This window comes from Gordonia metallireducens, from assembly GCF_021245825.1.
GTDB lineage: Bacteria > Actinomycetota > Actinomycetes > Mycobacteriales > Mycobacteriaceae > Gordonia > Gordonia namibiensis.
In genome coordinates this window covers 1-115343 of sequence record NZ_JAJQJP010000015.1, presented here as the reverse complement: position 1 = coordinate 115343, position 115343 = coordinate 1, and the positions used below count along the sequence as shown (strand labels likewise).

Annotated in this window: 106 protein-coding genes, 4 tRNA genes, 2 pseudogenes and 1 riboswitch (1 of these 113 running past the window's edge); of the genes and pseudogenes, 46 read left to right on the top strand and 66 right to left on the bottom strand. The window is 67.1% G+C overall.

Annotated elements, in window-relative coordinates; genetic code table 11:
• Together rsgA and LQD00_RS04430 are read left to right on the top strand one after the other, a co-directional pair.
• Positions 1-69, top strand: partial view of a ribosome small subunit-dependent GTPase A gene (rsgA, locus tag LQD00_RS04435; RefSeq protein WP_232715846.1) — the 3' portion only. The gene continues 969 nt to the left of window position 1, outside the view; 69 of the gene's 1038 nt are visible here — the last part of the coding sequence; its start codon lies beyond the left edge, outside the window; its stop codon occupies positions 67-69.
• Between the two features lie 212 nt (positions 70-281).
• Positions 282-1520 (top strand): HNH endonuclease, encoded by a 1239-nt coding sequence (locus LQD00_RS04430; RefSeq protein WP_232715845.1) that lies wholly within the window; start codon positions 282-284, stop codon positions 1518-1520.
• A gap of 377 nt (positions 1521-1897) precedes the next feature.
• Here the strand turns inward: LQD00_RS04430 and LQD00_RS04425 are convergent.
• Positions 1898-2557: pseudogene (locus LQD00_RS04425) on the bottom strand (alpha/beta fold hydrolase); the annotation flags it as partial.
• A gap of 117 nt (positions 2558-2674) precedes the next feature.
• On the opposite strand from LQD00_RS04425, the gene LQD00_RS04420 reads away from it, so the two are divergent.
• Positions 2675-3592: an alpha/beta fold hydrolase gene (locus LQD00_RS04420; RefSeq protein ID WP_232715843.1), complete on the top strand. Its 918-nt coding sequence runs from the start codon at positions 2675-2677 to the stop codon at positions 3590-3592.
• Between the two features lie 62 nt (positions 3593-3654).
• Here LQD00_RS04420 and LQD00_RS04415 read toward each other — a convergent pair whose 3' ends face one another.
• The 4 genes from LQD00_RS04415 to LQD00_RS04400 form a co-directional block, all read right to left on the bottom strand.
• A complete protein-coding gene (locus LQD00_RS04415) occupies positions 3655-4542 on the bottom strand; it encodes a copper resistance D family protein (protein WP_232715842.1) in 888 nt (295 codons plus the stop codon).
• A gap of 3 nt (positions 4543-4545) precedes the next feature.
• Positions 4546-5073 carry a copper resistance CopC family protein gene (locus tag LQD00_RS04410; protein WP_232715841.1) on the bottom strand — a complete coding sequence of 176 codons (528 nt, stop codon included), beginning with the start codon at positions 5071-5073 and terminating at the stop codon, positions 4546-4548.
• Complete coding sequence (locus LQD00_RS04405) at positions 5066-5788, bottom strand: YcnI family copper-binding membrane protein (RefSeq protein ID WP_232715840.1); 723 nt, start codon at positions 5786-5788, stop codon at positions 5066-5068. Before LQD00_RS04405 ends, LQD00_RS04410 begins: the two co-directional genes overlap by 8 nt.
• Before the next feature lie 91 nt (positions 5789-5879).
• Positions 5880-6401, bottom strand: coding sequence for a YtxH domain-containing protein (locus tag LQD00_RS04400; protein WP_232715839.1), 522 nt, complete (start codon positions 6399-6401; stop codon positions 5880-5882).
• A gap of 86 nt (positions 6402-6487) precedes the next feature.
• Between LQD00_RS04400 and LQD00_RS04395 the strand changes: the two genes are divergently transcribed.
• Both LQD00_RS04395 and LQD00_RS04390 read left to right on the top strand, forming a co-directional pair.
• On the top strand, positions 6488-7333 hold the full coding sequence (locus tag LQD00_RS04395) for a GNAT family N-acetyltransferase (protein ID WP_232715838.1): 846 nt from the start codon (positions 6488-6490) through the stop codon (positions 7331-7333).
• Positions 7330-8520, top strand: a complete 1191-nt coding sequence (locus tag LQD00_RS04390; protein ID WP_232715837.1) for an alkaline phosphatase family protein — start codon at positions 7330-7332, stop codon at positions 8518-8520. Before LQD00_RS04395 ends, LQD00_RS04390 begins: the two co-directional genes overlap by 4 nt.
• Positions 8521-8645: 125 nt before the next feature.
• Here LQD00_RS04390 and LQD00_RS04385 read toward each other — a convergent pair whose 3' ends face one another.
• Positions 8646-9779: a DNA polymerase IV gene (locus LQD00_RS04385; protein ID WP_232715836.1), complete on the bottom strand. Its 1134-nt coding sequence runs from the start codon at positions 9777-9779 to the stop codon at positions 8646-8648.
• 40 nt (positions 9780-9819) lie between these two features.
• Entirely contained in the window at positions 9820-10557 is a 738-nt protein-coding gene (locus tag LQD00_RS04380) for a hypothetical protein (RefSeq protein WP_232715835.1), read from the bottom strand.
• Positions 10558-10817: 260 nt separating this feature from the next.
• Here LQD00_RS04380 and LQD00_RS04375 point away from each other — a divergent pair, with 260 nt between their 5' ends.
• Entirely contained in the window at positions 10818-11378 is a 561-nt protein-coding gene (locus tag LQD00_RS04375) for an Rv1733c family protein (RefSeq protein ID WP_232715834.1), read from the top strand.
• Between the two features lie 19 nt (positions 11379-11397).
• Here the strand turns inward: LQD00_RS04375 and LQD00_RS04370 are convergent, their stop codons facing one another.
• A complete protein-coding gene (locus LQD00_RS04370) occupies positions 11398-11781 on the bottom strand; it encodes a helix-turn-helix transcriptional regulator (RefSeq protein WP_232715833.1) in 384 nt (127 codons plus the stop codon).
• Positions 11782-11937: 156 nt separating this feature from the next.
• Complete coding sequence (gene ppsA, locus LQD00_RS04365; protein ID WP_232715832.1) at positions 11938-14229, bottom strand: phosphoenolpyruvate synthase; 2292 nt, start codon at positions 14227-14229, stop codon at positions 11938-11940.
• 149 nt (positions 14230-14378) lie between these two features.
• On the opposite strand from ppsA, the gene LQD00_RS04360 reads away from it, so the two are divergent.
• The gene (locus LQD00_RS04360; protein WP_232715831.1) at positions 14379-14924 is read left to right on the top strand and encodes a hypothetical protein; all 546 of its coding nucleotides are present in this window, start codon (positions 14379-14381) and stop codon (positions 14922-14924) included.
• 12 nt (positions 14925-14936) lie between these two features.
• On the opposite strand, the gene LQD00_RS04355 is transcribed toward LQD00_RS04360, so the two are convergent.
• The 5 genes from LQD00_RS04355 to LQD00_RS04335 all read right to left on the bottom strand — a co-directional run bounded on the left by LQD00_RS04355 (position 14937) and on the right by LQD00_RS04335 (position 21551).
• On the bottom strand, positions 14937-15479 hold the full coding sequence (locus tag LQD00_RS04355; RefSeq protein ID WP_232715830.1) for a flavodoxin domain-containing protein: 543 nt from the start codon (positions 15477-15479) through the stop codon (positions 14937-14939).
• A gap of 10 nt (positions 15480-15489) precedes the next feature.
• On the bottom strand, positions 15490-16365 hold the full coding sequence (locus LQD00_RS04350) for a universal stress protein (protein WP_232715829.1): 876 nt from the start codon (positions 16363-16365) through the stop codon (positions 15490-15492).
• A gap of 137 nt (positions 16366-16502) precedes the next feature.
• Positions 16503-18287, bottom strand: coding sequence for an Hsp70 family protein (locus tag LQD00_RS04345; protein WP_232715828.1), 1785 nt, complete (start codon positions 18285-18287; stop codon positions 16503-16505).
• A 55-nt stretch (positions 18288-18342) separates the two neighbouring features.
• Positions 18343-20106 (bottom strand): dynamin family protein, encoded by a 1764-nt coding sequence (locus LQD00_RS04340; RefSeq protein WP_232715851.1) that lies wholly within the window; start codon positions 20104-20106, stop codon positions 18343-18345.
• Positions 20107-20156: 50 nt separating this feature from the next.
• A complete protein-coding gene (locus LQD00_RS04335) occupies positions 20157-21551 on the bottom strand; it encodes a GTPase (protein WP_232715827.1) in 1395 nt (464 codons plus the stop codon).
• A gap of 198 nt (positions 21552-21749) precedes the next feature.
• Here LQD00_RS04335 and LQD00_RS04330 point away from each other — a divergent pair, with 198 nt between their 5' ends.
• The 4 genes from LQD00_RS04330 to LQD00_RS04315 all read left to right on the top strand — a co-directional run bounded on the left by LQD00_RS04330 (position 21750) and on the right by LQD00_RS04315 (position 24231).
• Positions 21750-22112: a hypothetical protein gene (locus tag LQD00_RS04330; RefSeq protein WP_232715826.1), complete on the top strand. Its 363-nt coding sequence runs from the start codon at positions 21750-21752 to the stop codon at positions 22110-22112.
• Positions 22113-22114: 2 nt separating this feature from the next.
• A complete protein-coding gene (locus LQD00_RS04325; protein WP_232715825.1) occupies positions 22115-22669 on the top strand; it encodes an RNA polymerase sigma factor in 555 nt (184 codons plus the stop codon).
• A 231-nt stretch (positions 22670-22900) separates the two neighbouring features.
• Complete coding sequence (locus LQD00_RS04320; RefSeq protein ID WP_232715824.1) at positions 22901-23224, top strand: hypothetical protein; 324 nt, start codon at positions 22901-22903, stop codon at positions 23222-23224.
• 68 nt (positions 23225-23292) lie between these two features.
• A complete protein-coding gene (locus LQD00_RS04315) occupies positions 23293-24231 on the top strand; it encodes an AlbA family DNA-binding domain-containing protein (protein WP_232715823.1) in 939 nt (312 codons plus the stop codon).
• 88 nt (positions 24232-24319) lie between these two features.
• On the opposite strand, the gene LQD00_RS22860 is transcribed toward LQD00_RS04315, so the two are convergent.
• Positions 24320-25198 (bottom strand): endonuclease domain-containing protein, encoded by an 879-nt coding sequence (locus LQD00_RS22860; RefSeq protein ID WP_406566952.1) that lies wholly within the window; start codon positions 25196-25198, stop codon positions 24320-24322.
• Positions 25199-25265: 67 nt separating this feature from the next.
• On the opposite strand from LQD00_RS22860, the gene LQD00_RS04305 reads away from it, so the two are divergent.
• Genes LQD00_RS04305 through LQD00_RS04295 form a run of 3 tightly spaced genes read left to right on the top strand, consistent with a single transcriptional unit; the run spans position 25266 to position 27946 of the window.
• Positions 25266-25688: a glyoxalase superfamily protein gene (locus LQD00_RS04305; protein ID WP_269784626.1), complete on the top strand. Its 423-nt coding sequence runs from the start codon at positions 25266-25268 to the stop codon at positions 25686-25688.
• 36 nt (positions 25689-25724) lie between these two features.
• Positions 25725-26948 carry a glutaminase A gene (gene glsA / locus LQD00_RS04300; RefSeq protein WP_232715820.1) on the top strand — a complete coding sequence of 408 codons (1224 nt, stop codon included), beginning with the start codon at positions 25725-25727 and terminating at the stop codon, positions 26946-26948.
• Positions 26945-27946 (top strand): alpha/beta hydrolase family protein, encoded by a 1002-nt coding sequence (locus LQD00_RS04295; protein ID WP_232715819.1) that lies wholly within the window; start codon positions 26945-26947, stop codon positions 27944-27946. Before glsA ends, LQD00_RS04295 begins: the two co-directional genes overlap by 4 nt.
• Positions 27947-28012: 66 nt before the next feature.
• Here the strand turns inward: LQD00_RS04295 and LQD00_RS04290 are convergent, their stop codons facing one another.
• The 16 genes and pseudogenes from LQD00_RS04290 to rplJ all read right to left on the bottom strand — a co-directional run bounded on the left by LQD00_RS04290 (position 28013) and on the right by rplJ (position 49754).
• Entirely contained in the window at positions 28013-31969 is a 3957-nt protein-coding gene (locus LQD00_RS04290; RefSeq protein WP_232715818.1) for a DNA-directed RNA polymerase subunit beta', read from the bottom strand.
• A gap of 38 nt (positions 31970-32007) precedes the next feature.
• On the bottom strand, positions 32008-35514 hold the full coding sequence (gene rpoB / locus LQD00_RS04285; RefSeq protein ID WP_232715817.1) for a DNA-directed RNA polymerase subunit beta: 3507 nt from the start codon (positions 35512-35514) through the stop codon (positions 32008-32010).
• Between the two features lie 316 nt (positions 35515-35830).
• Positions 35831-36700: an ARC6/PARC6 family protein gene (locus LQD00_RS04280; protein WP_232715816.1), complete on the bottom strand. Its 870-nt coding sequence runs from the start codon at positions 36698-36700 to the stop codon at positions 35831-35833.
• The gene (locus LQD00_RS04275; RefSeq protein ID WP_232715815.1) at positions 36700-37362 is read right to left on the bottom strand and encodes a hypothetical protein; all 663 of its coding nucleotides are present in this window, start codon (positions 37360-37362) and stop codon (positions 36700-36702) included. Before LQD00_RS04275 ends, LQD00_RS04280 begins: the two co-directional genes overlap by 1 nt.
• A gap of 94 nt (positions 37363-37456) precedes the next feature.
• Positions 37457-38698 carry an MCE family protein gene (locus LQD00_RS04270; RefSeq protein ID WP_232715814.1) on the bottom strand — a complete coding sequence of 414 codons (1242 nt, stop codon included), beginning with the start codon at positions 38696-38698 and terminating at the stop codon, positions 37457-37459.
• Complete coding sequence (locus LQD00_RS04265) at positions 38695-40023, bottom strand: MCE family protein (protein ID WP_232715813.1); 1329 nt, start codon at positions 40021-40023, stop codon at positions 38695-38697. Before LQD00_RS04265 ends, LQD00_RS04270 begins: the two co-directional genes overlap by 4 nt.
• Positions 40023-41390 carry an MCE family protein gene (locus LQD00_RS04260; RefSeq protein WP_232715812.1) on the bottom strand — a complete coding sequence of 456 codons (1368 nt, stop codon included), beginning with the start codon at positions 41388-41390 and terminating at the stop codon, positions 40023-40025. The genes LQD00_RS04265 and LQD00_RS04260 overlap by 1 nt, the downstream gene beginning before the upstream one ends.
• Positions 41390-42475: an MCE family protein gene (locus tag LQD00_RS04255; RefSeq protein ID WP_232715811.1), complete on the bottom strand. Its 1086-nt coding sequence runs from the start codon at positions 42473-42475 to the stop codon at positions 41390-41392. Before LQD00_RS04255 ends, LQD00_RS04260 begins: the two co-directional genes overlap by 1 nt.
• A gap of 5 nt (positions 42476-42480) precedes the next feature.
• On the bottom strand, positions 42481-43563 hold the full coding sequence (locus LQD00_RS04250; protein WP_232715810.1) for an MCE family protein: 1083 nt from the start codon (positions 43561-43563) through the stop codon (positions 42481-42483).
• Positions 43560-44891: an MCE family protein gene (locus tag LQD00_RS04245; RefSeq protein ID WP_006865196.1), complete on the bottom strand. Its 1332-nt coding sequence runs from the start codon at positions 44889-44891 to the stop codon at positions 43560-43562. Before LQD00_RS04245 ends, LQD00_RS04250 begins: the two co-directional genes overlap by 4 nt.
• A 2-nt stretch (positions 44892-44893) precedes the next feature.
• Positions 44894-45775 (bottom strand): MlaE family ABC transporter permease, encoded by an 882-nt coding sequence (locus tag LQD00_RS04240; protein ID WP_006865197.1) that lies wholly within the window; start codon positions 45773-45775, stop codon positions 44894-44896.
• A 2-nt stretch (positions 45776-45777) separates the two neighbouring features.
• Positions 45778-46584 carry an MlaE family ABC transporter permease gene (locus LQD00_RS04235; protein ID WP_006358237.1) on the bottom strand — a complete coding sequence of 269 codons (807 nt, stop codon included), beginning with the start codon at positions 46582-46584 and terminating at the stop codon, positions 45778-45780.
• 2 nt (positions 46585-46586) lie between these two features.
• Positions 46587-47825, bottom strand: a complete 1239-nt coding sequence (locus tag LQD00_RS04230; protein WP_006865198.1) for an ABC transporter ATP-binding protein — start codon at positions 47823-47825, stop codon at positions 46587-46589.
• Positions 47826-48209: 384 nt separating this feature from the next.
• A pseudogene (locus LQD00_RS04225) lies at positions 48210-48603 on the bottom strand (hypothetical protein); the annotation flags it as partial.
• A gap of 155 nt (positions 48604-48758) precedes the next feature.
• Positions 48759-49148, bottom strand: a complete 390-nt coding sequence (rplL, locus tag LQD00_RS04220; RefSeq protein WP_006865200.1) for a 50S ribosomal protein L7/L12 — start codon at positions 49146-49148, stop codon at positions 48759-48761.
• Between the two features lie 81 nt (positions 49149-49229).
• Positions 49230-49754, bottom strand: coding sequence for a 50S ribosomal protein L10 (rplJ, locus tag LQD00_RS04215; protein WP_006865201.1), 525 nt, complete (start codon positions 49752-49754; stop codon positions 49230-49232).
• 273 nt (positions 49755-50027) lie between these two features.
• Between rplJ and LQD00_RS04210 the strand changes: the two genes are divergently transcribed.
• The 3 genes from LQD00_RS04210 (at position 50028) to LQD00_RS04200 (ending at position 54894) form a co-directional block, all read left to right on the top strand.
• Positions 50028-51215 (top strand): glycoside hydrolase family 76 protein, encoded by a 1188-nt coding sequence (locus LQD00_RS04210; protein WP_232715809.1) that lies wholly within the window; start codon positions 50028-50030, stop codon positions 51213-51215.
• A 224-nt stretch (positions 51216-51439) separates the two neighbouring features.
• Positions 51440-53491, top strand: coding sequence for a CocE/NonD family hydrolase (locus tag LQD00_RS04205; RefSeq protein ID WP_232715808.1), 2052 nt, complete (start codon positions 51440-51442; stop codon positions 53489-53491).
• A gap of 128 nt (positions 53492-53619) precedes the next feature.
• Positions 53620-54894, top strand: coding sequence for an oxygenase MpaB family protein (locus LQD00_RS04200; protein WP_232715807.1), 1275 nt, complete (start codon positions 53620-53622; stop codon positions 54892-54894).
• A 22-nt stretch (positions 54895-54916) separates the two neighbouring features.
• On the opposite strand, the gene LQD00_RS04195 is transcribed toward LQD00_RS04200, so the two are convergent.
• Positions 54917-55435: a TIGR04338 family metallohydrolase gene (locus tag LQD00_RS04195; RefSeq protein ID WP_232715806.1), complete on the bottom strand. Its 519-nt coding sequence runs from the start codon at positions 55433-55435 to the stop codon at positions 54917-54919.
• Between the two features lie 48 nt (positions 55436-55483).
• Here LQD00_RS04195 and LQD00_RS04190 point away from each other — a divergent pair, with 48 nt between their 5' ends.
• Entirely contained in the window at positions 55484-56386 is a 903-nt protein-coding gene (locus tag LQD00_RS04190) for a hypothetical protein (protein WP_232715805.1), read from the top strand.
• A gap of 20 nt (positions 56387-56406) precedes the next feature.
• Here LQD00_RS04190 and LQD00_RS04185 read toward each other — a convergent pair whose 3' ends face one another.
• The 4 genes from LQD00_RS04185 to LQD00_RS04170 form a co-directional block, all read right to left on the bottom strand.
• Positions 56407-57237 carry a DUF2786 domain-containing protein gene (locus tag LQD00_RS04185; RefSeq protein ID WP_232715804.1) on the bottom strand — a complete coding sequence of 277 codons (831 nt, stop codon included), beginning with the start codon at positions 57235-57237 and terminating at the stop codon, positions 56407-56409.
• Between the two features lie 76 nt (positions 57238-57313).
• Entirely contained in the window at positions 57314-57772 is a 459-nt protein-coding gene (locus tag LQD00_RS04180) for a VOC family protein (protein WP_232715803.1), read from the bottom strand.
• Positions 57773-58003: 231 nt separating this feature from the next.
• Positions 58004-58276 (bottom strand): excalibur calcium-binding domain-containing protein, encoded by a 273-nt coding sequence (locus LQD00_RS04175; protein WP_232715802.1) that lies wholly within the window; start codon positions 58274-58276, stop codon positions 58004-58006.
• 179 nt (positions 58277-58455) lie between these two features.
• Entirely contained in the window at positions 58456-59409 is a 954-nt protein-coding gene (locus tag LQD00_RS04170; protein WP_232715801.1) for an L-lactate dehydrogenase, read from the bottom strand.
• Between the two features lie 133 nt (positions 59410-59542).
• Positions 59543-59724, top strand: a riboswitch (cobalamin riboswitch).
• Between the two features lie 72 nt (positions 59725-59796).
• On the opposite strand from LQD00_RS04170, the gene LQD00_RS04165 reads away from it, so the two are divergent.
• The 3 genes from LQD00_RS04165 to LQD00_RS04155 are packed head-to-tail and all read left to right on the top strand — an operon-like array spanning position 59797 to position 62734.
• Positions 59797-60849: a FecCD family ABC transporter permease gene (locus LQD00_RS04165; RefSeq protein WP_232715850.1), complete on the top strand. Its 1053-nt coding sequence runs from the start codon at positions 59797-59799 to the stop codon at positions 60847-60849.
• Positions 60849-61673, top strand: coding sequence for an ABC transporter ATP-binding protein (locus LQD00_RS04160; protein ID WP_232715800.1), 825 nt, complete (start codon positions 60849-60851; stop codon positions 61671-61673). The genes LQD00_RS04165 and LQD00_RS04160 overlap by 1 nt, the downstream gene beginning before the upstream one ends.
• Complete coding sequence (locus tag LQD00_RS04155) at positions 61673-62734, top strand: ABC transporter substrate-binding protein (RefSeq protein ID WP_232715799.1); 1062 nt, start codon at positions 61673-61675, stop codon at positions 62732-62734. Before LQD00_RS04160 ends, LQD00_RS04155 begins: the two co-directional genes overlap by 1 nt.
• An 18-nt stretch (positions 62735-62752) precedes the next feature.
• On the opposite strand, the gene LQD00_RS04150 is transcribed toward LQD00_RS04155, so the two are convergent.
• A complete protein-coding gene (locus tag LQD00_RS04150) occupies positions 62753-63154 on the bottom strand; it encodes a VOC family protein (RefSeq protein ID WP_232715798.1) in 402 nt (133 codons plus the stop codon).
• A gap of 75 nt (positions 63155-63229) precedes the next feature.
• On the opposite strand from LQD00_RS04150, the gene LQD00_RS04145 reads away from it, so the two are divergent.
• Positions 63230-63805, top strand: coding sequence for a TetR/AcrR family transcriptional regulator (locus LQD00_RS04145; RefSeq protein WP_232715797.1), 576 nt, complete (start codon positions 63230-63232; stop codon positions 63803-63805).
• Between the two features lie 138 nt (positions 63806-63943).
• On the opposite strand, the gene LQD00_RS04140 is transcribed toward LQD00_RS04145, so the two are convergent.
• From LQD00_RS04140 to LQD00_RS04115, 6 genes are all read right to left on the bottom strand, one after another.
• Entirely contained in the window at positions 63944-65320 is a 1377-nt protein-coding gene (locus tag LQD00_RS04140; RefSeq protein WP_232715796.1) for an acetyl-CoA carboxylase biotin carboxylase subunit, read from the bottom strand.
• Positions 65320-65559: an acetyl-CoA carboxylase gene (locus tag LQD00_RS04135; RefSeq protein ID WP_232715795.1), complete on the bottom strand. Its 240-nt coding sequence runs from the start codon at positions 65557-65559 to the stop codon at positions 65320-65322. The genes LQD00_RS04140 and LQD00_RS04135 overlap by 1 nt, the downstream gene beginning before the upstream one ends.
• 28 nt (positions 65560-65587) lie before the next feature.
• Positions 65588-66556 (bottom strand): 5-oxoprolinase subunit C family protein, encoded by a 969-nt coding sequence (locus LQD00_RS04130; RefSeq protein WP_232715794.1) that lies wholly within the window; start codon positions 66554-66556, stop codon positions 65588-65590.
• Positions 66553-67479 (bottom strand): 5-oxoprolinase subunit B family protein, encoded by a 927-nt coding sequence (locus tag LQD00_RS04125; protein WP_232715793.1) that lies wholly within the window; start codon positions 67477-67479, stop codon positions 66553-66555. Before LQD00_RS04125 ends, LQD00_RS04130 begins: the two co-directional genes overlap by 4 nt.
• Positions 67476-68246 carry a 5-oxoprolinase subunit PxpA gene (locus LQD00_RS04120; protein WP_232715792.1) on the bottom strand — a complete coding sequence of 257 codons (771 nt, stop codon included), beginning with the start codon at positions 68244-68246 and terminating at the stop codon, positions 67476-67478. The genes LQD00_RS04125 and LQD00_RS04120 overlap by 4 nt, the downstream gene beginning before the upstream one ends.
• Positions 68247-68420: 174 nt before the next feature.
• Positions 68421-69143 (bottom strand): substrate-binding domain-containing protein, encoded by a 723-nt coding sequence (locus LQD00_RS04115; protein WP_232715791.1) that lies wholly within the window; start codon positions 69141-69143, stop codon positions 68421-68423.
• Between LQD00_RS04115 and LQD00_RS04110 the strand changes: the two genes are divergently transcribed.
• From LQD00_RS04110 to LQD00_RS04095, 5 genes are all read left to right on the top strand, one after another.
• Positions 69142-70353 carry an ATP-binding cassette domain-containing protein gene (locus tag LQD00_RS04110; RefSeq protein ID WP_232715790.1) on the top strand — a complete coding sequence of 404 codons (1212 nt, stop codon included), beginning with the start codon at positions 69142-69144 and terminating at the stop codon, positions 70351-70353. The two genes, LQD00_RS04115 and LQD00_RS04110, sit on opposite strands and share 2 nt — an antisense overlap.
• On the top strand, positions 70350-71432 hold the full coding sequence (locus LQD00_RS04105; RefSeq protein ID WP_232715789.1) for an ABC transporter permease: 1083 nt from the start codon (positions 70350-70352) through the stop codon (positions 71430-71432). The genes LQD00_RS04110 and LQD00_RS04105 overlap by 4 nt, the downstream gene beginning before the upstream one ends.
• On the top strand, positions 71432-72073 hold the full coding sequence (locus LQD00_RS22720) for an ABC transporter permease subunit (RefSeq protein WP_269784624.1): 642 nt from the start codon (positions 71432-71434) through the stop codon (positions 72071-72073). Before LQD00_RS04105 ends, LQD00_RS22720 begins: the two co-directional genes overlap by 1 nt.
• Positions 72004-72453 (top strand): ABC transporter permease subunit, encoded by a 450-nt coding sequence (locus LQD00_RS22715; RefSeq protein ID WP_308195919.1) that lies wholly within the window; start codon positions 72004-72006, stop codon positions 72451-72453. Before LQD00_RS22720 ends, LQD00_RS22715 begins: the two co-directional genes overlap by 70 nt.
• Positions 72454-72673: 220 nt before the next feature.
• Complete coding sequence (locus LQD00_RS04095) at positions 72674-73369, top strand: GntR family transcriptional regulator (protein ID WP_232715788.1); 696 nt, start codon at positions 72674-72676, stop codon at positions 73367-73369.
• Positions 73370-73442: 73 nt separating this feature from the next.
• On the opposite strand, the gene LQD00_RS04090 is transcribed toward LQD00_RS04095, so the two are convergent.
• From LQD00_RS04090 to LQD00_RS04070, 5 genes are all read right to left on the bottom strand, one after another.
• Positions 73443-74765 (bottom strand): aspartate aminotransferase family protein, encoded by a 1323-nt coding sequence (locus tag LQD00_RS04090; RefSeq protein ID WP_232715787.1) that lies wholly within the window; start codon positions 74763-74765, stop codon positions 73443-73445.
• Complete coding sequence (locus LQD00_RS04085; RefSeq protein ID WP_232715786.1) at positions 74762-75421, bottom strand: phosphotransferase; 660 nt, start codon at positions 75419-75421, stop codon at positions 74762-74764. Before LQD00_RS04085 ends, LQD00_RS04090 begins: the two co-directional genes overlap by 4 nt.
• Positions 75418-75873 (bottom strand): hypothetical protein, encoded by a 456-nt coding sequence (locus LQD00_RS04080; protein WP_232715785.1) that lies wholly within the window; start codon positions 75871-75873, stop codon positions 75418-75420. The genes LQD00_RS04085 and LQD00_RS04080 overlap by 4 nt, the downstream gene beginning before the upstream one ends.
• Positions 75870-77357 (bottom strand): NAD-dependent succinate-semialdehyde dehydrogenase, encoded by a 1488-nt coding sequence (locus tag LQD00_RS04075; RefSeq protein WP_232715784.1) that lies wholly within the window; start codon positions 77355-77357, stop codon positions 75870-75872. The genes LQD00_RS04080 and LQD00_RS04075 overlap by 4 nt, the downstream gene beginning before the upstream one ends.
• Before the next feature lie 223 nt (positions 77358-77580).
• Positions 77581-78057, bottom strand: a complete 477-nt coding sequence (locus LQD00_RS04070; protein ID WP_006896186.1) for a PaaI family thioesterase — start codon at positions 78055-78057, stop codon at positions 77581-77583.
• Between the two features lie 114 nt (positions 78058-78171).
• On the opposite strand from LQD00_RS04070, the gene LQD00_RS04065 reads away from it, so the two are divergent.
• Together LQD00_RS04065 and LQD00_RS04060 are read left to right on the top strand one after the other, a co-directional pair.
• A complete protein-coding gene (locus tag LQD00_RS04065; RefSeq protein WP_006896187.1) occupies positions 78172-78798 on the top strand; it encodes a TetR/AcrR family transcriptional regulator in 627 nt (208 codons plus the stop codon).
• Positions 78799-78884: 86 nt separating this feature from the next.
• A complete protein-coding gene (locus tag LQD00_RS04060; RefSeq protein ID WP_006896188.1) occupies positions 78885-81926 on the top strand; it encodes an MMPL/RND family transporter in 3042 nt (1013 codons plus the stop codon).
• A gap of 38 nt (positions 81927-81964) precedes the next feature.
• Here LQD00_RS04060 and LQD00_RS04055 read toward each other — a convergent pair whose 3' ends face one another.
• From LQD00_RS04055 to LQD00_RS04010, 10 genes are all read right to left on the bottom strand, one after another.
• Entirely contained in the window at positions 81965-83188 is a 1224-nt protein-coding gene (locus tag LQD00_RS04055) for an IS110 family RNA-guided transposase (RefSeq protein WP_006896189.1), read from the bottom strand.
• Positions 83189-83434: 246 nt separating this feature from the next.
• Entirely contained in the window at positions 83435-84766 is a 1332-nt protein-coding gene (locus LQD00_RS04050; RefSeq protein ID WP_232715783.1) for a bifunctional adenosylcobinamide kinase/adenosylcobinamide-phosphate guanylyltransferase, read from the bottom strand.
• Positions 84763-85554 (bottom strand): ABC transporter ATP-binding protein, encoded by a 792-nt coding sequence (locus tag LQD00_RS04045; protein WP_232715782.1) that lies wholly within the window; start codon positions 85552-85554, stop codon positions 84763-84765. The genes LQD00_RS04050 and LQD00_RS04045 overlap by 4 nt, the downstream gene beginning before the upstream one ends.
• Positions 85551-86573, bottom strand: coding sequence for a FecCD family ABC transporter permease (locus LQD00_RS04040; RefSeq protein ID WP_232715781.1), 1023 nt, complete (start codon positions 86571-86573; stop codon positions 85551-85553). The genes LQD00_RS04045 and LQD00_RS04040 overlap by 4 nt, the downstream gene beginning before the upstream one ends.
• A gap of 1 nt (position 86574) precedes the next feature.
• Entirely contained in the window at positions 86575-87465 is an 891-nt protein-coding gene (locus tag LQD00_RS04035; RefSeq protein ID WP_232715780.1) for an ABC transporter substrate-binding protein, read from the bottom strand.
• A 106-nt stretch (positions 87466-87571) separates the two neighbouring features.
• Entirely contained in the window at positions 87572-88288 is a 717-nt protein-coding gene (gene rplA, locus LQD00_RS04030) for a 50S ribosomal protein L1 (protein ID WP_232715779.1), read from the bottom strand.
• Between the two features lie 100 nt (positions 88289-88388).
• Positions 88389-88823, bottom strand: coding sequence for a 50S ribosomal protein L11 (rplK, locus tag LQD00_RS04025; RefSeq protein ID WP_005199637.1), 435 nt, complete (start codon positions 88821-88823; stop codon positions 88389-88391).
• Between the two features lie 154 nt (positions 88824-88977).
• The gene (nusG, locus tag LQD00_RS04020; RefSeq protein WP_232715778.1) at positions 88978-89823 is read right to left on the bottom strand and encodes a transcription termination/antitermination protein NusG; all 846 of its coding nucleotides are present in this window, start codon (positions 89821-89823) and stop codon (positions 88978-88980) included.
• 67 nt (positions 89824-89890) lie between these two features.
• Positions 89891-90370: a preprotein translocase subunit SecE gene (secE, locus tag LQD00_RS04015; protein ID WP_232715777.1), complete on the bottom strand. Its 480-nt coding sequence runs from the start codon at positions 90368-90370 to the stop codon at positions 89891-89893.
• 39 nt (positions 90371-90409) lie between these two features.
• Positions 90410-90482, bottom strand: a tRNA-Trp gene (locus tag LQD00_RS04010).
• 391 nt (positions 90483-90873) lie between these two features.
• On the opposite strand from LQD00_RS04010, the gene LQD00_RS04005 reads away from it, so the two are divergent.
• Positions 90874-91527: a response regulator gene (locus LQD00_RS04005; RefSeq protein WP_232715776.1), complete on the top strand. Its 654-nt coding sequence runs from the start codon at positions 90874-90876 to the stop codon at positions 91525-91527.
• A gap of 8 nt (positions 91528-91535) precedes the next feature.
• Here the strand turns inward: LQD00_RS04005 and LQD00_RS04000 are convergent, their stop codons facing one another.
• Positions 91536-91916 carry a response regulator transcription factor gene (locus tag LQD00_RS04000; RefSeq protein ID WP_232715775.1) on the bottom strand — a complete coding sequence of 127 codons (381 nt, stop codon included), beginning with the start codon at positions 91914-91916 and terminating at the stop codon, positions 91536-91538.
• 229 nt (positions 91917-92145) lie between these two features.
• On the opposite strand from LQD00_RS04000, the gene LQD00_RS03995 reads away from it, so the two are divergent.
• The 3 genes from LQD00_RS03995 to LQD00_RS03985 all read left to right on the top strand — a co-directional run bounded on the left by LQD00_RS03995 (position 92146) and on the right by LQD00_RS03985 (position 95993).
• Entirely contained in the window at positions 92146-93801 is a 1656-nt protein-coding gene (locus tag LQD00_RS03995) for a sensor histidine kinase (RefSeq protein WP_406566953.1), read from the top strand.
• 119 nt (positions 93802-93920) lie between these two features.
• Positions 93921-94742 carry an alpha/beta fold hydrolase gene (locus LQD00_RS03990; RefSeq protein WP_232715774.1) on the top strand — a complete coding sequence of 274 codons (822 nt, stop codon included), beginning with the start codon at positions 93921-93923 and terminating at the stop codon, positions 94740-94742.
• 30 nt (positions 94743-94772) lie between these two features.
• Positions 94773-95993, top strand: a complete 1221-nt coding sequence (locus tag LQD00_RS03985) for a cupin domain-containing protein (RefSeq protein ID WP_232715773.1) — start codon at positions 94773-94775, stop codon at positions 95991-95993.
• A 66-nt stretch (positions 95994-96059) separates the two neighbouring features.
• Here LQD00_RS03985 and LQD00_RS03980 read toward each other — a convergent pair whose 3' ends face one another.
• The 5 genes from LQD00_RS03980 to LQD00_RS03960 form a co-directional block, all read right to left on the bottom strand.
• Positions 96060-97157 (bottom strand): fused (3R)-hydroxyacyl-ACP dehydratase subunits HadA/HadB, encoded by a 1098-nt coding sequence (locus tag LQD00_RS03980; RefSeq protein WP_232715772.1) that lies wholly within the window; start codon positions 97155-97157, stop codon positions 96060-96062.
• Positions 97158-97394: 237 nt separating this feature from the next.
• Positions 97395-97562: a 50S ribosomal protein L33 gene (gene rpmG / locus LQD00_RS03975; protein ID WP_003929651.1), complete on the bottom strand. Its 168-nt coding sequence runs from the start codon at positions 97560-97562 to the stop codon at positions 97395-97397.
• 93 nt (positions 97563-97655) lie between these two features.
• Positions 97656-97729: transfer RNA gene (locus LQD00_RS03970), tRNA-Met, on the bottom strand.
• Positions 97730-97750: 21 nt separating this feature from the next.
• Positions 97751-97823 (bottom strand) — tRNA-Thr (locus LQD00_RS03965).
• A 119-nt stretch (positions 97824-97942) separates the two neighbouring features.
• Positions 97943-98023, bottom strand: a tRNA-Tyr gene (locus LQD00_RS03960).
• A gap of 288 nt (positions 98024-98311) precedes the next feature.
• On the opposite strand from LQD00_RS03960, the gene LQD00_RS03955 reads away from it, so the two are divergent.
• Together LQD00_RS03955 and htpX are read left to right on the top strand one after the other, a co-directional pair.
• Positions 98312-98803, top strand: coding sequence for a YajQ family cyclic di-GMP-binding protein (locus tag LQD00_RS03955; RefSeq protein ID WP_005199629.1), 492 nt, complete (start codon positions 98312-98314; stop codon positions 98801-98803).
• 203 nt (positions 98804-99006) lie between these two features.
• Complete coding sequence (htpX, locus tag LQD00_RS03950; protein WP_232715771.1) at positions 99007-99864, top strand: zinc metalloprotease HtpX; 858 nt, start codon at positions 99007-99009, stop codon at positions 99862-99864.
• A gap of 211 nt (positions 99865-100075) precedes the next feature.
• On the opposite strand, the gene LQD00_RS03945 is transcribed toward htpX, so the two are convergent.
• The gene (locus LQD00_RS03945; RefSeq protein WP_232715770.1) at positions 100076-101092 is read right to left on the bottom strand and encodes a polyprenyl synthetase family protein; all 1017 of its coding nucleotides are present in this window, start codon (positions 101090-101092) and stop codon (positions 100076-100078) included.
• Positions 101093-101211: 119 nt separating this feature from the next.
• Here LQD00_RS03945 and LQD00_RS03940 point away from each other — a divergent pair, with 119 nt between their 5' ends.
• Positions 101212-102495, top strand: a complete 1284-nt coding sequence (locus tag LQD00_RS03940; protein WP_232715769.1) for a geranylgeranyl reductase family protein — start codon at positions 101212-101214, stop codon at positions 102493-102495.
• 109 nt (positions 102496-102604) lie between these two features.
• Here LQD00_RS03940 and LQD00_RS03935 read toward each other — a convergent pair whose 3' ends face one another.
• Entirely contained in the window at positions 102605-103393 is a 789-nt protein-coding gene (locus LQD00_RS03935) for a GntR family transcriptional regulator (RefSeq protein ID WP_232715768.1), read from the bottom strand.
• 145 nt (positions 103394-103538) lie between these two features.
• Here LQD00_RS03935 and LQD00_RS03930 point away from each other — a divergent pair, with 145 nt between their 5' ends.
• The 10 genes from LQD00_RS03930 to LQD00_RS03885 all read left to right on the top strand — a co-directional run bounded on the left by LQD00_RS03930 (position 103539) and on the right by LQD00_RS03885 (position 114887).
• Positions 103539-105149 carry an N-acyl-D-amino-acid deacylase family protein gene (locus tag LQD00_RS03930; protein ID WP_232715767.1) on the top strand — a complete coding sequence of 537 codons (1611 nt, stop codon included), beginning with the start codon at positions 103539-103541 and terminating at the stop codon, positions 105147-105149.
• An 81-nt stretch (positions 105150-105230) separates the two neighbouring features.
• Positions 105231-106418, top strand: a complete 1188-nt coding sequence (locus tag LQD00_RS03925) for a YgeY family selenium metabolism-linked hydrolase (RefSeq protein WP_232715766.1) — start codon at positions 105231-105233, stop codon at positions 106416-106418.
• On the top strand, positions 106415-107551 hold the full coding sequence (locus LQD00_RS03920; RefSeq protein ID WP_232715765.1) for a diaminopropionate ammonia-lyase: 1137 nt from the start codon (positions 106415-106417) through the stop codon (positions 107549-107551). Before LQD00_RS03925 ends, LQD00_RS03920 begins: the two co-directional genes overlap by 4 nt.
• Positions 107548-108957 (top strand): dihydropyrimidinase, encoded by a 1410-nt coding sequence (gene hydA, locus LQD00_RS03915; protein ID WP_232715764.1) that lies wholly within the window; start codon positions 107548-107550, stop codon positions 108955-108957. Before LQD00_RS03920 ends, hydA begins: the two co-directional genes overlap by 4 nt.
• A gap of 35 nt (positions 108958-108992) precedes the next feature.
• On the top strand, positions 108993-109550 hold the full coding sequence (locus tag LQD00_RS03910; protein WP_232715763.1) for a nuclear transport factor 2 family protein: 558 nt from the start codon (positions 108993-108995) through the stop codon (positions 109548-109550).
• The gene (locus LQD00_RS03905; protein WP_232715762.1) at positions 109547-110524 is read left to right on the top strand and encodes an isopenicillin N synthase family dioxygenase; all 978 of its coding nucleotides are present in this window, start codon (positions 109547-109549) and stop codon (positions 110522-110524) included. The genes LQD00_RS03910 and LQD00_RS03905 overlap by 4 nt, the downstream gene beginning before the upstream one ends.
• A gap of 13 nt (positions 110525-110537) precedes the next feature.
• Entirely contained in the window at positions 110538-111185 is a 648-nt protein-coding gene (locus LQD00_RS03900) for an aspartate/glutamate racemase family protein (RefSeq protein ID WP_232715761.1), read from the top strand.
• Positions 111186-111252: 67 nt separating this feature from the next.
• Positions 111253-112776, top strand: a complete 1524-nt coding sequence (locus tag LQD00_RS03895; protein ID WP_232715760.1) for a cytosine permease — start codon at positions 111253-111255, stop codon at positions 112774-112776.
• Entirely contained in the window at positions 112773-113594 is an 822-nt protein-coding gene (locus tag LQD00_RS03890; protein WP_232715759.1) for an aspartate/glutamate racemase family protein, read from the top strand. Before LQD00_RS03895 ends, LQD00_RS03890 begins: the two co-directional genes overlap by 4 nt.
• A 285-nt stretch (positions 113595-113879) precedes the next feature.
• Positions 113880-114887, top strand: a complete 1008-nt coding sequence (locus LQD00_RS03885; protein WP_232715758.1) for an oxygenase MpaB family protein — start codon at positions 113880-113882, stop codon at positions 114885-114887.
• Positions 114888-115343: the final 456 nt, after the last annotated feature.

Here is a 115343-nt window from a genome sequence, read left to right as displayed (position 1 = left end):
CGGCGCGAGAAGACCCGGGAGGTCAAGGTCATCAGCCGTGCGCTCCGCGCGTACTACCGGGATCGGTGAGTGCGGCTCCTGCCCCGGCTTCTCAAGTTCTACAAATTCTCTACTGCGCACAGACCACTTTTGCGGCGATTCTGTTACTTGTGCGATTTCTGTTCACTGGTGTTTCAGTATTTCTTTCACGCCCGTGAAATACATTGTGAGCAGCGGACACTCGCGGAAAGAAGCTGTGGAGTTTCCGTGCATTCGAACATCTGTTCGGGTACAAAGGAGTCATGACACCGCTCGAGACCCTCCTCGACCAGCTCGCGGGAATCACTCCGCCCACGGACGATCCCACTGGTCGCACGACATTTTCCCAGCTGGAGTTCTGGCGAATGGTCCGCAACCTGGCCGATCACCAACTCTCCACGCATGCAGCACATCTCGACGATGTGCGCGTTGCGGAGAAAGCTGGTTCGACAACCAAGAAGCTGCTGATCGAGATGGGATTCGCACCTGCGGTATCGACACGCACCACCCGTGTTGCCGACTCCCTCGGCACCTTGAGCAAGGTCGAGGCCTGCGCGGCCGACGGACGCCTCTCCGGAGAGATTGTCGACGCCATCGTCCGGGGAATGGCCACCATCAAGAAGCGGTCGGCTACAACGCTTTCCGACGACGACCGCACGATCTACGAAACCGAACTCCTCACCCAAGCCCTCTCCGGTGCCACACCTACCGAGATCCAGAAGCACGCCCAGACGATCGGGAGCACCATCGCCGACGAGGAGGGCGGCATCCCCGCGTGTGACGACCGAACCCTGGACACGCTGTCGCACCACACAACCGACGACAGTCGCGTCGAGATCCACGCCAACCTGACACAGACCGTGGGCGAGAAGTTCATCTCCATGATCGACGAACGCTCTATGCCGCGCCCCGAACCCGACGGCTCACCCGACCGACGATCAGCAGCCCAGATCCGTGCCGACGCATTCGAGGTCCTGCTCGACCAAGCCGCCGTCGGTGCGGCGATGGACACCATCGGTACACCGAGAACCCAGACGCTACTGACCATCCCCGCCGACGCCGGCAACCCCGCCTTCCTGCCCTGGACCGGGTCGGCCACGCAGTCCACCGCGAAACGGCTGTCGTGTGACGGAACCCTGACCGAGATCATCATCGACGGCGAAACCGTCCCACTACAGATGGGCCGCGAACGACGACTCTTCCCAGCACACCTGCGCAAAGCGATCATCATCAGGGATGAGACGTGTATCAAATGCGGTGCGCCACCGTCACATACGCAGGTCCATCACATATTGCACTGGTCCGACGACGGTGACACCGACCTCGACAACGGCTGTCTGCTCTGCCAACGCTGTCACACCCAGGTCCACCACAACGGGTGGGACATCATGATGGGCTTCGACCGTCACCCGTGGCTGATCCCGCCGGCTGACATCGACCCGCGCCGTCGTCCGCTGCCTGCCTACAACCGCCGCACCATGCGACTCGACGACGCCGCCTGACACACGAACTTTGCGCAGCACCTTCCGCACCCGGCGATCCGCCGGGACCGCATCCGTTCTTTGACAAGTCCATAGTGTGAAGCCGTCGGCTGGCTTCGATACGGCTCGTGCAAGCTCCTCGTTTACTCAACCAACAGAGGGGGCTGCCCCGAGGCGCCAGCCGACGAGCGTCTCCCTTCGCCGGCCGAGTAGGCCTGAGGCGCTGGCCGAGGGGCGTATCGAGGTCACCCCGCCGGCGGAACCTTCACCGCTGCATGCGAACTCACCGTGTTGAGAGCTTCGGTGAACGGTGGGATGAAGTGCCGGGCGCCGAGGACGCAGCAGGCGTGGCCACCGTCGACCTCGAAGCGCTGCGAACCGGGAATGCCATCGAGTAACAGTTGCTGGCGTTCGGGTTCGACGACGCGGTCGCGGGTGGACACAACAACGGCGGTCGGGACGTCGATCTCGTGGAGCCAGCTGCGGGAGTCGAACTGCCCCAGGCCGCTGCCGAACTCACCGAGGTGCGAGAGCGGCGTCGAGAAGAACTGACGCAGTGCCCAGATGGACGTGTGCGATGTCGTCTTGTTGAGGCTCTTCTCGGAGACGCGCGGGAGAAGTCGGTAGAGCGGTGTCAGGATGCGGCCGGTCCGTTCCGACGACTTCCGATGCTTGGGGTCGTTGGTGCTGAAGAACGGGCCGGTCGAGCAGAGCACCAGTCCCGACACCCGCTCGGGGTGTCGACGCCACACCAGCTGGGCGATGCCGCCGCCCATCGAGAATCCGGCGGCGACGAACCTGTCGATGCCGAGGACGTCGGCGACCGCAATCACGTCGTCGGCGCAGTCACGTAGATCGAAGGTGTCGGACTCGATGCCGCGGCCATGCCAGCGAGCGTCGAGGGTGATCACCCGGTAGCGGTCGTTGATCGCCGGGATCGTCGGATACCAGCACAGCAGGCCGGTGGTCAGCACCGAATGCAGCAGGAACACCGCCGGGGCGTCGCGGGGTCCCGAATCGGTGACGAAGGCGCGTCCGCGACCGGGCAGGTCGAGCATCTGGCCTTCGGGAATGTCTGTGGCCGGGTGGGGCGAGAAGACGTGGCGGACCGCTCTGGCGGCGCCGTTGAGAAACTCGGGGATCACCCAGATAACGCTACGTGAGATGCTGGTCACATGATCGACATCGCCCGTCCGAAAATCGAGGGGTCGATCGCCGTGGCCGACGGTGATCGTCGAATCGGGTTCGCCGAATACGGATCGGCCACCGGACGGGCCATCATCTGGCTCCACGGGACGCCCGGAGCCCGCCGACAGATCCCCGTCGAAGCCCGGGGATATGCCGCTGAGCGGGAAGTTCGGCTGATCGGCCTGGACCGGCCGGGCGTGGGGTCGTCGACGCCGCACCGGTACGAGAACATCGCCGCCTTCGCCCCCGACCTCGAGGACGTCCTCAAAGCGCTCGGCATCGACGAGTTCGCCATCGTCGGCCTCTCCGGCGGCGGCCCGTACGCGCTCGGGGTGGCGCACGCGATGCCCGACCGGGTGGTCGCCGCGGGCATCCTCGGCGGCGTCGCCCCGACCGTCGGACCCGACCGCATCCCCGGCGGCGCGATGAAGCTCGGCTCGTTCGTGGCGCCGGCGGTCAACGTCGCGGGGTCGCAGATCGGGCAGGTCCTGAGCACCGCACTCCGCTTTGCGCGGCCGATCGCCGAGCCCGCCATCTCCGTCTACGGTCACTTCTCCCCGCAGGCCGACCGAGAACTGCTGGCGCGCCCCGAGTTCCGGGCCATGTTCCTCGACGACCTGCTCCACGGCGGGCGTCGCGCGATGGAGGCGCCGTTCGCCGACGTCGTCGTCTTCGCCAAGGACTGGGGCTTCCGCGTGTCCGACGTCCAGGTGCCCGTGCGCTGGTGGCACGGCGACCACGACCACATCATTCCGTACGCCCACGGCGAGCACATGGTGTCGCTGCTGCCCGACGCCAAGCTCTTCGAGCTACCCGGCGAGAGCCACCTCAGCACGCTGCACATGGCCACCGACATCATCGACGAACTGCTCGCGATCTGGGATCAGTCGCGGGCGCTGAAGTAGGGATCTCGACCTAGCCTTCGTGGCTCGCCGCTTGTGCTCCGCACACCTCAGGCAGCAATAGGTCAGGGCGCGGTCGCCGACAACCCGGCGGCCAGACCCAACACGACGGCCATCAAGATCAGCTCGGCGACGGCATTGCGGATCGACGCGGCCTCGGATGAACGGTGGCGTTCGGCGGCAGGCACCCAGCGGCGTCGATGCCACAGGGCGACACCGACCAGGGCTGCCAGCATCACGAACTTCGCCACCAGAATCCGTCCGTAACCGGTGGTGACCAGCGCTGACAGGCCGTCGATCTCGGTCAGCGCGGCGACCACGCCGGTCACCGCGATCACCCCGACGGCCCACGGCGCACGCTGCGAGAACACCGGCAGACTCCGCGACCAGCCGGACCGGCCACGTACCGCGATCACCATCGCGGCGAACAGCCCGCACCACCAGGCGGCAGCCAGCGCATGCGCGCCGACGAGGAACGGACCGAACGCGTCGTTGCCGGCGTGACCGGCGATCGCGGTGGCCAACACCCCGATCGCCGCGAGGGCACCGACCACCAGGACCGGGATCTCGATGCCGGTCAGTAGGTCGAGCACCGCCCACACGACGATGAGCAGCCCCACGACCAGCGCCACCATCTCCGAGGCGCCGGAACCGACGACCTCACCGAAGTCGCCGGCACTCACGTCGAGCACGTCCTTACCGGACCGGTCGGCGGTGCGCACCCACGCGCTGATCAGCGTCGCCACCACCCAGACGCCGGCGAGCGCACCGATCCACCTCGACGACGGCTCGGCGTCGACCGTCGGCAACAGGCCGAGTCCGAGCACCACCACCGAGACGCCGAGCGCGAGGGTCGCGGGCAGTGCCACCGTGTCCGGTCCGTCGGGGCGGGCGAGCAACCAGCTCACCAGCAGTCCGGCGAACAGGACCGGGACACCGGCCACGACCCTCACGCGTCAGCTCCGCGTCTTGGGGCGGGTCAGCCAGAACACGATTCCGAGACCCACGACCAGGACCGCGACGGCACCGACGATGAAGTACCACACCGGGATTCCGTCGTCGGACTGATCAGCGGAGGCCTCGACGGGCGGACCCGGCTCACCGTTGCCGGCGACCGTGAGCTCGAAGCTGCGCTGCCCGCTGACGACGTGTCCGTCGGCAGAGGTGACCCGGTAGTTGATCGTGTACGTGCCGGTCGGACCCAGTTCCCGCACGCCGACGCTCACCTTGCTGCCGTCGACCTTCGGGTCACCGGACTGCCAGAAGTGGTCGTCGGGTCCTACGACGTTGAGCACCGCGTACGCGGACTGGATGGCCTCGTTGAACGTCAGCGTGACGGTCCGGGGACCTGCCGGCAGGCTCGCGCCGTCGTCGGGATCGGACGACACCAGTCGCGAATGCGCCGACGCCGCGGGCGCCGACCAGGTACCGACCAGCCCCAGGCACGCCAGCGCGGCCAGGATCAGGAGGAGGTGCCTACGCATTGCCACGTCCGTTGCGTCGGACCACCATCAGTGCCGCGACACCGAAGACGGTGCCCAGGGCGCCGACGACCAGTCCGATGCCACCCAGCCAGCGGGCTGCGGAGTCGGCCTGGGCGGTTTCCGTCGCCTGGGACTGCGGTGCCTCGGTGCTGGTCGCAGGGGCCGCGGCATGGTGTGCGCCGTGTCCGTCGCCGCCCGCGGCGAGGGTGATGGTCGGCGCGGGCTTCTCGGGTTCGGTGCCGTCGGCGGGGGTCGGCTGGTTCCAGTCCGCCTTCTCACCGTCGGCGTAGGTCTGCAGCGCCGGCAGCTCGACGGTCTCCTGCTCGGGGAACGGGCCACCGGAGAAGCTGAACTGACCGAACTGGCCGACGGGGATGCCGGGCGAACCGGGATCGGCGGTCCAGGTGATCTCGGTGACCAGATCGTCCTTCTTGGTGACCACCGACTTCCAGCCGCTCATCACCTCCGGGCGCGCCGACTTCAGGCCGGGCAGGGTCACGCGCAGCGACGTCGTCGGAGCCGCGTCGGACTCGTTGGGGACGACCAGCGTGACGACGCCGTATCCGCCCTGGGTGACGGTCGGCGCGTTGGCGGTGACGTGCGCCGACGCCGCGCCCGCCCCGGTCAGGGAGGAGACGCCGACGACGGCGGCAGCAGCGGCGGGCAGGACGAGGCGGCGGGCGACCGTGGCCCGCGACGAGACAAGCTTCTTCATCTGGATTCATTTCTCGAGAGTTCGGACGTGAGAGGCGTGGCGCGCACACGACGGCACCGAACCGTCGTGGGTTCGGTGTGGTGGCGCGGCGTCAGAGTCCGAGCGGAGGTCCGCGAACGCCGGTGCCGCCGACGGCAGGACCAGCGACAACAGCGGGCCGAGTCCAGAAGACCGGGGACGCGCCGGGCACGCGCAGAGCGACGGGTGGTGTCAGCGACGCGATGACCGACCCGATGACGGCGAGCAGCTGCGCACCGACGACGATCAGCACTGCGCTCAGCGGGATCGCGACGAGGTGCGTCAGCAACATCGGCAGCGCCGGGGCGTCGTGGGTGACGTGCGCGGCGTCGGCGGCGAGCGACCAGTGGCTCGCGACCTGCGCCGCGGTCAGGACACCGGCGGCCGACGCGGCAGCCGGGACCAGGCGTCGGCCCCGGGTCACCGGCTGCAGGAGCAACGCCGCGACCACACCGATCGCGACGGTGAGCACCACGCCGCCCGAGCTGAGCGCCTGCCCGCCGGCGGCACCGTGCGCGGCGACCGCGACTGTGGGCACCACACCGGCCGCGGCGACGCGGGTGAACGCGTCGGGCGTGCGGACGGTGCGGGACATGGCCCCCATCCTAAGGAGTGGGTCCGGGTCGAGCGGACTCGCCCAACCCGGCCAACTCCCGCGGACGCGGTGAAACAATCGAGGACATGTCGCATTCACCGGCTCCTGTCGAGGTACGCACGGTCGAGGTACGCGAGCTGTCCTCCCCCGACGAACTCGAAGAACTGATGCGGATCTTCGACGACGTCTGGCGGCCCGACCCGACGAGACGCCCGGTGGGCATCGACATGCTGCGGGCGCTGTCGCATTCGGGCAACTATGTCTCCGGCGCGTTCATCGGTGATCACCTGGCGGGTGGGAGCGTGGCGTTCCTGTCGGCGCCGGCCGGTGAGGCCCTGCACAGCCACATCACCGGGGTGTCCCGACGCGGCCGCGGCCACCATGTCGGCTACCTGCTGAAGATGCACCAGCGGAAGTGGGCGCTGGCACGTGGACTGGCGACGATCACGTGGACCTTCGATCCGCTGGTCGCACGCAACGCGTATTTCAACATCACCAAGCTGGGAGCCGAGCCGGTCCACTACTACGAGGACTTCTACGGCGAACTCGGCGACGAGCTGGGCGGCGGCTCGGACTCCGATCGGATGCTGATGTCGTGGGCGCTGCACGACGAGCTACCCGACAGCATGGACGGCGTCGGGAGCGTGGAGGCGCTGATCGCCGACGGTGCGGTACCGGTGATCGACGATTCCGACCGGTCGCGTCCGGTCGCCCATCACGAGCGGGTCGAGCCCGACGCGACCGTGGTGGTGGCGTTGCCGCGGGACGTCGAAGCGATGCGGGTGAGCCATCCGCTCGATGCCGCGCGGTGGCGGATCGTGCTGCGGGACGCGATGTCGCCGTTGCTCCTCGAGGGTGACACCCGACGGTCCGTGCGATTCCTGCGGTCGGGTCACTACGTGTTCGGTCCGGCGGGCTCGGGGGTGCGGTGAGCGTCGAATTGACTCCCGCCGAACTGACTCCCGAGGATTGGGGCCGGTACCCGCACACTCTCGCCGACGTTCTGCCTGCCGCATCAGTTGCCCTGGGCGTTTCTCCTGACTCTGGCCTCGTTGTGCCGCCGAGTGATTCGGTGGTGGTGCTGCTGATCGACGGGCTCGGTGCGACGTTGTTGGAGGAGTACGCCGAGTTCGCGCCCACCCTGCGTGAGCTGACCGCGACCACCCTGCGTGCAGGATTCCCGGCGACGACGGCGACAAGCATCCTGAGTCTGACGGTCGGCGCGCCCTGCGGCGTGCACGGGATCATCGGCTACAGCTTCCGTCCCGACGACGACTGCCGAACACGCGGTTCGCGCCGGGTGTTGAACTCGCTGCGCTGGAGTCTCGACGACGCGCAGGGCCCGTCGGCTCTGGTCACCTATCCCCCGGCGTTGGTGCGCACCCATCCCGGGAGTCTGGAAGCGCTTGCGGACGAAGGCGTTCGGGTGACATACGTGATGCCCGGCGAGTTCCGCGGAACCGGCCTGACCCTCGCGGCGTTCCGCGCGCCCGGCCAGTACGTCCCGGCGGTGACGCCCGACGGGGTGCGCGACGGCGTACTGATGGCGGTGCGTGGACACAGTCGCCATCGCCGGTTCGTCTACGCCTACTACAGCGAGCTGGACACGGCGGGCCACATCCACGGACCGGGGTCGGCGGCGTGGCTGGAGAAGCTCCGGCTCGTCGACCGACTGGTGGCCGAGCTCGCCGCGGAGTTGCCCTCTGGGACAACGCTGCTCGTCACCGGCGACCACGGCATGATCACCGCCGACCGCGCCATCGACATCGACACCGCGCCCGGACTTCTCGACGGTGTCGAGGCGGTCGCCGGCGAGGCGAGGGCACGGCACGTGTACGCGTCACCGGGTGCTGCCGAGGACGTGTTGAAGGCATGGTCGGGGTATCTGGGCGACGCCGCGCACGTCGTCTCACGGGAGCAGACCCTCGACGAGGGATGGTTCGGCCCCGAGGTGACCGATGCGGTGGCGAAGCGGATCGGGGACGTGGTCGCGGTGGCACGGGACTCGGTCACGCTGACGCGGTCGAAGAACGAGACGATGGAATCGATGATGATCGGCCACCACGGCGCCTGGACGGCCGCGGAACAGCTTGTGCCGCTGCTGGTTGCGCAGGGGTAGAGGTTTCGATACGGCTCGTCGCAAGCTCCTCGCCTACTCAACCAGCGAAGGGTTACGGCTCGTCGCAAGCTCCTCGCCTACTCAACCGGCGGGGGGTTACGGCTCGTCGCAAGCTCCTCGCCTACTCAACCGGCGGGGGCCTCCTCATCGGTCACCAGATCAAGGCGGACACCGAGGAGGCGGACCGGACGGTCGATGTCGAACTTGGTGAGCAGGTCGGCGACCACCGCTTCGAGCTGATCGAAGTCGAGACTCGGCGCGGGGAGTTTTCGAGATTTGGTGCGCGTGTAGAAGGTCGTGGTCCGGACGGTCACCGCGACGCGGAACGGTAGGCGTTCCTCGGCGACGACCTGATCGAGCAGCTCACGCAGCAGTTCGGCGGCCGCGGTGCGCATCTCGGACGGTTCCGAGATGTCGGTGGCGAAGGTCCGCGACTTGGAGTGCGACCGGGCGAGCCACGGTTCGGCGGTGATCGTCGAATCACCACCGCCGCGGCACAGGACGTACAGCCAATTCCCCTGGTGCGGACCGAAGGTGGCGATCAGGTCGTCGCGGGGTGTCGCGATGAGGTCGTTGACGGTCTCGACACCGTTGGCGGCGAGTTTGGCCGAGGTCTTCGGCCCGACACTCCACAGGTCGCGAGTCGGCCTCTGACCCATCAGGTCCAGCCAGTTGCGGTCGTCGAGCAGGAACACGCGTGGCGCGCCGACGCCGTCGTCGGGTGCGGCTCCGGGCGGCCGCTTGGCGAAACCGGTGGCCATCTTCGCGCGCTGCTTGTTGTCGCTGATACCAACGCAGCTGGTCAGGCCGCACCGTTCGAGGATCTTCTGCCGTACCCGTTCGGCGAAGTCGACGATGGCGGCGTCGTCGAACGGGTCGACCTCGGCGCCCCGCACGCTGACGCCGAGGTACGCCTCGTCCCAGCCCCACACCTCGACGGGGTGACCGGTTCCGCGCAGCACGTCCATGACGTTGGCCGAGGCGGCGTCGTACGCCCCCATGTCCAGGGGGAGGTACACGGCGTCGGGCAGCTTCTTGTAGGCGGCACGCAGCGGCATCCCGGCCCGCACGCCGACGTCCCGCGCCTCATAGGACGCGCAGGTCACCACCTTGCGGGCCTCGGTGGGGTCGCCGTTGCCGCCGACGATGACCGGGACACCGACGAGCTCCGGACTGCGCAGTCGCTCGACCGAGACCTGGAACTGGTCGAGGTCGACGTGCAACAGCCACCGGTACCGTTGCGAAACCGAGGTGGTCACCCCGCCAGGGTAACCACGGACCGACGCTCAGACGGTGCAGTCAGCCGGCGATACGGACGTCGATCTCGCCGAGTCCCACGCTTCGGCACGACGAACGCAGCGAATGCGGGTTGTACCGCAGCACCGACAACCCGCGCTGGGTCTCCGTCGACCAGCCGGCGAACGACGCACTGGCCTCACAGATGTACCCGGTCAGCTCCGCGGTCGACGCCTCATCGAAAGCGGCCACCGCGTGGACGAGCACCTTCTCGAGCAGCGCACGGTCGCGGTGCAGCGGCGGCGGAACGAGATTGAGTGACGGAGAAGCGGTTCCGCAGTTCGTCGGATCGGTCAGCGCATGCACCGCGACGAGCAGGAAGGCCAGCGAGACGATCGCCCGCGAGGCGGGATCCCCGAGGCGACCCGGATGCGACTGGATGATGTGGCACACCTGCACCGGGCGCGGCGGGGTGACGCCGACAGCCTCGGCCCGGCTGGGCTCGAGGAGCCCCAGCGCGGCCAGGGCTTCTTTATGTGCAGACGAGATGGATTCGGCGGCAAGCGCATCCGCATGCATCCGCCGCAACTGGGAGACGATCGCCTGGTGGCGTCGCGCCGCGTCGTCGATCTCCCCGACCAGATGTTCGGTCAGTCCGAAAGTGGACGAGTAATGGGTCAGCGCCTGATATCCGGCCAACACGATGTGCTGCTCGATGGCGATGGCTTCGGCGATTGCCGACGGTTCGAGAAATTTTCTGGTGCTGCGCTTAGACGCGCGCGCCGAGAGAGTACTGGTCAACTGAGCCCTCCACACACGTAGACCACAAATGCTCCGGTGTGGAATCTGCCCACCCCGGTGTTGACCCCCTACGCTTCGAGCACCCCCTTCGATGCCGTTAACGAAGCGCACGATCACCATAGCTTGAATTACGGAAAAGTGTGAGTCGATCGACTGAAGGCCGAAAAAGGTGTCGCGGACAATCCGCGACGGAAGACCCTTCCCTTCGCGCGGCGGACGGGTTTCACTCGATGCAGAGGGCTTCGACGGAGGGACTCTTCATGCTGCGCTTCCTCTCCCGCGAGTTGCACAGCTGGCGGCTCATGCACGCCTCGTCGAACCGGCTCGTCCGACCGATGGACCGGGTGGAATCACTCGTGCTCGTGGCGTTGCTCGTGTCCGCGCTGGCGGGCGTTCTCGTCGCCCTGACCATCGGCGGCAACACGTACGCCGCGCACAAAGCCGTCGCGGAGGTTCAGGGACCGCGCCAGTCGGTGAGTGCGACCGTCATCGCGACACCGCGGCAGGACGGCGATCCGACGGTCGTCGCGTGGCGGCGGCCCGACGGCGCCCGCCTCACCGCCGAGGTGGACGCCGAGCGTCACGACCGCGTGGGCCGGGTCCGCATCATCTGGCTCGACGACGAGCAGCACGTCACAGACCCGCCGGTCACCCACACCGATGCCGTCGTCGAAGGTGTCATGGCCGGGCTCGGCGTCGTGATGCTGACCGCGATGGGCTGGTGGGGGCTGGTCCTGCTCGTCCGGGCGGCGGCCGACCGGCATCGGATGCGGCGGTGGGAGGCCGAGTGGCGCGAGTTCGACATCGACAGCCACCGGTGAGAGGCCTCGAACCTGCTGCTCAGCCGTCCTCGGCGTCCTCGAGGTCACGCGTCGACAACCAGGCCTGCGAGTCGTCGATGCCGACGTGCGGCGGCAGCGGAGGTAGACGGGTCCCGAACACCTCGTGCGTGAGTTTGCTCAGGGCGCGACATTCCTGCGCCCAGCACATCCGGCCGGCCGGGGTGGTCTCGTAGGTCCGACGCCCCGGATACCCCGCCGGCGCCTCACAGATCCCGACGAGCCCGCGCCCGACGAGTTCGTCGAGCACCGACCGGAGCTCACCGGGCTGGAGGCGATAACCGCGGCGCTGGAGTTCGTCGAGTATCCGATGGTCTGACGCGTCTTCGTTCAGGCCGATACCCAGGATGTGGACACGAATGGCGGCGCGCTCAACAGCTCTCATCTGCCATCCTCCCTTCACTCAGGAGACCGCCGCGCGGGGCAGACGAGGATCGGGCACGTCGGCCTGCTCACGCGCCGGTGAGGTCCACGATCCTCCTCGAGACCCGCGGACAACAGGGTCGCAATGCCCAGAACTGCGGGAACGACCCGCCGAGGCCTACCGTCCGGGTCGGTCGAGGACGGCCTCGACGAGCAGTCGCTGTTCGGCGCGGGCGACGTGCATCCGGGTGGTCGCGATGGCGTCGGGATTGACCGACACCGAGGTGATCCCCATCCGCACGAGGCGTTCGGCGAAGTCCGGGTTGGTCGACGGTGCCTGCCCGCATAGCGACGAGGTGATGCCGCAGCGGCGGGCGGTGGAGATGATCGTCGCGATCGCATCGAGGACGGCCGGGTCGCTGCCGTCGAACAGTTCGGCGCAGGATTCGGAGTCGCGGTCGACGCCGAGGATCAGCTGGGTGAGGTCGTTGCTGCCGATCGACACCCCGTCGATGCCGGCCTTGACGTATTCGGGGAGCCAGTACATCACCGACGGCACCTCGGCCATCACCCATCGATGCAGGCCGCGCTGGCGGCCGAGCGGACTCTCGTCGATGAGTTCCAGGCAGCGTTCGAGTTCCCAGCGGGTCCGGACGAAGGGCAGCATCACGTGCAGGTTGGGGTGCGTCTCCCGGGCCCGCGCGAGGGCCGCGAGTTCGAGCCGGAAGACCTCGGGTTCCGAGACATACCGGTAGCAACCGCGGAAACCGATCATCGGGTTGCGTTCCTCTGGTTCGAACTCCGCTCCGCCCTCGAGTCCGCGGAACTCGTTAGAGCGCAGGTCGGTTGTCCGGTACACCACCGGTCGGGTGCCGAACGGTCCCGCGATGCGTCCCAGGGCGTCCGCCATGGCCGAGACGGCCGCCTCGGTCTTGCCGGCGGCGATGACCGCACGCGGGTGCCGCCCCGACAACGCCTCGGTGAGCATGAACTCGGCACGCAGCAGACCCACGCCGTCGACGTCGGTCGCGCCGACCTCGGCGGCGTGCTCGGGCGACCCGAGGTTGACGTAGACCTTGGTCGCCGTCACCACGGCCGGCTGCCCCTGCGTCGGGGACGATGCCGGGGCCTCGGACACCGTGGCCCGCTGCGGGGCGACACGACCGGACCTGACCTCGCCGGAGCCACCGTCGACCGTCACCACCGATCCGGCCGTGAGAACCTTGGTGCCCGTTCGGGTTCCGACGATGCACGGGACCCCGACCTCGCGGGCGACGATCGCCGCGTGACAGGTGATGCCGCCACGGTCGGTGACCACGGCCGAGGCGCGCCGGATGGTCGGCAGCCAGTCGGGGTCGGTCATCGGCGCGACGAGCACCTCGCCGTCGACGAGTTCGTGTCCGTCGCGCGGGGAATGCAGGATGCGGACCTCGCCGCTCGCGATGCCCGGGGCGGCCGCGAGACCGCGCACCAGGACCGGCTTCGGCGACTCGTCCGGGGTGTCCACGCCGGTGGTGATCGGCCGGGACTGGACGATCCAGATCCGGTGCTGGGAATCGATCGCCCACTCCATGTCCTGCGGGCGCGCATAGTGCCGTTCGGCTCGCAGGGCCATCCGCGCGATCGTCTGCACGGTCGTGGTGTCGATGACCGGCGTCGTCCTCCCCGGCGCCACCGGCTCGCGGCGGTCGTGACCGTCGTTGCCCCGCACGATCCGGAACTCCTGGTTGCCCATGCTGGTCTCGAGCACCGAACAGTCCGACCTCGCCACCAGGAAGGTGTCGGGGGTGACCGCACCGGACACCACCGCTTCACCGAGTCCCTCGACGGCCTCGACGACGAGATGGTCGGGATCGCCGGTGACGGGGTCGGCGGTGAAGACGATCCCAGCGACCTCCGACGCCACCATCTTCTGCACCACCACCGCCATGAGCGGATCCGAGGACAGCCCCTTCTCGGCTCGATAGGAGACGACCCGCGGGGAGAACAGCGACGCCCAGCACCGCACGATCGCGCCCAGGAGTTCCTCGGCGGAACCGACATTGGTGAACGACGCGTTCATGCCCGCGAACGATGCGTCCTTGCCGTCCTCCCCGACCGCCGACGACCGCACCGCCACGTTGGCGCCGGACCCGTCGGACTCGGTGTCGAGGTTCCGATATGCGGCGAGCACCTCGTCGACGACCCGCGGGGTGATGCCGACCTTGGTCACCATCTCGGCCATCCGGTGGCTCAGGTCGGCGAGCCGGGCATCGTCACCGACCGCCGACAGGGCCTCGCGGTGGGTGGCGGCCAGGTCGTCGTACACCCCGCCGTCGCGCATCGACTCCGCGAACGCGTCGGCGGTCAGCGCGAAGCCGTCGGGTACCGGCAGCCCGGCCTTGATGAGTTCGCCCAGGTTCGCGGCTTTGCCGCCGACCACCATCATCTGCTCGAGTCCCAGCTCGGCGAAGGTCAGTACGTGCCTCATACGCTCACGATTCTCTTCTCGCGACGCGAGCCCTAGTGACCAACGGCGACGACCGCGATGACCAAGGTCTCTTCGTCGAGGTGCGTTCGTGGCGTCGAATGACTGTGTCGGGTCCCCGCGGAGACGTCGACGAGAAAACGGTGCAGAAGATGTCCACCCCACAACCGCTCCCGTGGCCGCAGGCGCTCGCCGCCTTCGGACGGTGTCTGGTGGACGTCGCGCGATCGCTATGGCATCGGCGACTGCATCAGCCGTCGACGAACCTCGGTCGGGTCATCGCCTTCGCCGACGGAACACGGGCCACCGCCTACCGGGAGACCGTCCGCAGCAACGGCCCGGTCACCGAACCGGTCACGCTCGTCGTCGCGTTCCGGTTGCGCTGGGTGGGTGGCAACCGGTTCGTGCATCGATTGTTCCGGCTCGAAAGTGTCTGCAACACCGTCTTGTTCGCCGGTTTCGACGGATTCGTGTCGAAGCTGTGGATGACGGCCGACGCCGATCACGTGTACCGGGGCGTCTACGAGTGGGACGGTTACGACAGCGCGGTCGACTACGTGCGGGCTCTCTGGTGGCCGCTCATGGTCGTGAGTCGACGGGACTCCATCCGGTTCCACGTCGTCGGCGACAGCACGCGGGAATCGCTGTTGGACGGAGCGCACGGCGGACCAGACGGGTCGTGGTGGCGACCCGTCTGATCCGACCCTGCCTCACCGGTCGTCGTCGACGACCTGTCGGGTCCACCGATCGATGTCGTCCCAGTCGCGCGCATCACCGTAGCGACCGCCCATGAGGCGGAACAGGATTCGTCCGAATCCCCGCCAGTACCCCTTGCCGATGGCACCGGCGAAGGCCCGATGGGAACGCAGGAGTCCCTTCTCCTCGATCTCCGCGACGGCGCGCGGCAGCGGCGTATGCGATCGGAGGAAGCCGGCCACCCGGGGCGACAGGAAGGTGGAGGTCGCTCCGACGGAGGAGACCGAGAACGCCCACACGGGGCCGTCGCGTTCGTTCGCCACCATCTCGGCGAACCGCTCGGCGGCGGGCAGCCACTGCGCGTTGTGGATCGCGCTGCCGATGACGAGATGGTCGGCGCCGAGGGCGGTGTGGTCCTGCGGACCGTCGGCGGTGAGGTCGCACAATTGAACCGTCACGCCACCGGCACGCAGGCCGTCGGCGATCCGGTCCGCGATCTCCTCCGTCGATCCGTGCGCACTCGCGTAGGCGACCACGGTGCGCTTCGCCGTCACCACGGTCTCCGCGTCAGGGGGCGGTGTGGGTGACCATCACCGGGCACTGCGCGACCTGCAGGACCGCCCGGCTGGTCGATCCCAGCAGGAGACCGCGGATTCCGCCGCGGCCACGCGTGCCCACGACGACCAGCTGGGCGGTCTCCGCGGCGTCGACGAGAGCATCTGCGGGCGAACCGATCTCGACACGTCGTTCGATCTTGACGTCCGGGTAATCCTCCGGATAGCCGGCGAGTTGTTCGCCCAGCAACTCCTCCCCCTCATCCCGGAGCTGGCGGATGATCTGGTGCTGGTCGCCGTAGAACGCGGTGCCGGAGAATCCGCCGAACGTGTGCACCGCGAGCAGAGATGTCTGCAGCAGGTCGGCCTGCCGGAAGGCGTGGCCGATGGCGGCGGTGGAGGTCGGCGAACCGTCGACGCCGACGACCACCGGCCCGGCGGTGGGTGGTGGGCCGCCCACGACGACGACCGGGCATTCGGCATGGATTGCCGCGTCGTTGCTCACGGAACCGAGCAGCAGCCCACGGACGCCACCGACGCCGCGACGGCCCACGACCAAGAGGTGCGCCTGGCCGGATGCGTGTCGGAGCGCGAGCAACGGTGAACCGCCGACCACCTTGCCGTCGACCGGCACGTCGGGGGCAGTCTCCTTCGCCACCGCCGTCCCGGACTCCACCGCGCGCCGGGCGTCGGACTGCATCGCCTCGATGACGACATCCGACGTCATCATCGCGGTCGGCGCGTACGCCCCCGGGATGATGCCGACCGCGGACAGCACACGCAGCGGACGCTTCTCGCGGGAGGCGGCCGCCGCAGCCCAGCGGACGGCCATCAGTGCACAGTCGGAGCCGTCGACTCCGACGACGATCGGTGCGGTCGAATCGGTCATGGTGAACTCCTTCGTACGGCGACGACGCCAACACCTCCGGCACCTCCCATCGTCGTCGCGGAGCCCGCGTCGAACGTGAGTCGAAGGTCATCGCGGCCGATCCGAAGGTCCCGCCGCCGTGAGGGTCCGGGGCGCCGTCAGCCGGAGGCGAAGCTCCAGATGAGAAGTGCGATCCACGCGATGGTGCCGAGGATGTTCACGCCGAGTGCCGTCATCAGCAGGGGACCGCGGGGCCCCTCCGCCCGGTTGAGACCGATCACGGTGACTGCCATGCCGACGATCGTGCCGAGGCAGATCGGGAATCCGAGGATGCCGAGGATCAGTCCGGCCAGGCCGTAGGTGTTGATACCCGACGACGACGCCGGAACCGGTTGCGCCCCGGCGGGACTCACCGGCTGATAACCGGGCGGATACGCCGGCTGGGGTTGGGCGTACATCGCCTGCGGTGGCGCGTACGCCGATTGGGACGGTGCCACCGGTTGAGCCGCGGTGATGCCGGCCGGGGCACGGTGGAGCTGCGACCACTGTTCGGGCCGGAGGTCGGCCGGACCGACGGCGCCGAAGACGACGCCCGGCTGTGCGACGACGCCGGGACGCAGGTCGAGTCCGTGCAGGGTGCCCGCCACCGGGGCATCGAGCGTCAACCGGCCCGACGGCGAGTCGAGCGTGGCAAGCGGCTCCCCCGCGCGCACGACCTGACCGCTTCGGGCCAGGACACTGGAGATGACGGCGCCCGACGGGACGGTCGGGAACGCGATCCGGCGGGCGGAGGCATCGACTGTCGCCGGCGTCGGCGGATCGGCGGGACGGGCCGCGTACTGCTGGGCACCCGCGGCGTCGTGGACGTCGACGTTGGTCGATCGCAGCAGGCCGCCCTGGGCGACGACGACCTTGGGGTCACCGATCCGGGCGACACGCCCCACCGACGACAGGGCCGACTGCAGCATCGGGATGCTGCTGGTCCCGCCGGTCACGTAGACGATGACGGGCCCCTTCGGTCCGGTACCGGCGGCGTCGGCGCGGGCGATGGCGTCGCGGGTCAGTTCGACGGCGCGGTCCACGAACGGCGCGATCATCGACTCGAACTCGCGGCGGGTCAACAGCAGCGTGTGCCGGGTGCCGGGCAGTTCGGTGACGGCCTGCGCGGTGTCGGAGAGGGCTTCTTTGGCGGATCGGACATGGTCGGCGAGGGTGATGACGGCGGCCGGGGCGCGGAGGCGGGCCGGGAGTTCGGGGTCGATCTCGGCGGCTTCCTCGAGCACCCACCGCGTCATGCGGGCATCGAGGTCGCGGCCGCCGAGGTTGTTGTCGCCGCCGGAACCGGTGACGGTGAAGCCGTCGGCCCCGGCGCGGATGAGGACGGCGACGTCGCAGGTGCCGGCACCGAAGTCGAAGACGCACATCCGCTCGTTTCCCGTGACGTCATGGCCGCGGTAGACGTAATACCAAGCGGCGGCCAGGGATTCCGAGGCGATGCGCAGCCGGTCGGCGGAGATGCCCGCGCGCTCGGCGGCGCGTCGGAGCACACCTTTGCGGCGTTCGCTCCATTTGTCGGGGTGGGTCAGGATGATCGAGTCGAATTCGGGAAGACCGCTGTGGCGCAGGGCGGTCCGGTGCACGTGCCGCAGGACCGCGCCGATGAGGTCCTCGATCGGCCAGAACCGGTCGCCGAGTTCGATCTCTCCCTCGTCGATCCGCGACTTCGGGGAGTCCTCGTAGGCGTCGGGTGCCTGCACGCGGCGATGGACGGCGTCGTGCCCGACGACGATCCCGCCGTCGTCGGCGAACACCGCGGACGGCATTGCGGGACCGCCGGCCCCCAGGGGCACGATGACCGGTTCGGCCAGTCCGACGCGGTATGCGGCCGCCGTGTTGCTGGTACCGAAGTCGATGCAGAGTCGACGGCGGCTCTCCTGTGTCACCTGACCACCTCCCACCATCTGCCCTGGGGCACATGGATACACAATCGACCGGTGTTCATCCGGTGGGCGCCCGAAGGACTCGGGCGATCGCTTTGCGGACGTTGTCGACCGCCACGATCTGGGTGCGCAGATCGGCGGCGGTCTTCTCCCGGTCGGCAGCCGACTTCTTGGCCTCGACCGCGGCGTCGTTGATGATCTTCGTCGACTCGGCGAGGAGTCGTTCGAGCAGTTCGTCGTAGGCGATCTGCAGGTCGGCGCTCGCATCGGACTTGATCGACTGCAGCTGCGACCGCACGTCGGCCTTCATGTCGTTGACCGCCTTGGTCAGCCACTTTCGGTGGTTCTCCTTGCCGACCTTCGACGCCCGGAAACCGACCACCACACCCGCCCACACCGGCACGGCCACCACGTTGACCACCGGGATGATGGCCAGCGGTCCACCGGCGGCGACGATCGACAGCAGCACCGGGTCGACCATGTTCTTCCACGGCGAGATCTTCTCCTGCTCACGCAGTTTGAGGTCGTTCACGTTGCCGGAGATCCGGTCGACGAGCTCGCCGGAGAGAGTGGCGTCGGCGAAGAGATTGTCGGCGATCCGCTCGATCCCGGCGACGAAGAATGCGCTGACCTCGCGGGCTGCGGCCTCGAGGTCGACGGTCATCTGTCCGATCAGTTCCTGTCCGGCGCGGTGGGGTTCGTAGAAGCGGAGCTTGTCGATGCGCGTCGACCATTGGCCGAGGAGTTTGTCGAAGCGGTCGCGGATCAGGTCCTCGGTCTGCAACGACGCGGCGGTGATGTCCTGGTTGAGCCGGGCGCGCCACTCGCGTCGTCGATCCTTGAGGCGCTGCAGGCGATCTCGTTCGGCCTCGATGTCGGCGCGTACGGCGGGGGTCGCGGTGGCGGCCTTCATCTCCAGGACGAGGCGTTTGCGGACATCGTCGAGGCCGGCGAAGGCCAGTTGCAGCGCATTGCGTTCCGGCGACGCCGCGCCGTCGGCGACGAGCGGGGTGAGTGCGCCGACGAGTTCGGGGATGCCCGACGCGGCGAGGGCGCGGTCGCGGCGCTCGGGGTCGGTGATGGCGGCGGCCTGTTCGGCGATGCGGTTGGAGACGCCGATGATCGGGATATGTGCGAAGCGAGGGGCGTTGGCGCCGATCAGTTTCCGGTTCTCGGCGACGATGGTGCGCCACTGCCGCATCACCAGATCGGTCTTGGTGACCACCAGGACCACCGAGGCGACCTCCTCGCTGACGCTGCTCAGGAACGCGAGTTCGGGGGCCGACAGCGGGGCCGTCGCATCACACACCATGACGAGCACCGACGCGCCGCGGGCCGCGCTGACCGCGGCTTCGACGTGTTCGGGGACCAGCGATCCGACGCCCGGAGTGTCGACGATGGTGACGCCCGGGAGCAGTGGCGAATCGACGGCGACGCGCGCCGAGACCGGGGGCACGAGAACGGAATCGACCGCAGTTCCGGGTGCGAGGCGTTCGGCGGGGACACCCGCGGCATGGTGCCCACCGACGGTGATCCAGTCGGCGAGGTCGGCGACCGGGATGCGGTGGGTGGCACCGGGGAACTCGATGAGTGCCGAGCCGACGGGCAGATCCTCGGTCGCGAGGGTGAACCGGACGTAGACCGAGGTGGCGATCTCGGTGTCGACCGGTGCCAGTCCGCTCACGCCGACGAGGGTGTTGACCAGGGAGCTCTTGCCGCGGCTGACCTCGCCGATCACCACAACGGTGCCCTGCGGTGCGGGCCGATCCCGCACGCGGAGAGCGCGGTCGGCGATGGCGTCCTCGCCGTGTTTGCGCAGCATGTCCACGGCGGCCCGCAGCGTGGCGTCGGGGGTGGGGGCAACCGATTTGTTCACGCGGTCCACCGCCCTCGGCGCACCAGCTGATAGGTCTGTTCGAGCACCAGCAACGCCTCCTTCTCGGCCGATGTCGCGGCGAAGGCGCGTCGCGTGTGGCAGTCGGTGGCGCGTTTCTTGGCAGCGTCGGCGATCTGCGGTGGCGCGGCGCCGGGCGGCAGCGACAACAGCAGGCGCACATCGCGACTCGCGACGACGAGGTTCAGCTCGCCGATGAGGTCGCTGTCGGGTTGCCAGCGGGCGAGCGCCTCCAGGGCGGCGACCTCGCGCAGCCGGTGCAACTCCGGAGCGGTCTCGGCCTCCTCGATCGCCTCCAGGAAAACGTCGCGTCGTGCACTGCGATAGGCGGCTTCACGGAGTTCGGCCAGGACCGTGCGGGCCTTGAGGATGTCACCGACCGCGAGGAAGCGACGGCCGATCGCGAGGCGCAGTTCGTCGATCCCCGAGACCCGGTGCAGCCATTCGCAATACGCACGCGCACCCTGGCGAGCGGCGTCGGCCCCGGCGTCCATCGCGTAGGTACCGACCAACTCTTCGAGTCGGCCAAGCAGGTCGACGTCGAGTCCCGGAGGTGGCGGCGCGGCGCCGTCGAGGATGGACAGCAGCTCCCAGGATTCGAGGAGTCCGCGTCGGGAGATCTGCGCAGTCTCGCGTTCGGTGACCCCGCAGACCCCGGCCTCGGCCATCAGTCCCGACACCGCGACCACGGCACCCGCGATCGCCGGGAACCGCCGCCAGACGCGTCGGGCGATCTCCTGCGCCCTGAGCATCGGGTTGTCGGCGGCGATGAGGTCGGCATGGGAGATGACCAGGATCGTGTTCTGCGCCGACGCCCCGGCGTCGGAGAGGAATTGCACCTCGTCGGCCTTGGGGCCCGCGGCGTCGTCGAGGAGGAACAGGATGACGTCGGGTCGCGGGAGGCGGCCCTCGCCGGAGAAGACACGGCGGGTGGCGATCTCGGCGGTGTCGGTGAAGCCCGACAGCCCGGGGGTGTCGATGACGCGGAACCGCTCGCGGAGCAGGCGGGACGGGGTGTACACGACGGCGTGGTCGATGTCCTCCGGTGTGCGCCCCAGGTCGCCGCGCATGGTTCCGGGGATCTCGGTGACGGTGCCGTCGAGGCCGACGACCTCGACGCGCTGCGGGTTGCCCTCGGTGTAGAGGGCGGCGACCTTGGTGCACTCGGCACGGTCGGTGGGTGCGACACGGTCGCCGACGAGTGCGTTCAACAGCGTCGACTTGCCGGCGCTGACACGTCCGACGAGCGCGACGGTGAGCGGATTCGCCAGTTGCGCACGCAGGGAACCGATCAGCGTGGGATCGGGCGCGAGCGGGGTTACCTCGTCGAGCAACTGCTCCACGCGACCCCGCACGGTCCTGTGTTGCTCCACTGATCGGTCCTCCAGTTCACGGACATCGCCTCGTGACGTTGCGTCGTATCGTCGGCGCCGGGAACATTTCCGCGTCGTCGACACTCCTAGTCACGTGACGAGAATTGTCCACGACCGTCGACGCCCTGACAGTCGGCCGGATGACGGTATCCGGGCCGGCGCCGCACCCGTCACAGATTCGAGCAGGAGCCGAACACGATGACCGACAACGACACCAGCTGGGACGACCCCCTCGACGGGGACGACTTCGAGTCCTGGCTGCGCGAGAGCGACCCGCCGAGCGAGCTGGCCGTACCGGCTGCGACCTGGGATTCCGCGGTCGAGACCGCCTTCGACCCGTCCCATGAACTGACCGAGGACCTGACCGTCGCACCCGGCCCGGATCCTCTCGATGAGGAATCTGCCGACGGGTTCGGACTCGTCGGGTTCGATGACGATCTCGGCCGGGGTCTGGACGACACCTTCGACACCCCAGATGTTTTCGGCAGCGACGACGACGTCAGCGACGAGTCATTCGGTGACATGACTTTCGACGACTCGAACCTCGGCGACGACTTCTGAGGATGGACACTTCGGAGGTGTATTCGTTGACCGACGAATCCGAATCGGGCGCAGTCCTTCTCGAACGTGCGCGCTCCGGCGACCAGCAGGCCTTCGCCATGCTCGTCGAACAGCATCGGGATCGGCTGTGGGCCATCTGTTTACGCATCACCGGCAACCAGCACGACGCCGAGGACGCTCTTCAGGACGCATTGGTCGCCGCGTGGCGCGCGATCGGCACCTTCCGGGGCGACGCGCAACTGTCGACCTGGCTGTACCGGATCGGGTCGAATGCGGCGCTCGCGCGCATCCGCAAACGATCCGACGCCGACGACATCGACGACCACGACCCGATCAGTTCCCTCGACGTCGCACAGCAGGTCGTCATCTCCGACCGCATCCAGGAGGCGTTGTCGCAGGTCCCGGACGCGTATCGAGCAACTTTCGTGTTGCGGGTCTACGGCGAGCTGAGCTACTCCGAGATCGCCGAAGCACAGGGCATCGGCCTGCAGACCGTTCGCAGCCGAATCTCGCGCGCACGGTCCATCCTCTCGGAGTTGCTCGCCGATCTGCGTTAGCAGTCGTTGCTTTCTGTTAACGAATTCTGTTCTGCCGATTCATGTTTCAGCCGGTTGAATTATGGGAGGCCACTCGGTCCGCGGTTACGCTCATCCTCGTGCTCATCGGCGGCCCAGATCATCTCATCGGATGACCGAATCCGCCCCAGGGAACAAAACACCGCCCGGTTCCTCTCCAAGTAACCAGAGCACGACAAGCACCACCCACAGGATTCCCTGGAAGGAAACACCATGAGCAAGATCCCCGCAGACGCAGTACTCGTCGACACCGACGGTGACGGCACCATCGACGCCGCCCTGACCGACGTGGACGGCGATGGCGTCACCGATGCCGTCCTCGACACCGACGGCGACGGCCAGGCCGATTCCATCGCCTACGACACGAACTCCGACGGCGAGATCGATGTCATCGAGGCCGACACCGATGGGGACGGTTACACCGACCTCGCGGTCGCCGACACCGATGGCGACGGCACCTTCGACACCGCCGTCGACGACGAGGGCAATGTCGAGGTTGGCGACTTCGGCAGCATCGACGGCGGCGACGCCGTCTGACAGTCCACTCCCCGAGAAATCCCGGTCGCGCATCGCGGCCGGGGTTTCGTCGTTTCTAGACTGTCCGAGTGCGAACCGACCTGAGCAAACTGGCCGACCCCGACCGCGGAAACATCGGATCCCTGGAGTTCGCCATACCGGTGTGGGCCACCGCGACGGCGCTGGTGCTCGTCCTGATCGTGGCCTGGCTCTTCGGTTCCGTCGCGAAGTGGCTACTGCGCCGGCGGGCACGACTGAACACGACCACCTGCATGGTGCTCTCGATCATCGGCACCGCCGTCGGCCTGTACATCGCCGGCGCCGTCGACCACCGCATGGACATCTGGAGCCCGGTGACCATCCTGCTCGGTCTGGTGAGTTCGATCGTCGCGGTCGGCGCCTACGCGGTGATCGCAGCTCGGTTGCAGAGCCCGACCGACATCTCGGTCGCCGAACTCCTGGAGTCCGGGGAATCCGAACGGGTCGAATTCAAGTCGACCGCCCGCATGAACCTGCGCACCAAGCAGCGCGACCCCGCACTCGAGGCGGTGATCGTGAAGACGGTGGCAGCCTTCCTCAACTCCGACGGCGGGAACCTGCTGATCGGTGTCGACGACGACGGCACTCCCCTGGGTCTCGACGCCGATTTCACGCTGCTCCGCCAGCCCGACGCCGACCGGTTCGAACTGTGGCTGCGGGACCTCCTCACCACGATGCTCGGACAGAGCACCGCCGCCGAGGTGGGCATCTCCTTCGAGAAGGTTCCGCGCCCCGCCGAGGACGCCGACTCCGAGGGCCCGGCCGAGGTTCTGGTGTGCCGGGTGGAGTGCACCCCGTCGCCGCGCCCGGTGTACCTCCGCGGCACGAAGAACAACGCCGTACCCGAGTTCTGGGTCCGCGCAGGCAACTCCAGTCGGCAGCTGAGCGTCGACCAGGCCGCCGAATACGTCATGTACCGCTGGCCGCTCGGCGTCGGACGCGCGGTCGCCGCTCAGGTACAAGCGGCCGTGCGGTTCTCGGCGGTCTGACCACCCGCCCACGGGCAACGCACCACTCGCCGGCCGAAAATCCGTCCCCCTGAGCCCTACTCGAGGGCATATTGCCCTCCGACCCCGCTCAGGGGGACGAGATCTCACGACGCCTCGGGTCGTCCTGGCGTCTGATGCGATGGCGGTCGGGTCGAGTGACGGCTCTGATGTCCTCGAGAACGCTTTCCCAGTCATAGAGAACGTCGTCATAGGTGACACGCATCGTCATCCAGCGGTCGATCAGAGTCATCCGGTCTCGTCGACGATCGTTCCGAAACGCTTCTGCGCTCGAGTGGTACTGCTGGCCATCGCACTCGATCAGCAGCGAGCCCACGCGCAGATCCGCCCGTTCGTGTCCTCCGATGGAGGGCTGAACCTCCACTTTGAAGCCGGTGGCGACCAGTCGAACGCGCGCGATCGATTCCGTGCCGGACTGAGATCGCGCATCGCAGCGCCCGAACAGTTCCGCCACCGCCTTCGTCACCCTGCCCATGTCTGCCTGTATGTCGGGGATGGTCAGCGGGGTCGTGCTCAGGATGGAGTCGACGGTCGCGACCCAGTCCTCCGGTTTCAGACAACGCGCCGCGCAACCCAGCGCGATCGGGATCGGATCGACAGCGGACACCACCGGAAGAGGTCGACCATAGCCCTGGCACCACCGAAAAGGGCCGGTCGGTCGGGCGGCGGACTTACGGTGTTTGGGCCGGCGAACGTGGGTCTCCTGGTATCCCGGAGGCACCCAGATCCCTTCGGAGCCGTGGGCTTTGTGAAACCGGAGCGCGGAAACGCACGACAACGCCCCACCGGCCGCCACTGCCGAGACCACTCGTTCGTCGGCGCCCTCTGCGCTCACCCAGCCGTGCGCTACCGGGTTCAGCCGACCCGCCCGGCGGGCTTCGGTCACGTCCACCGGGGACCAGCCCTTTGCCAGTAGTTCGCTGAGGGGGTAGACACCGCAATCTGACATATGTCTTGGACGCACCGATTCCTATTTCGGTTGCGCGTTTCCAGAAAGAGGACCGAAATCGTCCGCAATGCCTGGGATCGTGGTTCCAGAACACAAGACCACGACATCAGGAGGAACCGTGAACTGGACACTCGAACTCGTCATCCTGCCGGTCAGCGACGTCGACCGCGCCCGCGACTTCTACGCGAAGATCGGCTTCAACGTCGACCACGACCACACGGTCTCCGAGGACGTTCGCTTCGTCCAGATGACGCCGCCCGGTTCCGCCTGCTCGATCGCGATCGGCAAGGGCCTCACCGACGCCGAGCCCGGTTCGGTGAAGGGGATGCAGGTGGTCGTCACCGACATCAACGCCGCGCGCGACCAATTGCTCGCCGCCGGTGTCGATCCCGGCGAGGTCGACGTGCAACCGTGGGGGCATTTCGTGTACTTCGCCGACCCTGACGGCAACCAGTGGGCCGTGCAATACATGCCGTATCGCGACAACTGACTGCCGCGCCGCGGGCGGTCGCGGATACGGTGGGATATGCGATCCCCCATCGACGACTATCTCCATCAGGTTCTCCAGGACTGCCGCGACGACGACGCCGGGGACGTCATGTCCGGCAATCGTGAACTCGAACGGGCGGATCCGTCGTCCTTCGGCATCGCGCTGGCCACCGTCGACGGCACCGTCTACACCGCCGGGGACGCCGACCACGAGTTCTCCATGCAGTCCATCGCGAAGCTGCCCGCCTACGCACTCGCGCTCCGGGACCGGGGACTCGACGGCGTCCTCGACCGCGTGGACACCGAACCGTCCGGCGACGCCTTCAACGAGATCTCCCTCGAAGCCGAGACCGGCCGCCCCCGCAACGCACTCATCAATGCCGGCGCCATCGCCGTCCACGGCATGGTCGACGGCGACAGCGCCACCGAACGGGTCGACCGCATCGTCGACCTGGTGAGCACCCTCGCCGGTCGAGAACTGTCCGTCGACACCGACGTTCACTCCGCCGAACTGGCCTCCGACGACCACAACACCGCACTCGCCTACCTGCTGCGGTCCGCGGGCAAGCTCGAATACGAACCCGACGAGGTCGTCGACGGGTACGCCGCACAGTGCGCGATCAAGGTCAGCTGCCGCGACCTCGCGGTCCTGGGCTCGGTCCTCGCCAACGGCGGACTCTCCACGACGAAGGACGACGAACGCCTCCTCGAAGGATGGATCGCCCGACATCTGCTGTCGGTGATGGCCACCTGCGGCATGTACGACGGCAGCGGCAGCTGGATGGCCAAGGTCGGGATACCCGCGAAAAGCGGTGTGAGCGGTGCGATCCTGGGGGTTCTCCCCGGTCAGGTCGGGGTCGCGGTGTGGTCGCCGCAGCTCGACGAGCAGGGCAACAGCGTGCGCGGCGTCGCCGTCTTCGAAAGGCTCTCGCGCGACATGGAACTGCACATGATGCACGTCGCGCCGTCGGGCATGCCGGCGTTGCGGTCGGTCCACGAGGACGACGGCGCCACCATCGTCGAACTCCAGGGCGACGTCCGGTTCGCGGGTGCGGAGATCATCGCCAGCCGTGCGTGCGAGGGTTTCTCCACCGACAAGGTCGTCATCGACCTCACCCACGTCCGCGTCATGGACGACGCCGCGCGAGGGCTGCTACGCGAGATCGCGAAACGACTCGAGGACGACTACGACACCACCATCGAGGACCCGAACGACCTGATGGACGAAGGCCCCGACGACGAGGGCACCGACGAAGAATGAGCAGCCCGAGGCGGTTCCGAGTGTCGTGGGTCGCGGCGCTCGCCGCCGTCATCGTGCTCCTCGGAGTGGCCCCGGCAGCCGTACGGGCCGCCCCGGCCACCCAGCAGTCCGTGGAGGTGTCGTCGTCCCCCGTTGCCACCGAATGCGCGGGCAAACCCGTCCGGGTCGACGCCCGCTGGTACTTCCCCGCCGGTCGGCCCACCGCTCTCGTCTGGCTCCAGCACGGCTTCTCCCGTAGCGCGGCCAACCTCGATGCGCTGGCCCACTCATATGCGAGCACGGGTTTCCTCGTCGTCAGTCCGACGCTGGACTCGGTCAACCTCACCGGCTGTGCGGTCGCGTACAACATCGCCGACAACTCGGCCTTCGCCCGCACCATCGGCGGGGTGTTCGGTTCCGGCCGGGACGAGGGCAGCCCACTCGCGACGAGTCTCGTCCGGGCACAGAAAGCGGCACACCGGCCCGACGTGACGATGCCGTACCGAATGGTCTTCGCCGGGCATTCGGCCGGCGGCGAGTTCGTCGTGGTGGCGGCCGACGCGCTCCGTCGCTCCGACCCGGCCGCCTACCGGCGTCTGGCCGGCCTCATGTTGTTCGATCCCGTCAACTCGTTCTTCGGCGCGCACTTCGCCTCCGCCGCAGCATCTCTCGGGGCCGACCGGCTTCCAATCCGGGTGATCGCGTCGCAGCCGTCGGTGTCCAACACGTTCGAATCCGGCGTGTCCATCCTCCAGCGGACGACGAGGCAGGATTTTCTCGGCTCGCGACTGGTCACCGGTGTCCACATCGACGCCGAAGGCGAGTCCACCGACCTCATCGGCGAACTGTCCGAGCTCGCCGTGCCGCGTCCACGAAACGGTCGGGTCATCCACACCCTGGCCACCGGATGGTCGTCGGACATGGTGGCCGGCACCGTGACCCGCACCTACTACCCCGGCGGACGCTACTACGATCTCCTCCTCTCGACGGCCACCGTGACCACCCTCCCCGTGCGCTGAGATATTCCGGACAGCGAAAAGCCCTCGCACTCAACGAGTGCGAGGGCTTTTCAGCTGTCTTACGGCTTACCGGTATTCGTTGGAGAAACCGTAGTCGTCCAGCGGCACCGCAGCGCCGGCCGGAGCACCGAAGGTGCCGTCCGGGCTGTAGTAGGTGTCGTCGTACGACGGCACCGCGTAGGCCGCGGCACGTGCCTCTTCGGTCGGCTGAACCTGGATGTTGCGGTAACGGTTGATACCGGTACCGGCCGGGATCAGCTTACCGATGATCACGTTCTCCTTCAGACCGATCAGCTTGTCGCTGCGGCTGTTGATCGCCGCGTCGGTCAGGACACGCGTGGTCTCCTGGAACGACGCCGCCGACAGCCACGACTCGGTCGCGAGCGAGGCCTTGGTGATACCCATGAGCACCGGACGTCCGGCTGCGGGCTCGCCACCCTCGGTGACCACCTGACGGTTGGCCGCCTCGAACTCGGCACGCTCGACGAGCGAACCGGGCAGGAACTCGGTTGCACCGTGATCGATGATCGTCACGCGACGCAGCATCTGACGAACGATCGTCTCGATGTGCTTGTCGTGGATCGACACACCCTGGCTGCGGTAGACCTCCTGGACCTCGTTGACCAGGTGGATCTGCACCTGACGGGGACCCATGACGCGCAGGACCTCGTGCGGGTTGGCCGAGCCCTCCATGAGCTGCTGGCCGACCTCGACGTGGTCACCGTCGGCCAGGAGACGCTCGGAGCCGTCCTCGTGCTTGAACACGCGCAGACGCTGACGCTTCGAGATCTTGTCGATGACGACCTCTTCGGAACCATCGTCCGGGATGATCGTGATCTTGTAGAAGCGGTCGTCGTCCTCGAGGCGAATCCGGCCGGAGACCTCTGCGATCGGCGCGACGCCCTTGGGGACGCGGGCCTCGAAGAGCTCCTGGACACGCGGCAGACCACCGGTGATGTCGTCACCGACGCCACCCTGGTGGAACGTACGCATCGTCAGCTGGGTACCGGGCTCACCGATCGACTGGGCCGCGATGATACCCACGGCCTCACCGATGTCGACGAGCTTGCCGGTGGCCATCGAACGGCCGTAGCAGTGCGCACACACACCGGTGCCGGTGGCACAGGTGAGGACCGAACGAACCTTGACCTGTGCGATGCCGGCAGCGAGGAGAGCCTCGATGGCCGGGTCGCCGAGGTCGTGGCCGCGCTCGACGACGACGTTGCCGTCGGCGTCGACCGCGTCGGCGGCCAGGGTGCGTGCGTACGCCGAGGTCTCGACATGCGCGTCGCGGATGATCGAGCCGTCGGGCTGCTTCTCACCCAGCTGCACGTTGATGCCGCGCTCGGTGCCACAGTCGGTCTCGCGAACGATGACGTCCTGCGACACGTCGACCAGACGACGGGTCAGGTAACCCGAGTCGGCGGTACGGAGAGCCGTGTCCGCCAGACCCTTACGGGCACCGTGCGTGTTGATGAAGTACTCGGCGACGGTCAGGCCCTCGCGGAACGAGGACTTGATCGGGCGCGGGATGAACTCACCCTTCGGGTTGGTCACCAGACCCTTCATGCCCGACAGGTTACGAACCTGCGTCAGGTTACCGGTGGCACCCGACCTCGGGATCATGATGATCGGGTTGTCCTCGGGGTAGTACTCCTCCATGGCCTTACCGACTTCTTCGGTGGCCTGCTTCCAGATCTCCACCAGTGCGTCGCGACGCTCGTCCGGCGTGAGGGCACCGCGCTGGAACTTGCGCTCCAGGCCGTCGGCACGCTCCTCGTAACGGTCGAGGATCTCCGCCTTCTGCGGCGGCACGAGCACGTCGGCCATCGACACGGTGACGCCCGAACGGGTGGCCCAGTAGAAGCCGACGTCCTTGAGCTTGTCGACGGTCTGGGCGACCACGATCATCGGGTAGCGCTCGGCGAGATCGTTGATGATCGCGGCCTGACGCTTCTTCGGCATCTGCTCGTCGACGAACGGGTACTCGATCGGCAGCAGCTCGTTGAAGAGCACGCGGCCCAGCGTGGTGACGGTGGTCCACGGCTGTCCGAAACGCCATCCCTCGGGGAACAGCTCGGCCTCGACCTCGGCCGGCGGACGCTGCCCGGTCAGACGCACCTTGATGCGCGACTGCACGGTGAGCTGACCGCGGTCGACGGCCATGATGGCCTCCGACGGGCTCGAGTAGACGCCGCGCTCGATGTCTTCGGCGGTCGCCGGGGTGTACTCGCCTGCCGCACCCTCCTTGAGGGTGGTCAGGAAGTACAGACCGGTCACCATGTCCAGACGCGGCATGGCGAGCGGGCGGCCCGATGCCGGCGACAGGATGTTGTTCGACGACAGCATCAGGATGCGCGCCTCGGCCTGCGCCTCCGCGGACAGCGGCAGGTGCACGGCCATCTGGTCACCGTCGAAGTCGGCGTTGAACGCCTCACACACCAGCGGGTGCAGCTGGATGGCCTTTCCCTCCACCAGCTGCGGCTCGAAGGCCTGGATACCGAGGCGGTGCAGCGTGGGCGCACGGTTCAGCAGAACCGGGTGCTCGGAGATGACCTCTTCGAGGACGTCCCACACCGCGGGGCGCTGACGCTCGACCATGCGCTTGGCCGACTTGATGTTCTGGGCCTGGTTCAGGTCGACCAGACGCTTCATCACGAACGGCTTGAACAGCTCGAGAGCCATCAGCTTGGGCAGACCACACTGGTGCAGCTTCAGCTGCGGGCCGACGACGATGACCGAACGGCCCGAGTAGTCGACGCGCTTACCGAGCAGGTTCTGACGGAAACGACCCTGCTTGCCCTTGAGCAGATCGCTCAGGGACTTCAGCGGGCGGTTGCCCGGTCCGGTGACCGGACGACCACGACGGCCGTTGTCGAACAGGGCGTCGACCGACTCCTGCAGCATCCGCTTCTCGTTGTTCACGATGATCTCGGGAGCACCGAGGTCGATCAGACGCTTGAGGCGGTTGTTGCGGTTGATGACGCGGCGGTACAGGTCGTTCAGGTCGGAGGTCGCGAAGCGGCCACCGTCGAGCTGAACCATCGGACGCAGCTCCGGCGGGATCACCGGCACGGCGTCGAGGACCATGCCCAGCGGCGAGTTGCCCGACTGCTGGAACGCGGCGACGACCTTCAGGCGCTTGAGAGCACGCAGCTTCTTCTGGCCCTTGCCGCTGCGGATGGTCTCGCGGAGCGACTCGGCCTCGGCATCGATGTCGAAGTTCTCGAGGAGCTTCTTGATCGCCTCGGCACCCATCGAACCCTGGAAGTACTCGCCGTAGCGCTCTTCGAGCTGGCGGTACAGCTTCTCGTCGATGATGAGGTCGCCCGGGGAGAGCTTGACGAACTTGTCCCAGATCTCCTCGAGACCGTCGAGCTCACGCTGAGCGGAGTCGCGCATACGACGCATCTCGCGCTCGGCACCGTCGCGCACCTTGCGGCGCACGTCGGCCTTGGCGCCCTCGGCCTCGAGCTCGGCGAGATCCTGCTCGAGCTTCTGCTGACGCTCGTTCAGGTCGGCGTCGCGCTGATCGGCGACGGCCTTCTTCTCGACCTCCATCTCGGCCTCGAGGGTCGAGAGCTCGTTGTGACGCAGTTCGTCGTCGACGGCGGTGATCACGTAGGCGGCGAAGTAGATGATCTTCTCGAGATCCTTCGGCGCCAGGTCGAGCAGGTAGCCCAGCCGGCTCGGCACACCCTTGAAGTACCAGATGTGCGTGACCGGTGCGGCCAGCTCGATGTGGCCCATGCGCTCACGGCGCACCTTGGCCTTGGTCACCTCGACGCCGCAGCGCTCACAGATGATGCCCTTGAAGCGGACGCGCTTGTACTTACCGCAGTAGCACTCCCAGTCGCGGGTCGGTCCGAAGATCTTCTCGCAGAACAGGCCGTCCTTCTCGGGCTTGAGCGTGCGGTAGTTGATCGTCTCCGGCTTCTTGACCTCACCGTATGACCAGTTGTGGATGTCGTCGGCCGTGGCCAGGCCGATCTTCAGTTCGTCGAAAAAGTTGACGTCGAGCACTTGTTACCTTTCCAGAGCTCTGTTGTCAGTGGTGAGGATCAGTTGGCGAGGTCGTCGACGGTCGCCGACTCGTTGCGCGACAGGTTGATTCCGAGGTTGGCAGCAGCGCGCTCCAGGTCCTCGTCGTCGGTGTCGTGCATCTCGATGGCGGCACCGTCGGAGCTGAGCACCTCGACGTTCAGGCAGAGCGACTGAAGTTCCTTCAGAAGCACCTTGAACGACTCGGGGATGCCCGGTTCCGGGATGTTCTCGCCCTTGACGATCGCCTCGTAGACCTTCACGCGGCCCACCACGTCGTCCGACTTGATGGTGAGCAGCTCCTGCAGGGTGTATGCGGCGCCGTACGCCTGCATCGCCCAGCACTCCATCTCACCGAAGCGCTGACCACCGAACTGCGCCTTACCACCGAGCGGCTGCTGGGTGATCATCGAGTACGGACCGGTCGAGCGAGCGTGGATCTTGTCGTCGACCAGGTGGTGCAGCTTGATGATGTACATGTAGCCGACCGCCACCGGGTACGGGAACGGCTCGCCGGAACGACCGTCGAACAGCGTCGCCTTGCCGTCGCCGTTGACCATGACCTCACCGTCGCGGTTGGGCAGCGTCGAGGACAGCAGTCCGGTCAGCTCCTCCTCGCGCGCACCGTCGAACACCGGGGTGGCGGTGTTGGTGTCGGGCTCCGCCGAGTACATGTCCTCGGGCAGGTTCGAGGCCCACTCCGGGACGCCCTCGGCCACGTTGATGTTCCAGCCGGCCTTGGCGATCCACCCGAGGTGGGTCTCCAGGATCTGGCCGATGTTCATACGACGCGGGACACCGTGGGTGTTCAGGATGATGTCGACCGGGGTGCCGTCGGGCAGGAACGGCATGTCCTCCTGCGGGAGGATCTTGCCGATGACGCCCTTGTTGCCGTGGCGACCGGCGAGCTTGTCGCCGTCCTGGATCTTGCGCTTCTGGGCGACGTAGACGCGGACCAGCTCGTTCACGCCGGGCGCGAGATCGTCGTCGTCGTCGCGGCTGAACACGCGCACGCCGATGACCTTGCCGGTCTCGCCGTGGGGCACCTTCAGCGAGGTGTCGCGGACCTCACGGGCCTTCTCACCGAAGATGGCACGCAGCAGACGCTCTTCCGGGGTCAGCTCGGTCTCGCCCTTCGGGGTGACCTTGCCGACCAGGATGTCGCCGTCGCGGACCTCGGCACCGATGCGCACGATGCCGCGCTCGTCGAGGTCGGCGAGGACCTCGTCGGAGACGTTCGGGATGTCCCGGGTGATCTCCTCGGCACCGAGCTTGGTGTCGCGGGCGTCGATCTCGTGCTCCTCGATGTGGATCGAGGTCAGGACGTCCTCTTCCACGAGGCGCTGCGACAGGATGATCGCGTCCTCGTAGTTGTGGCCCTCCCACGGCATGATCGCCACGAGCAGGTTCTTGCCGAGCGCCATCTCACCGTTCTCGGTGCAGGGGCCGTCGGCGAGGACCTGGCCGGCCTCCACACGCTGACCCTCGTCCACGATCGGACGCTGGTTGGCGCAGGTGCCGTGGTTCGAACGCGCGAACTTGCGCATCCGGTAGGTGTCACGGGTGCCGTCGTCGGACATGACGGTGATGTAGTCGGCCGAGACCTCTTCCACCACACCGGTCTTGGACGACACGATGACGTCACCGGCGTCGACGGCGGCACGGAGCTCCATGCCGGTACCGACCAGCGGCGACTCGTTGCGCACCAGCGGCACGGCCTGACGCTGCATGTTCGCACCCATCAGGGCGCGGTTCGCGTCGTCGTGCTCGAGGAACGGGATCATCGCGGTCGCGACCGACACCATCTGGCGCGGCGAGACGTCGAGGTACTCGACATCGGTGGCGCCCACGAACTCCACCTCGGAGCCCTTCTTGCGCACCAGCACACGCTCGTCGGTGATACGGCCGCTGCCGTCGAAGTTGGTGTTGGCCTGACCGATGAGGAAGCGATCCTCCTCGTCGGCGGTCATGTACTGGATCTCGTCGGTGACGACACCGTCGACGACCTTGCGGTACGGGGTCTCGATGAAGCCGAACGGGTTGACCCGTGCGTACACCGAGAGCGAACCGATCAGACCGATGTTCGGACCCTCAGGGGTCTCGATCGGGCACATACGGCCGTAGTGCGACGGGTGGACGTCGCGCACCTCGAGGCCGGCACGCTCACGGCTCAGACCGCCCGGGCCCAGCGCCGACAGACGACGCTTGTGGGTCAGACCCGACAGCGGGTTGTTCTGGTCCATGAACTGCGACAGCTGGCTGGTTCCGAAGAACTCCTTGATCGCCGCCACGACGGGACGGATGTTGATCAGGGTCTGCGGGGTGATCGCCTCGACGTCCTGGGTGGTCATGCGCTCACGCACGACACGCTCCATACGCGAGAGGCCCACGCGGATCTGGTTCTGGATCAGCTCGCCGACGGTACGCAGACGACGGTTGCCGAAGTGGTCGATGTCGTCGACCTCGACGGGAACCTCCACACCACCGGGCACGGTCATGTAGGTGGTCGTGTGCGGGTCGGCCTCGTGCAGACGCACCAGGTACTCGACGGTCGCGATGATGTCCTCGCGGGTCAGGGTCGACTCGCCGAACATCGGGTTGTCCGTCAGGCCCAGCTTCTTGTTGACCTTGTAGCGGCCCACGCGGGCGAGGTCGTAGCGCTTGTCCTTGAAGAACAGGTTCTCCAGGAGGTTCTCCGCGGACTCCTTGGTCGGCGGCTCACCCGGACGCAGCTTGCGGTAGACCTCGAGCAGCGCCTCGTCCTGGTTGGCGGTGTTGTCCTTCTCCAGGGTCGACATCATGATCTCGGAGAAGCCGAAGCGCTCGGTGATCTCCTCGGTGGTGAAACCGAGGGCCTTGAGCAGCACGGTGACCGGCTGACGGCGCTTGCGGTCGATACGCACACCCACGGTGTCGCGCTTGTCGACGTCGAACTCCAGCCACGCACCGCGACCCGGGATCACCTTGACGGTGTGCAGGGTCTTCTCGGTGGCCTTGTCGATCGACGCGTCGAAGTACACGCCGGGGCTGCGGACCAGCTGGCTCACCACGACACGCTCGGTGCCGTTGATGATGAAGCTGCCCTTGTCGGTCATGATCGGGAAGTCGCCCATGAAGACGGTCTGCGACTTGATCTCACCGGTGTTGTTGTTGATGAACTCAGCGGTGACGAACAGCGGCGCCGCGTAGGTCATGTCCTTGTCCTTGCACTCCTCGACGGAGGCCTTGACCTCGTCGAAGTGCGGCTCGGAGAACGACAGGGACATCGACCCGGAGAAGTCCTCGATCGGGGACAGCTCGTGGAGGATGTCCTCCAGCCCGCCCGTCGGGTTCTCTTCTCCGCGGGCGATCGCCTTGGCGCGCCACTCCGGGGACCCGACGAGCCATTCGAAGGAATCGAGTTGGAGGTCGAGGAGGCCGGGAACCTCCAGCGGCTCGCTGATCTTTGCAAACGACGCGCGATGCGGCGCGCCGGGGATTGTTGAGGTGGACTGGCGGTTGACTGCCAAGATGCGTCCTTCCAACACGACGTTATTCACAACCTAGATGTGCGGTGGCTTGATGGGCCGTTCGCTGGTGACACCCTGAGATCGGCGATCACCGCAGCACACACAACTAAGAGTGGCCGTAGAAGGATCGATTGATGGACAGGAGGCAGCCAGCGCAACGTCCAACTGTAGCAGAAAATAGACGTACTTTGTCAAGCCCGTCAAGAAACGATTTCGCACGGGTGGCTGCCTGCACTCAATCGCTGGTCACAGACTGGCCCGACAACGCCCAAACGTCAAGCGGTACGCGCCAATTTCGCGAACTTGTCCCCGGACTCACCCGGCGACCTGGCGATCAGAACGGCTCGACGCCCTGGATCCGCCAGGTGTCGCCCTCCCTGACCATGGCGAACTGCGCACGCGGGGCCCCGCTGTTGGTGGCCATGCTGTTCTGCGTCTCGCTGATGATCAGGTTGGCGATCACGGTCGCACGGTCGCCGGTCAGGTCCTTGACGCCCAGGGCGTCGACCCGGCACTCGGCACCGGTCTTGGTCTGCGTGATCAGGTCCTTCTGCGCCTTGAAGGTCTTGTCGAACTCCTCGCGCGCCTGCCCCGTCAGGGCATCCTGTGCGCGCTTCTGCCAGTCGTCGAGCTCGGTGTGCTCGTAACCGAACACCGCGCAGATCCGTTGCTGCGCTTGCCCGGTCAGCTCCGAGGTGGCCTCGCGCTCGATGAAGGCCTTGTTCGGGCCGATGCTCGCGCCGGGGTGGAAGGCGAGGACCAGGGCGACGATGCCGAGCACCACCGCGACCGCGGCGAGGATCGCCGCGAGCGGGGTCGACCGCACCTTCTCGCCCACGCCGCTCCCCCGCCGGCCACGAGGGCCGTCCGCGGAGGTGTCCGACGCCGCGTCCGCCGCGGTCGGGTCGGTCGCGCTGGGACGCAGGGTCGAGACCCGGGAGACCGGCCTCTTCGGCTTGGTCAGGTCGGGCTTGCTGGAATCAGACTTGGTGAGGTCGGGCGTGGCGGGCGCCTCGTCGGTGGTGACCTCGTCGGACTTCGACATGGAGACACCTGCGTCGGTGGTCGGCTCGTCGGACGTCGACGGGGAGACACCAGTGTCGGTGGTGACCTCGTCGGACTCCGGCCGGCCGGGACGGGTGTGTCCGGCGACCTTCGGCGTCGGACGACGCTTTCCTGCGGGCTTCTTCGGGTTCTGGGCCATCAGTTTCCGCCTCCCGGTGCCGGCGCGGGCGCCTGGCCGTTTCCGGCCTGACCCGCGTCTGCGTAGGCGATGCCTTCCAGGCCGAGGAGGTTCTCGGCCTTCCAGAGGTCGCCGTCCTTGACCATGCTCACGTCGAATCCGCGCGTCTCGTCGACGCCGGGCTGGCCGGGCCGCTCGAGGGTCGTGCTGACGTAGACGAGGACCTTGGCCTTCTTTTCGTCGGGGTTGACCTCGGTCGGTGCGCTGCGCACCAGGCGCGCGCTGAGCTTCGCGGCCTCGGGTCCCGCCTGCGACAGCATGTCGAGGACACTGCCGTCCTTGCCGCCGAGCACCTCGTCCTTGGCCTTACCGGTCAGGGAGGCCTCGGCACGCTTCTTGAAGCCGTCGAGATCGGTGGGGTCGATCGTGGTGACGTTCAGTACGGCCTGCTCGGCCGCCTGGGTGGCGTCGTCACGCGTCTGCTGCGCGGGGTACTGGTTCGCGTAGACGTCATAGGCGCGCACTCCGAACACGACCACGCAGACCGTCGCCGCGATCACCGCGATGATCGCCAGGGCGAGCGGCGCGACACCGGCGATCCGCGTCACCGCGGGGCGGGTGCTCGTCTCGGTCGGATCAGTGTCCGAGTGTGCTGGGTCTGAGGGTTCGGGGGTGCCAGTCATAGCAGAAGACACTGTATAGATCGCTCCTGAGCGCGGGCCAAGGCCGAGAGTCCACCGGGAAGCGGAGTCCGGGCCCTGGACGGCCTGCGTTCGTCTACTTGGGCCGCACGCCGAGCAGCGCTGCGAGCTGCTGGGCCAGCGGGTTGAGGTTCAGCTTGTCGGGGTCCTTCTTCGGCGTGGAGTCCCACGGCTGCGGGTACGCGGGATTCGCGTACTGCGCACGATCCGCACCGCGCACACCCGTCGGATTGCCGAGCGGCACGGTGCACTTGGCCTCGGTGTTGAACGGGAATTCGTCGTAGTGCTTGTCGAAGTTCGGGTTCTTGCGTCGCATCTCGGCCATGAGCGCGTCGGTGCTCTCGTAGCCCCGGGTACATGCGGCGGGGTTGTTGGTCTCGAGGACGACGCCGAAGTGGATCTGGCCGTCACCGGGCGCCGGCGAGTGGCTACCGGCCGACAGCGCGGACAGCATCGCGACGGTCGTCGAGATGTTGTAGGTCGCCGGCTCGATGGTGCGGGAGACCTCGGCGAGGTCCTTCACCACCTTGGAGATGTCGTTGCCGTTCTTCTGGATGAGCTCGGAGATCTCCGTCGCCGACAGCGTGCCGGTGGTGAGCAGACGACGCAGGTCGGGATCGGAGGTCGCGAGAGTCGCGGTGACCAGGTTGAGGTTCCGCGACCACGTGAGGATCGCATCCGACTGGTCGGCCTGCGTCTCGAGGACGACGTTCGAGTCCTGGATCAGCGACACGACCTGGGGCAGGTTGTCGACGCCTGCACGCGACAGCTTCCCCAGCGAGTCGACGAGGCGGGTCAGGTTCTCGCTCTGACCGTTGAACGCCTTCCCGAGCTCGGTGATCACGATGTTCAGGTCGTCCACCGGGATCGACGAGGTGAAGTCGATCGCCGACTTCACGACGTCCTCCAGCGGCTCGGGCAGCTTGGACTTCGTGATGACGTCGCCGTCCTTCAGGTACGGCCCCTCCGCGGAGGTCGGCTGGAGGTCGACGTACTGCTCACCGATCGCCGAACGAGACGCGACGACCGCGGTCGCCGACGCCGGGATGTCCGGGCCGCCGGAGTCGATGTCGAGCTTCACGTCGACGCCGGTCTTGGTCAGCGTCATCCCGCCGACGCGTCCGACCGGCACGCCCTGATACGAGACCTCGGCGTTGGTGAAGATGCCGCCGGAATCGGGCAGCTCCGCGGTGACCGTGTACATGCCGACACCGGCGAGCTTGTCGAGCCGCGCATATTTGGCACCGACATACACCAGCGCGATCAGGCCGACGACGACGAACACGATCAGCTGGATCTTGACGAGTCTGCTGGTCATCGTCCTGCTCCTGTAGGTGCCTGCGACTTGGGTGCGATACCCAACGCCGCGAGCGGGCCGTCGAGAATGCCCTGTCCCGGCTTCGCAGGCGCGGGCATCGGGCCGGCGCCCTCGGCCGATCGTGAGAACGATGCCGCCGGGTAACGCCCGCCGGACGGCGGCGTGTTCGGTCCCGGCCGCCAGTTCGGGCCGGGCGGCAACAGCGTGATGGTCGGCCAGCCGTAGCGAGGTCCGTTACCGCCGTAGTACGGGTTCCGCTTGTCGACGGGCACCTTCACGCGGGCCGGCGGCGAGTACTTCGGTGTCCCCTGCCCCACGCCGAGTGCCTCGATCTGGTTGAGGATGCGCAGGTCCAGGGTCATGAACAGGTTGGTCGCATCGCCCTTGACGCCGGGCAGCAGCCAGTCCGGGAACGGGTGGGTGAGGATCAGCGGTGCTGCGGTGATCGCGTCCGGGGCGGCCGCGGCGAGCTGGGTCAGCACCGGACGCAGCGCCTTGAGGTCGTTGATCAGGGCCTTGCGCGACTTGCCGAGCACGTCGGTGCCGACCTGGCCGAGCTCGTCGAGCTTGGTCAGCAGGTCGACGAACTGCGGGCGCTGTTCCTCGAGCACCTCGATGCCCTCGGGCAGTTGCTTGAGGATGCGGTCGATCTGTTCGGTCTGCGCCGCGGTCCGTTCGGACAGGTCGGCCAGCCCGTCGATCGCGCCGATGATGTCGTCACGCTGGCGGTTGAGGCCGGCGATCAGCTTCTCGGTCTGGTCGATCAGGTCGCGGACCTTGCCGGCCCGGCCGTCGAGCGCCTTGTTCAGTTCGGTGACGATCGGCTGGATCTGGTTGATACCACCGCCGGTGAGCAGCAGTGCCAGAGCACCGAGGACCTGCTCGATGTCGGTGGCGGTACGCGTCCGCGACACCGGGATCGGCTCGGCCGGGTTCTGGCGCGGAGCCTTCGCGCTGTCCTCCGGTTCGCTCAGTGACACGAACTTCTCGCCGAGGAGCGAGGTCTGCTGAACGCTCGCCTCGGACTCGTCGGAGAGGTCGACCTCGTTCTTGACCTCGACCGTGACCTGGGCGAACCACTGATCGTTCGGCACCTCGACCTTGGTCACGCGGCCGACGGGGATGCCGTCGCGCTTGACCATCGACTGGGGCACCAGGTCGAGCACGTCGTCGAACTGGATCTTGTAGGTGCGCGGGTTGCTGCCGGTGTCGACGCCGCCGGGCAGCGGCAACGACTGGATGCCGTTGGACATACAGCCCGACACGAGAACCGTGAGTGACAGGGCTGCACCGGCCAGGGCCATTCGCATGGACCGTCGGTTCATCAGTTGCCTCCCCGGGGACGCGGAGTGCTCGACGGCGACGGCTTGGAAGTCGTCGGCTTCGGCTTCGACGTGGTCGGCTTCGGCTTGGTCGTGGCGGCCGAACCGAGCTCGGGATCGGGATTACCGGGGACCGTGCCGGGTACCGGAGCCTTCTGCAGCTTGTTGTTGCTCATGATGCCGAAGGGCAGGACGGGCAGCATCGGCTCGAGCACGCCGTCGGTGATCTGCTTGCCGAGTGCCTCACACTGGCTGATCAGCGGACGGAGCGTGTTGCTGAACTGCGTGGCCTGCGGATTGCCCGGGAGCAACTGGCCGAGGTCGAGCAGACGGCACTGCGCACCGATCAGGTCCTGCAGATCCGGGATGGTCAGGCGCATCGCCAGGGTCCCCGACTCCGCGTCGTAGGCGTTGATCAGGTTGCTGATGGTGACCGGCAGGACCGTCAGGATCTCCTTGAGATTGTCCTTGCGGTTGAGCAGTGTCTGCGTCGTCGGCTGCAGGTCCTTGACGGTCTCACCGATCTGCTCGCGGTTGTCGTCGAGGAATCCCGCCACGTCGCCGAGCGCGACGGACAGCTTGTTCAGCGCAGCTGCGAGCTGTTCGCGCTCACCGGCGAGGAACTTGTTGAACGACGCCATCTGCGTGTTGAACTGCCGCACCTGGGCGTCGTTCTCGCGCAGGGCGCCGACGAAGGTGTTGAGGTTCTTGACGGTGTCGAAGAGGTTCCCGCGCGAATCGCTGAGGGTCGTGCTGGCCTTCGACAGGTTCTCGATGGCGGCGCCGAGCTTGTCGCCGTTGCCTTCGAGGTTTGCGGCACCGGTCGCGACGAGTTCGCTCACCGCACCCTGCCGTCCGGTGCCGTCGGTCTTGTTGGCACCGTCGGGACCGAGCGCGTCGGACAGTTCCTTGACGCTGGCGTAGAGCTCGTCGACCTCGACCGGGACCATGGTCTGGTCCACGCCGAGAGTGATGTCCCGCCCGGCCTTCGGCCCACCGGAGTAGGCGGGGGTCAGCTGCACGTAACGGTCGGCGACGACCGACGGGATCACCTGCACGGCACGGACGTCCTCGGGCAGGGTGATGCCGCGGTCGACGGTCATCGTCACCTTCACGGTGTCGCCCTGCGGCGTCACCGAGTCGACCTTGCCCACGGCGACACCGAGGATGCGGACGTCGGAACCGGAGTAGATGCCGACCGACCGCTTGAAGGTCGCGGTGATCTTGGTGGTCCCCATCGACGAGAACACCCACCACAGTGCGCCGGCGACGACCAGCGCGAGGATCAGTCCGAGGACGAGGGCCACGATGTGGCGCGGGGTGAACCAGCGGCCGGGACCGGAGGTCTGTGTCAGGTCTGGTGCGGTCATCAGCCTGCCTCCGTTCCGCCGTTGTTCTGTTCGAGCGTCTTCTTGTTGGGCGGACGTGTCGTGTTCTGCTGCGGCAGTGCCGGCGGCAGGAGGTTCACGACGGACGACTCGAACCAGCGACCGTTGCCGAGCACGTTGGCGTAGAGCCGGTAGAACGGCGCCATGTACTTGATCGAGTCGTTGAGGTTCTGGTTCTGACGCTGTAGCAGCTCATTGACGCCCTTCAGCGCGTCGAGCGCCGGTCCGATCTGTTCCTCGTTGTCGCGCACGATCCCGGTGAGCGAGTCGCCGAGGCTCGTCGTGCTCGCGAGCAGCGAGGAGATGGCCTGCTGCCGGTTGTTCAGTTCGTCCAGCAGCTGTCCGGCACCGCCGATGAGGCGTACGAACTCCTCGTTGCGATCGGCGAGCAGCTTGGAGGTGTCCTTGGTTGCGGCCAGGAGTTTCTGCACCTCCTGGTCGCGGCTGGCGATCGTGTTGGACAGACGCGCCAGGCCGTCAAGTGCCGGACCGGTGGTGCCTGCGGTGCCCGAGAAGGCATCGGAGAGCACGCGCATCGACTCGGCCAGCTGGTCGTTGTCGAAGTCCTCGATCTGGTTCGCCGCCGCCGAGAAGGCCTCGATGACGTCGTACGGGGCGACCGTGTCGGTCAGCGGGACGTCGGGATCGGCGGGTTCGCTGCCGCGCGGGTTCAGCGACAGGTACTTCTGACCGAGGATCGTCTTGATCTGGATGGACGCCTGCGTCTGGTCACCGATCCAGGTGTTCTCCACCTTGAAGGTGACGTCGACCTTGTCGCCGTTGAGCTTGACGTCGTCGACCTCGCCGACCTTCACACCGGCGACGCGCACCTCGTTGCCGGGCTTGAGCCCGGCGGCCTCGGAGAACTCCGCGGTGTAGCGGGCTCCCGCACCCAGCAACGGGACGTCGGTCAGGTAGAACGCGCTGAGTCCCAGCATCATCAGGATCAGGATGCCGATGGCACCGATGCTCACCGGACTGCGTCGACCACCGAACCGGCGATGGGGGTGCTGCTTCGGCGCATCCGCCTCGGCTGCGTCGTCCTTGTTGTCGTTCTGATCTGCCATCGTGGTCACCCCCCTGGCTTCTCGTCGGCCCAGCAGCGGGTTGCCGCGCTGGTGTAGAGCACGTGATTGATGTCGGGCAGCGGTACCAGCGGCTGCGTCAACAGCGGCGACTTGCCGGTGCCGGCGACCACGTCGATGCCGCACAGATAGAACTGGAACCAGGAGCCGAAGGTCGCGGCCCGGCCGATCTTCTGCAGCTTGATCGGCAGGTTGGTCAGCGTCTCCTCGATGTCCTTGTCGCGCTTGTTGATCTGGTCGGCGAGCGACTTCAGACCGGCGATGTCGCCCTGGATGGACGGACGTGTCGCACCGAGGATGTTCGCCGTGACCGAGGTCAGGTTCGAGACCGAGCTGATCGCCGAGCCGACCGAACCGCGCTGTGCGGCAAGGCCGGTCACGAGCTTCTCGGTGTTGTCGAGGAGGCTGGTGAACTGCTCGTCGTTGCGGTTGACCGTGTCGAGCACCTTGGTGAGGTTGCCGATCAGGTCACCGATGACCTTGTCCTTGTCGGCGATCGCGTTCGTCAGGTCCGCGGTGTCGCTGACCAGGCGCGTGATCGAGCCGCCCTGACCGTCGAAGATCGCGATGATCTGCTCGGTCAGCTTGTTGACGTCCTCGGCCGAGAGCTGCTGGAACAGCGGACGGAAACCGTTGAACAGTTCGGTGAGGTTCACCGGCGGATGCGTGTCGACCCGTCCCGGCTGTAGTCCGAAGGTGTGGCCCTGCCCCACGGTCTTCGTCGGGTCGCCCGCTCCCTGCTCGAGTCCGAGGTACCGCAGACCAGTGAGGTTGCGGTAGCGGATGTAGAGCTGGGTGCCGTCCGGCAACCGGTCGCGGTCGACGTTGAACGAGACCATCGCCCGGTTGCGGTCGTAGACCTCGACCTTCTCCACCTGTCCGACGCGAACACCGGCGATACGGACGTCGTCTCCGGAGTTCAGCAGGGTGGCGTCAGAGAAGACGGCCTTGAACTTCGCGTCACCGTCACCACCGGCGTTCGCGATGGTGAGCGCGAGCAGGCTGGTGGTGACCACGGTGACGACCGCGAAGATGATCAGCTTGACCAGGGGCGCGACGATCGACCTCATTTGATGTCGACCTTCGCTCCCTGGAGGGCGCCGCCGGCGATCATCGTGACCCAGGTCGGCACCGACTCCGGTGTCTCACCGGTGGTCGCGCCGTAGATGACCTGGAGCTGCTTGCGGTAGTCCGGGTCGTCGAACGGGTTGGGCTTGACCGATCCCGCGGGGATGCCGCTGAACTGCGGCTGCGGGAGCGACTTGACGGTGCGCGGGCCGGCGTTGCGTGACGGCGGCTGGTAGCTGCCGTCGGCGAGGCCGCCACCCGGGTACTGCGGGAACGGGCGACCGTCCTTGGCGGGCTCGTAGCACACGGCGGGCGGGTCGAGATCCATGAAGCGGGGTTCGTCCTGGTTCGGTAGGTATCGGCCACGGGGGTTGACGAACTGCAGGTTCACGCGCACGCCGGGGTTCTCGGTGCCCTGACCCACGATGTTGCGTGATTCGGGGACCAGACCCGCGAAGTTGCGGAACGTGCAGACGAACGTCGGGGACTGCTTGGCCAGCCCGACGAGGAGCTGCTCGGAGTCGACGGCGAGGTCGATCAGGTCGGTGCGGTTCTGGCGGAGCCAACCGGTGAGGTCATCCGAGGCCACACCGAGGGTCGCGATCAGTGTCCGCAGATCACCCTGGCGTTCGACGATGGTGTTCGACGTGGTGCGGAACGAGTCCAGTGCGTCGACGACGTCGGGCAGTGCCTGCGAGTAGGTCTGCGAGAAGGTCGCGAGACCCTCGAGGGTGCCCTCGAGGTCGGGCAGGTTCTTGTTGACCTCGCCGAAGATCTCGTCGAGCTCCTCGAGCGTGGTGCCGAGCTGCTCGCCGCGACCCGACAGCGCCTTCGACAGCGAGGTGAGCGTCGCGTTGAGATCCTGCGGCGGGATCGCCTCGAGCACCGGCAGCAGGTCGTCGAACAACTGCTGGACCTCGAGAGCGTTGCCGCTCTTGTCGGTCTCGATGGTCGCGCCGTTCTTCAGCGTCGGACCGTTGTTGTCCTCGGGAACCTGCAGCGCCACGTACCGCTCACCGAAGAGCGTCTTCGGCAGGATGCGCGCGGTGGTCTTGTCGGACAGCTCCGAGGCCTTGGTCGGATCGAGGCCGAGGATGACCTCCACCGAGCCGTCCGGCGCGGGCTTGACCGCGCGGACCTCGCCGACGATCATGCCGCGCGCCTTCACGTCGGCGTTCGCGGGGAGCGCGTTGCCGGTGGAGTCGGTCAACAGGGTGACGTCGGTGAAATCCTGGAACGTCTTGTTGAACTTGGTGATGGTCGCGGTCAGGAACAGTGCGACCACGATGAAGAAGACCAGGCCGAGCAGCCTCTTACGCAGGGTCGACACGCCTAACCTCCCACTCTGACCGTCGTGGTGGTGCCCCAGATGGCGAGTCCCAGGAAGAAATCGAGGACCGCGATGAGGACCAACGCCGCTCGGACCGCGTGGCCGACGGCCACGCCCACACCTGCCGGACCACCGGATGCGTAGTAGCCGTAATAGCAGTGCACCAGGATGATCACGAAGGCGAAGACCAGCACCTTGCCGAACGACCAGAGCACGTCGGCCGGTGGCAGGAACAGGTTGAAGTAATGGTCGTACGAGCCGCCGGACTGCCCGTTGAAGACAGTCGTCACCACTCTCGAGGCGAGATACGCCGACAGCAGACCCAGCACGTACAGCGGGATGACGGCGATGAAGCCGGCGATCACGCGGGTCGACACCAGGAACGGGATCGACGGCACGGCCATCGTCTCGAGGGCGTCGATCTCCTCGGAGATCCGCATGGCGCCGAGCTGAGCGGTGAAGCCACAACCGACGGTCGCGGACAGGGCGAGGCCGGCCACGAGGGGCGCCACCTCACGGGTGTTCACGTAGGCCGAGAGGAAGCCGGTCAGGGCCTGCGACCCGATCTGGTCGAGCGCGGCGTAACCCTGCAGGCCGACGACGACGCCGGTGAAGCCCGACATCAGCACCATCACGCCGATGGTGCCGCCGATGACCGCGAGTCCGCCCGAGCCGAAGGCGACTTCGGCGAGCAGGCGCATGACCTCACGGGTGTAGTGCACCAGCGTCTTCGGCATCCACGCGAGCGTGCGGCCGTAGAACGACATCTGCTCGCCGGCACCGTCGAGCACCTTGAGTGGCTTGCCCAGCTGTTTGCGGGCCTCGTACATGTAGTACTCGGGCCTGCTCTTGGCGATCGTCACGCCACCGCCACCATCGGTCACGTCTAGCTCCCCTTCGGCGGAACGATCTGCAGGTAGACCGCAGTGATGATCAGGTTGGCGAGGAACAGCAGCAGGAAGGTGATGACGACGCTCTGGTTGACGGCGTCACCCACACCCTTCGGTCCGCCCTTGGGGTTGAGCCCCTTGTAGGAGGCGACCACGCCGGCCAGCACACCGAAGATGGCTGCCTTCAGCGTCGAGACATAGAGATCGGGCAACTGGGCGAGAGCACCGAACGACGCCAGGTAGGCGCCCGGGGTGCCACCCTGCACCACCACGTTGAAGAAGTAACCACCACCGATGCCGATGACGGCGACGAGGCCGTTGAGCAGCATCGCGACCAGGACCATGGCCAGCACGCGCGGGACCACGAGACGCTGGATCGGGTTGATGCCCAGCACCTCCATGGCGTCGATCTCCTCACGGATGGTGCGCGAACCGAGGTCGGCGGCGACCGCCGATCCGGCCGCACCCGCGATGAGCAGCGAGGTCACCAGTGGCGACCCCTGCTGGATGACGACCAGCACGCTGGCCGCACCGGTGTACGACTCGGCACCGAGCTGTTTGATCAGCGAGCCCGTCTGCAAGGAGACGATGGCGCCGAACGGAATCGCGATCAGGGCGGTGGGCAGGATCGTCACACTGGCGATGAACCACGCCTGCTGGATGAACTCCCGCCACTGGAACGGGCGCACAAAGGTCTGGCGTGCAACATCGACGAAGAGCTGAACAATATTGCCGGTCTGGGCGAGAGCACCTGTTCCGGCCTGCGCGATTCGGTCGACGCCACGCGTGGTGGCATTCGTCATCCCTAGATGGTCCGCCCTTCGTTCCCGTCAGCAGCACGATGACTGGGCTTGGTCAGTGCGTCGCCGCCACCGGGCGTCTGCCACTGCTCGGTCGGCGCATCGCTGCCGCCGTAGTCGATGACGTCGGTCTTGGGGTCGGCGACGGCCACGTTCCCGTCCGAGGCCTTGGTCCATTCGTTGTCGCCCGAATTGCCGTGGCGCCCGCCGCCCTCGTTCGCCATGCCCTCGGCGTGCGCGCGGCTCTCGGCGCGGATCTGGTCTTCCTGCTCCTGGCTGCGCAGGATCGCCTCCTGCGCATTCTTCGGCAGGTCGGGCAGCATCGCGTGGACGCGCTCACGGTGACGGGCGACGGCCTTGCGCTCGGGCATACCGGGATTGGGCTGGACCTGCGGGATGATCTCGGTGAAGTCCTCCTTGGTGCCACCACCGGAGATACCCGCGGCCTGCATCGCCTCTTCCTGCTTCTGGACGGCCTCGTCCTTCTCCTCGGACATGCCGATCGGACCGAAACGGTCGCCGGAGAGGAACTGCTTGACCACCGGCTGCTCCGAGGTCAGCAGCTGCTCGCGCGGACCGAACATCACCAGTTCCTTGCGGAAGAGCATGCCGATGTTGTCCGGGATCGTACGAGCGATGTTGATGTTGTGCGTCACGATCAGGATCGTCGCGTCGATCTGCGCGTTGATGTCGATCAACAGCTGCGAGATGTAGGCGGTACGAACCGGATCCAGACCCGAGTCCGGCTCGTCGCACAGGATGATCTGGGGATCGAGAACGAGGGCGCGGGCCAGGCCGGCGCGCTTGCGCATACCGCCGGAGATCTCGCCGGGGAGCTTGTCCTCGGCACCGGTCAGACCGACCAGGTCGATCTTCTCCATGACGATGTCGCGGACCTCGTTCTCCTTCTTCTTCGTGTGCTCACGAAGGGGGAACGCGATGTTGTCGAACAGGCTCATCGAACCGAACAGCGCACCGTCCTGGAAGAGGACGCCGAACAGCTTACGGATCTCGTAGAGCTCCTTCGCCGAGCACTGCGTGATGTCGGTGCCGTCGATGATCACCGAGCCCTGCTCGGGATGCAGCAGACCGATCAAGGTCTTCAGGAACACCGACTTACCCGTACCCGACGGTCCGAGCAGTGCGGAGACCTCTCCCTCCGGAAGGGTCAGAGTGACATCACGCCAAATGTTCTGAGATCCGAACGACTTGGTGAGCCCCTCGACACTGACCTCTACACCCACAACTTCCTCCAGACGTTCGCTGCCCCCGAGAGCGGCCACGGTGTGGCCGCACACCAGCCGGTGGCATTTGTGGTTGGGGTCACTGTAACCGACCAGAGTCCACCCACAACGCGACCGGAGCTACTCAGCGTTGACGACGAGGAAGCTACCAACCGGTAACCCTCGTCGCGTCGATGACATTAGCGGATGGAACGAAGTGAGGGAAGTCGGACATAACCACCCCCTGTGACGCCCGACGCAGAGTCGCAGGTCACTCGGGTGGACGCCGTTTCGACCGTGCGACATCGACCGAAGTCGTTGGGCCGGAATGGAGTCGCACGCGACTTGCCGTCGGGAGACGGACGTCCACGAAGCGCACCAACCATCCCCCGGAGTACGGTCCGGTCAGGCCGCCAGGAGTCCGGCAGGCACCACCCAAGGCCGAATCGATTCGACCAACTCTCCGCGTTCCAGAGTGGACCAGGTCCAGCGGATCGCCATGATTCCTTGCGCCCGGAGCGCGTCCTCTCGCTTCTTCTCGCGGATCAACGCTGCGGCCGCCGTCTCCCCGGGCGCAGCAGCCGACCATACTTCTGCAGGCCGTCGAACTCACCGACGACTCGGCCGTCCCCGTCGGAGTCCGACCTCGCTTCCCCATCGGGGATCTGGAACGTGTGCTGGACACGAGGCAGCGGCAGCCCGGCCGCGATCATCTGCGCACGACTCCACGATTCCCCGACGCTCTCCGACCGGGGTCGGCGAAGGTGAGAGCGCGACGATCGGTACCCACGTTCGGCCACCCCGCTCGGGCGGCCATCAACCCGGCGACGCACACTCAGCCGAGCTCGCGCGGCCGGATCGAGGTCGCGCGCGACATCAATCCAGACCCCCGAACGACAACGAACCCGGGACAGCAAACGCTGTCCCGGGCTCGTGGAGTCGAGTAAGAGAGTCTTACTTGACAGAAACCTTGGCGCCGGCCTCTTCGAGCTTGGCCTTGGCAGCCTCGGCGGCCTCCTTGTCGACCTTCTCCAGGAGAGCCTTCGGAGCACCCTCGACGAGGTCCTTGGCCTCCTTCAGGCCCAGACCCGAGACGACCTCGCGGACGACCTTGATGACCTGGATCTTCTTGTCGCCGGCACCCTCGAGGATGACGTCGAACTCGTCCTGCTCGGCAGCAGCCTCGGCGCCACCGGCAGCCGGTGCGCCTGCAGCGGCAACGGCGACCGGAGCGGCCGCGGTGACCTCGAAGACCTCTTCGAACTTCTTCACGAAATCGCTGAGCTCCAGCAGGGTCAGTTCCTTGAACTGCTCGATGAGCTCGTCAGCGGTGAGCTTCGCCATGGTGGCGTCCTTCCTGTAAGTCCCCGTACGGGGTTGGTGTGCATCCCCGTACGGTCCGGGGACTGGCTTTGGTGCGGCGAGTTATTCGCCGGCTTCGTTCTTCTTCTCCTGCAGGGCCGCTGCGAGACGCGCGACCTGCGATGCCGGCTGGTTGAACAGACCGGCTGCCTTAGCCAAGTTGCCCTTCATGGCGCCGGCGAGCTTGGCCAGCAAGACCTCACGGGTCTCAAGGTCGGCGATCTGCTCGATCTCGGCAACGGACAGCGCGCGGCCGTCCATGTACCCGCCCTTGATGACCAGAGCCTTGTTGTCCTTGGCGAACGTCTTGATCGCCTTCGCGGCCACAACCGGCTCACCTTCGATGAAGGCGATGGCGGTCGGACCGGTGAACAGCTCGTCGAGCCCTTCCACGCCCGCATCAGCTGCGGCACGCTTCACCAGGGTGTTCTTGGCGACGGAGTAGGTTGCACCCTCACCGAGGGAACGTCGCAGCTGGGAGATCTGGGTGACGGTGAGTCCACGGTATTCCGTGACCACTGCCGCCGTGGAGCCCTTGAACTGCTCTGCGATCTCCGCAACAGCGGCGACCTTTTCGGACTTGGCCATACTTCGCCTCCTCTCCTCGTCACTTGAGTTGGTCGGGTTCAACTGAGCGACGGGCCGTGGAGGCGATCGACGGCGGAAATGACAAACGCCCCGGCACGCAGGCACGGGGCGTGAAGACGCACACTGATGTGTGGGACCACATTCCTCGTTCATCCTGCGTGGGCCGGCGACTCTGTCGCGCCTTCGTTCGGGAGTTCCCGACGACCAACGGTCTCTGGTTGAACCGATACGACGCACGGTTGTGCATCACACCGACGACTAGGCTACGTCCTTGTGGGGGAACAAACCAAATCGACCGAGGTGCACGACCCCAACGAGCGGGCGCAGGCCGCCATGGACGCTGTCACGGCGCGGCACCTGCAGCGGGCCTTCTGGTTGCCGGCGACGCGCACGGCGGCGGTCGCGTGGCCGATCGGGTTCGTCGCGGCGCATCTCGGATCCTGGCATTACTGGTGGCATGCGCATCTCGTCGACCTGCTCGTCGACGCCGCGATCCACCGACCCGAGGGCTCGGGGTACGGCGACCGTTCCTTCGATCCCGATGTCGCCGACGACGCGAATCGGGTGGTGCGCGGGATCAAGGTCCGCAACCTCGGACGGTGGACGAACAACTACTACGACGACATGGCCTGGTTGGGGTTGGCGATCGAACGCGCCGACCGTCACCTCGACCTCGACCACCGGCGGGGCCTGGAGGTCTTGACGCGACGGATGCTCGACGCGTGGGTCCCCGAGGACGGCGGCGGCATCCCCTGGCGCACGACCGACCAGTTCTTCAACGCCCCGGCGAACGGCCCCGCCGCGATCCTGGTCGCCCGTACCGGTCACGTCGAACGTGCTGTGGCGATGTGCGATTGGATGGACGCCAACCTCATCGACCCGAAGACGCACCTGGTCATCGACGGCCTGAAGAAGCAGCCCGACGGTTCACTGAAGGCCGAGACCGGTACCTATACCTACTGTCAGGGCGTCGTTCTCGGCGCCGAGCTGGAAGCCTTCCGCGCAACCGGTGACCAGCGACATCTGGACCGTCTGGCCCGTCTGCTCGGTGCCGTCGAGAAGCATTCGTGCACCGACGGGGTGATCCACGGCGGAGGTGGTGGCGACGGCGGTCTGTTCCACGGGGTGCTCGCCCGTTATCTCGGGCTCATCGCCACCGACCTCCCGGATGTCGACGGTTCGGATGAACTGCGTGCCCGGGCAGCCCGGATCGTGATCTCGAGCGCCGATGCGGCGTGGTCGAACCGCACCGAGGTCCGCGGCCGCGTCGTATTTCCCAGCGACTGGCGCAGCCAGGCCGTCGTACCCACCGCCGCGGGCAAGAAAGCCCAGTTCGTGGCGGGTGCGGTGATGCCCTCGGAGGTCCCCGAACGCGACCTGTCGGTGCAACTGTCGGCGTGGATGGTTCTCGAGGCGGCCGCCGCGATCGACCTGTCGCTACCGGAATGTGACCAGCCGTAGACCTCCGATGGCCAAACCGAGGCCACCTGGTTAGCCATCCGATACCGGAGCTGAGCTATTCTTCAGCGAACGCGTGAGGTGACCTGGAACACACTGATTTCCGCAGCCAGCGGAGCCGGCCCGGCGCTCACGACCGACACGAAGGGGTGTCGGTGTCCACCCGGCCATCTCGACCAGCAGCACTCCCGGTGCGACACCTCTCACCCCAGGCAGGGTGGTGCACCATGACGTATCAGCTGGATCCCGCGGAACGCCGTGCGCGGCCGGTTCCTTCACCGTCGCGACGCCCCACGGAAGCACCCCATTTCGGCACCCTCCCCCTCGGCGACCCGACCGGAGGTGCCGACGGCATCCGCTGGCGCGAGCAGGTCGACGGCAAGCAGTTGTACCCGCGCGTGGCCATCGACCGCGACGTCTCGATCACCATGAGCGACGGGGTGATTCTGCGCGCCACCGTGATCCGCCCCGCCAACCGGTTCGGGCAGACGGTCCTCACCCCCTACCCCGCGATCGTCAACATCAACCCGTACAACCGGGCGGCCATCGACTTCATCGACCAGGCGCTGCACGCACCCGTGCTCGGCAAGGCGCTGCACACCGCGTCGGCGTCGATCGATGCGACCGGCACCGCACTCGAGGGCCTCACCACCCTCACCCAGACGCTGTCGGGCGGTGTCTTCGACGTCTTCGGCATCAACCGCAATCTCGTACGCAGCGGCTACGTGCAGGTGGTCGTCGACGTCCGCGGTACCGGTGCGAGCCACGGCAAGTGGCAGATTCTCGGCCCGCGCGAGCAGGAGGACTCGGTCGAGATCATCGACTGGGTCAGTGAGCAGGAATGGTGCGACGGCACCGTCGGCCTGGCCGGCTGGTCGTACTCGGCGATCAACTCGCTGCAGGCCGCCGACAAGCGCCCGCCGCAACTGAAAGCCGTGTTCGCCGTGGAGGGTTGCGACGACATCGTGCGCGACATCTACATCACCGGCGGCATGCCGTCGGCGTTCATCCCCGTATGGCTGTCGGCGGTGAACATGCTCAAATGGGTTCCCAACCCCGCCAACATCATTCGGGACATCGCCAGGGGTCACGCACTGAAATGGGCCGTCGACCGGGTGAAGTCGCCGGCCACCGAGATCCCCTCGCTCCTCTGGGGTTTCCTCACCGCCCGCGATCCACGCATCTTCGACGACCCGTACTTCGACGAGCGCGACCCGATCGTCGACCGTATCGAGGCTCCCACGTTCACCGTCGGCGCCTGGCATGATCTGTTCGGCCGCAGCGCAACCGGCGTATACGAGCGGTTGAACATGGAACCCGGCCGCAAGCAGATGATCGTCGGCGACGGCTATCACCTCGACGTCGGTTCGGGGTATGGCGGCAAGTTCGCGCCGCCGCGTCTCGACGTCCTCGAACGCGCCTGGTTCGACCGCTGGCTCAAGGGACACCGCAACGGCATCGAGTTCTACGGGCCGGTCACCATGCTGCAGCAGGGCGGTGCCTGGACCGCTCGACAGAACTTCCCGCGCCCGGGCGTCGCGCCGAAGCGGCTGTACCTGACGCCCGACACGTCGTCGACCGCAGACCACGCCGTACACGACGGGACGTTGGGTTCGACTCCCGCACAGGGCGTCTCGTCCCTCCACGTCCGACCCGACACCCGCGGGCTCCGATCCCGCGACATGACCCAGGTGACCGCCGGCGCCACCTTGATCCTCGGCGCCGACTACGCGAAGGACGCACGCTTCCAGGAGCGTGGCGCACTGTCGTTCACCACCGCACCGGTCACCGAGGCCACGCCGATCAGTGGCGCGATGAACCTGCGACTCAACGTGGCCACCACCGCCCATGAGGCGATCTGGGCGGTGACCGTGAACGACGTCGCGCCCGACGGCACGTCGACGGTGCTCACCAACGGCGCCCTCTCGGCGTCGAATCGTGCGCTGGACCGCAGCAAGTCGACCTACGCGTCCGACGGCAGCCTGCTCTCGGCGCATCACTACCTGTCCCGCAAGCGCAAGCTCCCCGTGCCCGCCGACGAGCCCGTTCGCATCGACGTCGACCTGGTCCCGACCGACGCGGTCCTGCAGCCGGGCCACCGCCTGCGCGTCGACGTCTACGCGGCGAGCCTCCCCCGCTACCTCACCGTGGTGCCCGATCTGATCAAGGCCCGCGGCCGTAAACAGCGCCTTGTCCTCGACCCCGACCATCCGAGCTACCTCACGCTGCTCGCGGGCGAGGGCTTGAGCGCCGCCACGTCCGAGGCGGCGAGGGTCTAGCCGGCCACCGCCGCTACCAGCGCTTTGGGACGATTCTTTTTGTTCGTCCCATTGACACCGTTGCACCGCCGACCTACGTTTTGGAGGACAGCCGTCACCCAGAACCTCCGGATCGGAGTGCACGACCGATGACCACCGCACGGGGCGCCACGACGCCGCCGCAGGCGCCCCCGAGCATCCTCGCACCGCCCTCTGTTGCGCCGAAGATCCCGTCGCGCCACCCGGATGGTCCGTGCACGATCCCGATCGGCCTGCGACTCGTCGCGCCCCTACTGGGACTGCGCAAACCCGGCCGCGAACTCTTTCGTCACCTCGGCGAACTGCTGACGGTCGGTGACGAACCGGCAGATCGCCTCGTCGAGTGGATGCACACCGCCGGGATGTCCCGGGCGCGCCCGTTGTTCGAGAGTGCCCTCGTCAACGGCATCGACTCGATCGACGGCGCCCCGGCCCCGCTGCGCGAGTTCTTCACAGAGGTGGAGACCGTCCCCGACTGGGTCGACCCCGACCTGATCGAGAAGGCCGCGCGGGTCATGCGCAGCGGTGGCGCCGACGGCCTGTACGTGGCGCGCGACGTTGCCCTGCTCGGCGGTTACCAGTTCGCCGGTTTCAACCAGACGCTGCTGCGGACCGGCGCCCTCGAGAAGGGATCGAACACCCGGTTCGCCGAGACCACCCAGTGGGCCACCGACGTCATCACCGAAAACGGTTTGCGCCCACAGGAAATCGGCTACCAGTCGACACTGCGCGTGCGCCTGATCCACGCGATGGTCCGGCGCCACGTTGCCGCTCTGCCCGACTGGGAGGCCGACGCCTGGGGACTCCCCATCAACCAGACGGACATGGCCGCCACGCTCGTCGGAGCACTGGTCTCCCCGAGCCTGGGCGTCGTCATGATGGGACTCGTCAACCGCCCCAGCGAATACGACGCCGTCGCGCACCTCACCCGGTACGCCGGATGGCTACTCGGGGTGCGGGACGAGTTCCTGCCCACGAGCTTCCGCGACGCGATCCGCGTGCTGCTCCAGACCTCGTACGCACTCTCCACGCCCGACGAGACGACCAGGCAGCTCTCGGTGCCCATGGCCGACGATCCGTTGCAGTGGAACTACTCGAGGTTCCCGAAGGTGCGTCGCAAGATCGCTCGCGCACAACACCTCTCGGTCACCAGCGGATTCCTGGGCCCGGCCACGATGCGCACACTGGGCCTGCCCTTCGTCCCACCCTGGTATCCGGTGATCCGGTTCCCGGTGAACATCATCCGATCGGTTCGGGCGCAACGCCCGGGCGGACGCGAACGCGCGGCGCTCCGCGGCGCCGCCGAACAGCGCGAGTTCATGAGGATCATGACCGGCGGCGAGGCCACGATCGGGCACTCGGCGAAGAAGATCACCGGGCACTGAGTTCTGCGTTCCAGGAAGGTTTTCACCCGATCCCGGAATCGGCGAGCACCACACGGAACACGAATGCGGCCTCGGGTCCGAGGACGAGACCCACGAGTTCGATGAGGGTGAGCACGAAGCCGCGTCCGTGACCCGGCCCCTTGGAGTCGTCGAGGTGGTGGGCGAGTTCGTGCAGGACCACGAGTTCTCGAAGCGCCCACCGTCCCTCTGCCGACGACGGGATCGCGATCTCCGCGCTGAGCAACCTGTCACCGGCGGCGGTCGTGGACCGCGCGTAGTGCGCCGAACTCTGGCCGCGTCGCTCCCGCACCGATACCGGCTCGGCTGCGCGCGGGAACCTCGACCGCACACTCGGCAGCTCCAGCACCCTTCCCACGTAGTCGCGCACCGCGTCGATCGAGGCGAACCGGGCCTCGGCGGGCAGCGTGAGCTCGGTCCCGGCCAGCTGCACGGTGCGCGAGGAGGACGCGGTGTCGAAGAGCCGGAAGACGAGACGCTCGGCGTCGTAGTACCGGGCACGCCCGGTGTCACGCGGACTCACGGCATCACCAATGATGATGAGGGTCCGCCATAGCCGATGGGAGTCCTCATGCGCCGTCCCGACCTGCACGCGTTCGGCCAACGCGTGCTGCGACTGCCCGGCGCCACGCTGAGCCTGCGCATCCTCACCGACATCGCGCGCGGCGACGTCACCGACCGCGCGATGACCCTCGCCGCCCAGGCGTTCACCTCGATCCTGCCCATCGTCATCCTGCTGCTCACCCTTCCGGGGAGCGACGTCGTCGACGATGCGTTGAGCGGACTCGGCATCCCGGTGAGCAGGCTCGACCACACCTCGGTGGACAATCCGCAGTCCTTCGCCACCTTCGGGGTCATCGGCGCACTCATGACCATCGCCGGCGCCACCTCCCTGTCACGTGCACTCGGCCGAATGTATGTCGCGATCTGGGGCGTCACCAAACTGCCGTGGCGCGCCTTCTGGCGTTGGGTGATCGTGCTGTTCCTCATCCCCACCGCGGTCACTGCTCAGGGGTTGTCGACCGGCCTCCACGCCGAGACGCTCTTCGGCATCCACCTCGGCGGCAGCGGTCTGCTCGGCATCGTGCTGATCTTCGGAGTGACGGTGGCGATCTGGTCGGCAACCTTCACCGCGATCCCGCGACTGTTGGTGTCCACGCAGGTGCCGCTGCGGCTTCTCGCGCTCAACGGTGTGGGTACGGGTCTGCTGATCACGGCGCTGCTGGCCGGGAGCCGAATCGCCCTGCCCACGCTGGCGTCGGGCACGATCCGCTACTTCGGCACTCTCGGCGTCGTTTTCGTCGCGATCAGCTGGCTGTTCGTGTTCGCCGCGATCCTGGTGGTCACCGCCATCGTCGTGCATGGCGTGGCCACCGACCCCGGACGGGTCGGCACTTGGGTGCGGCGCTGGGCCGGGACCCCCACTCCGTTCACGCCGACCCCGTCAGTCGCCTGGTACGACCGAACCGACTGAGCCCAGCGACCGACCGCTGTTCACGCCTCGAGAGCGCCTCGCGCGCCGCCGAACTCGCGGTCGGCACCGATCTTGGCCCGACGTCCCGCCCGGTCCCCTGCCTGTCGGGCGGCCTCCGAGTAGCCGGCCGACGCACTCGACGGTCGCCACGTGCCGCGCGCGGTGGACTCGGTCTTGTAGAAATCGGTGACCTCGAGTTCCTTGTTGCGCAGAGCCAGCGCCGTCGAACGTTCGGCTTCACCGGACTTTTGTTCGGCGTCGAGTGCTTCTTCGCGGGCAGCATCGCGGGCCTCGCTGAGACGTTTGCCGATGCGTTCGGCGAAGGCCGACTGGAAGTTGAGGCGCGCGGTGATCGGCGACAGCGGCTTCTCCTCGATCACCCGGCGCGCCTGCCAGCCGCTGCCCTTCGTGACGACGCGCGCGAAGGTCTCCCCCTTGTACGCCCCCGACCGCAGGTAGGCATCGCTGGCGGCGACCATCTGGATGATCAGCGACGTGTACAGCGCCTCGCAGGCGTCGATGTCGGCCTCGTAGCCGTAGGCGAGGACGAAAGTCGAGTTGCTGGCGACGTCTACTGTCACGTCGTTCGCCATGGTGATCGCCACGAACAGTTGCACGTAGGTGCGCAGGCCACGCTTGCCCGGCTCGCCGATCTTGATCTGCCGGGAGATCGGGGTGACCTTCCTGCGCGCGGCCGGATCGTGCGCGCGGGCCACGGCGAGATCGATCGACGACGCCGTGGCGAGGCGCTGTGCGGCCTGCATGAACGTCTCGGCCTCATGCTCGTTGTCGGTGTTCTCCGCCTGTCGCAGGAGGGCGGAGATCCGGGTGAGCAGCTTGTCGTCGCGCATGTAGTTCAGACTATCGGCGCGCCCGATCGGTTCCATCGGACCGCGGACGAGCCGGGAAGGCCAGGTCGGAGACCCCTCAGCTCTCGGGCGACCAGCGGGCGACGTCGTCCTTGCCCACGGGCCGCTCCTGGGTGGCACGCTGCGTCATCCGGAGGTTGTTCCCGAACGGGTCGCGGAAGGCGCAGTCGATCCCGTACGGCTGTTCCTCGGGGTCCTGGGTTAACTCGACGCCCTTCGCGACGAGGGCAGCGTGCGTACCCCGGCAGTCGTCGGTCGAGAAGATCGTGACCGGCATCGCGCCCTGCGTGACCAGTTCGCGGACCTTGGCCACAGCGTCGTCGGAAAGCGATGGAGGCCCGGGCCTCTCGAGGAGGATGAGACGGTCCGGCTGCCCGGGTGGTGCGACCGTCAGCCACCGCATGAATCCCATGTCGACGTCGGTGTCGACGGTGAACCCGAGCTCGCCGACGTAGAATTCGAGCGCCGCGTCCTGGTCGAGGACGTAGATGGAGTGGATGGCAATTCCGGTGATCATGAGCCCGACGATACGACTGCGGCGCCGACGGGCGCTTCTCCGGAATTGCTCGACGCCGGGAGCGAAGCGAGCGGGTCGAATTCACGCGGCTCGGTCGGCCCGGTCGGTATCGTCCAGCGCCGCACGAAGCGTCCCGGCACAGGCACCGGGGAGACGTGCCGACGGTAGCCGGACGGGCTGCAGCCGATGATCGTGGTGAAGGTCCGGCCGAAGGTGCAGTGTGACTCGCGGTCAGCGCTTCTCGCAGGCGATGCCGTCGTTGTCGCGATCGCTCTCGTCGTTGGCGTCGTAAAGGGCCTGGTCGACGGTGAAGTTCGTGACCGGGGTGCTCGTTGTCGAGTCGACGGCGCCCGGCTGTCCGACACCGTGTGGGTAGTCGGCGTTGAGCGCCTTGCAGTTGGCGTAGTCGGTCGCAGCCGAGGCGGGTGCCGCCGCCATCAGCGGTGCGATCGCCATCGACGCCGCAGCGACAAACCCCAGAACCGTCTTGCGCGAACCACTCATCGTCGAACCTTCTCTCACACCGATGTGACCAGGTGAAACTACCCCGACGTGGCGTCGACATCCGCATCCTGGAGTGAGATTGGTCCGCCTGAGGGACAGTGACTCGAGGACGATCGCCGCCTCCGAAGGCCAGCGCTGAACGGAATCAGCGAATCATTGCCGGAAGTGACGATCGTGCCCTACAACCCGAATCGCGACTGCATTGCGCGCAGCGTCTCCGCCGATGCGAGCAGGCCCGCCTCCTCGTCCGACGACAGCGGCACCTCGAGGCGCGTCTGCGCACCTCCGCGGTCGACGACGGTCGGCAGGGACAGGCATACATCCTCGAGTCCGGAGAAGCCGGAGGCGACCGTCGAGACCGGCAGGACACGATGCTCGTCGTTCAGAACGGCTTCGACAATCCGCGTGGCAGCGAGGCCGATGGCGTAGTTGGTGGCACCCTTGCCCTCGATGATCGCGTAGGCCGCATGCACGACCTCGTTCCGGATACGTTCGCGCGCAACGGCATCCATCTCCGGACGTCCAGGCAGCGGCTTCCACGACGTCAGTGGCACCCCGCCGATCGTCGCCGACGACCACAACGGGATCTCACTGTCCCCGTGTTCGCCGACGATATAGGAATGCACACTCTGGACCGCCACCCCACAGTGCTGCGCGATGAGGAACCGCAGCCGCGACGAGTCGAGAACGGTTCCGGAACCGAACAGCTGATTCGACGGCAGACCGGTGATCCGCTGCGCGGCATAGGTGACGACGTCGACCGGGTTGGTCACCATGAGATAGATCGCATAGGGCGCGACCTCGAGCACACCGGGCAGGATCGATCGGGTCAAACCGATTGTGGCCTCGGCCAATTCGAGACGCGACTGTCCCGGCTTCTGTTTGGCTCCGGCGGTGAACACGACGACGTCGGCGTCGGCGCACACCGACACGTCGTCGGATCCGAGGATGTCGGCACGGGGCACGAACTCCAGCCCGTGCGAGAGGTCGAGAACTTCGGCGGTGACCTTCGGCGCCTTGATGTCCAGGAGGGCGACGGTCCGCGCCACTCCCCGGATCAGTGCCGAGTAGGCGATCGCGGTGCCCACCGCGCCCGCGCCGATGATGGCAAGTTTCGTGGGTCGTCCGTCCATCGGATCACCGTCCGCCTCGGTTCGATTCGCGACTGTTGCGCGGCACTGTCGGCACCCAGCGTAAGACCTCCCGACGTCGCGCGCCCGGTTCGGCCAACCGGGCGATGGCGCAATCTCCACGATAGTGTTGCTAGCCTCACCTCCAGAGAGCGGTCGCACCTGCACACGCGGGTGCCAGGGAACCTGGTGCGAATCCAGGACTGGCGCGCAGCGGTATGGGGGACGGACCCGACAGCAAGCCACTGGGGCAACCCGGGAAGGCGTCGGGTTCGGATGAACCCGAGTCCGAATACCTGCCGTTCTCGTCGAGTCCACCCGGCATCTCGCGCACAGATGCCCAGACCGAAGGCAGTTCCACACGTGTCCCGTCCTCCCGACGGCACGACGATGATCGCCACCGACACGTCGGTACGGCGACTTCCGTCGTTGCCTCTTGCCCTGATTCTTCTCGCGCTCACGCTGGTGAGCGTCGCGGTCGCCACTGCTTTCGGCGCCGAGACGATCCCCATCGGTGACGTCTGGCGAACCGTCGCCGGACGCCTGCAAGGCGATGATCTCGACGCCGCCCACGCCGTGATCATCTGGGATCTCCGATTACCGCGTTCGATACTCGCGGCGATCGTCGGCGCAGGCCTGGCCCTTGCCGGCGCCGTCATGCAGGCCCTCGTCCGCAACCCGCTCGCCGAGCCGTACCTGCTGGGCGTGTCCGCCGGTGCAGCCGTCGGCGCGACGGCGGTCATCACGCTCGGTTCGTTTGCCGCACTGGGTGTCTGGGCGTTGTCGGGCGGCGCACTGATCGGCGCGCTCGCGGCGTCGATCACCGTCTATGCCGTCGCCCGGGCGCAGGGCGGACTGACCGCCCTCCGCCTGATCCTGTCCGGCGTCGTCCTGTCCTCGGCGTTCATGGCGTTGTCATCGCTGCTGGTGTTCACCGCCGCCGACCCGCATGCCGCCGACAACGTAATGTTCTGGATGCTGGGCAGCGTCGCCGGCGCGACGTGGGCGAAAGTCCAGATCGCGGGTGTGGTCGTCGTGGCCACGGTGTTCGCGATGCTGGCGATCCACTCCTGGCTCGACGCCTACGCGGCCGGCACCGACACCGCGACCTCCCTCGGGGTTCCGGTGCGCGCCATGCGTAATGCTTTGTTCGCGGTGCAGGGACTCCTGGTCGGTGTCCTGGTTGCGGTCGCCGGCGGGATCGGCTTCGTGGGGTTGATCGTGCCGCACGCCGCGCGCCTGCTGGTGGGTGCGACGCACCGCGCGATGATTCCCGTCGCGGTCTGCGGCGGCGCGCTGTTCCTGGTGTGGGTCGATGTCATCTCGCGAGTGGCCGCGGCGCCGCGCGAGATGCCGTTGGGCATCGTGACCGGACTCATCGGCGCACCGATCTTCCTGTTCCTGATGGGACGCCGTCAGTACGTGTTCGGCGGCGGATCCTGATGCCCGCCGACTCACGCTCGATGTCGTTGCGCGCGACGGGCCTCAGCTGTCGTCGCGGCGCCCGTACGATCCTGCGCGGGGTGGACCTCGACGTCCCGGCCGGAACCCGGCTCGCCATCGTCGGCCCCAACGGGACGGGCAAGAGCACGTTGCTCCGAACCCTGTGCGGTCTCGAACAACCGTCGTCCGGGCGTATCCGACTGGCCGACGACGATCTCGGTCGCCTTCCGGCGCGGCGTCGCGCGTTGTCGATCGCCGTCGTCGGTCAGGATGAACACCCGTCGGCCGAACTCACGGTCGCAGAAGCGGTGGGCCTGGGACGCACGCCGTACCGATCTGCCTGGGCCACGGGCAGTTCCGATGACGATGAGATCATCCGGTCCGCATTGGAACAGGTGGGACTGGGTGGTTGGGAACGCCGGTCGTGCATGCAGCTGTCGGGCGGCGAACGGCACCGCGTCGTACTCGCCCGCGCGATAGCGCAGCAGACGCCGATCCTCGTGCTCGACGAGCCGACGAATCATCTCGACGCGGCCTGGCGACTGCGGCTGATGCAGACCCTCGACGACCTCGAGGCCACCGTGATCGCCGCGATGCACGACCTCGACCTCGTCCTCCGCCACTTCGACTCGGTCGCTGTGGTTTCCGACGGCGGGATCACCGCCCACGGCCCACCCGTCGAAGTGTTGACCCCCGATCTGCTGGCGTCGGTCTTCGACGTGTCCGGCACGGTCGTTCCCCATCCCGAGACCGGTCTCCCCCATCTGCTCCTGAACTCCCCCATGTCACCTGCACCGCAGGCCTACACCACCAAGGAAAATTGATGAGACACACCATCACCCGATCCGCCGCGCTCGCTCTCGTCCTAGGCACCGCGGCGGGTTGCGGCGCCGACTCCGGCGTCGCCGCTACCGACAGCGTCACCGTCACCAACTGCGGCGCCGAGGTCACCTTCGACCAGCCCCTCGATCGCCTGTTCGTCAACGACGGCGGGATGATCGCGATCGCGCTCGCGACGGGTGCACGCGACAAAATGGTCGCGGTCAGCTCACTCGCCCGTGACAAGGACGTCCTCCGGCTCGAATACGGGCCGCAGGTCGACACCCTGAACGAGGTCGCCACCGAACAGCCGACGCTCGAGAACATCGTCGGCGCCAAACCCGAGGTCCTCTACGCCGGCTACAACTACGGCATGAGTGAATCCCGCGGGATCACTCCCGAGATCCTGGCCTCCCACGGGATCGACGTCTACCAGCTGTCCGAGGCCTGCCGTCAGGTCGACGGACAGGCACAGCGCGGCACGATGGACCCCTGGGTCGCGCTCGACACCGACCTGCGCAACATCGGCACCATCACCGGCCATCCCGAGCAAGGTGCGGCGGTCGCCGACGACATCTCCGGTCGCCTCGAGAAGCTCCGTGCTGCACCGAAACCGGCGACCAAGCCGACGGTCTTCGTGTTCGACAGCGTCTCCGATTCCATCTTCTCGTCGGGCTCCTTCGGTGGTCCGCAGGGCATCATCGACGCGGCGGGCGCCCGCAACGCGACCGAAGACGTCAAGGACACCTGGACCGCGGTCAGCTGGGAACGGATCACCACCGCCGACCCGGATCTGATCGTGTTCGTCGACTACCCCGGGCAGTCGGTGGAACAGAAGATCGACGCCCTGCGCACCAATCCGGCCAGTCGCCACCTGAAAGCGGTACGTGAGAACCGGTTCGTGAATCTCCCCTACGCGATGTGGGTCTCGAGCCCGCTCAACATCGACGCGGCCGAGATCCTGCGCGCAGTCCTCGAAAAGCACGATCTCGCACCGGAGTCCGGCATCACCTCGGCGTTGGACGTCAAGCAGTTGCGCCTGGGCGGCAACAACTGGCTGGACTGAGGCCTCGGACCGCCACGGTCAGCCGACGTAGGCGTCCGCATAGTCGGCACTCGGCACGATGGGTGTGATGACGTCCAACAACACCCCATCGGGCGCCTCGACGATGAAGTGGCGCTGACCGAAGCCCTCGTTGCGCAGCGCACGAACCGGTTCGACCCCGGCATCGACCATGCGGGCGTGGACCGCGTCGACGTCGTCGACCTCGAGATTCACGATGACGCCGCGGGGCGTCGCCCGGAATCCCTCCGGAATCGTCGGATGAGCGGCGTCGACGAGGGCCAGTTCGAAGGCACCGAGCCGCAGGCTGATGTACCAGTCGGCCTCGAAGGTGGTCTGGAACCCGATGTGGGTGCGGTAGAAGTCGGCCGCGGATACGACGTCGCCGGACATGAGGACGGGATAGAAACTGGTGGCGTTCATGTTCTGCCCTTTACGTACGATGAGTATGTAACGCCTGTAAATATACATACGCTCCGTACGTAAAGGAAGCCCCACATGCCCCGTGCCTCTGCGGCTACCGCCGCGGCCACTTCCCGCCACATCCGCGAGATCGCGACCGAGTTGTTCGGCACCCGCGGATTCGGCGGCGTCTCGCTCGACGACGTCGCCGAATCCGCCGGCGTCACCCGCGGCGCGGTGTATCACCACTACCGCAGCAAGGCAGGACTTTTCGGGGCCGTCGCGGCGGACCTCCAAGCCGCGGTCGCCGCCTCCGTCGTCGAAGCCGCCGAAGCCGCAGGCGACGACCCGCGGACACAGCTGCGGGCCGGATGCCACGGCTTCCTGGACGCGATCACCGCCGAGCCATCGGTCCGAGTACTCCTCGTCGACGGGCCGGCAGTGTTCGGGTGGGACAAGTGGCGGCAGATGGACGCCGAGAACTCCGCCGTCCACCTGCGGGAGGCCCTCGCGTCGGTCGGCACCGACCCCGATCTTCTCGATCCCCTCGCCGCCCAACTGTCGGGCGCGATGAACGAGGCCGCGCTGTGGCTGGCGCAGTCGTCGAACCCGGATGCTCCCGAGCGTGCGCATCGCGCACTCGACCTGCTCGTCGACACCGTGCTCGGCTGAGCCGGACGCGATGGGCGCCGCCGATCAGGGCGCGGCGAGGGTAGCCCCGCCACGGGGCGCCGGGCCGTCACCCGTCGGAGGACGGGGAAAAGTCCTGAGTGTCACCACTGGGAGCCGTCGAGGCGGTCGCGCTGCGGCCTACAAAGACCCGAGCAGCTCCGGCAGGGTCTCGTCGATCGTGCCGGTGTGGAAGTCCGCGCTTCGGTACCAGTCGGTCGCCAGCACCGCGTCGAGGAAACCGAGCGTGGTGATCGGTCCGTCCCAGTGGGTCTCGCCGACGGCCCGGGCTGCGCGGGCGATCGCCTGCTCCCGGTCGGCGCCGGCGACCACGATCTTGGCGACCATCGAGTCGTAGTGCGGCTGGATCACCGACCCGGACACCACCCCGGTGTCGACGCGCACACCCGGTCCGGCCGGGAAGGTGCACCCCGCAACGGTTCCCGGTGACCCGAAGAAGTGGAACCTCGGGTTCTCGGCGTTGAGACGGAGCTCGATGACCGCGCCGCGGGCGACGATCTCGTCCTGCTTGACGCCGATCGGATCGCCGAAGGCGATCCGCAACTGCTCGGCCACCAGGTCGACACCCGTGAGTTCCTCGGTCACACCGTGTTCCACCTGGATGCGGGTGTTCATCTCGATGAAGTAGTACTCACCTGCCGGGTCCACCAGGAACTCGACGGTGCCCGCCGAGGTGTAACCGACCTCGGCGGCCAGCGCGACGGCCGACGCGTGCATCGCCGCGGCGACCTCGCGATCGAGTGTCGGAGCGGGAGCCTCCTCGACGACCTTCTGCCGACGACGCTGTAGCGAGCACTCACGCTCGAAGAGATGCACCACGTTGCCGTGCGAGTCACCGAGGACCTGCACCTCGACGTGGCGCACCCGCGGCAGTGAACGTTCGAGGTAGAGGCCATCGTCGCCGAAGGCACCCATCACCTCGCGCCGGGCCTCGGCGAACTGTTCGACGAGTTCGTCGGGACCGGCCGCAGCGCGGATTCCCTTGCCGCCACCCCCGGCTCGCGCCTTGACGAGGACCGGATACCCGACCTCGTCCGCCGCGCGGAGCGCGGCATCGGCATCGGCGAGCAGGTCGCTGCCCGGGACGACCGGGACACCGGCCGCCCGGGCCGTGCGTCGAGCCGTCTCCTTGTCACCCATCATCGAGATGACCTGCGGTGACGGACCCACCCACCGGAGTCCGGCGTCGATCACGGCCTGCGCGAACTCGGCGTTCTCCGAGAGGAATCCGTAGCCCGGGTGGATTGCCTCGGCACCCGTCTGCGCCGCCGCCTCGAGAATCGCCTCGACCCGCAGATAGCTGTCGGACGCGGCCGCCGGCCCGATCTCGACGGCCTCGTCGGCCAGGCGGACGTGCAGGCTGTCGGCATCCACGTCGGAGTGGACCGCGATGGCGGTCCAGCCCAGGTCGTGGCAGGCGCGGATGATGCGGACGGCGATCTCACCGCGGTTGGCGATGAGAACCCGCCGCGACGGTGCGCCGGTCACCGCAGACATCAGGAACCCTCGAAGGTGGCGATGACCTGCCCGGCGTCGACCTGCGCCCCGTTGTCCACCGCGTATCCGGTGAACACCCCGGCGACCTCGGCCTCGATGGGCGCGAACATCTTCATCACCTCGACGACGCCGATCTGCTGTCCGACCTCGACGGTGTCGCCGGGCTTGCAGAACGGTTCGCTGTCGGGATCGGGCCGGTGCCAGAACAATCCGGGGGTGGGGCTCAACATCTCGGTCATGTGCGTACTCCTTCGGTCGGGGGCAGCGTCACGCGATGGCGGCGACGGCGTTGTGGATGTGTTCGGTGCGTTCGTGGCGGAGCTTGAGGGCCGTATCGATGTCGACGGCGGTGAACTTCACCCGGTCGGGAGCCTTGGCCTGCGCGAGGAGGTCGAGGTCGGCCGAGATCACCGTCCCAAGGGTGACGAATCCACCACCGGTCACGGCATCGCGCAGAAGACAGATGGGTTCCGATCCGTTCGGCACCTGGATCGAGCCGAGCGGATAACCCAGCGAGACGACGTTGCTCGGGTTGTCCCCGGCCCCGAACGGCGCCTCCCGTTCGACGAACTCGAGGGGCTCGCCGACGAATCGGTAACCCGTCCGGTTCGACTCCGGCGACAACTGGTACTCGCGTTCGGTGAAGGCCTGCAACGATTCCGGGGTGAATCGATAGGCAGCCAGCCCCAGGACGATACGCGCTTCGATCGACGACGAGGGAGTCGGCCGGTGACGGACCGGGAGCCTTCGCCCCTCCTCGACGGCGCGCGTACGCCGCCCGATGGGCAGGACGTCCTTCGCGCGCAGGGCACGTCCCTCGAAACCGCCGATGCCCGAGAGCATGTAGGTGGATCGGCTGCCCATCACGACCGGCACATCGATGCCCCCGGCGAACGCGATGTAGGCACGGGCACCGCTTCGAAGGGCGCCGAGCTTGAGTTCGGAACCGGCCGGAAGCCATACCGCAGTCCACGACGGGTGCACCACGCCGTCGATGATCAGGTCGACGTCCGCTCCGGTGACCGCCACGATGCAACCGGTGTCGGAGACGAGAGTGGGTCCCATCAGCGCGGCCTCGAGTGTCGCCGCGTCCGGACCGTTACCCACCAGGGCGTTTGCGACGCGGTGCGCGAACTGGTCCAATGCCCCGGCCGGCGGCATCGCCAGCGTGAGCTTGCCGGGACGACCCAGGTCCTGGACGGTGGTCTGCAGTCCGGGCTTGATGATCGTGATCATCGCAGTTCTCCTACCAGGGAACGGGTGTAACCGAGCGGGTCGGCGGTGAACGCCTGGAGGTCGAATTCGATGGCGGCACGGTTGATCTCGTAGGTGCCCGCTTCGAACGCGGTGACGACCTCGTCGTATCCCGACTCGTCGACCGGCGTGAACTTGACCAGCGTCGGTGCCGGCAACAGCACCGGCGACTCGGTGAATCCGGGACGCGTCATAGACAGGTCGACGACCGGCAGTGCCGACCGTCCGAGAAGCTGGAACCCGCCCGGGGACTCGACCGGGTAGATGTTCATCTGGTTTCCGCCGTGCCCGACCGCGCGCGCCGGCGTCTGGGTCCGCGGACTCAGGTATTTGGGAACCTGGATCTGCATCTCCTGCGGTACCAACTGCACGCACTCGGCGTTGCCGGGGATGAAGTTGTTGAAGGTCGCGATGAACGGATTCGCCGAGTGCGCCGCGATCAGTTCGTCGGCGGAGTCGAAACCGTTGACCCGCGCGGTGAATTCGACATCGGTCTCCTCCGGCGACGGGTGCCGGTCACGAAAGCGTGCGGTCACCTCGTTGGTCCAGGGATCGTCGTAGAAGACCGGGATCTCGACGATCGAGGTCGCGATCGGCGGCGCGGACCGGCCACCACCGGCGACCGCCACCTTCTGATGCGCGGCGATGAGGGTCGGGATGAGGTCCCGCGGGTCGAGGTCCTCGGGCCGCACGCGGATCATGTAGCTGACGTGCGCCGGGACGATGTCTACGACACCGTCGATATCGAGCGACACGATCGCGGCCACGATCGACTGAACCTGCAGCGCCACGCCGAGATCCATGGCCTCGGAGAGCTCGACGAAGACGAACTCGTCGCCGCCGAAGCTGAGTCGTGCGCCGCCGGGGAGGGCGAAGTACTGGGGTGTCAGGGTCGGGCTGGTCATGCCGACCGCCCAGCCCGACGCTCGACCGGGCGCACCGCGACGCCTTCGGCCTCGAGTCGACGACGAACCGCAGCGGCGACTGCGACGGCGTTCGGGCGATCACCGTGGATGCAGATCGACGTCACCGGCATGGCGATCGTCGCGCCGCTGACGGTGTCGACGGACCCGTGCGCCATCTGGAGCGCGCGTGCCGCGACCGCTTCCGGATCCTTCTCCGCCGGAACGGGTTCGATGACGTTGAAACCGTTGTCGTCGAAGTCCAGGTCGGCGGCGTTCTCCGGGGTCACCGGAAGGCCGGCCCGCACCACTGCGTCCATGGCGGGACCCGGCGCCATGACCAGCGGAATCCCGGTCTGCACACTCTGGATCGCGCGAGCCATGGCGACGGCGAGCTCCGCGTCACGCACGGTCGTGCCCATCAGCGAACCGTGTGGCTTCACGTGGGACAGCGTCACCCCCTCGTCCGCGGCGATCGCCGCGAGCGCACCCACCTGGTACAGCACGTAGTCGACGGTGTCGGTCAGCTTCGCCGGGATCGCCCGACGACCGAAACCCAGCAGGTCCGGGTAACCGGGATGTGCGCCGATCGCGCAGTCGGCGTCGCGCGCGCCCACCACGGCCTTGCGCATGTTGACCGGGTCGCCGGCGTGATAGCCGCAGGCGATGTTGACCGTCGAGACGACAGCGAACAGCTCCTCGTCGTTCCCGAGCTTCCACCGACCGAAGCTCTCCCCGGCGTCGGCATTGAGATCGATCGACAGTGTCATCACGGGTTCCTATCTGGGTGTCGTACAGGGGGTTGTGGAGTTTCTCGTTTGTTCGGGTGTGGGCCGTCGACAGGGGGCCATCGACGGCCCACACCCCGGCCGCGTGGGCCGTCGAGCACGCCGGGGACGGAGGCCCCAGGGGGGTCGGAACCCCCGCCACCCGGCGTGCAGGTCCTACTTCTGGACGCAGCCGTTCAGACCCTTGGGGGTCTGGCCGACCTCGACCGGTCCGGGGGTCCAGCCCTCGTCGCAGGCGCCGCGGGTGTAGATGCGACGGCTCTCCGGCTGGGCGAACTCGTTCATGTCCGGCAGCGGCTGCACGGTCGGGAACGGGTCACCGGTCCGAGCGGCGTCGATCGTGGCCTCCGGCAACAGGTCCTGGTTGAAGATGATGGTGACGAAGCTGTCGTCGACGCCCTTGAAGTAGTTGCAGCCGTCCTCGAAGGTGGTGCCCGGGCATTCCTTCGCGGTCTCGGTGGTGGTCCACGGCATCGGCATCTCGATGTTGTTCGGCACGCCCTCGGCGCCGTTCTCGAGGATGTGGAGGCCGACCTTCATGGCCACGGCGCCCTGTGCGGGTGCCGAACCGGAGGCGACGCCGGGCCAGCCCGCGCCGAGTTCCTTCACGAAGTAGTTGCTCGACTCACCGGTGACCGGGACACGCTTGCCTGCGGCCTGCAGTGCCTTCACCACGCCTGCCTCGCCGTCCTGCGACCACACACCGTCGACGTCGGGATGCGCGGCGAGCGCCTTGGCCGTCTGCTGCTGGCTGACCGAGGAGTTCCAGTCGCCGTGGTATTCGGAGATGACCTGGATGCCCGGGTACCGGTCGAACACGGCCTTGGCGGTCTCGTAGTGCACGGTATCGGTGGCGGTGCCGGCGACGCCGCGGTTCATGAAGATCTTGCCCTTGCCGTCGAGCAGGTCGACGAGCGCCTCGGCGAAGATACGTGAACGGGCCGGCGAGATCCTCGCCCGATTCCGCCTCGAATCCGTCGATCCGGCACTGCTGATCGCCGACGCCGACCTCGCCACCCGGCAGCGCGTCGAGATCGTCGCCGCGATGGCCCGAGACCCCAAACTTCTGGTGCTCGACGAGCCGACGGGCGCTCTGCCCGACACGGATTGGCTCTTCGACGCGGTGCGACGCCTGGCCGCCGACGGGACCGCCGTCATCTACATCAGCCACAAGCTCCCGGAGATCGAGGAGATCTGCGACCGGGGGACCGTCCTGCGCAGCGGACGCACCGTCGGCACCTTCGAACGCGGGTCGGTCAACGAGACCGAACTCGTGGAGATGATGATCGGCCGATCCTTCGAGCAGAGCTTCCCGCCCCGACACGCCGGGGCGGAGTCGGCCGAGAACGTCGTGACGGTGACACAGCGTGCCGCAGGCGACCGTCTGCGCCAAGCGGATCTGACGGTGCGCCGCGGCGAGATCGTCGGGCTCGCCGGACTCGAGGGGCAGGGGCAGAAGGACCTGGTCTATGCGCTGCACGGACAGGTCCGCACTCTCGGCGGGTCGATCGACGTCGACCGTGGCGACGCCGCGGTCTCCACCTCACTCGTCCCCGAGGAGCGCAAGACCGAGGCGCTGTTCGCCGAGATGACCTCCGAGTTCAACCTGACAGTTGCGAGCATGGGCGCGTTCTCGGCAGGCCCGGTCATCAACCGGTCGCGCGAGCAGTCGGTCGCACTCGAGGCCGCGCAGCGGGTGAACCTCCCCGAACCGATGCTCGCCAAGCAGATCTCGACGCTCTCGGGTGGCAACCAGCAGAAGGTCATCTTCGGCCGGGCGGTCGCGCGTGATCCCGCCTGCCTGCTGCTGTTCGATCCCACGCGCGGTGTCGACGCGGCGACCAAGTTCGAGATCTACGAGATGACAAGAGAATTCGCCAATCGCGGACGCGGCGTGCTCGTGTACTCGACCGAGATCCCCGAGCTCGTCGGCCTGTGTGACCGCGTCTACGTCGTCGCCGGTGGACGCATCGTCAGCGAGCTGGTGGGTGAGGAGATCAGCGAGACCGCGGTCATGAGTGCAGCGCTGGCCTGGAAGGACCCGGTGTCGAAGGACTCGGCGTCGGGAGCAGAGAAGGAATCGGCATGAACACCGATGTGCTGAAGCAATTGTGGGGCCGCTGGTCGGTGACCCTGCCCGCCGTGGGGATCTTCGCCGTGGTCTACGGCGTCCTGCTCATGGTGTCGCCGCAGGAGGGCACCAGTTATTCGTTCGGGAACTTCATGGCGCTGGTGGCGCCGTTGGCGCTCGCCGCCGCCGGCACCACCGTCGTGTTGCTCACCGGCGGTTTCGATCTGTCGGTGGCGGGCGTGATCTCGTTGACCAACGTCGTCTGTGCAACGCAGATGTCGGGGGCCTCGTCGCCGTGGCTGATCGTCGCATTCGTCCTGGGCATCGGCATGGTGTCCGGCGCGATCAACGGGCTGCTCGTCGTGTTCTTCGGTTTGCAGTCACTCGCGGTCAGCCTCGGTGTCCACATCGTGCTCACCGGTCTCGCGCTGGTCGTCCTGCCCGCGCCGGGCGGCACCATCCCCACCGAATTCACGATGTTCGTCCAGAAGAGCGTGGGCGGCGCCATCCCGATGTCGCTCATCATCCTCCTCGTGGTCGCGATCGGGTGGCTGGTCTTCCGCAACACTCGAACCGGAATCGCCGTCGTCGCCCTCGGCGGCGATCGTGAGGCCACGCGACTGTCGGGTGTGCCGGTGCGCGCGGCCGAGTTCAGCGCCTGGGTCCTGGCCGGTCTCCTGTACGGCCTCGCCGGTGCGATGCTCGCGGGTACGACTGCGACCGGAAACCCCGCGGCGGGAACGCCGTTCCAGCTGACCGCGTTCGCCGCCATGGCGCTGGGCCTGGTCAGTTTCAAGGGCGGCCGCGGCAGCGTCATCGCCGCGATGTTCGGAGCCGCGACCCTCATGGCCATCCCGAAGGTGCTCTTCGGCCTCGGTGTCGAGGACTTCTGGGTCGGCGCGTGCCAGGGAATCGTCATCATCCTGGCTCTCGCGATCCCGCTGACGGCCCGCTTCCTGACCACGCGCCGGCGACCGCTATCGGTCGGACCAGAGGCATCCCAGACCGGGACGACCGTCGAATCAGATCCGGTGACCGAGGACGCGGCCGAGCCCGCCCTCACCGGCACCGGCACCCGAAAGGAGGTGCGGAGCTGATGGTCGCAACGATCGCGAACGCGGGTTCGCCCGTCAAGGAGCGTCTGCGCAGCCAGACCGCCATCGTGTGGGTGCTGCTGCTCGCGGCGATCCCGTTGTCCCGCCTGGCCAGTGAGAACTTCCCGTCCTGGTCGCTGGTCGACGGCACGCTCGTCCTGAGCCTGTTCCTCGTCCTGGTCGCCTTCGGCCAGGGTCTGGTGATCCTCACCGGTGGCATCGACCTCTCGCTCGCCACCATCGTCACCCTGGGGGCCTATCTCACCGGAAGGCTTGCCTCCGACGGGATGCCGCTCCCGTTGGCGATCCTGCTCACCCTGCTGGGCTGTGCCGTGGTCGGCGTGGTCAACGGCCTGCTGGTCGGCAAGGCGGGATTCCCCGCCTTCATCGTGACCCTCGCGACGGGCTCGATCGTCGCAGCGCTGTTGCTCGGAGTGAGTCGCGGTGCTCCCGCGCAGCAGTCCCCGTCCCAGCTGTCGTCGTGGTTCGGCAACTCGTCGATCCTCGGCATCAGCACGCCCATCTGGATGTCCTGGTCGTCTGCCTGCTCGGCTGGGCGATCCAGCACCGTTCGGTGCTCGGCCGCCGGGCCTTCGCGGTCGGCGGAAGTCCCACCGCCGCAAAGCTGTCGGGCATCCCGGTGATCAGCACCTACGTGATGACCTACGCGGTGGCGGCCATCGCGTACGGTCTCGCCGGTATCGCGCTGCTCGGTTACTCCTCGGGCGCCGACCTGAGTATCGGCAACAGCTGGCTGCTGCCGAGCATCACGGCGGTCGTCGTCGGCGGATCGTCGATCCGCGGCGGCGCGGGGGCGTTCATCGGCACCGTCGGCGGCGCGATCCTGATCACGTTGCTGGGCACCGACATCAGCGCCGCGGGACTCGCCGAGGGATGGAAGCAGGTGCTCTACGGCCACCGTTCTCACCGAGGAGCCCGTGCACCTCCCCCTGCGCGAGGGCGAGATCGGCACCGGCCAGAGCCCGCGTCGCGCCGAAGGACTTCTCGACCCCCTCGATCCTGATGTATCCCATTCGATCCTCACACTCCGTCATGCCGGACAACCCCATTGCTGAACTGTCTTTCTGTTGAACAGTGAAGCAGTGAATGTTTTCTCCCGCGTACTTTTCATGTTTCAGCCGTGTTACGAGTTTTGCCGCCACCCCCGTGGTCGAGCCCGACTCGCCTCCCCGGGGCTCGCGTTCTACCGCCCCACTGTTGAACAATTCGGTTATCTTAGCGGCATGGATCTCTCAGACTTCGTGACGCTACAACGCACCACGACGCCCCAGCAGGTCGCCGACGGACTCCAGGACATGATCCTCAAGGGCGCACTGCTTCCCGGCGACCGCATCAACGAGAGCACCCTGTCCCGCGACCTCGGGATCTCCCGCAACACGATGCGCGAAGCGGTGCGCCTGCTCGAGGCCACCGGACTCCTCCGGCCCCATCCCCGCCGCGGGATGCAGGTCTGGGATCCGACCGACGAGGAGATCCTGGACCTCTTCGCCGCGCGGTTCCACCTCGAGACCCTCGGCGCCCGTCAGGTCGCCGACGACGTGGACCTCGCCGGGGTGCGGAAGGCGTTCGACGAGTTCGCCGCCGTTCTCTCCAAGCACGATCCCGACCTCATCGTCGAGAAGGACCTCAAGGTCCACCAGTCGGTGGTTGCACTGCTGGACAACGCTTTTCTCGCCTCCGTCTTCGAACAGCTGCTCCGCCAGATCCGCTTCTTCGCGTTCCTGCTCTCGATCGAGGAGCGCGAGTACGAGGACCACGACAAACTGCGCGCCGAACACGAGGCGATCGTGAAGGCCCTCGAATCCCGGAATCCGGAACGCGCCGCCGAGGTCGTCGGCGACACCGTGCTCCTCACTCGCGACGAGGTCCGTGAAGCCATCCGCAAACGCCGGGCCCGGGAGAGTTCCGCGGGTAAGTGAGGCGGCCCGGGTCGCCCAGTGACTACTCGGACCTACTCGGCCGGCGGGATCGCCGCCGGCCGAGCCGAGCCTCTCAGCTGTTCAGAGCACCGCTCGCCGCGGCCAGTTCGGTCAGGAACCGATCGGCATCGGCGGACGAGAAGGCCAGTGGCGGACGGATCTTCAGCACGTTGCCGTCAGGCCCGCTCGCCGAGATCAGCACGCGTCGTTGCCGCAGTTCGTTGACGAGATCGGCTGCCTTCGCGGGGTCCGGACCACCGTCGGCGTCGGAGATCTCCACGCCGAGGAAGTAGCCGATGCCACGCACGTCGGTGACGGAATCGAAGGGCTTCAGGATGTCTTCGATCCCGGCGCGCAGCGCCGCACCGACCGTTCGTGCGCGGTCCTGCAGGCCCTCGGACTCGATCACGTCGAGCACCGCGTTCGCGGCCGCGATCGGCACCGAACTCCCGCCGAATGTGTTGAAGTAGCGCACGTTGCGGCCGAACTCCTCGGTCACCTCGGCCCGGAAGATGGCAGCCGACACCGGGATTCCGTTGCCCATCGGCTTGCCGATGGTAACGATGTCGGGCACGATGCCGTGACGCTGGAATCCCCACCACGATTCGCCGAGGCGGCCGAAACCGGGCTGCACCTCGTCGGCGACGTACAGTCCACCCGCGCGGTGGACCTCGTCCAGGATCGGCTTGAGGAAACCGGCCGGGTCGGAGAAGACGCCATCACTGGAGAAGATGCCGTCGGCGAAGAATGCCGCGAGGCCGTAGCCGTGGCGTTGTAGATCGGCGATGGCGGAACGGATCTCGTCCCGCATGTAGTCGTCGAGCGAGCCATCGGCCTTCCGCACATCGGGCGCCTTGATGGTCCGGACGTGGGATCCCAGCGGGGAGCCGGTGCCCAGCGACGGCGAGAACGCCGCCACCTCCGAGGTCAGCCCGTGGTAGGCCCCCTCGGTGACGATCACGCCGTGATTCCCGGTGTAGTACCGGGCAACCCGCAGCGCGAGGTCGTTCGCCTCCGACCCGGTGCAGGCGAACGTGACACGGTCGAGCTCGTCCGGAAAGGTCGCGACGAGCCGTTCGGCGTAGGCGACGAGGGATTCCTGAACGTATCGCGTGTTGGTGTTCAGTCGCTGCATCTGCTCGTGGACGGCAGCCACGACATGCGGGTGGCTGTGACCCACGCTCGGCACATTGTTGTAGACGTCGAGGTAGTCGTTGCCGTCGGCGTCGAAGAGGTGAGAACCCTCGCCGCGCACCACCGCGAGCGGCTCGCGGTAGAACAGCCGGTATCCCGGCCCGAGGACGCCTTCTCGGCGTTCGATCAGTTGCCGTGTCCGGGGCTCGACGCGCTCGGCGTCGGCGGGGTCGTAGGCGTTGACCATGACAGGCCTGCTCATCGCTGGTGTGCTCCTTCAGGTGCTTCGGTCTGGGACGGTTGCGGTTTCGTGGCGGCGACGCGGAGGCGGCTGCGCACGCCTTCGGCGTCGTCCTCGTATGCGCGCCGCAGCGACGTCCAGTCGCGGGCGGCGTGGGTGACGAGGTAGGCGTGACGCTCGGGATCGCCCTGAGCGCGCCAGCACACGACCAGCGCTCGCAGGAGAAGCCGGCCGAGTGCGATCTCGCGCAGGATCTCGACATCGGCCTCGCTCAGCGGCCGCGTGCGGAGGTAACCCTCGAGGAACGTCAGCGCGTTCCCCCACGGGTCGGCCTCGTCGACACCGATCAGATTGGCCATGCCCACTGCGACGTCGAAGACGACGCTGGTGCGCACGACGTCACCGAAATCGATGACACCCGTGACGAATCCGGGGTTCCCCGGGTCGACGACCACGTTGTACGGACTGAAGTCACCGTGGATGACCTGCCGTTCGAGGCCCGCCAATCGAGGCACGACGACATCGAGGTAGTCCCCGTAGACACCATCCGCCAGCGCGCGGGACGAATCGTCGTCGACGAAGGTCAACAACTCGGGCACCTTGTGGAAGTTGCCCATGTCCCACAACAGCTTGCGGTCGTCACGCGGATGGGCGAATCCCGCCATGGCGACGGTCAACCGACCCAGATGGAGCCTGCGAGCGACCAGTGCTCGGCGGTGTGGGCACCATCCTTGAGCAGATTTCCGGGCACATAGCTGAGTACTCGCAGAATCCGCGGATACGGCCGGGTCCCTTCGATGACCACCTCGCGGGCACCGTCGAGGGTGGTGATCACCCGTTGCGCAGGGAGATCGGGACACGTGGTCTCGAGGTGGACCATGGCCGCGGTCTGCAGCTCCACGAGCTGTGGGTCCTCGGTGGCGGGCGAACACTTCACGAGGTAATCGCGGTCGGCGCGCAACCGGAAGGTGTCGTCCTTCTCGGTGGCGACCGGTTCCAGTTCGCCGCGCAGTCCATAGTTCTCGGACAGCAATCGCTCGACGAGCGCGCGGTCGACCGGCACCTGCGGTGCGGCGATCGCGGTCTCGACGAGGACCTGGTCGAAGAAGCTCAGGGTGTCGTCGATCATCGGCTGCGAACCACGTTCACGTAACGCAGGATCAGGTACTCCTCGATGCCCTCGGCGGCTCCTTCACGGCCGAGACCGGAGGCCTTGACCCCGCCGAAAGGCGCTGCGACGTTGGAGATCAGGCCGGTGTTGATGCCGACCATGCCCGCGTCGATCGACCGCGCCACGCGGTTCGCCCGATCCAGGTCGGCGGTGAAGACGTAGGAGGCCAGCCCATAGGAGGTGTCGTTGGCCGCGGCCACCGCCTCCTTCTCGTCGTCGAAGACGCTGACGATCGCCACCGGACCGAAGATCTCCTGGTCACGCAGTGGTGAATCGAGAGGCACACCGGCAACCAGCGTCGCGGGTACGAAGCAGCCGGTGTCGGGAACCGCGCTGCGGGCCAACACCGTTCCGCCCGCGGTAACGGCGGTCTCGACGATCTGGGCGCACTTGGCCTGCGCGCGCGCGTCGATGACCGCGCCCACATCGGCACCCTCGTCGAAGCCGTCGGCCACCGTCAGCGCACCGACCTTCTCGGTGAGCTTCGTGAGGACGGCGTCGGCGATGCCCCGCTGCAGGTAGATCCGGTTGGCCGCGACACACGCCTGTCCGGAGTTGCGGAACTTGGCGAGCATGATCCCCTCGACCGCCCGGTCGACGTCGGCGTCGTCGAAGACCACAAACGGTGCGTCTCCACCGAGTTCCAGTGAGGTCTTGGCGAAATGTGCCGAGGCCAGTTCGTGCAGATGACGGCCGACACCTGTCGAACCCGTGAAGGAGACCTTCCGGAGACGCGCGTCGGCGAGCAGCGGACCGCTGATCTCGGCCGGCCTTCTGGTGGTGAGCAGCGAGACGACGCCCGCCGGGACGCCGACCTCCAGGAGCACCTGCACCAGGGCATAAGCCGCCAGCGGGGTGAGCTCGGAAGGCTTGATGATCACGGTGTTCCCGGCCGCCAGCGCGGGCGCGACCTTCCGGGCGACCATGGCGAACGGGAAGTTCCACGGCGTGATCAGCAGGCAGGGGCCGACCGGCCGGGACTCGACGACGATGTCGGAGTTTCCGTCCGGCGCCGTCGTGATCCGGCCGCCCAGGCGTACAGCCTCCTCCGCATACCACCGGAGATACTGTGCGCCGTAGGCGACTTCACCCTTGGCCTCCGCCAGGACCTTCCCCGTTTCGGCACAGATGATGACCGCGAGTTCGTCGGCGACCTCGAGAATTCGCGCGTGGGCGGCCATCAAGATGTCCGCGCGTCGGGCCGGACTCGTCGCCGACCAGTCGTCCAGCGCGGCGGTCGCCACGTCGAGCGCAGCCAGAGCATCCGCTTCACCCGCGTCGGCGACGGCCACGATCTCCTCGCCCGTCACCGGCGATCTCACCGCCAGCGTGCGGGCCTCTTCCGGGTCGCGCCAGCTCCCCACATGGATGCCCGTCTCGAGATTCCTGAGCAGCTCACTGCTCGCCCAACCCGCCATCTGCGCCTCTCTCCTACTGTTCAACAGTGCAACTGTTAATCGAACAGTACTCCAGAGTCAGGGAATGCGCGCGCCGGACGACAAAGGTCGCCCAAGTGGTGTTGAGGCCGACAGAGTGTGATTTCGCCTCAAGGTGCGTGTTCCAGCCAGCATCTCTCCGGAAGTGGATCTCAATGCGGGTGCGCAAGGATGGGCCAGCTGGTGGATGCGGGGCGACTCTTCTGCTTGGTGGCGTGCCTGGCGGTCGCTAGTCGGCCTGAAAGAATCTGGTGATGAGGTCTGCTGTGGCGCCCCAGTCTCCGTGACGAAGAAAATGACTCAAGTCGACCTTTACGAAGACCGCTTCTGCGGCGAAATAGGTTGTGTCGCCGACAGTACCGTTGGCTTCGATGAAGAGCGCGCGGTCGGTTTCGTCGACGAGGGAGGCGGTGATGTGCACGGGGGTGTGCAGTGGGACCGGGCGTCGATACTCCACGGTGAGGGTTCGGGTGACTGCGGGTGTCTCGGCGATCCACAGGGTGAAACCCATGATGTCATCGCATGCCGCTGAGATGGCTCCGCCGTGGGCGAGTCCCGGGGCTCCTGAGTGGCGCTCGTCGAATTGCAGGTCGGCGTAGACGTGGTCGCCGTGCAGGTGTACCTCGAGGTGCAGGCCATTGGGGTTGTCTTCGCCGCATCCCATGCACCATGGTGCGTGTGCTGGTAGTGGTTTGTCGCCCCTCATAAGTGACCTTTCTGAGCCTTCAATCGGTACCGCCACTGGCAGTTTCGCTCTGTTACCGACGGTATTGTTGTGCAGTCAGGGGTTCGTGATTTTGGCTATATAGGGAGTGGCCAGGTGGAAACCATCGATTCCGACGATGTTGACCCGAGGCGGGTTCGGTCGCGTCAGCGTTTGTTGGATGCTGCGGTGACCTTGCTGAACAGTGGCGGGGTCGAAGCCGTTACCGTGGAGGCGGTCACTCGACTGTCTCGTGTTGCTCGCACCACCTTGTATCGTCACTTCGAGAGCTCCACAGATCTGGTGGCGGCTGCCTTCGAGCGATTGTTGCCTCAGGCCGAGACCCCCGAGACGACGACGTCGATCCGTGATGACCTGCTGAAGCTGATGCAGCGGCAGGCTGAGCTTATTGAGCAGGCACCGCTGCAGTTGACGACGCTGGCATGGTTGGCAATGCTTCCCGAGCAGCCCCGGCAATCCGGGCAATCCGACGGGGATCAGAACGCGCTCGCGCCACTGCGTCGTCGAGTCGTCGAGCAGTATCGAGAACCATTCGATCGAGTTTTGACGAGTGACGTGGCCACGGCGGAGCTCGGCGACCTCGATTTGACCATGGCAGTCACTCAACTGGCGGGCCCCCTTGTCTTTGCCAAGCTCACGGGCATTCGGTCGATGACCGTTGGCGATCTCGAACAGCTTGTCGACGATTTCCTCATGGCCCACCGGCGACACCAAACCTCCTGACCTCCTTCCCCATCTACGGTACTGCTAGTACCGTAACGATACCGTCGGTTTCGTAGACGGGCTGGGTCGAGGGTGAGGTGCTGCGTATGGTGGTCCAACGTCCAAGTGGTGGGCGCTTGGCGGCGCGCCGGTTGGCGGAACGCAGCGAGTACAGCACGACATTGGGGCGGTTGGCACGGTTCACCTTGGCGCACAGATTCCTCGTCATCGGGGCGTGGGTGGCTGTGGGTATCGTCTTGGCGATACTGTTTCCCCAGCTGGAGACGGTGGTGCGGCAGCAGTCTGTTGATCCGATCCCTGCTGGGGTTCCATCGTTTCAAGCACTCGATCAGATGGGTGGTGCGTTCGGTGAGAAGGGCGCCAAGACCACTGTTTTCGTGACCATGGAGAACCCGAACGGGTTCACCGACGTGGCGCGGGAACGCTACGACATGCTCGTTCTGCAGTTGCGCGAAAATTTCGACGATGTGCAGTCAGTGCGGGATTTGCTCTCCGATCCGACGACGGCCGGCCAGGCCTTGAGTGAGGACGGGCAAGCCTGGTACTTGCCTGTCGGGGTCACCGGAACTTTGGGAGGGCCAACGGCCACGCATGCTGTGGAGACCGTGCGCCAAACCGCGCAGCGCGTGTTTGACGGTACGGACACCACTGTCCATGTCACCGGGCCGACGGCCACTTTCAGTGACCAGATCGTCAGTGCTGAAAGCGATTTAGTCGTGATCACTGTGGCGACGGTGGCGCTTATCGCGATCATTCTGTTGATCGTTTACCGATCGCTGTTCACCGCGCTGGTGCCGTTGTTGGTGATCGGTGTCAGCCTCGGCGTGGGCCGCGGGGTCTTGTCCGCACTCGGCGAACTCGGTATGCCGGTATCGCAGTTCACCGTCGCGTTCATGACCGTCATCCTGCTCGGAGCCGGGGTCGACTACTCAGTCTTTTTCATCAGTCGCTATCACGAACGGCTACGCCAGGACGCTACCACTGAGGTTGCGCTCGTGGACGCGACAGCAACTATCGGACGGGTCATCCTGGCTTCAGCTGCCACGGTGGCGCTGGCCTTTTTGGCGATGGTGTTTGGTCAGCTGAGCGTGTTCTCCACCTTGGGTCCGGCATGCGCGATCGCCATCCTCATCGGATTCCTCGCCACGGTCACCCTGCTACCACCGGTGTTGCTGTGGGCGGCGCGATTCGGCTGGGGCGCACCCAGACGAGATCTGACCCGAAAGTACTGGAATCGCGTCGCCGTGCTCGTCGTGCGGCGTCCTGTGCCTCTGCTGGCACTAACCCTGGTCGGGCTAATCGTGCTTAGCGTCTTCGCGATGGGCATCCAGATCACCTTCGACGATCGTGAGGGGCAGCCCGCGACAACCGACAGCAACGAAGGCTACGCGTTGCTCGACCGTCATTTCCCTCAAGACGTCACTATCACTGAGTTCCTCGTTGTAGATGCACCGATCGATCTCCGTACTGCCAGCGGGCTGGCCGATCTTGAGCAAATGGCCTCACGTGTATCCCAGATCCCCGGAGTGACTCGAGTCATCGGTGTTACCCGTCCCACCGGGGACAAGCTCGAGCAAGCCGAGCTGTCCTGGCAGAACGGTCAGATCGGGGACCGGCTGGCGGGTGCGGTCGACGATGGCCAGAACCGCCGAGGTGACCTCGAACAGCTCCGTACCGGCGCATTCCAACTCGCCGACGGGCTTACTCAGCTCGACACCCAGGTACGCACCAACTTGGCCCCCCTGGCCGGCATCCTCGATCAGGCAAGCACAGCAGGGCAGCAAATTCAGCAGTACCAGCCGATACTCCGCCAACTCGCCGCATCTGCACCAGCGCTCGATCGCGCTTCTCAGAATGCCCCACAGCTGGCCGCGCTCACCCGCCAAACATCTGCAGCCCTGGCAACAGTGACCTCGATCCTGCCCATCCTCGATAATGCGCCCTGGTGCACCCAAGTCCCGCAGTGCGCAGCTCTGCGCGCGCAGACCCGCAATCTCGACGCCCTACTGAGCAACGGGACCCTCGACCAGATCGCCACGCTGTCAACACAACTCGCGCAGCTGGATACACCGATCTCAACAGTCACCGACCAACTCACTTCCACCGTCAACTCACTGGGCTCCACGCTGGGAAGCATCAGCAGCCAAGACCTTCCCGGCAAGCTCACCCAACTGCAAACAGGTATCAGTCAACTCGCGGCGGGATCACGCCAACTCGCCGCCGGTGTATCCGCGCTGATCGACAGCAACCTTCAACAACTCGCCGGGATGGCCGCGCTAGCCACACAACTACAAACCTCCGCCCGCGAGACCGCCGGAACAAACTCAGCAACCGGCTTCTACCTCCCACCTCAGGCCAACGCAGACCGCCGTTTCGTCGACGTCGCTCGCCAGTTCGTCTCGCCCGACGGCCATACCGTGCGCTACGCAATACAAACCAGCTTCGACCCCTACAGCACCGAGGCCATGCAACTGGCCGACACAATCACCGATGTCGCACTCGCCGCCAGACCGAACACAACCCTGCAGGACTCCAACATCGCGATAGCCGGGTTCCCCGCCATCAACGCCGATCTGCAACGTCTACTCACCGAAGACTTCCGACTCCTAGCGTTGGCCACCCTCACCATCGTCGGCCTGATCCTGATACTCCTACTCCGAGCACTCATCGCGCCGCTATACCTTCTGGGCACCGTCATACTCAACTACACCGCGGCACTGGGTATCGGTGTCCTGATCTTTCAACACATCCTCAAAACCGATATCGCCTGGCCCGTACCACTACTGGCCTTCATAGTCCTCGTCGCGGTCGGCGCCGACTACAACATGCTTCTTATCTCTCGCCTACGCGAAGAATCCCAAAACAACATCCGCATCGGCGTCCTGAGAACCGTCACCAACACCGGATCAGTCATCACCTCGGCCGGCCTCATCTTCGCTGCCAGCATGTTCGGACTCATGGCCGGATCCATCTCGATCATGACCCAGGTCGGACTCATCATCGGCATCGGCCTGCTGCTCGACACCTTCATCGTCCGCACCATCGTTGTGCCGACCATCGCCACACTTGTCGGCAGAGCAAGCTGGTGGCCGAGTACCCGAACCGACACGCATCCAGTGTCCCGCTAGTACGCACGCACGTGCCGAGATCTGACCGGCCCCGCCAGTCATCCAGCCATCGCGCCCACCTCATCGACTGACACCCGCTCGACGGTCGGCCGCGGCAACCACACCCTACCGTCGCGGATCAGTGCCCAGACCACGTCAACCAGACGTCTAGCGAGAGCGATGAGAGCGTGGACGTGGGAACGCTTCTCGCGTCGTTTGCGCTGGTAGAACTCGCGGGACGGGCCGTCGCGTTGCGAGCTGTTGAGTGCGGCCATGTAGAACACCTTGCGAAGTCCTCTGTGGTAACGCTGGGGTCTACGCAAGGCTCCCCGGCGGTTACCGGAGTCGTGCGGTACCGGAGCAAGACCGGCGTAGGCGGCGAGTCTGGCGGGCGAGCCGAACGAAGTGAGGTCGCCGCCGGTGATCGCGACGAGCTCAGCGCCGCTTCGGGTGCCGATGCCTGGCACGGATTCGAGAATCCGTGCGTGACGGTGGCGGCGGAACACCTCGGTGATCTGCTTATCCAGGTCGGCGATCTGACGGGTCAGCATGACCAACGAGGTAGCCGCGTGTTGCACCAGTAGGGCTGTGGTCGCCTCGCCAGGCAGGGTGACGGTCTGCGCGGCCGCCGCGGCACGGGCTTTGTCGATCATCTTCGGGATCGTGGGTCGGCGGACGCCGTGACTGCGCAGGTGGTCGTAGATCTCGTCGTCAGAGACCGCAGCGATCGCAGATGGCGTGGCGAAGCGGGTGAGGAACGTTAGACCGGTCAGTGTCGAGTAGTCGAAACACCGTTCTAGTGCAGGGAAGATGCGGGTCAGCAGGCCGCGCAGGCGGTTGATGCCTCGCGTACGTTCAGCGACGAGGTCGTTGCGATGTCCGGTCAGCAGGTCGAGTTCGATCGCGACGTCGTCGGGCGCCGAGACGGTGGCGAGATCGCCACGTAGGCGGGCTGTCTGGGCGATCACGACCGCATCGCGGGCATCGGTCTTGCCCTCACCCGCGAACGCACCGGTCATGCTGTGCACGACCCGGCCGGGCACGTAGCGGATCTGCTGGCGCCGCGCAGCCAGCACACCCCTCAGCAGCGCCGATTCCGGTGCGGTCATGTCGATCGCCCACACCACGAATTTCATGTCGGCGACCCGGTCCATGAGCGCTTCGATCGCCGGTTGATCGTTGGGAAGCCGCCGAGACCACAGCACCGTTCCCGCCTCATCGACCGCGGCGGCGTGATGCGCATGCCGACCGACATCAATTCCTACCCAGATCTTTTCGTCCATACTGTCCTTCCGTGTGCGGTTGGCTCGTCAGGGTGGTTTCGCCGGCACACCTTTACACAGCGACAAGTTCGCGAACACATCTCAATCAGCGGCCGAAACGACCCGTCACGGTCCGGGGTGACCTTCCACGCCAAGCCACCAGCGACAACAGGTGATTGTCGAGCCACGCCCCGAACCGCGGACGAACGTCCGAGGCGACCGCCCCGGACGTACTCCAACGTAAAGGCGATTGTGCGGAACTCCGGTTCAGCGGATGGTGATCGCCAGCCCGGCGACCATGAGCAGGACCTGATCCGAGAGTTCTGCTATCCCGGCATTGAGCCGGCCGAGTTCGTCGCGGAACAACCGGCCCGATGCGGTTGCCGGGACGACACCGCTGCCGACCTCGTTGCTGACCGCGATGACCGGCACAGAGCAGGTCCGCCAGGCGTCGAGCAGGTCGTCGACATCCGACCGCACGGCGTCGAGTTCGCCACTGTCCCAGGCATCGTGGCGATCGATCCGAGCGGCCAGCCAGGTGCCGAGACAGTCGACGAGGACCGGGCGACGTGCTGACCTCAGGACGCCCGCGACATCGGCGTCCTCGACCGTCGTCCACGACGCGGGCCGGCGCTCGCGATGGAGTTCGACGCGCCGGTCCCAGTCGGGATCGCCGGTCCGCGGACCTCCCGCGGCAACGTAGACGACGTCATCGACGCCGCCCAGCATCCTTTCGGCGTACCGCGACTTCCCCGACCTCGCGCCGCCGGTGATGAAGGTCCGACGCTGCACGGGTTTGCCCAGGTCGAGTACCTCCCCGTCTCGTCCCGGCCGCGCACCCAGATGCCGGAGCCGCTCGCGTAGCACCGCCACCGACGGATTGTGGTGTCCCAGATGCACGGCGACGACATCGGTGGCGTCGACTATTGCGCCGACCTCGCGCAGCCCCTCGACCATCGTCCCGAAACCGGCCAGCCCCAGATGGCCATCCGAGAGATCCTCGCGATCACCGAAGGTCTCTTCGAGGAAGACCGCGTCGAACGCCGCTCCGCCCAGCGGATCGAACCAATCAGATGGCCACACACCGGTGTCCGTCGCCCACAGCAGTCTCGTGCCGTCGGTGCCGGTGACGTCGTAGAGCACGGCGTCACCGTCACGGAAGACCCGGTGCCGGGCCGGGAGCACCCGCACGTCGTACTCCCCGACCCGGAGACGGTCACCCGCGACGACCGGCGTGAACCGTACCGCGGCGTCAGGCCCCACCCACGGGCGACACGCATCGAGCGCATCGGCCGGACCGATCAGTTCCAGGTCGCCGACCCCGTCGACCCACGACCGGAACAGCAACGACTGTGGCGCAAGATGGTCGGCGTGCGCATGGGTGATCAGGACATGCCGCACATCGGCGAGCGAAACACCATGGCGCACAGCCGCACCGGGCGCGTCCGGCCCGAAGTCGAGCATCAACGCGTCGTCGACGAGCGCCGCCGTCTGGGCACGAAAGTCCTGTAGGCGTCGTGCATCGGTACAGGAGCCGCAGCGGCAGAACGCATTCGGCCAACCGTCGGCGGCCCCGGTGCCGAGCAGCCTGACCTTCATCGTTCGCCGGGCCCCGGGTCACGCACCGGCAGCACGGCCGGGCCGTCGCGGCGGTCGAGCACCTCGACCTTCGCGGCGTAGACGTCCCGAAGTCGTTCGGCGGTGAGCACTTCGGCTGGCGGACCGTCGGCAACGATGCGTCCCCGGTCGAGCAGTACGAGGCGCTGGCCGTACTGAGCCGCCGACGTCAGGTCGTGCATCGCGGCGATCACGGTCAGCTCGCTGGCACGCCGCATGGAGTCGACGAGGTCGAGCACCTGCTGCTGGTGGCCGATGTCGAGGGCGCTGGTCGGCTCGTCGAGGAGCAGCACGCGCGGCTGCTGGGCCAGCGCCCGCGCGAGAACCACCCGCTGCAACTCACCACCCGACAGTGCCGACGCGGAACGGTTCGCGAACTCCTCGAGGTCGAGCCGCTCGATGACCTCGTCGACGACCTCACGGTCCGAGCGGGTCTCGCTGCCGAACCGGGTGATGTGCGGGGTGCGGCCGAGACCGATGAGCTCGCGCACCGACGTGCCCTCCGGGACGATCGGCCGTTGCGGCATCAGCGCCACGGCGCGGGCGATCTCGCGACGGCGCGCACGTCCCGGGTCGACGCCCGCGACATCGATCTGCCCGGTCGAGGCCACCAGCCCGGCGAGGGCGTGCAGAAGCGTCGTCTTCCCCGAACCGTTGGGCCCGACGAGCGAGACCCAGGTGCCGGACCCGATCTCGAGGTCGACGTCGTGGAGGACCTCCACTCCCCCGCGGGACGCGCAGACACCCTGGCAGGTGATCGAGGCGGTCATGCGACGCTCCGTCCGCTGCGTCGGAGGACGACGAGGAAGAAGGGCGCACCGATGGCCGCGGTGACCACGCCGATCGGCAACTCCGACGGCGACATCGCGGTCCGTGCCACCACGTCCGCGAGGACCAGGAAGGCCGCGCCCACCAGCAACGACAAGGGCAACAGCAACCGGTGGCCCGGGCCGACGAGGAGCCGCACGGCGTGCGGGATCACGATGCCGACGAAGCCGATCAGCCCGCTCACCGACACCACCGCAGCGGTCCCGAGCGTCGCGACACAGACCAGCAGCAACCGCACGCGTTCGGGTCGAATCCCCAGACTCGACGCCTCGATGTCGCCGACCGCCATGACGTCGAGTGTGCGCCCGAACAGCACGATGACGGCCACGCACGCGAGGACGTACGGAAGCACGGTGACGACCTCGGACCAGCCGTCGGTGGCCAGGCGGCCGAGCATCCAGTTGTACACCTGGCGCAGCGTGTCGTCGTGCTGCTGCATGAGGAAGGTCTGGATGGCGTTGGCGAACGCGGCGACCGCGACACCGGCGAGGATGATGACCACCTCGGTGCGGCCACCGCCGACGGTCCGGCCCAGCGCGTAGGTCGCGGCCACGGCCAGGATGCCACCGAGGAACGCCGCGGGCGGCAGGCCGATCGTGCCCGCCGCGCCGCCCAGGACGATCGCGACGGTCGCGCCGAGTCCCGCACCGCTGGAGACACCGAGGAGGTACGGATCGGCGAGCGGGTTGCGGAAGACGCCCTGGTAGGCGGCACCCGCGACGGCGAGCATCGCACCGACCAGCGCTCCCAGCGCCACGCGCGGCATCCGCACTTCCCAGAGGATCGTCTGCTGGCGCGGGGTGAGCCCGGACTCGATGTCGACGAACGGGATCCGGTCGAGGAGGTCGAGAAGTACGCCCTTCGGGGTCAGCCCGGCCGGGCCGACGAGAACTGCGAGCAGGCATGCACCCAGCAGTACTGCGACGGCCCCACAGATGGCCCCGACGTGACGGCTCGACATCTCAGTTCGTGGGCTGTCCGTCGACGCCGGAGACGATCTGCGCGACGTCGCGGACCAGGTCGACGACGCGTGGGCCCCAGCGGCTGGCGATGTCCTCGTCGAGGACGTGGATCTGCCGGTTCGCCACGGCACGCAGGTCACCCCAGCCGGCACGCGCGGCGACCTTCTCCGGTGTGATCCCACAGCACTGGGAATCGGCGAGGAAGATCACCTCGGGGTCGCGCTCGAGGATGTACTCGGGCGACAGCTGCGGATAACCGTTCTGGCCGGTCGCAATCGACCGCAGACCGAGCAGCCCGTAGATCTGGCCGAGGTAGGTGTCGTCGGTGACCGTGTAATACGTGTCGTCGAGCTCGTGGAAGTAGGTCAGCGGCACCTCGCGCAGCGGAACGGTGCGGACGATTTGCTCGATCTCGGCGCGCATCGAGGTGACGAGTTCGTCGGCCTCCCGAGCGTGGCCGGTGGCACCGCCGACCTGCTGGATCTGGGCATAGGTCTCGTCGAGGTTCTTCGCGGCCGGGATCTGCAGCACCTCGACGCCCACGCGGTCGAGACCGGCGATGATGTCGTTGTTGTCGTCGGTGAGGACGACGAGGTCGGGGTCGTAGGCGAGGATGGCCTCGAGGTTCGGGGTGTAACCCGACAGTGTGGTCCGCGGCGCCTCGGCCGGGAAGTCGGACTGGTCGTCGACGGCGACCACCTGGTCACCCGCGCCGACGGCGAAGAGCATCTCGGTGGTCGTGGGGCTGAGCGACACGATTGTCGAGGGGGTGCCGGAAGCTTTGTTCTCGTTCCCGGCCGGGCCACAGCCGGCGACCACCATCAGCATCGACAGCACCGCGGCAGCGACCGCTGCACCACGACGACGGGTTCCGAGACGGATTCTCACCACGAGCCACTGACCTCCGATGGAAGAACTGAGTAGACAGAGAACGAGGGGCCCGGCATCGACTGCCAGGCCCCTCGTGGGTGTCTCTAGTTACGCGCGAGCGCCAGGATCAGGCCTGGGGAGCTTCGGCGAAGTTGCGGCTGACCGCCGGGTCGACCGGGATGCCCGGGCCCGTGGTGGTCGAGACGGTGACCTTCTTGATGTAGCGGCCCTTGGCTGCCGACGGCTTCGCACGCATGATCTCGTCGTACGCGGCACCGTAGTTCTCGGCCAGCTTGGCCGGGTCGAACGAAGCCTTGCCGATGACGAAGTGCAGGTTGGCTGCCTTGTCGACGCGGAAGTTGATCTTGCCGCCCTTGATGTCGTTGACGGCCTTGGTGACATCGGTGGTCACGGTGCCCGTCTTCGGGTTCGGCATCAGGCCACGCGGTCCGAGGACACGCGCGATGCGGCCGACCTTGGCCATCTGATCCGGGGTGGCGATCGCGGCGTCGAAGTCCAGCCAACCGCCCTGGATACGCTCGATCAGGTCCTCGGCGCCGACCTCGTCGGCACCGGCGGCGCTGGCCTCGGCGGCCTTGTCGCCGGCGGCGAACACGATCACGCGGGCGGTCTTACCCGTGCCGTGCGGCAGGTTGACGGTGCCTCGAACCATCTGGTCTGCCTTACGGGGGTCGACGCCCAGCCGGATCGCAACCTCGACGGTCGCGTCGGTGTTCTTCGACGAGGTTTCCTTCGCCAGCTCCACAGCCTCCAGCGGGCTGTACAGCTTGGACTTGTCGACCTTCTCGGCCGCGGCCGCGTAGGCCTTGCTCTTCTTGCTCATTGCTCTGTTCCTTCTCCGCACTGAGTCGGCGGGGTGTGTGGTGCGGGCCGAGCCGGCCCTCCCACGAGATGACTGTGTAGGTCTGACCCTGTTCTGGGGTCTAGCCCTCGACCGTGATGCCCATGGACCGAGCAGTACCGGCGATGATCTTCGCGGCCTGGTCGATGTCGTTGGCGTTCAGGTCTTCGGCCTTGGTCTTGGCGATCTCACGGACCTGGTCCATGCTCACCTTGCCGACCTTCTTGGTGTGGGGCTCGCCGGAGCCCTTCTGCAGGCCTGCGGCCTTGAGCAGGAGCTTCGCTGCCGGCGGGGTCTTCAACTTGAAGTCGAAGGAACGATCTTCGTACACGAAGATCTCCACCGGGATGACGTTGCCGCGCTGCGACTCCGTCGCGGCGTTGTACGCCTTGCAGAACTCCATGATGTTCACGCCGTGCTGACCGAGCGCCGGACCCACGGGCGGGGCCGGGTTGGCCGCGCCTGCCTGGATCTGGAGCTTGATGATCCCGGCGAGCTTCTTCTTCTTGGGAGGCATCTTTTTGTCCTTGCTTGTTTCCTTGCGAATTCACGCCCGCTGGAGACGTGAAAGTCTGTATTTTCCGGCTATCGCCGGCTGTCTTCGCTCCTCGGGTTCCGAGCGAAGCGCTCCTCTCGTTCCCTGAGGTGCGAGCGAAGCGAGCCTCGAAGGGTCAGATCTTCTCGACCTGGTTGAACCCGAGCTCGACCGGGGTCTCGCGACCGAAGATCGACACGAGCACCTTGACCTTGCGCTGCTCGGCGTTGACCTCGCTGATCGACGCGGGCAGCGTCGCGAACGGGCCGTCCATGACGGTGACCGATTCGCCGACCTCGAAGTCGACCTCGATGACGTTCGACGCGGCGGCAGCTGCGGCCTCGACACCCTCGGCGCCCGAACCACCCTTGGCGGGGGTCTTCTTCGCCTCGGCGCGCGGCATCAGGAACTGCAGCACCTCGTTGAGCGACAGCGGCGACGGCTTGCTGGTCATCCCGACGAACCCGGTGACACCCGGGGTGTTGCGCACGGCGCCCCACGACTCGTCGTTGAGCTCCATGCGAACCAGGATGTAGCCCGGCAGGACCTTGCGGTTGACCTTCTTGGGCTGGCCGTTCTTGATCTCAGTGACCTCTTCGGTCGGAACCTCGACCTGGAAGATGTAGTCGCCGACATCGAGGTTCTGCACACGGGTCTCGAGATTGGCCTTGACCTTGTTCTCGTAACCGGCGTAGCTGTGGATCACGTACCAGTCACCGGGGGCGCGACGCAGCTGCTTGCGCAGCTCCTCGACCGGGTCGACCTCTTCTTCAGGGGCCTCTTCGGCAGGGGTCTCGTCGGCGTCCTCGGAGTCGACGTCGGTCGCGGGAGCTTCGTCGCCCTCGGCGGCCGCCTCGACGTCGGTGTCACCGGCCTCGTCGACTGCAGCCTCGTCGACCTCGTCGGTCACGGCCGCGTCGACGTCGGCATCAGCCACGTCGACGGCGTCGGTCGATGCGAGTTCGTTCTCCGGGGTGCTCACTGCAGCCCACGCTCCTTATGGTTCATCTCCGGTCGGCTCCCGCTCGCCCGGCCACCCACCGCGTGGGTCAGCCGAACAACCAGAGGACGCCCTTGGCAAAGGCCAGGTCGAGGCCGGAGATGAACGCGGTCATCACGATGACGAACACGAGCACGACGATCGTGTACGTGATCATCTCGCGCCGCGTCGGCCAGATGACCTTCTTCAGCTCGGCGACGACCTGCGTGAGGAACAGCCAGATCCGAACGAACGGATTCCGACTCTCCTCAGCAGAGGCCTTTTTCTTCTTCTTGCGTTCCTTGACGGCTACTGCCGACCCCGTGGCGGAGTCGGTGTCTCCGTCGGTTCCGGATGCACCGGTTGACGAGCGACGACCACGAGCCGAGCGCTTGCCGGACGGACGCAGCTCCTTGGCGGCGCCGGTCGACGTCTCGTCGTCCGAACCGCCGGTGGCCTCGTCGCGACCGTCGAGCTCAGCCGCAGCCGAATCGGCCGCAGAACCCTCAGCGGCTTCTTTGGCGCGGGCAGCCCGGTCTCGCTTGCTCAACTTCGCGGTCCTCTCGTCAACGTGTGCCCTTCACCAGGGCAGGGGCGACAGGACTTGAACCTGCAACCTGCGGTTTTGGAGACCGCTGCTCTGCCAATTGAGCTACGCCCCTTTGCGACGTCCCCACCGGAGTGGTTCCGCTGCCATCTCATCGAATCCCGGCCTCACGACCGGTGCCAGCGTTTCATCGCCGACAAAACCAACGCGCCACCCTATGGGTAGCGCGCAAGTCTGAATCAATCAGACACTTCAGTGTAGATCACCGGGGCTGTGGACCCAAAACGCGCTCCACGTGCCTCCCTCGACGACCGTACACGCTGCGCATCCGACGACAGCCCGCGATGGCGTTCCTCGCGGTCGGCACTCACCGACCGAGCGGACGACTTCATGCTCCGACCTGCGAAAACAGCGCGGACGTCACGGTAGAGTTCCCTTGTCGTGTCCGGATCGGCACGACACGAGTGGCTCACGTCCGACATCACAGACGGAAGCATGGTGCCGACATGCCCCTGCGCCTGACGCTCGCCGACGACGACGTCCTGCTCCGGGAAGGGCTCGCGAGTCTGCTCACGTCCGCAGGCATCGACGTGGTCGGGCAGGCGGGCGACGCCGACGGGCTGCTCGCCCTCGTGGCCGAGCACCGCCCAGACATCGCGGTCGTCGACATCCGCATGCCCCCGACCCACACCGCCGAAGGCCTCGACGCCGCCCTGCGCATCCGACGCGACTACCCCGACGTCGCGATCCTGCTGCTCTCCGCGCACGTCGACGTCGACCACGCACTCGAACTGCTCGACGGCGGCCGCGGCGTCGGCTACCTGCTGAAAAGCCGCGTCACCGACGTCGCGGAGTTCGTCGAGACCGTGCAGCGCATCGCCGCCGGCGCGTCGGTGATGGACCCCGCGCTGGTCCAGGAGCTCGTTGCCGCACGGCGCCGAAACGACCCGCTCGAACAGCTCAGCGCACGCGAACGCGAGGTGTTGACGCTGATGGCCGAGGGGCTTTCCAACGCGGGCATCGGGCGCCGGCTGTGGATCACCGAGGGCACGGTTGAGAAACACGTCCGATCGATCCTGACCAAACTCGACCTCGCCGAGACCGCCGACGATCACCGCCGGGTCCGCGCGGTGATCCTGTTCCTCGACGCCACGACCTGACTGACCGTTCAGGGAGCAGTTGCGGCCAACACCTTGCGCACCCGGTCCGCGGACAAACCGAACTTCGGCACGAAGCCGACAGCAGCGCTGAGGTCGATGAGGTCGGCGAACTCCTCCTCGTCGTGGGTCGACACCAGCACCACCGCGGGCGCCGGATCGAGACCCGAATCGTGGAGGGCCTCGACGACGGCGAAGCCGTTCTCCTCCCCCAGATCGATGTCGACGAGCGCGACGTCGGGTCGCGTCGATCGCGATTCGCGGACCGCGTCGTCGAGCGTCGAGGCCGACCCGACCACCGTGATCCCGCCGGCTTCGAGCGTTCCGCGCAGCGAGGCCCGGAAGTCGGCACTGTCGTCGACTATCAGGCAGCGCAGGCGGGTGGGTTCCATACTGACTAGCGTGTCAGAAGCAGCAGGGCGAGGCATTCCCGCTAGCTGGAAGAACGACCGCGGTCCGCTGAGGGACCGGGTCGTCGCGGTGGTGCTCCGGCCGACGTCGCCGCCCTGGCAGTGGGGCGTGGCGACCGCGCTCGTGCTGATCGCCGTCGAGGTCGTCGTGGTGCAGGTCCTCAGAGAGATCTTCCCGCAGAACGCCTTCGGCGCCGTCTTCCTGTTCGGCGTGCTGGTGGTGTCCGCCCGTTGGGGCTTTCCCCTCGCGGTGGGCACCTCGGTGGCCAGTGCCGCGGCCTATGCGTGGTTCCACGCCAGCCAGAGCACCGACAGTGCCGCCCCCGCGGTCGTCGTCTTCCTGGTCCTCGCGCTGCTCGCCAACGCCCTCGTCGGGCAGGCGCGCCTGCACGCGCTCGAGTCCGATCAGCGTCGCCGCGAGGCGAATCTGTCCGCCGATCTCGCCCGGACCGTGCTGCGCGCCGTGGATCTGCCGGAGGCGTTGACCGCGGCGAGTGCTCGCCTGACCCAGGTGCTCGACCTGCCGGCACCGGGAGCTGTTCTCGACGACCCCGACACCACACCGGGTCCGGGGCAGCAGCGCATCGCTCTGCTCGACCGCGGACGCTCGGTCGGTGCCCTGCTGGTGCCGGCCGACCTCGACCCCGCCGACCGGCGTCGCGTCACGCGCATGGTGCCCAGCCTCGAAGCACTCCTCGCCGCCGCTCTCGACCGCCAGGCACTCAACGACCGGACAATCACGCTCGCCCGCCAGCAGGTGGCCCTGCGGCGGGTCGCCACCGCGGTCGCCTCACGCGCCGAACCCGGTGAGGTCTGCGGGATCGTCGCCGCCGAGCTCGCCGACGAGCTGGGCGTCGAACACGTCACGGTCATTCGATTCGTCGATGACACACAGTGCGAAGTCCTTGCCACGCGCGATGATTCGTCAGATCTGACCCTTGCCGTCGGAGAACGACTGCCCCTCGGCGGCACCAACGTCTCCACCCTCGTCGCCGATACCGGCGAGATGTCGGTCCTCGACTACTCGTCAGCCGACGGCCCCATCGCCGACCGTCTCGAACCCCGCGGTCTCCGTACCGGGGTGGGCGCGCCGATCACCGTCGACGAACGTCCGTGGGGCGCAGTCATCATCGGCACCGCCCACCGATCCGTGCCGTCGGAGTTGCGTTTGCGGCTCGGCGATTTCGCCGATCTGGTGGCGACGGCGATCTACAACAGCGAGGCGCGGGCTGCGCTGACCCGTTCGCGCGCCCGCGTCATCGCCGCCGCCGATCAGGCCCGACGCACCATCGAGCGCGACCTACACGACGGTGCGCAGCAACGCATCGTGTCTCTCGGACTCGACATCCGCGCCCTGCAGGCCGCGGTTCCCGACGACCAGACCGAGGTACGGGATCGGCTCGACACCGTCGTCGACTCCCTCGCACACATCCATCGAGACCTCCAGGAGTTGTCCCGGGGAATCCATCCCGCGATCCTCTCCCGCGGCGGACTCGGGCCGGCGTTGAAAACCTTGGCCAGAAGGTCGTCGGTGCCGGTGGCACTGCAGGCAACCGACCTCGGACGGATGCCGAAGACGGTCGAGGTGACCGCGTATTACGTTGTGGCCGAATCACTCACGAACACCGCGAAGTATGCCGAGGCATCCGAGGTGGTCATCTCGGCACACGTCGACGAGGACACCCTGACTCTGTCGGTGACCGACGACGGCATCGGCGGCGCCCTACCCGACCAGGGTTCCGGGCTCCTCGGTCTCCGCGACCGGGTGGAGGCGGTCGAGGGCGAACTCGTCATCGACAGCCCGCCGGGTGAGGGCACCACGGTGCGGGCGCGCATCCCGCTCACCGAGACCTCGACTACCGGCTAGCCGGTAGAGGGGCCTCCCGCCAGCCTCCGGCCGGGTTGGCCGCCAGCATCGACGACATCGGCGTCGCATCGGACGAGTCTTGAGATCACCGAAACAAGCACTCACCCAGGAGGAATCCGATGCCGTACATCACCACCGCCGACGGAACCGAGATCTACTACACGGAGCAGGGCAGCGGGCAGCCCGTGCTGCTCAGCCATGGCTGGCCGCTGTCGTCCGACGCCTGGCAGGTCGAGCTCAAGCTGCTCAGCGACGCGGGGTACCGGGCGATCGCCCACGACCGTCGCGGACACGGCCGGTCGTCGAAGACCGCTGTCGGTCACGACATCGACACCTACGCCCGCGACCTCTCCGAACTCGTCGAGGCGCTCGATCTCCGTGACCTCGTGGTGGTCGGCCACTCCACCGGCGGAGGCGAAGTGGTGCGGTACGCGGCGAAGTACGGCAGGGGTCGCGTCGTCAAGGTCATCACCGCAGGCGCCATCCCGCCGCTGATGCTCCAGACCCCGGACAACCCGGAGGGAACTCCCATCGAGGCCTTCGACGAGATCCGCGCCGGCGTGCTGGCCGACCGGTCCCAGTTCTGGAAGGAACTCGCCGAGCCGTTCTACGGCGCGAACCGCGAGGGCGCCCACGTGTCCCAGGGTGCCAAGGACGACTTCTGGCGGCAGGGCATGATGGCCAACCTCTCCGCCGTCTACGACTGCGTCAAGGCGTTCTCCGAGACCGATCAGACCGAGGACCTGAAGGCGCTGGACGTGCCGATCTTCATCGCCCAGGGCGACGACGATCAGATCGTGCCGATCGCGGCCGCTGCAGAAAAGGCGATCAAGCTGGTCGCCGAGGGCACCCTGAAGGTGTACCCCGGTGCGCCGCATGGCATCTATGGCGACTACCAGCACGAGCTCGACTCCGACATCCTCAAGTTCATCGCCGGCTGAGCCCGCCGTATCCACCCCGGGAGCAGATCAATGAACTCGCCGAACAACACCACCGCGACCATCGGCCACGAGACCCCCACCGTCGGCAATCCGGACCTGCCACCGGAGGGCAGCATCAACACCGTCGACCACCCGCGCAGCACCGAGATGCGCGGTCCCCGGAATCCGGCGATCGACAGCCAGTTCGCCGACCAGATGGACCCGCCCGCGACGGATGTCAGCACGCAGCCCTTCTTCTGGTCGTCGTTCAACATCTCGTCGCGACGCATCCAGGCCGGCGGCTGGGCTCGCGAACTCACACAGCAGGACTTCGCGATCTCCGACGAGATCGCCGGGGTCAACATGTATCTCGAGCCGGGCGGCATCCGCGAACTGCACTGGCACCAGACCTCCGAGTGGGCGGTCATGACCCGCGGCAAGGTCCGTGTCACGACCCTCGGCAGGTCCGGCAAGCCCAGCGTCGAGGACGTCGAGGAAGGCGATCTCTGGTACTTCCCGGCCGGCACGCCTCATTCACTGCAGGGCCTCGGGCCCGACGGCGGCGAGTTCGTCCTGGCCTTCGACGACGGCGAGCAGTCGGAGAGCAACACGCTGCTGCTCACCGACTGGTTCGCACACACCCCACCGGAGGTGCTGGCCAAGAACTTCGGTGTCGCGCAAGAAGTCTTCGACGACATCCCGCTGCACAACCTGTGGATCTTCCCCGGCGACGAACCCGGCGATCTCGCGGCCGACCAGGACGCCGCCGGAGTCGAGTGGGGCGCGAGCGAACCGGTCATCTTCCGGTTGTCGCGGACCAAGCCGGTCGTCGAGAACAGCGGCGGCAGCATCCAGATCGCCGACAGCACCAACTTCCCGGTGTCGAACACGGTCGCGGCCGCACTGGTGAGCATCGAACCAGGGTCCATGCGCGAACTGCACTGGCATCCGAATGCCGACGAGTGGCAGTACTACCTGCGGGGCCAGGGCCGGATGACGGTGTTCAACACCGGCCCGCACGCCAACACCACCGACTTCCGGGCCGGCGACGTCGGGGTCGTCCGACGCAACTACGGCCACTACGTCGAGAACACCGGGGACGAGGTGCTGCAGTTCCTCGAGGTGTTCCGCGCCGACAAGTACGAGGAGGTGTCACTGGCCCAGTGGCTGAGCCACGTACCGCCGAAGCTGCTGGCGCAGCACCTCAACATCGACGAGGTCACCCTGGCCACGTTCCCGAGGGGTGCGCAGGGGATCACTCCCCTGCGATGAGGGAACAGGTGGAACGACGACGGCGACGACCACAATGGTCGTCGCCGTCGTTGTCTGTTCGGTGCGTCAGTTGAACTGGACGACCACGGTGGCGCGGCCGAAGATCCGGCGGTCGCCCTGCTTCGCGGTGATCGCGATGGTGCCGCGGCGGGTCTCCGGGTCGAGCGACTTGACCTTGCCGGTGAAGTCGACGGCGGCGCTGTCGTCGGCCGGGACGTACACGGGGCTGGTGAAGCGGACGCTGTACTCGCAGAAAGCGGCCGGGTCGCCGATGAACTCCGACACGAAGCTCGCGCCGAGGCCCATCGTCTGCATGCCGTGGGCGACCACGTTGTCCATCCCGGCCGCGTTGATCACGTGGTCGGAGAAGTGGATCGGGTTCGGGTCGCCGGCGACGCCGGCATAGTTCGACAGATTGCCGCGCGTGAGGAAATACCGCTTCGGCGACAGTTCCTGCCCTACGGACAGGGTGTCGAAGTTCACCGCGGCGTACGCACCGGGACTCTGGGTCGGATCGGGCAGGTCGTAGCGACCGGCCTTGGCCTCGACGGTGTGCCCGGGATCGCCGATGGCGTCGATCTTGATCATCACGTGATCGAGAGAGGCCTCGAGCTCGGGGTCGACGTCCATACCGGGGCGTGCGGCCAGCGAGGTCCAGGTGGTCATGACCGGCTCGTCGTGCTGGTTCCAGATGACGTTCTTGGTGACCATGAGGTCGATCATCTCGGGGCTGCTGACGTGGCGGAACGACTCGAGGGAGACGTCGCAGATCAGGCGGTCGCCGACCTTCATCGGCTGGTGGTAGACGAGACGCTGGTCGGTCTGCATGATCTGCCACATGTCGTAGCCGGTGATCACGTCTTCGAAGAGTTTGCGCTGGGCGATGATGCCGAGGACGGAGACGTAGGTGGGTGCGGCGATCAGCGTCTCGTGGCCGTACTCGCGGGCGCCCTTCTCACTCCAGTGGGTGGGGTGCGCGTCCTGCACGGCCATCGCGTGCTTGCGGACCTCTTCGCGACCGATCTCGTAGTAGTCGTCGACGGTGTAGTGGAAGCCGACCAGCGACTGTGTGTGCGCGGCGATCTCCTCGGGGGTGAGCTTGGCGCCGCCGTTCTTCGACTCGGCGATCCGCTCCCGGAGGTCTGTTCCACTCGCGTCTGACATCTGACTACTGCTCCCTTCGCATGACCGACCGGGAGGGGCCCGGACCGGACTACGTGGGCCGAAAGTCGACGACCCACCCGCGCCGCGCTGCGCGTGTTGTCTCGATTGGATTTATTGAGTTGTGCGGAACATCCTGCGCCGGGCGACCCCCTGGCCCGGTACAAGCAAAACGAGCTGCCTCTTCTCAGAGGCAGCCCGTGTGCTGGTTCTTGTACCGGAATCGCCGACTGACGTCGTCTAGCGCGATTCCTTGTGCGCCTGATGCTTGCCGCAGTTCGGGCAGAACTTCTTGATCTCGAGGCGATCGGGATCGTTGCGGCGGTTCTTCTTGGTGATGTAGTTACGGTGCTTGCACACCTCGCATGCCAAGGTGATCTTGGGGCGAACATCTGTTGAGGAGGCCACTTGATTGCCTTCTTTCGAGTGGTACGTGGTCGGGTTCGGCAGTTCCCTCAGGGCTTGCGACCCTTGCGCTCGGTTCCGGTCGGACCCGATGTGTAGCGGTGGAGGGACTCGATCCCTCGACCTCACGATTATGAGTCGTGCGCTCTAACCAGCTGAGCTACACCGCCCCGCGGACTTGTCGTCCAGCGAGCCCCCTGACGGAATCGAACCGTCGACCTTTTCCTTACCATGGAAACGCTCTGCCGACTGAGCTAAGGGGGCGTGCCCCGGGCATTTCTGCTCGAGAGCCTTAACGAGGTTACACACTCATGTCCGTGCTAGACAAATCGCAGGTCAGAGACCCGCTGTCAGGCAGTTTTCATGAACGTTCACCACGTTCGTGGCAGGTATAGGATTCGAACCTATGTAGCTTGCGCGACGGATTTACAATCCGCTCCCTTTGGCCGCTCGGGCAACCTGCCGTGCTGCTCCCACGGCCGCCGTGACGGTCGTTCGAACAACGCGGTGAAGAATACAACGAACCATACGTCCGCATGCAAACCGGCTGGTCAGCGGGGCAGTTTTGGCGGCTCCCGGCCGGCCCCGTCGCACCGCCATCGGTTGCGCCACGCCCTTCCGTCGGTTGAGCCACGCCCTTCGTCGGTTGAGCCACGCCCTTCGTCGGTTGAGCCACGCCCTTCGTCGGTTGAGCCACGTCGAAACCCCGCCACACCCCGGTCCACCTGAGGCGATGACATAACCTGTCGGACATGGCTGATTCATCGTTCGACGTGGTGAGCAAGGTCGACCGCCAGGAGGTCGACAACGCCCTCAACCAGGCTGCCAAGGAGCTGTCGCAGCGCTACGACTTCCGCGGCACAAACACCGGTATCGAGTGGTCCGGCGAGGAGACGATCGTGATCACCTCCGACGCCGAGGAGCGCGCACAGGCCGGTCTCGAGGTGTTCAAGGAGAAGCTGATCCGCCGCGACATCTCGCTGAAGGCATTTGACGCCGGTGAGGTCGTCGGGTCCGGCAAGACCTTCAAGATCAGCGGCAAGCTGGTCCAGGGCATCGACTCCGAGCACGCGAAGAAGATCTCCAAGAAGATCCGCGACGAGGGCCCGAAGGGCGTCAAGGCGCAGATCCAGGGCGACGAGCTGCGCGTCTCGAGCAAGAAGCGCGACGACCTCCAGGCCGTGATCTCCCTGCTCAAGGGCGAGGACTTCGGAATCGCCCTGCAGTTCGTCAACTACCGCTGACCTCCACAACTCTCATCCCCGCCCGCGATCCCAGCCGGGCGGGGATGAGAGCTCTTCACCCCCATCGAGCACGACACCCGACGACCATGGATGTGTGCAAGATCGCATCGCGGGCCGTCGGAAACCAAAACGGACATTGCGTCGTTTGACTGAACGAGGCGCCTTCATCCCCCGGTTCGGCGCACGACAGACGAGGACCCCCGATGCATTTCAACGGATTGAAGACCGCAGCCCTGCTGGGTGTGATGTCGGCGATCATCGTCGGAATCGGTGCGCTGTTCCAGAGTCCCCTGATCCTCTGGGGGTCGGTGATCGTCGCCGTGGGCATGAACGCCTACGTGTACTTCAACAGCGCCAAGATGTCGCTGAAGGCGATGCACGCCCAGCCCGTCACCGAACTGCAGGCACCCGTCATCTACCGGATCGTGCGCGAACTGGCCACGGCCGCCCACCAGCCGATGCCGGCCCTCTACATCTCCCCCACCGAGTCCCCCAATGCCTTCGCGACGGGCCGCAACCCGAAGAACGCCGCCGTGTGCTGCACGACGGGCATCCTGCAGCTGCTCGACGAGCGGGAGCTGCGTGCGGTGCTGGGTCACGAGCTGTCTCACGTCTACAACCGCGACATCCTCATCAGTTCCATCGCCGGCGCGATGGCCGCGGTCATCAGCGGCCTGGCCAACTTCGCGATGTTCATGGGCGCCTTCGGCGGCCGCGGCAACGGCCCCAATCCGCTCGCGATGCTCCTCATCGCATTCCTGGGACCCATCTCGGCAACGCTGGTGAAGATGGCCGTGTCGCGGTCACGCGAATTCCAGGCCGACCAGTCGGGCGCCGAGCTGACCGGTGATCCCCTGGCACTCGCCTCCGCCCTGGCGAAGATCTCCGGCGGCGTCCAGGCCGCACCGCTGCCGCCGCAGCCCGACATCGCCGCGCAGTCGCACATGATGATCGAGAGCCCGTTCCGCGCCGGTGATCGCATGGCGAAGATGTTCTCCACCCACCCGCCGACCGCCGAACGCATCCGGCGGCTTCAGGAGATGGCCCGCAACGGGCGCTGACCTCGATACGCGTCGTCCTCGCTTCGCTCGGTCGGCGCTACTCGGCCGACAGAACAGTCCTCTGCTGGTTGTGCAGGCGACGAGCGCAGCGAGGAGCCGTGTCGATTTCTGCTGGTTGAGCAGGCGACGAGCGCAGCCCGTGTGACCTCTGCTGGTTGAGCAGGCGACGAGCGCAGCGAGGAGCCGTGTCGAAGCCAGGCTGGTGAGGCTGCTACCCGACGCGGTCGATGGTGTAGTCCACCAGCGACGACAGCGCCTTGTGCGCCGGGGTCTCCGGCAGCTCGGCGAGCATCGCGTGGGCCTCGTCGGCGAAGCTCTGCAGCTTCGCTCGCGCAGCTGCCATTCCGGCCGACGATTCGAGCAGCTTGAGGGCTTCGGCGACCTCGGCGTCGTCGGTGAGCGGCCGTGAACCGCCGTCGGGACCGACGAGGAGTTCACGCAGTCGTTCCGACGTGGCGTCGTCGCCGGTGAGTGCGTAGAGCACGGGCAGGGTGTGGACGCCCTCGCGCAGGTCGGTGCCCGGGGTCTTGCCCGAGTCGACCGACACCGAGCTGATGTCGATGATGTCGTCGGACACCTGGAAGGCGACGCCGACGATGTCGCCGATCTTGGAGAGTCGTTCGATGTCGTCGGCGGTCGCGCCGGAGGCCATCGCGCCGAAGCGTGCGGCGGCCGCGATCAGCGAGCCAGTCTTCTCCCACACCACCTGCAGGTAGTGCTCGATGGGGTCCGCGCCGGGCTTCACGCCGACGGTCTCCCGCATCTGGCCGGTGACGAGTTCGGCGAAGGTCTCGGCGATGATGCGCACCGCCTCGGGACCCAGCGTCGACACCAGCCGCGAGGCGCGGGCGAACAGGAAGTCACCGGAGAGGATCGCGATGGAGTTCGTCCAGCGGGCGTTGGCGCTCGGGGCGCCGCGCCGCATGGAGGCCTCGTCCATGACGTCGTCGTGGTAGAGCGTCGCGAGGTGGATCATCTCGACGACGGTGGCCGAGGTGATCACGTCCTCCGAGTCGGGACGCGGCCCGAACTGCGAGGCGAGGATCGCGAACATCGGCCGGAACCGCTTGCCGCCGGCCTTGGCCAGGTGGGTCGCGGCCTCGGTCATGACCTCGTCTCCGGACGAGAGCTCACCCAGCAGCAGGTCCTCGACCTTCTGTAAGGAGGAGCGCACCGTTTCGGCGAACTCATCCGATACCAGGTCCAACCCGGCGAATGTGGACTTCACAGCTACGCCGCCCCATCTCGTCTGATCCGGCTAATGTGTGTCGGCGGAGGCCCGAGTGTCCTCGTGATCCCGCCTGCCTGCCGAGCCTATCCGGTCCGGGGTACGGACATACTGTTCGGGTGAGCCCTGAGAATTCGACGCCCCGGGATGTCTCCTTCCCCGATCACGCCGACGTCTTGGTGGTCGGCGCGGGACCGGGCGGGTCGGCGGCGGCAGCACATGCCGCGACGGCCGGTCGAGACGTCGTCCTGGTCGACGCCGCGGTGTTCCCGCGCGACAAGACGTGCGGCGACGGCCTCACCCCGCGCGCCATCGCCGAACTCGACGCGCTCGGCCTCGGTTCGCTGGTGGCCGACCGGCCCCGCATCGACGGCCTGCTCCTCAACGGGTGGGGCGCGCGGCAGCAGGTCCGGTGGCCGTCGGGCCGCTTCCCCGCCTACGGCAGCGCGGTTGCACGGACCGAGTTCGACGACGCGATCCGGGCGCACGCGGTGAGCAAGGGCGTCCGAATGGTGCAGGGCGCCAAGGCTATCGACGTGACGATGGATGGCGACCGGGTCGGCGCGGTGACGTTCGCTGCCGGCGGCACCACCCACACCGTGCGCGTCGGCGACCTGATCGTCGCCGACGGGGTTCGCTCGGGACTCGGCAAAGCCCTTGGGCGCGAGTGGCATCGGGACACCGCCTACGGCGTCGCGGCGCGCGCCTATGCGCCCTCGGCCCGCGCCGACTCTCATTGGATGGGTTCACATCTGGAGTTGCGTGGCCCCGACGGTGAGCTCCTACCCGGTTACGGCTGGGTGTTCCCGCTCGGCGGCGCCGACGGCGGGGCAGGTGGCGGACTGGTGAACGTCGGCGTGGGCGCGCTCGCGACCGCGAAACGACCGGCACACATGGCACTTCGCCCGATCCTCGAGCACTACGCCGCAATGGTTCACGACGAATGGGCACTTGGCGGACCGCCGGTCCGCATCGCGTCGGCGCTGCTGCCGATGGGCGGTGCGGTGACCGGGGTCGCCGGCCGTAACTGGGTACTCATCGGCGACGCCGCCGCCTGCGTCAACCCGCTCAACGGCGAGGGCATCGACTACGCGATGGAGACCGCCCGGCTCGCGGTCGAACTTCTCGGCGCCGACGACTACACCGACCGCTGGCGCGACATCCTCGTCGGCCACTACGGGCTCGCGTTCTCCGCCGCCCGACGCCTCGCCGGACTCCTGACGATGCCGCAGACCGTGCCGACGCTCGGCCGCACCGGCATCCGGTCCCCGCAGCTGATGTCGATGGTCGTCCGGGTCATGGGCAACCTGATCACCGACGAGGACGCCGACCTCGTGGCGCGCGCCTGGCGGACCGTCGGCCGCATCTCCAGCCGTGTCGATCCGCGGCCGCCGTTCGCCTGAGGGTCCGAACTCCCGCGGGAGCGTTTACCTGCCGCGGTGTCGTTTCCTTCCCGCGTGCGCCAGCCAGCAAGCGGGAAGGAACTGGTCCCGCGGGAACGACGGACCCGACTTACACCTGCGACAACCGTCGCCGCAGGACGAAGTTGAAGTGCTTGTTCAGCATGTAGGCCTTGCTGAGGTTTATCGGTTCACCGGCACCGGAGTAGGTGACCTCGTCCATCAGCATCGCCGGTGACCCGGATTCGACGCCCAGCTTCCCGGCGATCTCCTCCGACAGCGGGAGTGCCACCAGGGTGCAGTCGCTGTAGATGTTGCCCATTCCGGGGAGCCCGGCGAGCACGTCGAGCACCGAACCGTCGAAACGCTTCTCGAGCAGCTCGCGCGAAGCCACCTCGACGGGGACGATGTCGAGAATCCAGCCGATGCGCTTGCCGCCGAGCAGCTTCACCCGGCGGATCTCGACGGCAGGGGTACCCGGTCGTAGTCCCAGCGCCGCCGCAGACGCCTTGTCGAGGCCGATCTCTGAGATGACGAGGTCCTTGGTCGAGACCTTCTTGCCCTGCGATGCGGCGTACGTCTCGACCGACGCCAGTTGTGACAGTCCTGATGACAAGACCTCCGGCGTACCGACGACCAGACTCCCGCGACCCTGCTGGGAGCGGATGTATCCGGCCTCGTTCAGTCCGGCGAGTGCGGCACGGACGGTGATGCGTGAGACGTCGTAGCGACGACACAGGTCGGCCTCGGAAGGCAGGTAGTCACCCGGCTGGACCAGCCCGGACAAGATGAAGTCCTCGAGTAGGGCGGCACGGACCTCGCCGGCCAGATTGCGGCTGCGGCGGGAGCTCGCCTTGGAATTGCGGCCGGCCGCGGTGACGGGCGCTTGGCTCTGCGGCATGCCGCCATTGTGACACGAACCATGTCCCAAATCCTGTCGAGCAGAGCTGGATACACGTTGTTAACAATGCGAAACACAACTTGTAATACAGGCGGTGAATTCTTCATCCGTGCCCAGTTGTAATACAAGTGAGGGGAGGCGCCCGGTGAACACCGAGACCACCGAATCATTCACCATCTCAGGCGCTTTGGTGATCGACGAGGAGCGTGTGGAACAACTCGACGTCGATGTCGCCGACGGAAAGATCGTCGGACTGCGCGGCCACCAGCACCCGGACACCACCGCGGCCCGCGGCGGCTTCGACCAGGTGGTCGACGGCCGCGGCCGCGTGCTCGTCCCAGGTTTCATCGATCTCCACGCGCACAGCGCGATTCGGCTCTTCTCCGACCCCGAGCTCGCCCCGAAGATCGCCAGCGGGTTCACCACCGAACTCCTCTGCCCCGACGGTCTGGGCCCCGCCCCGGTCCGCGCGGACGGCATCGAGGACCGGCGCACCTACCTCGCCGGCTTGGAACCCGGTGCGGCCCCGTGGGATTGGACAGGCCTGGACTCCTACCTCGCGTCGGTCGACGCCGCGCGACCGTCCACCAACATCGTCACCTGCGTCCCGCACTCAGCGGTACGTGAGGTGGTCATGGGTCCGGCGGCACGACGCCCCTCGCGGCAGGAGCTCGACGAGATCCAGCAACTCGTCGCCGAAGGTCTCGATGCCGGCGCTCGAGCCGTGTCGTTCGGCCTCATCTACGCACCCGGCCTCTACGCGGAATCCGACGAGCTCGTCGCGGTCGCCGAGGTCGCGGCGTCCTACGGCGTCCCGGTGGTCCCGCACATCCGCAACGAGGCCTCCAAGATCCTCGACTCGATCGGCGAGTTCGTCTCCGCTGCGGAGAAGACCGGTGCCCCCCTGCACATCTCGCACCTCAAGCTCATCGGCAACCGCGACCTGCTCGATCAGCTGATGAACCTGTGCACCGATGCGGCCGACAAGATCTCGCTGACCTTCGACCAGTACCCCTACGGCGCGGGCAGCACCCTGTTGTCCGCGCTGCTGCCGCCGCATGCCTTCGCCGAGGGGTCCCGCGGCGTGCTGGCACGTGTCTCCGACGCCGTGGAACGTCGCCGGATGGCCGACGAGATCCGCAACGGCATCGACGGATGGGAGAACATCCTCGGCTCGGTCGGACCGGACAACGTCCTGATCGTGCAGGCCTCCGGAGATCGCGCCGAGGAGATCGGCAAGACGGTCGCCCAGATTGCCGACGAACAGCACTGTTCGCCCGAGGACGCGGTCTTCGACATCCTCGTCGACACCAATCTGGACGCGGCGATGATCGACCACTACGCCACCGAGGAGGTGGTGACCTCGATCTTCGGCCATCCCCTCGCCATGGTCGGGTCAGACGCCGTGTTCGCCCCGCGACCCCACCCCCGCCTGTACGGGACGTCGGCACGGGTACTGGGCCGCTACGCCCACCGCGATCACCTGATCTCGGTCCAGGATGCGGTGCGCCGCATGACCAGTCGCCCCGCCGACCTCCTCGGTCTCACCGACCGGGGCCGCATCGCCGAGGGCCTGCGCGCCGATCTCGTCCTGCTCGATCTCGACGAGTTCGTCGACACCGCCACCTACGACGACCCGTGCAACCTGAGCCCGGGCGTCGACACGGTGTTCGTGGGCGGCGTGCCCACCTGGCGTAACGGTCGACACACGGGTGCTCGTACCGGTCACGTCCTCACCGCCGCGACACCGCACTAGAGAACAGTTCCGCACCGACAACCACGTCAAGACCACCGACATCCCACATTCCCCGGACGAACCCCCATGAACGGAGCACCAATGACGGTCCCCGCGTACGCGATCGACGAAGCATCGATGATCGAGTTCCTCACCCGCTACATCGCCGCTCGCAGCTACTCCTCGGAAGAGGCCGACGCCGCGACCCTGTTGATCGCCGAGATGGAGAAGCTCGGATTCACCGTGGAGGTCGACGAATGGGGCAACGTCATCGGCACCATCCGGCTGGGTGAGGGCCCCACGGTCCTCATCGACGGCCACATGGACACCGTCGTGGTCACCGACGAGAGCGTGTGGGAGCACAATCCGTGGGGCGAGATCGCCGACGACGGCCGCTTCTACGGCCGCGGCACCGCCGACATGAAGGGCCCGACGGCCTCCGCGCTGTACGGGCTGGCCGCCCTGAAGGACGGCAAGGTCGGCACCCTGGTGCTCTCGGGCACCATCGCCGAGGAACTCGCCGAGGGCCCCGCCCTGGTCAAGGTGTGCGAGCGGGTCAAGCCCGACTTCGTGATCACCGCCGAGTCCACCAACCTGCGACTCAACCACGGCCAGCGCGGCCGCGGTGAGGTCCTGGTGAGCGTGCACGGCAAGTCCAGCCACTCCGCCCACCCGACCGCGGGCATCAACGCCGCGCAGGTGATGGCCGACGTCATCGTCGCCCTGCGCGACGTGCCGGTCCCCCACCAGGACGAGCTCGGCGACGGCATCCTCGTCCTCACCGACATCATCTCCCGTCCCTACCCGGGCCTGTCGGTCCAGCCCGACCTCTGCCAGGCCACGTTCGACCGCCGCCTACTCGTCGGCGAGACCGAGGAGAACGTGCTCGGACCGATCCGCGAGATCGTCGACGAGATCTGCGCCAAGCACGGCACCACCGGCAGCGTGGAGATCGCCTACGACGACTTCACCACCTACAACGGCACCCACGTCCGGTTCCCGAACTTCGCCCTCGCGTGGCTCACCGACCCGGAGAGCTCGCTGGTGACCGAGGCGCAGGCCGCACTCGACGCCGCGGGTCTGCCGTCCGAGCTGGGCACCTACAAGTTCTGCACCAACGCATCGGGTTCGGCCGGCACTCTCGGCATCCCGTCGATCGGTTATGGCCCCGGCGAAGAAGATCAGGCGCACACCGTCGACGAGTCCATCGCCGTCGCCGATCTCGCCCGTGCCGCCGCCGGTTTCGCCGCGATCGTCGAGAGCATCCTCTCTTCGGGAGCACGCTCATGACCGCCACGTCACAGGTGATCGCCAACGACGCCCACAACCCCGCTGCGGTCGAACCTCTCGACGGCGCGGCGGTCCGCGACTTCCATCGCGGCCTGCCTGGTTACGAGGCGACCCCGCTCCTCGACCGTCCCGAGATCGCCGAGAGGCTCGGCGTCGCGCGGGTGTCGGTCAAGGACGAGTCGAGCCGCCTCGGCCTGCCGGCCTTCAAGATCCTCGGCGCCTCCTGGGCGGTCGCCCGCGAGGTCGACCGACGCCTCGGCGGCACCGGGCTGCGCACGATCGATGCGCTCCGCGAAGCTGTTGCGGCGCAGAAGGACTCACCGTCGCGATTGACGACGCTGGTTGCGGCCACCGACGGCAACCACGGCCGGGCCGTCGCCCGGATGGCAGCGCTGCTCGGACTGTCGGCGATCATCCTGGTGCCCCACGACATGGTGGCGGCGCGCATCGACGCCATCGAGAGCGAGGGCGCCCAGGTCATCGTGCACGACGGGGACTACGACGCGACCGTGCGCCGGGCCGCCTCGATGGACTCCGATACGCATGCTGTCATCGCCGACACCGCCTGGCCGGGTTACGACGAGGTCCCCCGCTGGGTCGTCGAAGGCTACGCGACAATCGCGCACGAGACCCTCGAACAGCTGGCGGCGCAGGATGTTCCGGCACCCACCGTCGCGGTCGTGCAGGTCGGCGTCGGGTCGTTCGCGGCCTCGATGGTGCGGTCGTTCGCACCGACCGGGGCCCGGATCCTCGCCTCCGAGCCGACCTCCGCCGATTGCCTGGCACCCAGCATCGCCGCCGGCGCACCGACGCAGTCGAGCGGCACGATCGACTCGATCATGGCCGGCCTCAACTGCGGTGAGATCTCGCCGATCGCCTGGCCGGTGCTGCAGGCCGGTGTCCAGAGTGCGATCACCGTCACCGACGACGACGCCCGGGACGCGATGCGCCTGTTCGCCCGTGTCGGAATCGAATCCGGGGAGAGCGGCGCCGCCGGGCTTGCCGCCCTGCTCGCCCAGCCCGGACTGGTCGGCCCGGACGATCACGTCCTGTTGATCAGCACCGAGGGCATCACCGACCCGGTCGCATACGCCGAGATCGTCGGCGCCGTCCGCGCGGAGGTCTCCGCATGAGCCGTCGAATCCTGTTGCGCGGCGGCCGGGTCGTCGGCGAACAGTCGGTCATCCATGCCGACGTGCTCATCGTCGGCGACACCATCGCCGAGGTCGGACCGCTCGGCGAGGTCGCCGACGCCGAGATCGTCGACTGCACCGGCAAACTCGTCCTACCCGGCGGTGTCGACGCGCACACCCACATGGACTCCCGGTCCTTCGACCCCGCCACCTGCGACGATTTCTACACCGGCACCCGGGCCGCGGCCGTCGGCGGAACGACGACGATCATCGACTACAGCGCCCAGCTGCCCGGTCTCGACGTCTGGGATTCGGTGCAGTCGCACGCCGCCGATGCCGCCGACAAGGCCGTGATCGACTGGGGCCTGCACGCCCAGATCGCACGCTTCGACGACACCCTGCCCACCCAGCTCGACGATCTGGCACGCTCCGGCGTCACGAGTGTGAAGACCTTCATGGCCTACCGCGGCTCGCTGATGCTCAACGACGGTGAGCTTTTCGAGGTGCTCCGGACCGCGGGGTCGGCCGGCATGCAGGTGTGTGTCCACGCCGAGAACGGCGACGTCATCGACGTCCTCGCCCGCGATCTCGTGAACCAGGGCGTCACCGGCCCGCGCGGACATCTGCTCTCGCGCCCGCCGGAGACCGAGGCCGAGGCGGTCGCGCGCGCCATCCGCATCTCGCGCATGGCCGACGCCCCGCTGTACCTGGTCCACCTCTCCACCGAGGAGTCCGCACAGCTCGTCGCCGAGGCCCGTCGCGAGGACTGGCCGATCACCGCCGAGACGTGCACGCATTACCTCACCCTCGGTCCCGAGCTGTACGACGCCCCGGGCTTCGAGGGTGCGAAGGCGGTTCTCACCCCGCCGCTGCGGGAGAAGCATCACCACGACGCACTGTGGTCCGCATTGGACACCGGCGTGCTCGGCATCGTCAGCTCCGACCACTGCCCCTATTGCTTCGACGGTCAGAAGTCGTTGGGCCGAGACGATTTCCGTCAGATCCCCAACGGCGGACCGGGCGTCGAGCACCGCATGATCGTGACCTGGTCGGAAGGTGTCGCGTCGGGTCGGCTCACGTCGAGCCAGTTCGTGTCGGTGACCGCCGCAGAACCGGCCCGCCAGTTCGGGCTCTACCCCAAGAAGGGCGTCGTCGCACCGGGGTCCGACGCCGATCTCGTCATCTTCGACCCTGAGGGCACCACCTCGGTCAGCGCCGACACCCAGCTCCAGAACATCGACTACACGCTCTGGGAGGGCTGGGACCTCACGGGACGGATCGACGCCGTCTACTCCCGCGGCGATCTGGTCGCCCACGACGGTGTTCTCACTGCCGAGGGCGACCGTGCAGGCCGCGGCCGATATCTGACCCGCGCCACCGCCGGCATCGGACTCACCACTCCCTGACCACGCTTCTCCCACAACCCCCGAGGACATTTATCATGACCGGTTCCGACCTCGAGCTGCGGCTCGCGCGGATCGAAGCGAACACCGCCATCGATCACCGCATGTCGTCGTATCTGCGCTCCTGCGACATCGACAAGAACGTCGACGAGATCGTCGCCCACTTCACCCCCGACGCGATCTGGGAGGGCGTGGGCCGCAACGTCTCCTTCGGCCGCGCCGAGGGCCGTGAGGCGATCGCGGCACACTTCTCGACCGTCTTCACCCGTCAGCCGTTCACCCTGCACTACATCGCCAACGCCATCGTCGACGTCGACGCCGACGCCACCGCGGGCCGCGGTCGGTGGATGTGCCTCGAGCCCACCGCGATCCGCAACGGCACACTGCCCGCCTGGGTCGGCCTCGACTACGACGTGAAGTTCGAACTCACCGACGGCGCGTGGCTCATCAGCCATCTGCAGGTCGACACCCTCTTCGCCTCGCCGTACCACATCGGTTGGGTGGCAGATCGTTTCACCGACATGACCGCGACCGAGCCGTACCCGGCCTCGCCCGGAGCACTCATCTCCCTGCCCACCGAAGGAGTACCGCTGTGAGCACCGCAGACACCCTCACACTCGCCGACATCCCGGTCATCGACATCTCGGGACTGTCCTCGCCCCACCTCGACGACCGGATGAAGGTGGCCGAGCAGATCGACGAGGCCAACCGGCGAGTCGGCTTCCTGGTCATCACCAACCACGGTGTCGACGAGACCCTCATCGAGAAGATGCACAAGGCGTCGGAGACCTTCTTCGCACTGCCCGCCGAGGTGAAAGAGACCGCCGCGGTGTCGAACCCCGACATCAGCCGCGGTTACATGCCGCCGCTTGCCCGGTCACTCGGCGCCTCGAGCACCGGCATGGGTGAGAAGGACTTCGTCGAGTACTTCTCCATGGGTTCGCCGCGCAACGCCGGCAGCGGCCTGTTCGACCACGCCAACGTCTGGCCCGACGATGGCGACGAGATGCGCGAGACCTGGGAGACCTACTTCGCGGCGATGGAAGACCTCGCCGACCGTCTGCTCCGCGGCTTCGCGCTGGCTCTCGGCGTGGAGGAGAACTACTTCCGCGCCTACTGCGACAACCACTGCTCGGTGCTGTTCGCCAACGGATACCCGCCGGTGAGCGAGCAGACCAAGCCCAACGAGGTGCGTCTCGGCCAGCACACCGACTACGGCAGCGTCACCATCCTCCACCGCGACGAACGTCCCAGCGGGCTGCAGGTACTGCAGGACGGCGAGTGGCGCTTCGTGCCGGACATCCCCGGCTCCTACGTCATCAACATCGGCGATCTCATGGCTCGCTGGACGAACGACCGTTGGGTCTCGACGGTGCATCGCGTCGCCAATCCCCCGGTGGTCCACCTGGGCAACCGCCGCCTGTCCATCCCGTTCTTCCACCAGCCCAACGTCGACGCACTGATCGAAGCCGTCCCCACCACCGTGGGACCGGAGGGTCCGAAGTACCCGCCGATCACTTCCGGTGACAACTACCTCGAGAAGACCCGCAACTCGACCTCCGCCTACTGAAACGACCCTGAACATGACCCGACGCGTCCTCGTCATCAACCCCAATTCCAGCGAGCTGATGACCGCGATGATCGCCTCGTCAGCGCGAAATGCATTGCCCGACGCAGAGATCGAAGTCCTGCGGATGACCGAATCCCCCGAGGGCATCAACACCCGCGCCGACGAGGAGATCGCCATCGAGGCCATGCTCGATCACGAGGTGGCAGGCCGGCTCGACGACTTCGACGCGATCGTCATCGCCTGCTTCGGCGATCCCGGCGTCCCCGAGCTCCAGGCCCACACCACGCGCCCGGTCGTCGGGATTGCCCGCAACGCACTGGAATACGCATCGTTGACCCATGGCGGTTTCGCGATCGTCGCGGCGTCGGTCGACGCCGAGGAGATCATGCGCGACCTCGTCGACGCCTACGACCTGACCGACCACTGCCGTTCGGTCACCTCGGTCGGCATCGACGCCGCCTCCCTCGCCCGCGGGGGTCGCGATCACCTGCCGGCGATCACCTCCCGCATCCGCGAACTCATCACAACTCTCGACAACGGGGTCGAGAGCGTCGTGCTCGGTTGCACAGCCCTCGCGCCCCTGGCGGAGGACCTCGAAGCCGAGCTCGGCATCCCCATCCTCGATCCCGTGAACAGCGCAGTTCGCTCGATCGTGTCCTGATCCCACGGAATCCGTACGACCCCTATCCACCTGTTTTCCGCGGATTCCCTCTGCCCGAAAGGACCCCATGGCCATCATCGACTCCCCACCGGAGGCCTTGAACCCACCGCCCGGTAGCGCCACCCAACTCAAGAACGACGACCTCGCGCCCGTCCCGAAGGGAAAGCGCACCTGGGGTGCATGGAGCTACACGGCGCTGTGGCTCGGCATGGTGCACAACATCTTCGGCTTCGCCGTCATCGGCAGTCTGATGGGCACCGGCCTCACCGCGGTGCAGGCCCTCGTCTCGGTGTTCATCGCCTGCCTCATGCAGGTCGGTCTGCTGATCATCACCGGCCGGATCGGCAGCCGCTTCGGGATCCCGTTCCCGGTCTGGGCCCGTTCGGCATTCGGCGTCTGGGGCAGCAACATCCCGGCCATCCTGCGCGGCATCACCGCGATCTTCTGGTTCGGCATCCAGAACTACCTGGGCGCCTCGGTTCTCAACGCTCTCTTCAGCCAGGTCTTCGGCTTCTGGCGTGACATGGACGGGGAGTTCTGGGGTCTGACCCTCAACATGTGGCTGTCGATCCTGATCTTCTGGGCGATCAACTTCGTCGTCATCAACCACGGCATGGAGACCGTCCGCCGCTTCGAGGTCTGGGCCGGCCCGCTGGTGCTGGTCGTCATGGCCGTCCTGGTCGGCTGGGCGATCGATGCGGGCAACGGCCTCGGCCCGGTGTTCAACACCGACAACGCCACCCACGACACCGTGCCGGCCTTCGTGGCATACGGCCTCATCCCGGCTGTCGCGACGTTCATGAACTCGGGCTTCATCACGATGATCCTGAACTACCCCGACGTCGCCCGCTTCGCGAAGTCGAACAAGTCGCAGACCATCGGCACCCTGATCGGCCTGCCCCTCGGCACCGTCATCTACTACGGCATGTCCGCCATCGTCGTGTCCGGTACGCAGGCCAAGTATGGTGAGGCACTGTGGGATCCGGGCGCCGTCCTGACCGCGATCAACATCCCGTGGGTCACGATCATCGGTGCGATCCTGCTGACCGTCGCCACAATCTCGGTCAACATCCCGGCCAACCTGGTGTCCCCGGCCTACGACCTGGTCAACCTGTTCCCCAAGGTGTTCACCTTCAAGACCGCAGCGGTGACCGCCATCGTCGGCGCCTTCCTGTACTGCCCCTGGTACTGGATGCGCGACTCGGCCAGCTTCTACGACCTGCTGGCCAACCTGGGCACCTTCCTCGGACCGGCCACCGGCGTGATGGTCGCCGACTATGTCATCCGCCGCGGACGCCTCGACGTCGACGCCCTGTACGAGGTCCACGGACGCTACCGCTACATCAACGGCTTCAACCCGGTCGCGATCGGCGTGCTCGCCGTGACCACGGCCGGAGTGCTGGCCCTGAAGCTGATCCCCTCGATGGCCGACCTGTACCTGTACAGCTGGTTCATCTCGGTGGCGATCGCCTTCGTCGCCTACGTCGCGATCGCGTCGTGGGTGAATCGCAAGACCGACGGCGTGCTGCGCCGCGGAACGGAACCCAGCGGCACCAAGGGCGAGGAATTCGCCGAAGGCGCCGTCTGGTGACCACCTCCTCAGGCCGCGGCGGGAACGGCATCGCGATCAAGGTGATCGTGCCGTTCCCGCTCCCGGCGGATGCCGTCCGCCGGCGTGCGGACCAGCTGTCACCCGGGATGCTCGGCGAGAACGTCACCGTCACCTACGTGCCGGTGCGTGCCTCCGGGAAGCTCGCCGACAGCGCCTACGACAACTTCCTCATCGAGTGGGGCGTCATCGAGGCCGGCCTGTCCGCCCAGGACGAGGGCTACGACGCGGTATGCATCGACACCGCCTCGGACTCGGGTCTGGCCGTGCTGCGGTCCCGCCTCGACATCCCCGTGGTGGGCCCCGGTGAGGTCGCGATGCACGTGGCGGGCCTGCTGGGCCGCAGGTTCTCGATCATCAGCACCTTCGAGCGCTGGGCCCACAACTGCCGGAAGAACGCGGTCACCTACGGAATGACCCAGGCCCTGGCGTCCACGCGATCGCTGTCCGACGCCGCACCGGACGTCGAGCGTCTGCTCACCGACAAGCCCGACGTGATCGACGCGCTGTGCGTCCTCGCCGAGCGCGCGGTCGCCGAGGACGGTGCGGACACGATCGTTCTCGCCAGCACCACGATGCACCAGGTGGTCCCGGTCCTGCGCGACCGGCTCACCGTTCCGGTCGTCGACCCCGGTCCCTGGTCGGTGCGTCTGGCCGTCGACATGGTGACGCTCGGCGTCACCCACAGCCGCCGCGCCTACCCCGCACCGGGTGCCCTCGACGACGCCATGATCCGGCGACTGCCCGGCGAGGCGCCCGGTGCCGCCGGCTCGGCGACCGTCGTGGGGACGGCCCGATAGTGGGCCTATACAAGACCTGACCTGCAGGTCAGCCGAACCCGGAGTCACCCCGTCTCCCGCGAGGGCGTGTCCTTCCCGTTCCCCCCGATCCCGATGAGCGGGAAGGACACGTCCGACTAGCGGGCACAGTCGGACGACGCGCGGCATAACCGTAGTTATGCACTTCGGAGACGGGCCGCTTTCGGCGCGTTCACAATGAGACATCGGCACGGTACTGTTCCAAGTGGTGTGTCCTCGGCCACACCACCACGAGACCGAGACCCCCGTCGAACCAGGAGATGGCAGATGTCCACTGCATCCACTCTCGCCACCCGCGCCAAGCACGCCGTCCAGAACCGGGTGGCGCAGCGCTATCACCTGCGGGGCGACATCGATCGCATGGACGCCGAGAACGACCCCACCGGCATCTCCCGGGCGCTCGCCACCCAGGAGTTCCCCTGGGGCATTACTCAGGCACTGAGTTTCGCGCTGTTCCGTACGTACGCGGTGCCGTCGATCGGCGATCTGCTGTACAAGACGAGCCAGTTCACCGAGTCGACGCAGAAGCGCTACGACGATACGGTCCTCCTGCTCGACGCCCCGATCGAGCACGGCGTCGACAGCCCCCTGGGCCGCGCCGGCATCCGCCGCATCAACCAGATGCACGGCATGTACGACATCCCGAACAGCGACTTCCTCTACGTGCTCTCGACCTTCGTGGTGTGCCCGGTCGAGTGGGTGAACGCCTACGAGTGGCGCAAGCTCACCAACCACGAGATCCGCGGCCTCACCAACTACTACCGCCGTGTCGGGCAGCTCATGGGAATCAAGGACATCCCGGAGACCTACGAGGGTTTCAAGCAGTTCTACGAGGACTACGAGACGGCCAACTTCGCCTTCAGCCCCGACGCCCTGGCCGTCGCGGACTCGACGCTCGCCCTGCTGGGCACCTTCATGCCCTACAAGCTACTCCCCCGCGCGGTGGTGCGCCGGATGTCGTTCGCGCTCATGGACGATCGCCTCCTCACCGCGTTCAGATACCCGAAGCCGACCCTCGTCGAGCGCATCCTGGTGCGCGGCGGTCTGAAGGCCCGTGGCCTCGCGATCCGGCTGTTCTTCCCGCCACGCACCGAGCCCCTGTTCGGCCGCCAGACCAAGCAGGTCCGCAGCTACCCCAACGGTTACCGCCTGGAGGAACTCGGCACCTTCGGCCCGGGATGTCCGGCACCCAAGGTCGAGAAGGCAAGCGCCGCAGGCTGTCCGGTGCCGCACGAGCTCCTCGCCGAGGACGCTCAGCAGGCCGCCGGGTCCTGACCTATCCGCTGCCTGAGCAGCCTATGAGGGTTTGTGTCAATGGGTCCTGTGGTGGGGTGTGGGCGTGTGGGTGTTGCCGGGCGGCCTGGTTGGGCGGTCCGGGTGCGGGTGCTGGTGGTGGTTGGTCGGCCGGGGTCGTGCCTGGCGCGGGCTCTACCTAGCGGTCAAACGGGTTGGTACCCAACAGCCTTCATCCGAGCTCGGGTCGCGCCGGGTGGGACTGCTCAGGCTCAAGCGCGGGTTATGCCCTAGGTGCGGCGAGCTTGTCCCGGTCGGCGAGGTCTGGGTTCAGGCGGCGCTCACCTCCGCAGTCTGGGTTGGTCCCGCCAGGGTCGGGTCCCAGGGAGTGGCGGTGGTGATCACCACGTGCAGTTGGCGTAGCAAGGCAGCGGCGATAGCTACGTAGGCCTGGTTTGGTTGCAGCTGGTGGTGGGTGCGGGTGGTCAGGTGTTGGTA

What these genes read in the sequence shown, in the direction of transcription:
- LQD00_RS04430 (WP_232715845.1), top strand. Translation starts at nt 282, where the DNA reads ATGACACCGCTCGAGACCCTCCTCGACCAGCTCGCGGGAATCACTCCG.
- LQD00_RS04420 (WP_232715843.1), top strand. Translation starts at nt 2,675, where the DNA reads ATGATCGACATCGCCCGTCCGAAAATCGAGGGGTCGATCGCCGTGGCC.
- LQD00_RS04410 (WP_232715841.1), bottom strand. Translation starts at nt 5,073, where the DNA reads ATGCGTAGGCACCTCCTCCTGATCCTGGCCGCGCTGGCGTGCCTGGGG.
- LQD00_RS04405 (WP_232715840.1), bottom strand. Translation starts at nt 5,788, where the DNA reads ATGAAGAAGCTTGTCTCGTCGCGGGCCACGGTCGCCCGCCGCCTCGTC.
- LQD00_RS04400 (WP_232715839.1), bottom strand. Translation starts at nt 6,401, where the DNA reads ATGTCCCGCACCGTCCGCACGCCCGACGCGTTCACCCGCGTCGCCGCG.
- LQD00_RS04395 (WP_232715838.1), top strand. Translation starts at nt 6,488, where the DNA reads ATGTCGCATTCACCGGCTCCTGTCGAGGTACGCACGGTCGAGGTACGC.
- LQD00_RS04375 (WP_232715834.1), top strand. Translation starts at nt 10,818, where the DNA reads ATGCTGCGCTTCCTCTCCCGCGAGTTGCACAGCTGGCGGCTCATGCAC.
- LQD00_RS04370 (WP_232715833.1), bottom strand. Translation starts at nt 11,781, where the DNA reads ATGAGAGCTGTTGAGCGCGCCGCCATTCGTGTCCACATCCTGGGTATC.
- ppsA (WP_232715832.1), bottom strand. Translation starts at nt 14,229, where the DNA reads ATGAGGCACGTACTGACCTTCGCCGAGCTGGGACTCGAGCAGATGATG.
- LQD00_RS04360 (WP_232715831.1), top strand. Translation starts at nt 14,379, where the DNA reads ATGTCCACCCCACAACCGCTCCCGTGGCCGCAGGCGCTCGCCGCCTTC.
- LQD00_RS04350 (WP_232715829.1), bottom strand. Translation starts at nt 16,365, where the DNA reads ATGACCGATTCGACCGCACCGATCGTCGTCGGAGTCGACGGCTCCGAC.
- LQD00_RS04340 (WP_232715851.1), bottom strand. Translation starts at nt 20,106, where the DNA reads ATGCTGCGCAAACACGGCGAGGACGCCATCGCCGACCGCGCTCTCCGC.
- LQD00_RS04330 (WP_232715826.1), top strand. Translation starts at nt 21,750, where the DNA reads ATGACCGACAACGACACCAGCTGGGACGACCCCCTCGACGGGGACGAC.
- LQD00_RS04325 (WP_232715825.1), top strand. Translation starts at nt 22,115, where the DNA reads ATGGACACTTCGGAGGTGTATTCGTTGACCGACGAATCCGAATCGGGC.
- LQD00_RS04320 (WP_232715824.1), top strand. Translation starts at nt 22,901, where the DNA reads ATGAGCAAGATCCCCGCAGACGCAGTACTCGTCGACACCGACGGTGAC.
- LQD00_RS22860 (WP_406566952.1), bottom strand. Translation starts at nt 25,198, where the DNA reads ATGTCAGATTGCGGTGTCTACCCCCTCAGCGAACTACTGGCAAAGGGC.
- LQD00_RS04305 (WP_269784626.1), top strand. Translation starts at nt 25,266, where the DNA reads ATGCCTGGGATCGTGGTTCCAGAACACAAGACCACGACATCAGGAGGA.
- glsA (WP_232715820.1), top strand. Translation starts at nt 25,725, where the DNA reads ATGCGATCCCCCATCGACGACTATCTCCATCAGGTTCTCCAGGACTGC.
- LQD00_RS04295 (WP_232715819.1), top strand. Translation starts at nt 26,945, where the DNA reads ATGAGCAGCCCGAGGCGGTTCCGAGTGTCGTGGGTCGCGGCGCTCGCC.
- LQD00_RS04280 (WP_232715816.1), bottom strand. Translation starts at nt 36,700, where the DNA reads ATGGCCCAGAACCCGAAGAAGCCCGCAGGAAAGCGTCGTCCGACGCCG.
- LQD00_RS04275 (WP_232715815.1), bottom strand. Translation starts at nt 37,362, where the DNA reads ATGACTGGCACCCCCGAACCCTCAGACCCAGCACACTCGGACACTGAT.
- LQD00_RS04270 (WP_232715814.1), bottom strand. Translation starts at nt 38,698, where the DNA reads ATGACCAGCAGACTCGTCAAGATCCAGCTGATCGTGTTCGTCGTCGTC.
- LQD00_RS04265 (WP_232715813.1), bottom strand. Translation starts at nt 40,023, where the DNA reads ATGAACCGACGGTCCATGCGAATGGCCCTGGCCGGTGCAGCCCTGTCA.
- LQD00_RS04260 (WP_232715812.1), bottom strand. Translation starts at nt 41,390, where the DNA reads ATGACCGCACCAGACCTGACACAGACCTCCGGTCCCGGCCGCTGGTTC.
- LQD00_RS04255 (WP_232715811.1), bottom strand. Translation starts at nt 42,475, where the DNA reads ATGGCAGATCAGAACGACAACAAGGACGACGCAGCCGAGGCGGATGCG.
- LQD00_RS04250 (WP_232715810.1), bottom strand. Translation starts at nt 43,563, where the DNA reads ATGAGGTCGATCGTCGCGCCCCTGGTCAAGCTGATCATCTTCGCGGTC.
- LQD00_RS04235 (WP_006358237.1), bottom strand. Translation starts at nt 46,584, where the DNA reads ATGACGAATGCCACCACGCGTGGCGTCGACCGAATCGCGCAGGCCGGA.
- rplL (WP_006865200.1), bottom strand. Translation starts at nt 49,148, where the DNA reads ATGGCGAAGCTCACCGCTGACGAGCTCATCGAGCAGTTCAAGGAACTG.
- rplJ (WP_006865201.1), bottom strand. Translation starts at nt 49,754, where the DNA reads ATGGCCAAGTCCGAAAAGGTCGCCGCTGTTGCGGAGATCGCAGAGCAG.
- LQD00_RS04205 (WP_232715808.1), top strand. Translation starts at nt 51,440, where the DNA reads ATGACGTATCAGCTGGATCCCGCGGAACGCCGTGCGCGGCCGGTTCCT.
- LQD00_RS04200 (WP_232715807.1), top strand. Translation starts at nt 53,620, where the DNA reads ATGACCACCGCACGGGGCGCCACGACGCCGCCGCAGGCGCCCCCGAGC.
- LQD00_RS04190 (WP_232715805.1), top strand. Translation starts at nt 55,484, where the DNA reads ATGCGCCGTCCCGACCTGCACGCGTTCGGCCAACGCGTGCTGCGACTG.
- LQD00_RS04185 (WP_232715804.1), bottom strand. Translation starts at nt 57,237, where the DNA reads ATGCGCGACGACAAGCTGCTCACCCGGATCTCCGCCCTCCTGCGACAG.
- LQD00_RS04180 (WP_232715803.1), bottom strand. Translation starts at nt 57,772, where the DNA reads ATGATCACCGGAATTGCCATCCACTCCATCTACGTCCTCGACCAGGAC.
- LQD00_RS04175 (WP_232715802.1), bottom strand. Translation starts at nt 58,276, where the DNA reads ATGAGTGGTTCGCGCAAGACGGTTCTGGGGTTTGTCGCTGCGGCGTCG.
- LQD00_RS04170 (WP_232715801.1), bottom strand. Translation starts at nt 59,409, where the DNA reads ATGGACGGACGACCCACGAAACTTGCCATCATCGGCGCGGGCGCGGTG.
- LQD00_RS04165 (WP_232715850.1), top strand. Translation starts at nt 59,797, where the DNA reads ATGATCGCCACCGACACGTCGGTACGGCGACTTCCGTCGTTGCCTCTT.
- LQD00_RS04160 (WP_232715800.1), top strand. Translation starts at nt 60,849, where the DNA reads ATGCCCGCCGACTCACGCTCGATGTCGTTGCGCGCGACGGGCCTCAGC.
- LQD00_RS04155 (WP_232715799.1), top strand. Translation starts at nt 61,673, where the DNA reads ATGAGACACACCATCACCCGATCCGCCGCGCTCGCTCTCGTCCTAGGC.
- LQD00_RS04150 (WP_232715798.1), bottom strand. Translation starts at nt 63,154, where the DNA reads ATGAACGCCACCAGTTTCTATCCCGTCCTCATGTCCGGCGACGTCGTA.
- LQD00_RS04145 (WP_232715797.1), top strand. Translation starts at nt 63,230, where the DNA reads ATGCCCCGTGCCTCTGCGGCTACCGCCGCGGCCACTTCCCGCCACATC.
- LQD00_RS04140 (WP_232715796.1), bottom strand. Translation starts at nt 65,320, where the DNA reads ATGTCTGCGGTGACCGGCGCACCGTCGCGGCGGGTTCTCATCGCCAAC.
- LQD00_RS04135 (WP_232715795.1), bottom strand. Translation starts at nt 65,559, where the DNA reads ATGACCGAGATGTTGAGCCCCACCCCCGGATTGTTCTGGCACCGGCCC.
- LQD00_RS04130 (WP_232715794.1), bottom strand. Translation starts at nt 66,556, where the DNA reads ATGATCACGATCATCAAGCCCGGACTGCAGACCACCGTCCAGGACCTG.
- LQD00_RS04125 (WP_232715793.1), bottom strand. Translation starts at nt 67,479, where the DNA reads ATGACCAGCCCGACCCTGACACCCCAGTACTTCGCCCTCCCCGGCGGC.
- LQD00_RS04120 (WP_232715792.1), bottom strand. Translation starts at nt 68,246, where the DNA reads ATGACACTGTCGATCGATCTCAATGCCGACGCCGGGGAGAGCTTCGGT.
- LQD00_RS04110 (WP_232715790.1), top strand. Translation starts at nt 69,142, where the DNA reads ATGAAGATCTTGCCCTTGCCGTCGAGCAGGTCGACGAGCGCCTCGGCG.
- LQD00_RS04115 (WP_232715791.1), bottom strand. Translation starts at nt 69,143, where the DNA reads ATGAACCGCGGCGTCGCCGGCACCGCCACCGATACCGTGCACTACGAG.
- LQD00_RS04105 (WP_232715789.1), top strand. Translation starts at nt 70,350, where the DNA reads ATGAACACCGATGTGCTGAAGCAATTGTGGGGCCGCTGGTCGGTGACC.
- LQD00_RS22720 (WP_269784624.1), top strand. Translation starts at nt 71,432, where the DNA reads ATGGTCGCAACGATCGCGAACGCGGGTTCGCCCGTCAAGGAGCGTCTG.
- LQD00_RS04095 (WP_232715788.1), top strand. Translation starts at nt 72,674, where the DNA reads ATGGATCTCTCAGACTTCGTGACGCTACAACGCACCACGACGCCCCAG.
- LQD00_RS04090 (WP_232715787.1), bottom strand. Translation starts at nt 74,765, where the DNA reads ATGAGCAGGCCTGTCATGGTCAACGCCTACGACCCCGCCGACGCCGAG.
- LQD00_RS04080 (WP_232715785.1), bottom strand. Translation starts at nt 75,873, where the DNA reads ATGATCGACGACACCCTGAGCTTCTTCGACCAGGTCCTCGTCGAGACC.
- LQD00_RS04070 (WP_006896186.1), bottom strand. Translation starts at nt 78,057, where the DNA reads ATGAGGGGCGACAAACCACTACCAGCACACGCACCATGGTGCATGGGA.
- LQD00_RS04060 (WP_006896188.1), top strand. Translation starts at nt 78,885, where the DNA reads ATGGTGGTCCAACGTCCAAGTGGTGGGCGCTTGGCGGCGCGCCGGTTG.
- LQD00_RS04055 (WP_006896189.1), bottom strand. Translation starts at nt 83,188, where the DNA reads ATGGACGAAAAGATCTGGGTAGGAATTGATGTCGGTCGGCATGCGCAT.
- LQD00_RS04050 (WP_232715783.1), bottom strand. Translation starts at nt 84,766, where the DNA reads ATGAAGGTCAGGCTGCTCGGCACCGGGGCCGCCGACGGTTGGCCGAAT.
- LQD00_RS04045 (WP_232715782.1), bottom strand. Translation starts at nt 85,554, where the DNA reads ATGACCGCCTCGATCACCTGCCAGGGTGTCTGCGCGTCCCGCGGGGGA.
- LQD00_RS04040 (WP_232715781.1), bottom strand. Translation starts at nt 86,573, where the DNA reads ATGTCGAGCCGTCACGTCGGGGCCATCTGTGGGGCCGTCGCAGTACTG.
- rplA (WP_232715779.1), bottom strand. Translation starts at nt 88,288, where the DNA reads ATGAGCAAGAAGAGCAAGGCCTACGCGGCCGCGGCCGAGAAGGTCGAC.
- rplK (WP_005199637.1), bottom strand. Translation starts at nt 88,823, where the DNA reads ATGCCTCCCAAGAAGAAGAAGCTCGCCGGGATCATCAAGCTCCAGATC.
- LQD00_RS04005 (WP_232715776.1), top strand. Translation starts at nt 90,874, where the DNA reads ATGCCCCTGCGCCTGACGCTCGCCGACGACGACGTCCTGCTCCGGGAA.
- LQD00_RS04000 (WP_232715775.1), bottom strand. Translation starts at nt 91,916, where the DNA reads ATGGAACCCACCCGCCTGCGCTGCCTGATAGTCGACGACAGTGCCGAC.
- LQD00_RS03990 (WP_232715774.1), top strand. Translation starts at nt 93,921, where the DNA reads ATGCCGTACATCACCACCGCCGACGGAACCGAGATCTACTACACGGAG.
- LQD00_RS03985 (WP_232715773.1), top strand. Translation starts at nt 94,773, where the DNA reads ATGAACTCGCCGAACAACACCACCGCGACCATCGGCCACGAGACCCCC.
- LQD00_RS03980 (WP_232715772.1), bottom strand. Translation starts at nt 97,157, where the DNA reads ATGTCAGACGCGAGTGGAACAGACCTCCGGGAGCGGATCGCCGAGTCG.
- LQD00_RS03955 (WP_005199629.1), top strand. Translation starts at nt 98,312, where the DNA reads ATGGCTGATTCATCGTTCGACGTGGTGAGCAAGGTCGACCGCCAGGAG.
- htpX (WP_232715771.1), top strand. Translation starts at nt 99,007, where the DNA reads ATGCATTTCAACGGATTGAAGACCGCAGCCCTGCTGGGTGTGATGTCG.
- LQD00_RS03935 (WP_232715768.1), bottom strand. Translation starts at nt 103,393, where the DNA reads ATGCCGCAGAGCCAAGCGCCCGTCACCGCGGCCGGCCGCAATTCCAAG.
- LQD00_RS03925 (WP_232715766.1), top strand. Translation starts at nt 105,231, where the DNA reads ATGACGGTCCCCGCGTACGCGATCGACGAAGCATCGATGATCGAGTTC.
- LQD00_RS03920 (WP_232715765.1), top strand. Translation starts at nt 106,415, where the DNA reads ATGACCGCCACGTCACAGGTGATCGCCAACGACGCCCACAACCCCGCT.
- hydA (WP_232715764.1), top strand. Translation starts at nt 107,548, where the DNA reads ATGAGCCGTCGAATCCTGTTGCGCGGCGGCCGGGTCGTCGGCGAACAG.
- LQD00_RS03910 (WP_232715763.1), top strand. Translation starts at nt 108,993, where the DNA reads ATGACCGGTTCCGACCTCGAGCTGCGGCTCGCGCGGATCGAAGCGAAC.
- LQD00_RS03900 (WP_232715761.1), top strand. Translation starts at nt 110,538, where the DNA reads ATGACCCGACGCGTCCTCGTCATCAACCCCAATTCCAGCGAGCTGATG.
- LQD00_RS03895 (WP_232715760.1), top strand. Translation starts at nt 111,253, where the DNA reads ATGGCCATCATCGACTCCCCACCGGAGGCCTTGAACCCACCGCCCGGT.
- LQD00_RS03885 (WP_232715758.1), top strand. Translation starts at nt 113,880, where the DNA reads ATGTCCACTGCATCCACTCTCGCCACCCGCGCCAAGCACGCCGTCCAG.